Below are 111,167 nucleotides of genomic sequence, written 5' to 3'. Positions count from 1 at the left end.
CACCGGCGTGTTCTACCCCTTCTTCGGCACCCTGATGGGCTGGGTCGGCGTGGCCATGACCGGCTCGGACACCGCCTCCAATGTGCTGTTTGGCGGCATGCAGAAGGTGGCGGCTGAACAGCTGGGACTCTCACCCAACCTGATGGGTGCGGCCAACAGCTCGGGCGGCGTGATGGGCAAGATGATCGATGCGCAATCCATCGTGGTCGCCTCCACTGCCACCCGCTGGTTCAACCACGAAGGCGACATCCTGCGCTACGTGTTCTTCCATTCCATCGCCCTGGCCTGCCTGGTCGGCGGGTTTGTGACGCTGCAGGCCTACGTCTGGCCGTTCACCCAAATGGTCATCCACTAACCGAAAGCCAACACCATGTACAAAAAGATATTTGTCGCTATCGACAACAGCTCCACTGCGCGCAAGGCGCTGGACGAAGCCATTGCCCTGGGCGGTGCCCTCAAGGCCAGCATCTGCGTGACCTTTGTGGCCGACGAGTCCGGCCTGATGCAGCATGGCATGGGCCTGGGCTCCTACATTGACGTGGACAAGATCAAGGCCGAAATCCGTACCGGTGCCAATGCCATGCTGGACGAGGCCGTGGCCCGCGCCACGGCGGCGGGCTGCCAGGCCGAACGTCTGCTGATCGAGTCGGCCAACCGGCGCGTGGCCGAAGCCATTGCCGATGCCGCCCAGGGCTGGGGGGCCGATCTGCTGGTGATCGGGGCGCACGGCGTGCGCGGTTTTGAGCGCTTGCTAGTGGGCAGCGTGGCCGAAAACCTGACGCGCATCAGCCTGATGTCGCTGCTGATCGTGCGACAGCCTTGAGGGGCTTGCTGGCGCCCCCTGGCGCCAGCCCCACGCAAAAGGCCCCCGGCAAGCAATTGCCGGGGGCCTTTTTTTTCATGAGCGCCTGTGGGGCGCCTGGAAAATTCAGTAGCGCCGCGCCATGCCGCCCAAGGTGAACCGCTCCAGCGCGCTGACCGCGTGTTCGAACTTGGCGGACGCAATCATGGAACGCTCCACCAGACCGGCGCGAACCGACTTGGCGTACTGCTCACGGGCCATGTCAAACGGAAGGGCCAGCACATCACTGCCCACACGCGCCAGCTCTGCCATCACCGACGGCACGCCAAAGCTGTAGTCCACAGCGCCCCCCATCAGTGCAAGGCCCCGCCCAATGCGATGCCCTGCTGCTCGGTCTGGGAGCCGCGATGGTCGATTTCGAAAATGCGGCGCTCGACGTCATAGACGTCAACAGACTCGCTCAGGTACTGCTCATCGAGCTCCTGCTGCGAGGGGAAATGGGGAACCAGAGTTTTGATGAACTCGACAAAGTGGGACATGGTGAGCCCTTTAATAAAGTTTGGTGACTTAATTATAAGGGTTAACCCTATGTTTTGCACAAACCTAAGGCGGTTCACCTAAATCCGGTTACACCCCCCGGGGAGCGTGGGGGCAACGTCCCGCCGCCGGGCCGCCCCAAGGCGGGACAGCCCCCTCGGGGGGCAGCGAACCACGCGCAGCGGGGAGCCTGGGGGCAACAGTTATGCCGGGGTGTAGCAGAAGGCGGCCAGCTTGTTGCCATCCAGGTCGCGGAAGTAGGCGCCAAAGTATTCGTCACCCCGGTAGCCCGGCGCGCCCTCGTCCACGCCGCCCAGAGCCAGCGCTTTGGCATACAGGGCAAGCACCTGGGCATGGCTGCTGCAGGCCAGGCTGACCATGACGCCGTTGCCCACGCTGGCGGGCTGGCCGTCAAACGGCGTCATCACAGCAAACAGGGGCTGGTCCGCGCTGACGCCCCAGCCCACGCCACGGCCGAACTGGGCCATTTGTGTCGCGCCAACTTCGGCAAACAGGGTGTCGTAAAACGCAATGGCGCGGGGCAGGTCGTTGGTGCCTAGGGTGGTGTAGCCGATCATGGGAGGAGTCCTGTCTGGTAGTGGTTGCGTGCTTGGGTGCAACGCGTGTGCGCCAGTGTAGGGGCTGGCGGGCCCGCCATGGCAGGCAAGGGCAAAACCCGCGGTAACCGGCCGTGCGCATTGCCGCTTACAGTAGCTGCCATGGCCGACCGTTATCCCAGTTACCACGCGCTGCGCCAAAACGAGGTGGAGGGGCGCGACTACGCCATTGCCGTGCAGCAGCGCCAGTCACGCGTTGCCATCCTGGCGCCGCATGGCGGCTTCATTGAGACCGGCACCACGGCCATCGCAGCAGCCATTGCCGCGGATGTGCTGAGCTATTACAGCTTTTGCGGCCTCAAGCCCGGCAACAACCAGGACCTGCACATCACCAGCACCTGCTTTGACGAGCCGCGCTGCCACGCGCTGATTGCCACGGCCCACAGTGTGCTCACGGTGCACGGCGAAAAAAGCAGCCGCGATGTGGTTTTTTTGGGCGGGCTGGACGAGGCGCTGGGCACACATCTGGAGCGCACGCTGGGTGCCTGCGGCTTTGCGGTGGAGCCGCACCACAACCCCCGCCTGCAGGGCCGGCATGCGCAAAACATCTGCAACCTGGGGCAGTCCGGGCGGGGCGTGCAGTTGGAGCTCTCACGCGGGCTGCGCAGCTCGCTGTTTCTGGACCACAACAGTGCGGCTGGGCTGGTGGCCACGCCGCGCCTGCAAGTCTTTGCCCAGGCGGTGCGCCAAGGTATTCAGGAATGCTATGCGGGGACCCGGACCGCCTGAGTGCCAAAGGGCCGAAGGCATTGTGCGCGGCGCGGGCGATGTACCAGCCGCCAAGAGCCTGCTCACCCCCGCATCCAGCCCAAGCCCTGCGACGTGGCACCCGCCACCGCGCCCAGCCGGGGCCGGTATTCACAGCCCAACCACCCCTCCCAGCCGCAGGCCTGGCTGACTTCGTCCAGCACCGCAAACAGGTAGCTGTAGTTCAGCTCGCCGCCATCGGGCTCGTGGCGCTCGGGCACGCTGGCCATTTGCATATGGCCGACGCGGCCGGTGGGCAGGTAGTGGCGGATCTTGGTGGCCACATCGCCTTCGACAACCTGGCAGTGGTAGAGGTCGAACTGCACCTTGAGGTTGGGGGCATTGAGCTCCTGCACGATGGCGTGTGCCGCGTCCTGGCGGTTCAGGAAATAGCCGGGCATGTCGCGCTGGTTGATGGGCTCTATGAGCACCTCACGCCCGGCAGCAGCGGCGGCGTTCGCAGCCCAAGCCAGGTTGGCCAGATAGGTGGCCCGCAGGGCTGACGCATCGGCGCCAGCAGGTGCCAGGCCCGCCATGACGTGGATGCGCGGGCACTGCAAGGTATGGGCATAGTCCAACGCGCGCTCCATGCTGTCGCGGAACGCGGCCTCGCGCCCCGGCAGGCAGGCCAGACCGCGCTCACCCGCAGCCCAGTCGCCCGGGGGCGCGTTGAACAGCACCTGCTGCAGCCCGTTGTCCTGCAGGCGCAACGCCAAGTCCTTGGCAGCCTGTTCGTAGGGGAACAGGAACTCGACAGCGCAAAAGCCGTCTTGTGCGGCCGCTGCAAAGCGGTCCAGAAAGTTGTGCTCGTTGTAGAGCATGGTGAGGTTGGCGGCAAAGCGTGGCATGGCGGGTTCCCGGATCAATGGTGTGCAGACAGGGTCAAGGCCAGCGATGGTAAGGGAGCTTCAGCCTATCAGCGCTACCGCCTTGATCTGCACCCACACCGGCTTGCCTGCTGCCAGCTCCAGTGCGTGCGCCGAGCGCTGCGTCACGCGCGCGAGCAAGGGCGCGGCGCCCAGGCGCAGACGCAACAGGCACAGGGCCGGGTGGTAGTCATCCACCATCTGCTCCACCGTGGCGCTCAGGCAGTTCTGGATGCTGATGCCGCTTACCGGCTGCAGCGCAATGCTGACGTCGCGCGCCAGAATGCGCACGCGCACCGCCTGCCCTGTGGCGTGGCCACCATCGCGCACCCACAGGCTGCCACCTTCAAAGGCCACACGTGCCAGATGCCACTGCGTGTCGCGCTCCACCACCACGGCCTGCAGCACCACACCGGCGTCTTCGCCCAAGTGCACCGGCAGGTCCAGGCGCGCCAGGGTTTCGGTCAGCGGCCCCACGGCCACGGCGCGCCCCTGCTGCATCACCACCAGGTGGTCTGCCAGGCGTGCCACCTCGTCGGGTGCGTGGCTGACGTAGACCACCGGAATGGCCAGCTCGTCGTGCAGGCGCTCCAGGTAGGGCAGAAATTCTTGCTTGCGTGCCAGGTCCAGCGCGGCCAGCGGCTCGTCCATGAGCAGTAGGCGCGGGCTGGTCAAGAGGGCACGGGCAATGGCCACACGTTGGCGCTCGCCGCCCGACAGGTGCAGGGGCAGGCGCTCCAGCAGGTGCCCAATGCCCAGCAGTTGCACCATGCTGTCAAAGTCCACCTGGCGCGCTGATGCGGCCACGCGGGACTGGCCATACAGCAGGTTGCGCCGCACGCTCAGGTGGCCAAAGAGTGCGGCCTCCTGGAACACATAGCCCAGCGCGCGCTGGTGCACCGGCAGGAACTGCGTGGCGCTCTGCCAGACCTCGCCCTGCAGGCTGAGCTGGCCCTGGTCCGCACGCGTAAGACCCGCCATGCAGCGCAGCAGCGTGGTCTTGCCGCAGCCCGAGGGGCCAAACAGCGCGGTGATGCCCTTGGCCGGCAGCTGCAGATCCACATCCAGGCTGAAGCCGGGGTAGTCGAGCTTGAACTGCGCGTGAAGGGTCACAGCAACACCTTCGCACGGCGTGCTGCGGTGCGCGCTTGCTTGGGGCAGCCCGGCGCGGCGCTCACTTGACGACCTCGGCACCGCGGTTCCAGCCACGGCTGTAAAGCAGCAGCAGCACCAGGAACGAAAACACCAGCATGCCACCGGCAAGCCAGTGCGCGTTGCGGTATTCCATGGCCTCCACATGGTTGTAGATGGCCATGGACAGCACCTGCGTCTTGCCGGGGATGTTGCCGCCCATCATCAGCACCACGCCGAACTCGCCCACGGTGTGGGCAAACCCCAGCACGGCCGCAGTGATGAAGCCGGGCCTGGCCAGCGGCAGGGCCACGGTGAAGAAGGCGTCCCAGGGCGAGGCGCGCAGGGTGGCGGCGGCCTCCATCGGCTGGCGGCCTATCGCATGAAAAGCCTGTTGCAGCGGCTGCACGACAAAGGGCATGGAGTAGATCACCGAGGCCACCACCAGCCCGGCAAAGGTAAAGGGCAAGAGGCCCAGGCCCAGGGCCTGCGTGAGCTGGCCTACAGGCCCCTGCGGGCCCATCAGCACCAGCAGATAAAACCCCAGCACGGCCGGCGGCAGCACCAGCGGCAGGGTAACGATGGCGCCCACCACCGTCTTGAATTTGGAGGGGCTGCGCGCCAGCCACCACGCAATCGGGGTGCCCAGGCACAGCAGCAGCACGGTGCTGAGTGTGGCCAGCTTGGCGGTTAAAACAATGGCGGCAATATCGGCAGACATGGGCACAGCTTAGCCCAGCGTTCAGGGCTCAGGGCAATTCGTAGCCAAAGGACTTGATGATGGCGCGCGCCTTGTCGCCCTGTAGGTACTTCAGCAAGGCAGCCGCAGCAGTGGCACCCTTGCCCTTGTCGAGCAGTACCGCGTCCTGGCGGATACTGGTGTACAGCTTGGCGGGCACCAACCAGAAAGAGCCCTCGATCTTGCCGTCCTTCTGCACCTGCGAGAGCGCCACAAAGCCCAGCTCGGCATTGCCGCTGCTGATGAACTGCAAGGCCTGGGTGATGTTTTCGGCGGTGACGATTCTGGGCTGTAGCGCCTCGTAGGCGCCCAGGGCCTTGAGAGTCTGCACAGCGGCGGCTCCATAGGGTGCGAGCTTGGGGTCAGCCAGCGACAGGTGCTCAAAGCGGCCCTTCTGGAGCACGGCACCGGCCGCATCCACCAGGCCGGGCTTGGCCGACCACAGCACCAGCCGGCCCATGGCGTAGGTAATCTGGCTGCCAGCCACGGCAGCGCCCTCCTTGACCAGCTTGGCCGGGGTCTCGTCGTCGGCGGACAGCAGGATTTCAAACGGCGCGCCGTTCCTGATCTGGGCGTAGAACTTGCCCGTGGAGCCAAAGGAAGCCACCACCTTGTGGCCGGTGTCCTTCTCGAATTCGGCCGCAATCTGTTTCAGGGGCGCGGTGAAGTTGGCGGCCACTGCAACGGAGATGTCATCGGCCTGCACCGGCAGGGATGCCAGCGCCAGGGCAGTCAGCAAACCGGACAGCAAAGGGACATGTTGCATGGGAACTTCTGGGTAACAAAATCAATAGACGGTGACCAAGGTTACCGCCATCAAGGGCCAGGGTGCTGCATGTCTTTGAAGCCAGGTGCTATCCCAGGCGTTTGGGGACCAAGAAGCAACGCACGTGGCCGGGCTCAGGTGCTGGACCTGGCCGGTGGAGGTACGCAGAAACAGGTGTGAGCTGCGCCTGGTGCCGTCGAACGCCACGGAACCGGACAGGCTGCCCACGCTAGCTCGAATGGTGCGTCCATTCGCTGCACAGCAGCTACGGCGGCAGCGCGCCCGGCCGGTGACAGGGTGAGGCTGATGTGCCCCGTTGCCGGCACAACCGTCACCGGGATGTCGGGCCTCCCGGCCTCATCCAGCAGGGGACGGTACTGGTCCGCAAAGAACAGTTCGTCGTCGGCACCGGCCATCACCTCGGCCGGGCGGGCGATGGACCGAATCGCCGCGCGGTAGCCGTCCGGCGGCTGGAAACTCACGGCGAGGGCATAGGAATACTGCCGGACCAGATCGGCTTTGGGATTCTCGGCAACGGCGAAATTCAGCACAGGCAGATCGTTGAAAGTCGGCACACCAACACGGTTCAACAACACCAGGGACACCAGGCGCGCAAGGCCTACAGAGGCCCAGGCGGCGGAAGCGCCTGAGCGGTTCGTCATGGCCTTGTAGTGAATGTAGGGGGCCATGAACAGGAAGTTGTCAAACTGTGCACCGCGCGGGCTGCCCGCCACCCGCAACGCAAACCCGCCGCCGGAAGAAAAGCCGAGCAAGGTGCGCGGCCTGGCGGGTTGCGCGGCGCCTACAAAATCTTCCAGGTCATCATCGAGTTGTCCGATGTAGCCGACCTGCCCTTTGACACCCGATTGGCCATGGCCCCGGATATCAAAGGCATAGACCGTATAGCCCGCCTCCAGAAAACTCTGCGCCAGGGGATGCACGCTGTTGCTGTTGCCGGAGGAACCATGCACCAGCATCACGCTGCCCCGTCCATTGCCCTGGCCTGCAGGGTCGTAGCGGCGGTAGGCCAGTGGGGTGCCGTCGCGTGCGGTGAAGGTTTGCAGGGCTGGCATGCCGTCAAAGCGGACGTCCTTGAAAGGGTCGCCTATGCTTCTGAGGGGTGGCAAGGGTTTGGGACCTCCCCATACCAGACAGGCGGCCATCGCCATGGCTGCGATGGCGAAGAAAACGCCTGCAGCTCTAAATGCCCTGCGCGCGCGCAGGATGTGCACAATCAAGCTAAAGGGGGCCGAATCAAATCGGGTGTTTTGTGTCATCCAGGAAGTGTATGGACCGCCCCCATTTTTGTAACCGTACTTAGGTATGGTTGTTCGCTTGCTTGCATGCACCCCAAGCCGTATCAGGTTCCAACCTGCGTTGTTTGGCTAATGAGGCTACCCATGTCCACCGCCCTGCTGGCCACCAAGTTCTTCGCTCCGCCCCGGCCGGCCCATGATGTTGCGCGCCCGCTGCTGACGCAGCGACTGGATGCGGGGCTCTCGCGCAAGGTGACGCTGGTGTGCGCGGCCGCAGGCTTCGGCAAATCCACCCTGGTCAGCCAGTGGGCACAGGATTGCCCTGTCCCCAGTGCCTGGCTGTCGCTGGACGGGGATGACCGCGATCCCCACCGTTTTCTCATCTACGTCGCCGGCTCGCTGGAGTCGGTTTCTCACACCGTAGGCGTGGGGCTGGCAGCCATGCTCAGGGGTTCGCCACCCGCCTCGGTGGAGACCGTGTTGACGCTGTTGGTGAACCAGTTGGCAAAGGTCCCCGGCCGGCTGGTACTGGTTTTGGATGACTACCATCTGGCGGCCAGCGCCGCCGTGAACGAGGCACTGGCGTTTCTGATCGACCATATGCCTGCCCAGTTGCATGTGGTCATCGCCAGCCGGGAGGAGCCAGCCATCGCGCTGGGCCGGTTGCGCGCCAACGGCCAGCTGACCGAGATCCGGCAACAGGACCTGCGTTTTGGTTTGGAAGAAGCCGCCGCGTTCTTCAACCAGGACGGTGATGTGCGCCTTACCAGTGCCCAGGTGCAAGCACTGGAGGCGCGCACCGAAGGCTGGATTTCGGGTCTGAAACTGGCGGCCATTTCGCTGCACCAACACCAGAACCCCCAGAGCTTCATTGCGTCGTTTACGGGCAGCCACCATTTCGTGCAGGACTACCTGATGGAGGAAGTCCTGCACCAGCAGCCCGAGGAGGTTCAGGCCTTCTTGCTGCGCACCTCGGTGCTGGACCGGCTGTGTGGACCCTTGTGCGATGCGGTGCTGCAGACCCAGGGCGGCGAGCACATCCTGCACCAGCTGGACAGGGCCGGCCTGTTCATCGTGCCCCTGGACTCCGAGCGGCGCTGGTACCGCTACCACCATTTGTTCTCTGAACTGCTGCGTCAGCGTCTGGGCCACAGGGAAGTGGTGGAGCCCCTGCACCGCCGTGCCAGCCAATGGTATGAGGCAGAGGGACTGGAGCTTGAGGCTTTTCAACAGGCCACGCTGGCCCAGGACATCACAGGTGCCCTGCGGCTGATCGAGGGCAAAGGCATGCCCTTGTACTTTCGCGGCGTGACTGCGCCTGTGGTGCATTGGCTTGCGTCCCAGACACCGGCCACTTTGAACCGCCACCCATTCCTGTGGGTGGTGTATTCCTGGTCCTTGCTGTTTGCGGGCCAGCCCGCGCAGCTGGAAGACAAATTGCTGGCCGCAGAGGCCGCCCTGCCAGGCAGGCCGCAAGACGCCCGCACGGCGGACACCCAGGGGCAGATTGCCGTCCTCAGGGCCTGGCTGGCGGTCTACCGGAACGACGCAAAAACGATTCATGCACAGGCGAGCGCTGCCCTGGCGCTATTGAACCCTGAGAACCGGCCGGCCCGCACCGCCGCGCAATGCGCTCTGGGTGTGGCCCTCATGTTTCGCGGCGAGCGCGCCCGCGCGAGCGTGGCTTTTGCCGAGGTGATCGGTGCGGGGCTGGCTTCCGGCAATGTGATGTTCTCCGCTGTGGCAGGCACCGCCTTGGCCGGCATCCAGGCAAGCCAGTACCAGCTGCAGGCAGCGGCTGCCTCCTACCGTGAGGCCATCCAGATGGTGGGTGACCCCAGCCATGTCTTGGGCTTCGAGGCCCATCTGGGCCTGGCCAACATCGTGTACGACTGGAATGCGCTCGATGAAGCCCAGACGCTGGCCCTGCTGTGCAGCGCGCTGGTTCACCAGGCCAAGAGCCAGACCGAAATCGGTGCGGACCTGCTGCAGGCCCGCCTGCTGAGCGCCCAAGGGGAAGACACGCAGGCACTGGCACTGCTGGCACGGACCCATGGGCTGAACACGGCGGGGCCATTGACCGATCGCCTGCGGGAAGCGGCCGACTTGCAAGTGCTGCTGTTGCTGCGCCAAGGTGACGTTTATGCCGCCGCCCTGCTGGCACAGGCACACCAGCTGCCGCTGGGCCTTGCCCGAAGCTTGTTGGCACAGGGCCAGGGCTTGCAGGCCCTGGAAGTGATACAGGGCCACCGGCGCAGGGTGGAGTCGGAGCTGCGCACGCGGGACGCACTGCAGGCCATGGTGCTGGAGGCCCTTGTTCTGCACGCCATGGAGCACCTGGACCAGGCCCTTGCCCTGCTACGCGCGTGCGTGACGCAAGCGCAATCCCAAGGGACCATCCGGCTCTTTGTGGATGAGGGCGCACCCATGCAAACGCTGCTCAGCCAGTTGCGGGACGACAAGGGTGTTGCGGGCCATGTGGCACAGCTGCTGGCCGCGTTTGGCACGCAGACGACGCAACAACCGGTCGCCCCACAGACGGCCGCCTCGTCCCATCTGCCATTGGGCGACTTCAGCTCAAGGGAGCTGGAAATCTTGCGCCTCATCCAGCAAGGGCATTCCAACCAGACCATTGGTGAGCGCCTGTTCGTGTCACTGAGCACGGTCAAGTGGCACAACCAGAACATCTTTGCCAAGCTGGACGTGCAACGCCGCACCGAAGCGGTGGCGCGTGCCATCGAATTGAAATTGCTGTAGCGCAGCACGTGCACAGCACACAGTGCAAGCGTGCGGCTTCACGGCCCCCATGTTCGCCACCGCACCGCCACACCCACCCGTTTACCCCATACTCAAGTCCCACAACCCAACGGACCCACGACCATGACGATGGACTACCAACTCCCGCACAACATGCAAACCAGCCCACGCATTTGGCCGGGCGCGCGTGCATGGGCGGTGCTGGGCAGTCTGCTTCTGGCCGTCTTACCCATGACCAGCCACGCCACCGAAGAACCCGACTACACCGTTATCCAGAAGCTGGAAGACATCGAGGTGCGCGAATACGCCGCCTACACCGTGGCCGAGGTGGTGGTGGCCGGAACGGCGGATGAAGCCGGCAGCCTGGCTTTCCCGATTCTGGCGGGCTACATCTTTGGCAAGAACAAGGGCGAGCGCAAATTTGCCATGACTGCGCCTGTGACGCAGGCCGCCGAGCCGGTCAAGCTGGAGATGACAGCACCCGTCACGCAGACCGCCGCACCGGGTGGTTACCGCGTGCAGTTCGTGTTGCCCAAAGGGGTGACGCTGGCCAGCGCACCCGAGCCGCTGGATGCACGCGTCATGCTGCGCGACGTGGCACCCAGCCGCGTGGCGGTGATCCGGTTTTCGGGCTTCTGGTCCGACGCCAATTACCAAAAGCATCTGGCCGCACTGCAGGCCGCCTTGCGCACGGCCGGGCTGCTGTGGGTGGGTGAGCCCGTGTACTCACGCTACAACGCGCCCTTCACACCCTGGTTTATGCGGCGCAACGAAATTTGGCTGCACCTGACCACTAACCCGTGACCTTGCTCCTTCCTGCAGCAAGCGTCCTGGACTGATTGGGCGCAGAACCGTACTTTGGTACGGTTACAAAACCGCAGGCGCTGCCTAGACTGCGGGCATGCAAAACGTGCTCCGAGTCGATTGGAAAATTCCCCTGGGGCTGCTGGCCCTCAGCGCCATTCCGTGCGCGGCCGGCATCGCCCGCCTCATCGGTCTGGTCGGCATAGTCAATGCTGACAGCGAACGCTTCCTGGCTTCACCCCTCATCACCTGGCTGCACATCGTGGCGGCCAGCCTGTTCTGTCTCTTGGGCGCCTTACAGTTTTCTGCGGACCTGCGCCGGCACTTTCCCCGCTGGCACCAGGTGGCTGGGCGCGTGGTGGCTGCAAGCGGCGTGCTGGCGGCTCTCTCGGGCATGTGGATGGCGGCACGCTTTGCCATCCCTGCCGCCATGCAAGGCAGCCTGCTTCTGGGTGTGCGCCTGGTGGTGGGCGCGGCCATGGCGGTGGCGATTGTGCTGGCCGTGCAGGCCGCCCTGAATCGCAACATGGCTGCTCACCGTGCGTGGATGGTCCGCGCCTATGCACTGGGCCAGGGTGCGGGCACACAGGTCGTGCTGCTCCTGCCGTGGATGCTGACGTTGGGGCCACCCAGCGCCCTGCAACGCGATGTGCTCATGAGCCTGGCGTGGCTGCTCAACCTGCTCATTGCCGAAAAGATTATTCACGGCCGCCTGTTGGGCAGCTTCCATTTTTACAAGGAAATATTTTGAAATCCATCACCCACACCGCCCGCGCCCTGCGCTTGGGCCTGCTTCTGTCAGCCACAGTCCTTGGCGCCTGTTCCACCATGCAGGCCACCGACACCGGATTTCTGGGCGACCGCAGCGCGATGACCACCTCGGCCGATGGCGGCACGGCGCATTTCCGCGCTGCCACGCCACTCGACCCGCACCAGGTGCGTTCGCTGTCCGTGGAATGGGCACTGCCTGCCGAGGCCGGATTCTCCGAGCCGGAAAAGGCGCAACTGCTGTCCACGCTGCAGGCCGCCATTGCCAAAGAAGCCCAGGCCCTGCCAGCGGTGGCGGGTGGCCGCCCACTGGCCATTCGCGCCCTCATCACCCGTGCCGAATCGGTGTCGCCGGTGTTGAATGTGGTTACCGCCGTGCTGCTCACCGTGCCCCTGGACCGCGGCGGTGCGGCCGTGGAAATTGAAGTGCTGGATGCAGAAACCCGCCAGCCCCTGGCCAGCATGGCCCATGCCTACTTTGTGCCGGTGTCCGAATTCAGGGCCCGCTTCTCCCGGCTGGCACCCGCCGAACTGGCACTGGCCTCGGCGGCGGTGGAGTTGGCCAAAGTGATGCAGGGCCCCGGCGCGAATTGATCAAGGCCGCCTTGTGGCGATGGCCTAGGCATATGCGCATGGACCTGTTCAGCGCGCCTTGGCCAGCTCCTGCGCCACCAGTTGCTGCAATTGCGGGAACCCGAAGGATGGCAGTGGGAGACCGTTCACAAAATATTCCGGCGTTTGCGAGACGCCCAGCGTGTTGGCATCGCGCAGGTCTTGTGCCAGGGCTTGCTGAAGGTCGGGGGCGGTCATGTCAAAGGCCACTTGTTCCATGTTCAGGCCAATGCCATTGAGGTATTTCCAGGCCAGGTCTACCTTGGCGGTGTGGTTGGAGGCCCAGTCGTCCTGGCCCTCAAACAAGGCCTCCAGCGCCTGCCAGAACCTGCCTTGCCGGCGCGCGGCCTCCAGTACCGCCACCACTTTGTCAGAGCCCTTGTGAAAGGGCGCATAGCGCATGACCAGCCGGATGCGGTCCGGATGCTCGGCCATGAGCTGTTTGACCATGGGGTAGAACTGGCGGCAGGTGCCGCAAGCGGGATCAAAGAACTCCACAATCACCACCGGCGCATCGGAGCGGCCCTCGCTGGGAGAGTGCGGGCGAATCAGCGCCGAGCGGTCCACCGCCATGGCGTCCGGCTGCGGGCTTGCCGGACTGGAAAAATACCACCATGCGCCCATGGCGATGACGGCAAGCAGTGCCATGAGTGCGGCGACAAGTGAGGTGGCAGAGGCCGTCTTTTTTTGCATGGGTATTTGTTTTTTGTGCTTCAACCGGGCTTGCATCCCGAGCCCGCGCGCTTGTGCTGGCGGGCAAGCATGCGCTTGACCAGTTTCAAGGGGAGATTGCGGACCGCTTCAGGCAGGTACCCCGTGGTCCGGAACGAGAAGGCTGCAGCCCACCGCGTGAAAGGCCTGAGCCAGGCTGTGGCCTGCAGGAATTCTTTTTGCTCTGCGCTGTGCATGGATTTAACTTTCTTGAGGGGTCAGGTTCATCGGCAGATGGAAGGCCTGTTGACTATTGTCAGTGAAGCCGTGATGCGTTGGTAGTTCAATGACCGTGTGCATAGCGGCCCCTGTTTGAAGTGGTACACATCATGGTCCAGATACTTGTTTTAGGTTCCGGTTGTTCCAAGTGCCAGATCACCACAGCAATGATTGAGCGGGTGGCAAAAGAGCGCGGCGTGGCGGTAGAGATTGGCAAGGTCACTGACCGCGACCACATCCATGCCATGGGGGTGCACCATACACCCGCGGTGATGGTGGACGGCCAACTCGTCCACAGTGGCGGTATTCCCACGCGACAGGCCGTTGTCTTGTGGCTGAGCCCCAAGCCCCTGGAACTGCTGAAAAACCCCTCGCGCCACCTGTTCTTCACAGGCAAGGGCGGGGTGGGCAAAACCTCGCTCTCCACGGCGGTGGCGCTGTACCTGGCAGACAGTGGCAAGAAGGTGCTGCTGGTCAGCACCGACACTGCCACCAACCTGGACGAAATGCTGGGTGTTGCGCTCAAGAACACGCCAACGCCCGTACCCCAGGTGCCAGGGCTTTCGGTGCTCAACATAGACCCCGACACTGCAGCCGAGGCCTACCGCCAGCGCGTGGTGGCGCAAATAGCCACCGACTCCAGTGCGCAAGAACTGGCCACCGTGCGTGAGCAGTTGTCCGGCGCCTGCACCACCGAGATCGCATCCTTTGATGAGTTTGCCAGCCTGCTGTCGGACCCGGACCAGGCCTGGGACCACGTGGTGTTTGACACCGCCCCCACCGGCCACACGCTGCGCCTGCTCAGCCTGCCCAAGGCATGGACGGGCTTTTTGGCGGGCAACGACCGGGGCGCTTCGTGTCTGGGTCCGCACTCGGGCTTGAAGATGCAGGAGGTGCGCTTCAAGGCGGCACTCGATGCCCTGAGCGATCCCGCGCAAACCACCGTGGTGTTGGTGACCCGGCCAGATGCGGGCGCCATCCGGGAGGCCTCTCGCACCTCAGACGAACTCAAGGCCCTGGGCCTGTCCAACCAGCGCCTGGTGGTCAACGGCGTGTTCCATGCCAGTGCGCGCAAGGACGCCATTGCCTGCGCGATGGAAGATCTGGGCCTGCAGGCCTTGAAGAACATGCCGCCCAACCTGATGGCGCTGCCCCAGGACCAGGTGCCGCTGCGGGCCTTTGACACCGTGGGCCTGACGGCGCTGCGTGCCTTGCTCGGACAAGGCAGCGCGCCCCCGGCGGGTGAGTTGGCCACGCAAGGCCCGACACAAGGCCAGGGCCTGGATGCCTTGGCCGATGCCTTGGCACAGGCCGGGCATGGCCTGATCATGGTGATGGGCAAAGGCGGCGTGGGCAAGACGACCGTTGCCGCAGCGCTGTCGGTGGGCCTGGTGCAGCGGGGCAAGAGCGTGCACCTCAGCACCACGGATCCAGCCGCGCACCTGAGCGTGACGCTGGCCGGGGAACTGCCAGGACTGCAAGTGGACCGCATAGACCCCCTGGTGGAAACCCAGCGCTATGTGGAAAAAATCATGGCTGCCAAGGGGCCGCATCTGGATGCGCAGGAACAGGCGCTGATGCGCGAAGACCTGCGCTCGCCCTGCACCGAAGAGGTGGCGGTGTTTCACGCCTTTGCGCGCATCGTGAGCGAAGCGCGCAGCGCCTTTGTGGTGCTGGACACTGCGCCCACAGGCCACTCGCTGTTGCTGATGGACGCCACCGGTGCCTACCACCGGCAGATGATGCGCGAATTTGAGGGGCAGGCCAGCGGCCGCCTGGTCACACCGCTGATGCGCCTGCAGGACCCGGACTACACCCGGATCATTCTGGTGACCCTGCCCGAGACCACACCTGTGTCCCAGGCCCAGGCGCTGCAGGAGGACCTGCGCCGCGCCAAGATCGAGCCCTTTGCCTGGGTGATCAACAAGAGTGTGCTGGCTGCTGGCACAGAAGACCCGCTGCTGTCTGCCCGCCTGCGTGGTGAGCGGATGCAGATGGACCGGGTGGCCAACGGCCTTTCCAAACGAACCTATCTGGTGCCGTGGCGCGCAAAGGCACCCATCGGGCTGGCGGAGTTGTCGGGGCTGGTGTCACGCCAAGCTATTTGTTCGCCACCGCTTCCACCTGAATGCGCAAGGCCACCTCCATATTGAAGCCATAGGCCTTGCCGGCATCCAGGCCGAAGGCATCGCGTTGGAAGCTGCCACTTGCGTCCGCGCCGCAGAACTCGCGCTTGAGCACGGGATGGGGCATGCATTTGAAGCGGTTGATGCTCAGGTTCACCGGCTGGGTGCGCCCATTGAGCGTGAGCGCTCCACTCACCAGGGTCGGGCTGCCGTCCACAAACTTCTCCAGCGTGCCCTTGTAGATGGCCTGCGGAGACTTCTCGACATTGAAAAAATTGTTTCCGATGGCCCAGGCGTTCATGGCCGGCAGCCCAAAGTCAATCGATGCCAGGTCGATCGCGACCTCCAATGTCCCGGTGCCTGTCTGCCGGTCCAGCACCACCTGCCCGGAGCTCTGGTTCATCTTGCCGCGCCAGTAGGACATGCCCATGTGGTCGGCCTCAAAACTGGGGTAGGTGTGGGCCGGGTCCATTGTGTAGCTCACCGGTTCGGCGATGGCACCAACCGAGGCCGCAGCCAGTGCGAGCAACAGTGTTTGGGTATGCAATCTGGACATGCAAAAAACTCCTTTTGGTTGAATGGCATAGCTTGGCGTCATTTTCCTGCCTGCTTTGGTTGAAATGCTACAGGCATTGCGGCGCAGCTGTCCCTGTCTATGCAGCGCGCTTCGCCGCCCCCGCACTGGACACCAGAAACACCCCCGGCAGAATCAGCGCGGCGGCCACCAGGTGGTGCCAGCCCAGGCGCTCGCCCAGCACCAGCCAGGCCAGCAGGGCGCCGTACAGCGGACCCAGATACAGGGTGACGGCCACCTTGCTGGCGCCCAGTATTTTTTGCGCCCAGCCATAAATCCAGTAAGCGCCCACGCCGGGCAGCAGGGCCACGGACAGGCCCAGCACCCACGCGTGCAGCGTAAGCGCTGGCGTGCCGGGTTGGGCCATCTCCCAGACGGTGCCGGCCAGCAGGACTGGCATGGCACCCCAGCAGGTGGCGGCCAGTCGCGCCGTGGAGCCCAGGGTGCTGGGCCAGAGCTTTTGCAGCATGGCATACATCGCCCAAGAGACCATGGCCGCCACAATCCACGCGTCCCCCACCACAAAGCGCACCTGGCCGAGCGCGGCCCATTCGCCCTTGACAATCACATGCAGCACGCCGGTGAGCGCCAGCACCACACCCAGCACCTGCGGCCCGCGCATGCGCTCCTGCAGCCACAGCACCGAGCCCACGGCAATCAACACGGGCGAAGCCGAATAGATCAGCGAGATATTCACCGCGCCGGTGGACTGCGCACCCAGGTACACCCAGGCGCCGCACACCACCATGCCGCAAAAGCCCAACGCCACGTACTGGTACCAGACCGCCGCAATGTTGCGCCATTCGCGCCTGAGCTCGGCGCGTGCATGGATGCTGAGCAGCAGCCCGGCAATGCCCCAGCGCATGAAAGCCAGGGTGTAGGGCTCGATGACACCGGGCGCTTTTCTGGCCACAAAGTAGTTGACGGCCCACAGCAGGGGAATGAGCCAGATGGCCCAGCGTGCCAGGCGCAGTTGCGACTCAGGCCGCATGGTGCGTGGGCGATTTATCAAAATGTGAATGAACCCATTACGCTGCTGGCAATTTGCAGCTGGCTGCCAGATCCGCCAAGGTAATCATCAGCAAGTGGGAGTCCAGTGGTGAGGGATCGAAGCCAACCTTTTCATAGAACGTCTTGGCTTCATCGGTCAGCGCATGTACCGTCATCCCCCGAATGCCAATGGCATCGGCTGCTTGAAGAACCCGCATGCCAGCATCGCGAACCAAGGCGCGACCAAACCCTCGGCCATGCAAGGAACGATCAACCGCCAAGCGACCCAAAACGACCACTGGAATGGGCTCAGGCATGTTGCGGCGAAACTTCCCCGTGGCATGCTTGGTCGTGACGGCACCGGAGGCAAGTGCGTAGTAAGCAAGGACCCGCGCTCCATCGCAGACCACGAAAGTTCGGGACGCACCCTGAATCTGATTTTTCAGGCTTCTGCGTTTTAGCCAATCATCCAGGCTGTCCACACCGCATGAAAACTCACTTGTCACATGGCGCTCGGTCAACGGCATGGGTGCCGTTAACTTCATCCCTGTTCCCAAGGTGCGACGGTGGCCATGGTCTGAATCAAACGGGAACTCGGTTTGGGCGGCATATCCAAACGGGCCTGGAATTGCTTGAAGGCCTGCGGACTCACCGACATGATGACTTGGTCAAACAAGGCTTCCTCCGCGGCAGCACGCGCCGAATCCAGAATGAAATCCGTACGGTTTTTGCCACGCGACTTTGCCGCACGATCAATCAGATCGCGAACCTCTGCTTTGATGCGGATATTCAACGTTTCGCGCTTGGCTTCGGTAACTGCCGGCATGTGGGTCTCTCCTTGGAGCATTGTGACTCTGGCATTTCGTAATGACATTGTCATTATGTCAGACAGAGCCGCTCCCAGCCAGTCCGAACCATAGGTGCTGCGTATAACGGTGCGCCCCGAGCGCACAAAAAGCGCGTTGCCCAGATAGGTTTCGAGCTCGCGGGTCTGGCGGCTCGCTGGGGTGTGTGGAAAAGCGCACAGTTTCGCAAGGGGGCTTGCGGCCCGGCCCGGCCTGCGCCTTGTAGATAATGGCGCCCAGCATGACCGACCTCTACCCCCTCCCCCCTGGCCTGATTGCCGTGACCGGCGGTGAGCGCAGCGGCAAGACCAGCCTGTTGCGCCGCCTGTGTGGCGAGCTGGCGGCCCTGCCCGGTGAAACACCGCCGACCGATGCGCACTGGCTGGACCTCAGCCTGCCGGGCCAGGACGATGCAACGCCCCAGCAGGTGTGGCAGGCCCTGCGTGCGCGCAGCCCGCGCTGGAACAGCGACTTGCAGGACGAATTGGTGGAGGCCCTGGCGCTGCTGCCGCACCTGCACAAGCAGCTGTTCATGCTGTCCACCGGCAGCCGCCGCAAGGTGGCGCTGGTGGGTTTGCTGGCCTGCGGAGCCAATGTGACCTGCCTGGACCAGCCCTTTGCCGCGCTGGACCGGGCGTCCATTCGTGTACTCACCTCTTTCCTGGCCGACATGGCGGAGCACCCCAGCCGCAGCTGGGTGGTGGCCGACTACGAGGCCGACCCGGCGCTGCCCTGGCGGCGTGTGATTGCGCTGGACGAGGTCACGCCAAGCTGAGCCCTGCAACGCTGGGCTGCCCTGCGCCGAGCCACTCTGCCCAGGCCTCTCTAAGCCGCGCCACGCTCCTTGTGGCTGGCGTTCCAGCGCTTGAGCTGGCGCTGCCATTCGCCAAGGGGCAGCGAATCATCAGCCACAGCCGCGCGGCTGGAGGTTTCAATCAGCTTATCCAGCGCCGCCACGGTGGCCGCGTCATCCGGGTCGGGGAACACCGGCAGCACCTTCACCAGGTAGTCACCCCGCGGGCCACGCGGCTTGGCGGGTGCGCCCTGCCCGGCCAAGCGGTAGACCAGGGCGTCGCGGTTCAGGCGCATTTGCTGCATGCCGTCAGGGGTGGGCACGTCCACCCAGCGGCCGGCCATCCAGGCGTAGCCGTTGACCGGCACCTCGGCGCGCAGCACGCCCTCGGCGTCCAGCACAAAGAAGGGGTGGGGCTCGATTTCCACCTGCAGCTCCAGGCCAATCTCCAGCTCGCCGTGCTGGGTGCTGGGCACGCTGAGCACATGGCCCTCGCGCATGCCTGCAGGAAAGCGCACCCGGCGCCGGTAGGCCACGGACTTTTCGCCCTTGCCCTCGCAGGCATCGCAGGCAGCGCGCTGGCGGCCGTCACCGCCGCAGTCCGCGCAGGCCTCCTGGTTCCACAGCCAGCCAAACAGGGCGGGCTTGTGTACCGCGCCGCTGCCGTGGCAGTTGCTGCAGGCCTGCGCCAGCACGCGCTGGCCCTTGCCCACGCAGGTGCCGCAGCGGTGTGTGAAGTGCCCGCGCAGGGTGCGGGTGCAGCCCAGGATGGCGTCTTCCAGCGACAGGCGCACCTTGCGCACATGGGTCTTGCCGGGAGCATCGGTGTCGGTTGCTTCGGTCTCGGCTTGGGCTGCCTCGGCCTTGGCTTGGGCTTTGGATTCGTCGGAAGAAGCACTGGTGCTGGCCGCGCTGTCGCTATCGCTTTCACTGTCGGCGTCACCATCGCCATCGCGCAGCTGGCGGATGTGCTGGTAGGCCTTGTTGATGCTTTGCATGCGCCGCCCGGCATCCGTCGCGGCATTGCGGTCCGGGTGCCAGGTGGCGACCAGACGGCGCCAGCTGGCTTTGAGCTGGGCGTCGCTGGCACTGGGGTCCAGGCCCAGTTCTGCGTAGGCCTCCTGGGTGTCCATGGGCGCGTGTCCTGTTTCAGAAAAGGCCATCGTAGCAAAGTGCCGCTGCGGTCGGCTGACGCCCGTGCAACAAAGCCGGTAGCAATACCGTCTATGCTCCACCTCCCCCCTGAAAAACACCATGACCGACAACACCCCAGAACCCATTCAACAGGACCGCGTGTGGAGCGACGAGCGCTGGACCGCCCGCGTGATCAAGAACGAAGACGACGACGGCTGGGCCGTGGCCATGACGCTGCACACCGAGTCCGAGCCCGCCCTGGTGGGCCCCTGGACCATGGGGCGCGACAAGAAGAACCCCAAGCCCCTGGATGTAAACGCCTTCCACACGCTGGTGAAAACCGCCTCCGAGGTGATACGCCGGCATGAGCAGCAGTTGTATGCCCAGCTCAACCGCAGCGTCAGCGTGACCGTGGCCGGGCGCCGCCTGCGCGTGGCGCTGACCATCGTGCCCGACGAGGAAGGTGCCACCGCCTCGCTGGTGGCCACCGACGATCTGGAGGAAGAGCTGGGGCGCGTGGCGGTGCCACCCACGTTCAAACTGACTACCGCCAGCGCCGTGGCCTGGGCCGAGTCCGGCTTTGTGCGGCCGAGCGCTTAAACCGCAGAAAGGCACCGGGCGCTACCAGACCCATGCAAGCGCTGTGTGCGAAGGGCCACACACGGGTTGATTCGCTTTACAAGCGCAGGGCAGCTGCGATACCCTGACTGAATGGGAACACAAACAATAAAGCAGCCACTGGATGTTGCAGTGAATGGACAGGGGCACGGGCACGGGGTCATTCCCTTCAGCCAGGCAGTGTTTGACACCCTGCCCGCAGGCATTGTGGTGCAGGACCCGGACGGAAAAATCATTGTCGTCAACCCGGCCGCCGAACGCATACTGGGCCTGAGCCTGGACCAGATGCTTGGGCTGACCTCCATAGACCCCCGTTGGCGCGCGATGCGCGAAGACGGCTCGGATTTTGCGGGCAACGACCACCCGGCCATGCAGGCCCTGCGCACCGGGCTGGCGGTGCATGACATCGTCATGGGCATCTTCAACCCGCAGTCTGGCAACCACACATGGATACACACAGAAGCCACGCCCATCCAGGCCGCCACCGGCGAGCTGTTGGGCGTTTACAGCTTCTTCCAGGACATCACCGAACGCCGGCGGCTGGAGGTACGGGCACAGGAATACCGCATTGCCCTGCAGACCTCCAGTGACGGCTTTTGGGTGACCGACATCCAGGGCCGCCTGCTGGAGGCCAACCAGGCCTATTCCCTGGCCTCCGGCTACAGCCAAAGCGAGCTGTTGGACTTGCACATCAATGACCTGGACGTACTCGACAAAAGCAGCGATGTGGCGCAACGCATGCAACGCATCATGCTGTTGGGGCACGAGCGCTTTACCTCCACCCACCGGGCCCGCGACGGCAGGCCATGGCCCGTTGAAATGGTGGTGTCCTATTCACCCATGGAAGGGGGGCGCTTCTTTTGCTTTGTGCGGGACCTGACCGAGCAGCAACGCTCGGCCGAGCTGATCTGGCACCAGGCCAACTTTGACCGCCTGACCGAACTGCCCAACCGCGCCCTGTTCTTTGACCGCCTGTCGCGCGAGCTTTCGCTGGCACGTCGCAGCGGCAAGCTGGTGGCGCTGCTGTATGCCGATCTGGATGCCTTCAAACCCGTCAACGACCAGTTCGGCCACGCCGCCGGTGATCTGGCGCTGCAGGCCGTGGCCGCGCGGTGGCAATCCTGCGTACGCGATACCGACACGATTGCCCGCCTGGGTGGCGACGAGTTCGCCATCATTGCTGGCAACCTGGACAGCGCGCAGGAGGCCGCCGCCATTGCAGAGAAGCTGATACAGGTTCTGCAGACAGACATCGCCCTGTCTGGCGGCAAGCACTGCCGCCTGGGCACGAGCATAGGCATCAGCCTGTACCCAACCAATGCCGTGGAAATGGATTTCCTGCTGTCCCTGGCGGACGATGCCATGTTCGCCTGCAAGGCCCGAGGCAAAAACGCGTACGGTTTCTCCAGCGTGCTGGCCGACCAGACATCGGACCCCGGGCACTGGATCCATTTTCAGGATGCGCACCTGGTCGGCGTGGCCGAAATCGACGCGCAGCACCGCCAACTGGTGCGCCTGGTGAACGAGATCAACCTGGACATCTCCGCACATGCCAGCGACACGTACATCGGAAAACGCTTTGACGAGCTGATTGACTTCACCCGGCATCATTTCCAGACCGAACACCGCTACATGGAGACCTACCACTACCCGGACATCACCATGCACGACCATGAACACAGCAAGCTCAGCAATGACCTGCAGCTGATCGTGGACAGAAAAGGCCGCGATGGCGATTTTCTGGTGCTGCAAAAAGTCAAGGACTGGCTGATGGGCCACATCCAGAACTCCGACAAGGCACTGGGGCTTTACCTGCAGCAAATGGGCGTGCGCTGAATACCGGCAGCCAAACACAAAAGCCCGCTGTGTAGCGGGCTTTTGCGCGGTGGGCGTTGGCCTTAGTTGAAGGGCAGCGAGACCTCCGCCATGTTGCCGAGCACGGTATTGGCGATATACATGTAGTTGGAGCTGAACGCACCGGTTGCAAAGGTCGCGGGTGCGGTCAACAGCATGCTGCCGGAATTGAGCTGGCTGTCGACAAACGTACAACTGGTTTGGCTGCCACGTGTCGGCTGTTCGGCCACAAGAATCTGAGGGCCCGTAGTCTGAACACCAGAAGCAGCCTGATGCAAGCCGACACCACAGTGCTCTGCCCGTGCTCCGTACACGGTGGAATTGGCAAAGCCGAAAGACAGCTTGTCACTCAGATCGGTCTGGTCCCCCTTGACAGCATTCAGTCCCGCTGCATTGACGGGCGTCGTGCTGATGTTCTGGGGAAACAGTTGGGCGTCGTTGGCGGTAACAAAGGCAAGGGACAACGGAATCGTTGGAACCTGGAACGCGTACGAATACAGGACAACGCCGGCTGCATCCTTCAACACATATTTGAACAGGGAACCGGGCACCAGTGCGGCCTCGTCATAGCACACCGTCGTGCCACTGACGGCCGGCACGCCAAACAAGCTGTATCCGGCCTTCAGGTCCTGGCAACTGCTGATGGCCTCCGGTCCATTGACCGTTTTGCTGCCTTGTGCATACAGAATGCCCAAAGCGGTCGGGCGCACAGCCGGCGCGACTGCCTCTGGGGGAGTCACCAACTGAACAATCGCGGATGCACCCACGCCGTCCGGGGTGGTGCTGTCATACGTACGCAAAGCACCGGCCAGGCTGACCACATCCACGCTGGCAATGCCTTCTGCAACCGCGTCACTGGTATTGATGTGCAGCGGCAATGACCTGTCATACGTCACCGACGTGGCGCCGTTCGGATAGGTGATGTGCTTGCTGACACGTGCCTGCATATGCATGCTGATGCGCCCAAAGCCCGCAACGCGCCAACCCGCGCAAGTGGATCCGGCACCCTGCGCCGCACCTTTGATGAACTTCCAATTGTTGACTCCACTGGAGTCCACACTGATTGCCATCTGAACCCAGGCGGTATCAACGCCGTTGAACGCGGGTGTGCTGACTGGTAACACGGAGGTGTCGGTAGTGCTTCCGGTTCCCGCGATAGGCGAAAAATCAAAAGCTGAAAATCCGCGGGGAACAAATGCAAGTCCTGCCTGGGCAAAGCCGCCTGCTGATGGGACTGTGGTCAGCTTTGTGACGATCCTGTCGTAGTCCAGTCCGGTGCTGCCAGCGTTCGGGCCACCAATACGGAAGGTGGGATCGACATATTTGCTGAGCGCAGCGCTGCTCGGCGGTGTCGACAGGGTGGACGGGTACAGCGCATTGAGTTCATTCATGCAGGTACGGATTTCCTTCAGCGCATTGGCAGCGGCTGCCGCAGCCGTGAGTTGGGGCGCAGTCAGGCTCACCGGTGCTACCGGCGCACCACCGGGATTGCCGATATCCAGACTCAGACTGGCGAGGTTCTGGTTCGGTGCCGATACCAATTTGATGGTAGCCACAGGTGCGCTGGCGGTTGCCGGGGTTACTGCAATAGCGTCAAGCAAGGCATCGAGTCCCGTGCCATTTGCCGGGAACGCGGTTGAAAACGGATCGAAGGCGCCAAGACCCAGCGATCCGGCCAAGCCCGACAGGGCACTGGCTATCTGGCTTTTGGCCGCGCTCAGGTTGGTGCTGTTGACGCTGTTCAACGCCGACTGGCAGGCCGCAAGGTCCGCGGGAACCGAAGAGGTGCACAAATTGGCCAAGCTGGCACCACCGGGTTGACCGCTGGCGGCAGAGACAATCAGGTCGGTCAGGGGCGTGATGTTGACTGTCTGTCCCGCCGCAGTGGCAATCGAATTGAGAGAAACCATCTGCCCGCCCGAGGAGCCAACAATGCTCAGCATGAAGGGTGCGGTACCCCCTGTGACATCCACTGTGAAACTGCCCATGGCGTCTGATTGGCCCGGAAACGTCCGGCCGTTTTTGTCGATGGCAACAACCTTCCCGGTGATGGGCGTGCCGGTCGCAGCGGTTCCTGTCAGGGTGCTGGTCACAACGACCGGAGTGCTGGTGCTGGTGCCCGTGCCGCCTCCGCCACCGCAGGCAACCAGCACTGCGCACAGCATGGTTGTTGTAATTCTCTTCATTCCTGACTCCTGAAATTGATTTAGACCTTCATTCTCAATTTCATCCAGGAAAGAAGACATCCCATGAATATGGGAGGGGGGCTTACATCCAGAGGCAAGGCCCCTGCACCCGTACCACCACCGTATGCGCTGCCAGGTCATCATGCAACGGCAACTGGGGCTTTACCTGCAGCAAATGGGAGTGCGCTAGTCGCCGGGATTGCCGCGGGAGCAGTCTTTCGGGTTGCAGTCGGGAAAGACCCGCAAGACTCCAGGTGTTCGAGCAAGTTTTCACCACGAAACAACTGGTTCGATTGGACTAAGATTGGCTTCAACCCAAGCTCGGGAAACAGGCCTGTTGGCTTTTGTTACTGATGCTTGGTCAGCCGTAAAGCCGAAAGCAATTCATTGATCCCCATATGGAAAAACTGACGTCCACAGACAAGAGCGCGGTCATCCGTAGCCTCAGTGAAGCCATTCAGGATATTGTCTTTTTCAAGAATCCCAATGGTGAGTACCTGTTTGCAAACCACGCGTTTGAGCGGCTGTATGGCTATACGCTGGAACAAATTATGGGGAAGTCAGATTACGAATTTCTGGTGAAGGACGAGGCTGACTACTTTGCTGGTCGAGACAAAGATGCCATGGAAGCTGGCGAGCCCACCCGTTCCGAGGCTTGGCAAGTCAATGAACTGACGGGAGCGCAGGAATGTTACGAGACCATAAAGACGCCTGTTTTTTCAGAGGATGGTCAACTTATTGGGCTTGTGGGCGTCGTGAAAAACGTTACCAAGATAAAACAAGCCGAAGAAGTACTTCGAAGCCAGAAGGTGTCCGATTAGTCTGCCGCTTCGTGTGAATGCCTTGGAAGTCGCACGCAGACATCCCGTCACTTTGACACCGTTAGCCCTGCCCTGAAATGGGGCGTCCCTTCACGGGCGAAGCACCTACACCCGCACCACCACCGTGTGCGCCGCCAGGTCATCGTGCAGCGGCACAGCAGCACCCGGCTGCAGCACGCCGTCCAGCAGTACTGTCACAGGCGCCAGACTATCCACGGCACTGACCCGCTTGACCTCGATCGCGTAAAGCGTCGCGCCAAAGCGGTACTGCATCGCAAAGCCCGGCCAGTCGGCCGGCAGGCAGGGGGTGAAGTGCAGCGTGTCCACCTCCAGGCGCAGGCCCAGCAGTGACTCCAGCACCAGCCGGTACATCCAGCTGGCCGACCCGGTGTACCAGGTCCAGCCACCGCGCCCTGCGTGTGGGGCCACGGCATACACGTCGGCGGCCACCACATAGGGCTCCACCTGGTAGATGGCAACAGAGGCCGCATCGCTGCCATGGCGCACCGGGTTGATCAGGTTGAAGCAGTCCCAGGCGCGTTGGCTGTCGCCTTGCGCAGCAAAGGCCATCACCGTCCAGATAGCTGCGTGGGTGTACTGGCCACCGTTCTCACGCACACCGGGCAGGTAGCCCTTGATGTAGCCGGGGTTCAGGGCCGACGTGTCAAAGGGCGGCGTGAGCAATTGAATGAGTCCCTCCTCGCGCTTCACCAGGCGGCGCTCCAACGCGTTCAGGGCCGTGGCCGTGCGTACCGGGTCACCCGCGCCCGAGATCTGCGCCCAGCTCTGGGTGATGGAGTCGATCTGGCACTCGGCGTTCTGCACCGAGCCCAGGGGCGTGCCATCGTCAAACCAGGCGCGGCGGTACCAGTCGCCGTCCCAGGCATGGGCATCGATATTCAGGCGCAGCTGCTCGGCATGCGCCAGGCACTCATCGGCAAAGGCGATGTCGCCGGTGGCGCGCGCCAGCACGCTGAATTTTTTCAGCGTGTCAAACAGGAAGAAGGCCAGCCACACGCTCTCGCCCCGGCCCTTGATGCCCACCAGGTTCATGCCGTCGTTCCAGTCGCCCGAGCCCATCAGCGGCAGGCCATGGGCGCCCATGCGCAGGCCGTGGCGCAGAGCCAGTACGCAGTGGGCGTACAGGTTCTCGTGTTCCTCGGAGACGCTCGGCAGGTCGTAATACGACTCTTCTTCCGGGTTCAATGCCCGGCCCTTCAGAAAGGGCACGGACTCCAGCAGCACCGCGCTGTCGCCGGTGGCCTGCACATAGCGGCAGGTGGCCTGCACCAGCCACAGGTAATCGTCCGAGCACAGGGTGCGCACGCCGCGGCCCTGGGGCGGGTGCCACCAGTGCTGCACATCACCCTCTACAAACTGGCGTGCCGCACAGCGCAGCAGGTGTTCGCGCAACAGCTGTGGCGCGGCATGCACCAGGGCCATGCTGTCCTGCAGCTGGTCGCGAAAGCCATAGGCCCCACCCGACTGGTACAAGCCGGTGCGCGCCCACAGGCGGCAGGCCAGGGTCTGGTAGAGCAGCCAGCCATTGGCCAGCAGGTTGAGTGCCACATCGGGCGTTTGCACCTGCACCGCACCCAGGGTCTGCGTCCAGTACGCCTGCACGGCCTGCAGTGCGCCCTGCGCCCCCATGGGTTCGCGCAGCTGCTGCACGTTCAGGCGCGCATCCTCCAGGCCGCGCCGCCCGGCCGCTCCCAGGCGGAAGGTGATGACGCGCTCCTGCCCGTCCTGCAATTCAAACGGCACCTGAATGGCCGCACACGGGTCGAGCCCGGTGCCCACCCGGTTGGACAGGCCGGTACGCAGCAGGGCCAGCGGACGCGCCACCGATCCATTGCGTCCCAGGAACTCACGCCGGTCGCAACTAAAGGTCACGCCGGGGCCGCGGGTGTCGCCATCGGCATCGAAGAAGGCCATGCGGTCGCCAAACTCCGGGTTGTAGGGGTTGCGCGCCAGGAGGGCACCGCTGCCGGGCTCCATCTCGGTGCCCACGTGCATGGCCGACTTGGAAGGCAGGTCGCCCAGCACCCACTCCACATAGCCCGTGGCCGAGAGCTTGCGCGCACGCTGCGAGCGGTTGCGCACGCGCAGCTGGCTGAACTTGATGGCCGCGCTCAGGTCCACGAACACGGTGAGTTCGGTCTCGATGCCGTCCTGCGTGTGCGCAAACACACTGTAGCCAAAGCCGTGGCGCGTGACATGGCGCCCGGCGCCGCCGCAGGGCAGTGCCGTGGGCGACCAGAAAGCGCCCGACTCTTCGTCGCGCAGGTAGCAGGCCTCGCCCGTACCGTCGCTCACCGGGTCATTGCTCCAGGGCGTGTAGCGGAACTCGTGGGCGTTCTCGCTCCAGGTATAGGCGCTGCCGCTCTCCGATACCACGGTGCCGAAGTGGGCATTGGCAATCACGTTCACCCAGGGCAGCGGCGTGCTGCTGTGCTGGCCCTTCTCATCCACGGTGGTGGCTATGACGTACTCGCGCCCATCGGCCGAGAAGCCGCCCAGGCCGTTGAAGCACTGCAGCCCGGCCGGCAGCGGCACGGGCGGCAGGCTGAGCACGGGCAGCGCGACCACCGGCGCCAGCAGGGCTGGCAGGGTGCGCGCCTCGCGGCCCTGGCGGCGGTTGGCCTGGTCCATGAGGCTGCCCTGCTTGTCGCTGATGACAATGCGCGCCACGGCCTGGAACAGGGTGCGGTCTTCGGCCGACATGTGCTCGGCCATGCGCACAAAAATGCCGCCGGGCCGGTCGGTGAAGTTGGCCTCCAGGCCCGAGGCAATCAGGCCCATGATCTGCTCCTGCAAGGCTTGGCGGTAGCCGGCATGGTCTTCGTTCCAGATCACCAGGTCCACCGCCAGGCCCTTGAGGCGCCAGTAGGCATGGGCCTGCACCAGCTGGCGCACCAGCTCGATGTTGTCCTGTTTGCTGATCTGCAGCAGCACGATAGGCAGATCGCCCGAGACGCCATAACCCCACAGGCCGGACTGCCCGCGCCGGTTGCTTCCGAGCACCGCCATCTGCGCGCGCTGCGCCGGGTTGGCATAGACCACCGAGCTGGCCAGACGGGCATAGAGCTGGGCATCGGCCTCGGAGGCGTTGATCTGCTGCAGGTTGACCCAGGCGTGGGTGATGGCCAGACCCAGCACGCGGTCGGCCAGGTGCCGGTCGCGGTATTTGTCCATCAGGGCCAGGGCCTGCTCGCGCGCCTCGGCCACACCGGTTACCAGGTCCAGCGTCACCGTCTGCCCAGGTGCCAGAACAATGCGGTGGCGTATGGCCAGCACCGGGTCCAGCACCGGGCCTGCAGTGTCGGACAGGGCCTGGCAATCGGCGTCCAGCGCCTGCGGCGCCTGCAGCGAACGCGTGCGGCCAATAAAGCGCATGCGGTCGGTCTCGAACGAGGTGGCGTGCGCATCGGCCCCGTGCACGGCCATCAGGTGGAACAAAAAGGCCGGGGCTTCGCCGGCGTCACGCGGCCTGCGGTGGCACAGCAGGGCCTGGCGCTCGCGCACGATCTCGGTCTGCACAAACAGTTTGCTGAAGGCCGGGTGCAGCGCGTCCGCAGCGGCCGGGGCCAGCACCACCTCGGCATAGCTGGTGACCTCAATGGAGCGGCGGCTGCGGCTGCGGTTGGTGATGCGGGTGCGGCGCAGCTCGATGTCGTCTTCGGGCGAGACCACGATTTCGGTGTGCGTCTCCAGCCCGTGGTCGCGGCGGCGGAACTCGGCGCGGCCTTCGGAAAATATGGCCTCGTAACTGTCGCTGGCCTGCAGGGTAGGCTGGTGCGCGCCAGACCAGAAGTCACCGCTTGCGACATCGCGCACATAGCAAAAGCTGCCCCAGTTGTCGCGCGTTCCGTCCTCGCGCCAGCGCGTCAGGTCCAGCCCCTTCCAGCGGCTGTAGCCGCCACCCGACTGGCTCACCAGCACGTGGTAGCTGCCGTTGGAGAGCAGCTGCACTTCCGGGGTGGCAGCATCCGGTTGGCGCAGCACGCGCAAGGGGCTGGCCTGGCCCAGAACGGCGCTGTGGATGTCGGCCAGCTCGGGCGCGTGGGCCTGGAACACGGCGGCATTGGGCACGCGCTCCTGCAGCAGCAGCGCGGTGGCCTGAAACATGGCCTCAGCCGCAAAGCGCCGGGGCATGGGTTGGTCCAGCAGCACATGCGAGATGGCCAGCAGGCTCATGCCCTGGTGGTGGGCCATGAAGGAGCGCACCACGGCGCCGCTCTGGCCGTGCGGCAGGCGCGAGGGCGTGAAGTCCATGGCCTCATACATGCCGTAGTCGCCCTGCAGGCCCTGGTCTGTCATGCGCTGCAGGTTGCGGCAGGCCGCATCCGGCAGCACCATCAGCGCCAGCGCCGAGGCGTAGGGCGCAATCACCAGGTCATCGGCCAGACCGCGCTTGAGGCCCAGGCCGGGCACGCCAAAGGCGCGGTACTGGTAGTTCAGCGCCGCATCCACCGTGTTGTAGCCGGACTCGGATATGCCCCAGGGCACGCCGTGCTGCTCACCGTAGGCAATCTGGCGCTGCACCACGGCGCGGCAGGTCTGGTCCAGCAGGGTGTTGGCATACACCGGCATCACCAGGTTGGGCATCAGGTACTCGAACATGGAGCCGCTCCAGGACAGGAGCGTGGGCTCAGCGCCGGCCGATGTCAGCCGGCGACCCAGGGCAAACCAGTTGTCCTGCGGCAGCTCGCCCAGGGCAATGGCCACAAAGCTGCACAGACGGGCCTCGCTGGCCAGCAGGTCATAGTGCCCGGTGTCAAGGCGGCGCTCGTCCACGTTGTAGCCCACGGCCAGCAGATGGCGCGCCGAATCAAACAAAAAGCCATAGTCGGCCAGCGCCATGGCAGCGGCCTGGCGCGCCAGCGTTTCCAGCTGGTCCAGACGGGCCAGCGCCTGCGGCTGGCCCGCGGCGGCCAAGGCGCGCAGCGTGGGAATGGATGGCGGCTCCGACGGTGCGGGTGCATTGCCGGCATCGGGTGCTGCGACGTGCAGCAGCGCCAGCTCGGCACTGGCATCCGCGCACTGCGCCAGCAAGGCCAGGCACCAGGGCTGCGCCTGGGCTGCGGCGTCACCGCTGGTGCCCTGCAGCAGGCCCAACAGCGAGGCACCCAGAGTGGCCACGCTGTCCAGGCACAGCAGGGCCGTGCGCACGCTCAGCGGCGGGGCGCTGCATTGCAGCTCCAGCTTCTGCGCCAGTTGCGACAGGCTGCGCTGCAGCTCGGCACTGGCAGCGCCGTCCAGAGCCAGGATCAGATTGCCCAGCGCATCGGCCATGCCATGGAAGGTGCGCGGGTTCAGGATGGGCTGGTCGGCCAGCGCCAGCAGCGCCGGGCGCAGGGTCAGCAAATGGCCCGACAGGTTGCCGCTGTCCACTGCCGAGATGTAGCGCGGCAGCAGGGGTTGGCAGGTTTGCGTGTCATACCAGTTGTAGAAGTGCCCGGCATGGCGCTCCAGCGTTTGCATGCTGTGCAGCGCATCGGCCGTGCGCTGCAGCAACTGGCCGCTGCTGATGTAGCCAAAGTCGTAGGCCGTGGCATTGGCCAGCAGGGCCAGGCCCATGTTGGTGGGCGAGGTGCGGCGCGCCAGCACAGCCACCGGGTGCTCCTGGTAGTTGTCGGGCGGCAGCCAGTGGTCCTGTGCTGACACAAAGCGCTCGAAGAAGCGCCAGGTGCGCCGCGCCAGCTGGCGCAAAAACAGGGTTTGCGACAGGTCCAGCTGCACCGGTGCTGCGCTGACCGGGCGGCTGATCCACCAGGCCAGACCAGGCGCCAGCAACCACGCCAGCAGGATGGGCGCCACCTGCCACAGGGTATGCAAGCGTGCGTCCAGACGCCACAGCAGCACGGCCGTGGCCACCGCCAGCAGCGGTGCCATGGCCATGCGCGCCAGCGTGCGCCGCAGGTCGGCCGCGCTGCCCGCAGGCACCGGGCACAGGGCTGCCGCGTCCGACGACTGCCACTCCAGCAGGCGGCGGTGCGTGAGCAGCAGGCGCGCATTGGTGCGCAGCACCGCGTCCAGACAAAACCAGGCCTCGTGCGGCAGCAGGGCCAGCGTGAGGGCCACCTGCAGCAGCTGCTTTTGCAGCGCGCCCTGCACGGTGCGCGCATGCTGGCGCCAGGGCAGGTCCTGCGGCTTGTGCAGCAGGCTCCAGAGGTTGGAGGCCACGGGGGTCAGCAGCCACAGGGCCAGCACGGCCAGTGTCCAGCCCAGGGCCTGCGGCAACAGGGCCCAGCCCAGCAGCAGCAGGGCCAACGTGGCCGGGGCCACCAGGCTGCGGCGCAGGTTGTCCAGCACCTTCCATTGCGACAGCCAGGACAGCGGATTGGCCTCGCGCACACCCGGTACAAAGCCGGGCACACGCGGCAGCAGCCACGAGGCGATCTGCCAGTCGCCGCGCATCCAGCGCACACGGCGGCTCACGTCGGCGTCGTAGCGGGCCGGGTAGTCGTCATACAGCTGCACATCGCTGAGCAGGCCGCTGCGGGCGTAGCAGCCCTCCAGCAGGTCGTGGCTGAGGATGCGGTTGTCGGGCAGTCGCTGGTGCAGCACCTGCTCGAACACATCCACGTCGTAGATGCCCTTGCCGATGAAGGAGCCTTCATGGAACAGGTCCTGGTAGACGTCGGAGACGGCGCGGGTGTAGGGGTCCACCCCGGCTTCGCTGCCCATCAGGCGCGCGTAGCGCGAGCGGTTGCTGCTTTGCAGGCTGACCGCCATGCGCGGCTGCAGGATGCCGTAACCGGCGGTGATGCATTGGCGCTGTGCGTCCCACTGCGCGCGGTTGAGCGGGTGCGCCATCGTGGCGGCGAAGCTGCGTGCGGTGTCGCGCTGCAGCTGGGTGTCGGTGTCCAGGGTGATCACAAAGCGCACCTGCTGCAGCGCGGCGGTGTCGCCCACCACGCAGGAGAAGGCCGTGCCTGGTTTGCCACGCAGCAGCGCGTTCAGCGCAGCGAGCTTGCCGCGCTTGCGCTCATAGCCCATCCACACGCGCTCCTGCGCATTCCACAGGCGCGGGCGGTGGAACAGAAAAAACGTGTCCTGACCCGGCCCCGGGTATTTGCGGTTGAGCGCGGCAATGCCCTCACTGGCCAGCGCCAGCAGCGGCGCATCATCGTCCCGGGTTTCGCTGGATGCATCGGCCCAGTCGGTCAGCAGTCCATAGTACAGCTGCGCATCCTGGTTGGCCAGAAAGCGCACCTCCAGAGCCTCCACCAGCGCCTGCACCGAGGCCGGGCTGGTGAGCAACGTGGGCACCACCACCAGCGTGCGCGCATCGGCCGCCATGCCTTTGGAAAAGTCCATGCGCGGCAGCACATGGGGTGTGGTCAGCAAGGTGGCCAGCCAGTTCACCAGCGTCAGGGCCAATTGGCCACAGGCCAGCAGCGCCAGGCCCGCGGCCAGCCACAAGGCCCAGCCCGCCAGGCCTTGGGCGCGCGCCAGTTGCAGGAACACGGCACTGCCGCCCAGGCTGAGCAGCACCATGGCGCCCAGGTACAGCGGCAGCGGGTGGGTACGGGCCCAGCGCTGCAGGGCCAGGGTTTGGGGCAGCTGCACTTGCAGGGCGCGCTCCAGCACCGGCAGGCCAGCGCCCTCCAGGTAATAGCCCACGTGGGTGGACGGAGCCTGCGGCTCAGGCGTGGAAGCCTGTGTTTGCGCCACGCTCTGCGCATGCTGCGCCAGCTGCAGTACCTTGCGCGCCACCTCGGCCTCGGGCCTCTTGGCCAGGCGGGCGGTCTTCTCCACCACATGGCGGTAGCGGTCGCGGGTGGCAAAGTCCATGCGCGGGTACACCCCCAAGGGGTCTTCGCGCAGGGTGTGCTCCACCAGGCTTTGTTCTTCGACGAAGTCGCGCCAGTCGGTGGCACTGAGCAGGCGCAGGCTGGCAATGCTGTTGCTGATGCAGACCTGGTTGATGGCCTGGCTTTGGGTTTCGGAATGCACCAGCTGCTCGATGGTCTGGCCGGACTCGGAGAGGCTTTGCTCTATCCAGGTCAGCGGCAGGGCCAGGGCCGTGCTGTGGCCCTGCAGGCGGCGCGCCAGTTCGGCCACAAAGGAGTTGCCCAGGGTGGTGCCCGAACGCGCCATGTCCGAGATCACCAGGATCAGGTTCTTGGGGTCGTGCTCGGCCACGTGCAGCATCTGGTCGGCCCAGCTGCTGGCGCGGTTGCGCTCCTGCAGGCTCTGGGCCACGCGTGCGCCAATGCGGCGCAGGTTCTCGATCAGGGCCAGGCGCAGCATGATGGGGATGGCCCACAGCTCGCCCAGCTTGAGTTGCGCCACGTTCTGGTAGGACGCCACGAAGTGGTTGAGGTTCTCCGGGTCTACCCGGCCGTCACCGTGCGAGATGATCTCCAGCGCCATGTCATAGACGCGGGCCAAGCCCCGCGAGGGACCGTTGGCAAGCACCGGCAGCTCGCGGCTATACCACTTGGAGAAGTGCTTGCGCGCCGTGAGGATATGCTCTTCGATCAGGTAAAAATTGTCCAGCAGCCACTCGCCCGCCGGGGTGATGCGCCGCCCTGCGCGCACCGACTCCATCAACAGGTCACAGGCCTGCTGCAGGACCAGCGCATTGGCATCCAGGCGCTGCAGCAGCAAGTCGCGTCCGCGACCGGCCTGCAGGCTGTGAGCTTGCGCCAGGGTCTGGCCATGGCGCTCCATCTGCTCGGCGTTGAACAGCTCTGCACGCAGCGGCACATCGGCCGGACCGGGGCCCGGCCAGGCCCGTGGCAGGTGCAAGCCAGGTGCCACACCCCGCAGGGCGGTGCGAATGGCCTGGAACGCTTGCATCACTGCCTGCCTTGCAGCCCTTACTTGGCTGCAGGTACCGTCTTGGTGCCGGTCATTTCCACATCCACGCGGCGGTCAGGCTGCAGGCAGGCGATCAGCTTGGCATTGGCCTTGTTGCCCTTGCAGTCAGCCAGCTGGGTCACGGGCTCGGTTTCGCCCACGCCACGGGCCACGATGCTGGTGGCTTGCACGTTCTTGCTCACCAGGTAATCCTTGACGGCCACGGCGCGCTGCTCGGAGAGCTTCTGGTTGTACTTGGACGAACCGATGCGGTCGGTGTTGCCGGTGACGGTGATGGAGTCAGAGGTGGTGCCCGTGAGCTGGCGTGCCAGGCCGTCGAGCAATTCGCGGCTTTCAGGGCGCAGCACCGACTTGTCAAAGGCAAACAGTGCGTCGCCCGAGAAGCTGATCTTCTGCTTCACAGGCACCAGCACCACCACGGGTGCGGGCGCAGGGGCAGGAGCAGCCTTGGGTTCAGGCACGGGTGTGGCGGCCATGGGGGCAGGTGCTGCCACGACGGCTACTGGTGCGATCACGGCATCACAGGGTGCGGTGGCCAGGGCAGGCGTCCATTCGCCGGTGCGCCAGCATTCACCGCTGGCGTTCTTGACGTTGCTGCTGGAGCCATCCACCACATAGGCGGGATTTTGTGCGACGTTGTCGGCTGCCAGCACCAGAGCGGGCATGGAGCAAATGACGGCGGCAACGAGAGTAAGCGAGAGGGTTTTCATAGGGTTTCCTGGTTAAGTAACCCTGAGCTTAGGCACTGCGTCTGCAGAGGTCTGTGCGGAATCGCACATTCGTGCATCAGGCCCGCGCGTGCACCCCGGCCGCGGTGTCTGGCGGGTCGGAATGGAAGGTGTAGCAGCCGCCACCGCTGCGCTTGGAGCGGTACATGGCGGCATCAGCCAGGCTGATCAGGGACTGTGCGTCATGGGCGTCATCGGGGTACAGGGCAATGCCCGCACTCACCGACACCTGCAGCGTGTGCCCGCCTACCTCACTGGGTGCGGCCACGTCGGCAATGATTTTCCGGGCAATCCGGGCCGCGTCTTCGGGTGTGGACACCTCGGCCAGCAGCACCAGGAATTCATCGCCGCCGTGGCGGCCCACGGCATCCGAGTCGCGCACCGCCGCCTGCAGACGACGCGCCACCATCTGCAGCACGGCGTCACCCGTGGCGTGTCCCAGGGTGTCGTTGATGTTCTTGAAATGGTCCACATCCAGAAACACCACTGCGGTGTAGCTGCGGCGCCGCTGGGCCAATGCGATGGCGCGTTGCAGCCGGTCCAGCAGCAAGGCACGGTTGGGTGTGTTGGTGAGCGCATCGCACTGCATTGCAATGGCCAGCTCATCCAGACGGCTCACGGCGGCCAGCGCCGAGACCTGGGCATTGAGGGCCGACTGCACCCAGTGCGCATTGGCCTGGGGTACCTCGGATTGCTCCTGGGCACGCAGGGTATTGAGCCGGGTTTGCAGACCTTGCAGTTCAGCCCGCTTGGCTTGCACCTGGCTCTGCAGCCGCAGCAGGTTGCGCTTGACCGAGGTCGTACGCGCGTTCATTTTCCGTAGCGGCATGCAGTGTCCTTTTTTGTAATGGTGAGCCCTGAGGCCACCAGTCCAGCATGGCACCACACCGCCTGCGTGTCGGTGCGCAGGCACACGCAAGGTGCAGTCCCGCGAACCTGCAGTCTTGCAGCAGCCTGTCTAGTCAGGCGAGGATTTGCCCAGCACCTGGTGGGGGTCACCCGGCAGGATGTCTGACAGCAGGCGGTCAAACTCCAGCTTCACCACGGAATAGCATTCACAGACGCGCTTTTCCAGGCCAGGCCGGTCCAGCACGGTGATGTGGCCACGCGCATAGCGGATGTAGCCCGCACGCTGCAGCTTGCCCGCGGCCTCGGTCACGCCCTCGCGGCGCACACCCAGGTTGTTGGCAATCAGGTCCTGCGTCATGGTCAGCGAGTGCGAGGACAGCCGGTCCAGGCTGAGCAGGAACCAGCGGCACAGTTGCTGCTCAATGGAATGGTGGCGGTTGCAGACAGCCGTCTGGGTCATCTGCGTGATCAGGGCCTGGGTGTAGCGCAACAGCAAAAACAGCAAGGGCCCTGCGCGCTTGAACTCGGTCTTCATCACATGCGCCTTGAGGCGATAACCCCAGCCCGCGCTTTGCACCACGGCCCGGCTGGGCGTGGTGTCACCGCCCATGAAGAGCGAGATGCCCAGAATGCCTTCGTTGCCCACCACCGCAATCTCGGCCGAGGCGCCGTCTTCAAGCACATACAGCAGGGACACGATGGAGGTGGTGGGGAAGTACACATGGTTGAGCTTGCAACCGGACTCGTACAGCACATGGCCCAGCGGCATCTGCACCAGTTCCAGGTCAGCTTCCAGGCGTTTGAACTCCGCTGCCGGCAGGGCTGCCAGCAAATGGTTCTGAAAGGGGTTGTGGGGCTGGAGCATGGGGTGGCCTTCGGTACTCACTCAATGCAAGACAGCCAGGCACGGTAATGAATTTTCTGCAGCTTAAGGCTTATTGCCAAAGCGCATGGTGCGCTGCCACACATAGCAGTCATTGAAGAGGGTGATGCACCACCGTCCATACAAGACAGCTGGTTTTTCAAGCCTTGCCGTGCCGGCCTTCGACCATGCGGTAGCAACCGCAGGCTGCTGCTTTGAGGCCCACACCATCAATGATGTCGATGGCGCCGCGGCTGTAGTCAATCAGCTCGCGCTGCTTGAGGGAATGGGCCGCGTTGGTCACGCCCACACGGCGCACGCCCAGCATATGGCCCATCATTTCGTGGGTGATGTGGAACTGGCCAGACGAAAAGCGGTCGCGCATCATCAGGAGCCAGCGCGCCAGGCGCTCTTCAATCACATGGAAGCGGTTGCAGGCGGCGTTCTCGGAAATCTGCAGGGTCAGCGCCAGCACAAAACCCAGCACCGCATCGCGCAACACCTCGTTGCTGCGGAACTCCTGCACAAACAGTTTGGTCTTCATGCGCAGGGCCGTGCCCGAGCCCAGCACAATCACCCGAAAGGGCGACAACTGCGAGCCCATGACGCTGGCCGCGCCTATCATGCCTTCGCGCCCCATCAAGGCCACGGAAAACACGTCCTCCGTGTCCACCAGGTTCAGCAGCGACAACAGTGCGTCAGAGGGAAAGTACACATGACGAACGGCTTCACCGGGTTCGCAGAGTACGTCGCCTGCGGTCAGCTCCACCGTTTCCATGGAGGCAAGCAAACGTTGGTAGTCCAGACGTGGCAGGCAGGCAAGAATTTTGTTCACTACTGGCAATTGGCTCTGCAACATTCGATTTCTCAGGACGCTTGGATGGCATGTATGACATGGAAGACACGCGTCGAGTGTGCGCGCTAAACATCGCGCTCACGACTTGTGTATGCAGACGCACAAAACCCCCGTTGTTTTGTGTTCCTGCGTGCCGTGCACCCGGCGCATCCGGAAGCCAGGCAATTTCCGGATGCGGCCACATCGGCACTTTTATTCACACCTACAGTCGGCCCATCAACAGCAGCACGATGATGATGAACACCAGCAAGCCGACGCCGCCTGTGGGCCCGTAACCCCAGCTGCTGCTGTGCGGCCAGGCAGGGAAAACCCCCACCAGCATGAGGATCAGGATGACCAGAAGAATGGTTCCAAGGCTCATGGCGGACTCCTAGCGCTTGTTGGCTTCGTTGCCGATGACGCCGCCTACTGCAGCGCCCACACCGGTTCCGATGACGCTGCCACCGGTCAGGATGGCGCCGGCTGCTGCGCCCACACCGGCACCCACGGCGGTGTTCTTTTGCTGCGGGCTCATGTTGCTGCAGGCACCCAGGCTCAGCAGCAGGGTGGCGGCCACGGCGGCCACAACGGATTTGGCGATATGTGTGTTGATCATGGTGATACTCCGAAAGATTGAGGGAATGAGGGAATGAGGGAATCAGGGAAGGCGGCTTACTTCAGACGCATGTCGTTCTTGACCGAGGTGACACCTTCGACCGCGCGGGCCAGGTCCACAGCGTGGTTGATGTCGGCTTGCGACTTCACAAAGCCGCTGAGCTGCACGCGGCCCTTGTAGGTTTCCACATTGATTTCAGTGGCCTTGAGGTTGGCGTCATTGAAGATGGCGGCCTTGGTCTTGGTGGTGATCACCGAGTCATCGATGTACTGGCTGGTACCTTCGGACTTGGAAGTAGCGGCACAGCCCATCAGCAGCGCCATGGAAGTAGCTGCAAGGACGATGGATACGCGTTTGAAAGAAAGGGTCATGGTGTTCTCCGGGTGGTTATGGGGTGGTTATGGAATGCACGCTGAAGCAGCGAACGTTTTGAGAATAGGACGCACGCCCTGCGGCGTCGGTACGCTGGCGTACATACCCAAAACAGTCTGCGTCCTAAGCTGCAGTCTGCTTAACCACTCCGTTCAGGACAACACCATGCGTACTTCATCTCTCACCACCCTCGCCGCTTCACTGTTGCTGGGCTTTTGCATCAGCGCATCGGCAGCCCCCATGACCAAGGTGGAATACAAGGCCGCCAAGGCCAGCATCTCCGCCCAGCTCAAGGCCGACAAAATTACCTGCGACGCACAGACCGCCAATGCCAAGGACATCTGCCTCGAAGAAGCCAAGGGACGCGACAACGTGGCCCTGGCCGAACTCGAAGCGCAGTACGAGCCTTCCACCAAGCACAGCTACCAGGTGAACGTGGCCAAAGCCGACGCCGCCTTTGCCGTGGCCAAGGAAAAATGCGATGACCAGGCCGGCAACCCCAAGGATGTGTGCCGCACCGAAGCCAAGAGCGCCCACACCGCAGCCCTGGCCGAAGCCAAGTTGACTGAAAAAACCGTGCAGAACAACAAGGCCGCAGACAAGACCATCAATGCCGCTGAAGACAAGGCAGCCGACAAGAACGCCAGCGCCCGCAAGGATGCTACGTCCGACATCCGCGAAGCCCAGTACAAGAGCGCCGCCGAAAAGTGCAACGCCTTCGCCTCGGACGCCAAGTCCAAGTGCATTGCTGAAGCCAAGACCACCTACGGCCAGAACTAAGCCACCCACCAACGTACCAAAGGAAACACCATGACTGAACTCAATTCCAGCCTCGACTCCGCCGCCCACAAGGCCTATGCCGCTTCGGCCGACACCCTGCGCCCGGTGGTAGACCACCTGCTCTCGGGCATGCACCAGGCCGTGGAACGCCTGGCCGATGTGGCAGCCTCTGCGGTGGACCGGGCCGCGCAGTCCGGCGAATACCTCAAGGACACCCAAGCCCAGGCCGTGCGCGGCGCACGCGGCTATGTGCGCGAGAAGCCCCTGACTTCCGTCGGCGTAGCCGTGGCCACCGGCTTCCTGCTGAGCTGGGCCTTGCGCCAGCGCTAAGAGCATGAAGCCCGACAGTCTCAAGGGCACGTTCAGCCAGCTGCTGGCTGATGTGCGCACTGCCGCCCGCGCGCAGCTGCGCCTGTTGGACCTGGAGGCCCAGCGGGCCGGCCAGGCCCTGGCGCTGATGCTGGCCTACGGCATGGTGGCCGGGCTGCTGCTGTGCACGGCCTGGCTGGGACTGTGTGCTGCGGCCGTGCTGTGGCTGGTCGAGCGGGGCAGCAGTGCCAGCCTGGCCCTGCTGCTGGCGGTGCTGCTCAATCTGCTGGTGGGCGCAGGCCTGCTGCTGGCCATGCGCAGCCAGGCACGCACGCTGGCCTTCCCGGCCACACGCCAGAACCTGGGCAGCGGCGTGCTGCTGTTCCTGGCCTGGCGCAAGCTGCGCAGCCCGCCACCGGCGGGTCCGTCCTGACAAACCGGGCCGGCGGTGCGCCTTATGTGGCGCACCGCACATACCGTTCAAAAGACGGAAGTTACTGTGCCCGTTACTATGGTCACACCACACAATACATAACGCCCCCCGAGACACCACCACCATGATCGCCGACTCCGACATCCTCCAAGCCCATATCCTCATCGTCGACGACCAGGAAGCCAATGTGGCCCTGCTCACGCAAATGCTCCTGGACACGGGCTACAGCCGTATCAGCAGCACCATGCAGCCGACCGAGGTGGCCAGCCTGCACCAGCAACACCGTTATGACCTGATCTTGCTGGACATGCAGATGCCGGAGATGGACGGCTTCCAGGTGATGCAGGAGCTCAAGAAAAATCTGCAGGACGCTTTTCTGCCGGTGATCGTGATCACCGCGCAACCTGCCCACAAGGTGCAGGCCCTGCAAATGGGCGCGCGCGACTTTGTCAGCAAGCCCTTTGACCTGACCGAGCTGCGCTTTCGCATCCGCAACATGCTGGAGGTGCAACTGCTCTACAAGCTGCTGGAACTGAACAACAAGGAGCTCGAAACCCGCGTAGCCCTGCGCACGGCCGAGCTGGCCGAGAGCGAGGCGCGTTTTCGCAGCCTGACCGAGCTGGCCAGCGACTGGTACTGGGAGCAGGACGACACCGGCAATTTCACCAAGATCACCGGCCCGGTGCTGGAGATGCTGGGCACGCGCATGGACAACGCACCCGCAGAAGCCCAGGACAGCCGCTTTGCCGAGCTGCCCAACGGCGGCTGGGACGCCGTGCAACACGAAGAACTCAAGACCCGCATTGAAGCGCGCGAACCGTTTCTGGATTTCCTGCTCTGCCGCACCCGTGGCGACGGCGCAGTACAGCGCTTTCACATCAGCGGCGAGCCGATGTTCGACCGCCTGAATACGTTTATTGGTTACCGCGGGATTGGGCTGGAAGTGACGGACCGGCCGTAAAGCTTTTTCGCCCGCTGCACGGGGAGGGGATACGCCGGGCACCTCATAGTGCGAGCACAAATCGGCGCCCGGCGTATCCCCTCCCCGCGCGACCCCTTGCACACAACCTGCTTTCATACCCGTGCGCCGAACGGCGTGCTGTGAAACGGCAGATGCCTTTGCATTCCCATTCCCGTACGACCACGCTCCGTTGATCGGTGGGCTTGAACACGTTATGTTGGGATTGACTCTGAAGGGCTGTTTGCGGGCCTTCAAGTGCGTCCACTAGTTGGCGATAGAAGGTTTCGTACCTGCATGTGGGTGCGCAGGAGGGACAAGGGCGAGCTCCTCATGGCGGAGTACCGCAAATCGTCGCCCGCCCTTGCCCCTCCTGCTCACTGGGGCGTTGCTGCACTTGACGAAAAATACCGAACATCGAGCGTCCAACCGGCGCGCAATGTCCTGAATCGCTGGTTCACACGGGGGTCGCGCGGGAAGGGGGTGTGCCGGGCGCCGATTTGCGGTACCCCGCCATGAGGTGTCCGGCATACCCCCTTCCCGCGCAGCGATTGAAAAAGACGTATGACTGCAAACGCGGCACTGCCGACATCGTAGAACACCCCTTCAGCAACTGCAATCAGCCTGAAGTGAATTACCCCGGCGATATGCGCATGACCGCGGACACGTCCTCCGTCGGCCGATGTTTGCGTCCTGGTCAAAGTTGCGCGCAACTTCTTCAGGATTTGAGCCTGACTTAAGTAATGCCGAAGCGGGAGGGGCAAGGGCGGGCGATGATTTGTGGTACTCCACTATGAGGCGCTCGCCCTTGCCCCTCCCGCGCGCACACCCATAGGCGTACCAAAGGCGAAAGGCATCCAATGTGCCCCGCCGCACAGACCGCAACGTCTGAAAGAAGGATGCTCAAGGCTTCTACTGGAGACAACCATGAAGCTATCAACCAAGAACAACCTGGCCCTGGCCTGCGGACTGGCGGCACTGACCGTCAGCACCATCGCAGCCGCCCAGATCACCTTTTACGAGAACGATGACTTCCGCGGCCGCAGCTTTGCTGCGAGCAGCTGGGTCAACGACTTCACCCGCTACGGCTTCAATGACCGGGCCTCTTCGGCCATCATCAGCGGCGGACGCTGGGAGGTCTGCGAAGACGTGCGCTTTGAAGGCCGCTGCGTAGTGCTGCGCCCCGGCAACTACGACTCGCTGCGCTCTATGGGCATGAACGACCGTATCTCTTCCGTTCGCCCGGCCGCAGCCGGCATGCAGCGCCCGCCACCCATGCCCGAAGCCCAACCAGTTTACGAATACCAGCGTCGCCCCAGTGAACGCATCCGCGAGGTGCCGGTGAGCTCGGTGCGCGCCGTGGTCGGCCCGCCCGAAGAGCGTTGCTGGGTGGAGCGCCAGCAGGTCGCCGGCGGCCAGCGCGAGCCCAATGTGGGCGGCGCCATTGCCGGTGCACTCATAGGCGGCATCCTGGGTCACCAGGTGGGTGGCGGTGTGGGCAAGGACATCGCCACAGCCGGAGGCGTAGTGGCCGGTGGCGTGATTGGCTCGCGCATTGGAAACCAGGAATCAGCCCCCAGCACACGCGACGTGCGCCGCTGCGAAAGCACCCCCAGCACCACGCCAGCCTATTGGGATGTGACCTACATCTTCCGCGGCCAGCCCCACCATGTGCAAATGCGCAATGACCCGGGCCGCACCATCTCCGTCAACGGCAACGGCGAGCCGCGCGAACCGCGCCGCTAAATCGCCAAACACAAAAGCCCCGCGTCGTAAGGCGCGGGGCTTTTGTACGTCAGGGTGGTTTTAGAACTGCGCCTTGAAGTCCTTGAAGGCGTGCACAAAGGCATCCCGCACCTTGTCCATCTTCACCACCGTCTGGTCCCAGGCGGCTTCGCCCTCGGCTTGCATGGCGTGCAGTTGCACAGCGGCCTGGTCCGACTGCAAGCGCAGCTTGGCCAGCTCGCTCAGGTAGCTGGCGCGCACCTCGGCTTTGGCCACTTGCATACGGGCTTCCATGACGGCGGCATGGGCGTTGAGTTCGTCGAGTTGGAGCTTGATCCGGGCGGTGTATTCGTCGCGTAGTTTTGACATGGTGTGGTCCTTGGGGGTTGGGTTGTGCTTGCCTGGCTCAGGTGCTGCGGGTGGCTTCAAACAGAAACCAGCAGCGCTGTTCGGTCTGGTCTATCCAGCCTTCGATCAAGCCGGCGCTGGCAATGTCGCGCAGCGCGTTGCACAGACCGTGGGCGGCACGCAGATGGCCCACCAGGTCACGGTTGTCATCGCGCAGCTCGGCCAGCATGTCCAGCGGCTGAACGTAGTCGGCGTCGTTGTCCAGCACGCGCTGCAGGCGGGCAATGTGGGCAATCGAGCGCAGGGTCTTGCCACCTACCTTGCGGATGCGCTCGGCCAGCGGGTCGGTCATGGCAAACAACTCCGTGGCCTGCTCGTCCATCATCAGGTGGTAGTCACGGAAGTGGCTGCCGCTCATGTGCCAATGGAAGTTCTTGGTTTTCAGGTACAGCGCGAACACATCGGCCAGCACGGTGTTGAGCGAGCCGCTGATTTCCAGCGTGGCCTCGGCACCCAGGTCGGTGGGCGTGGCCAGGGGCGCGGCGCGGCGGGTTTGCAGGTCCTGGATCTTGGCAATTTCAGTGGTTTTCATAGGGGGCTCCCGGGTTAAGAAGTGCATGGTGGAACGGATGGCTGGCGCTGTCTGTGCGTTGCCCAACACCTTGCACAACATCTGCCTGCCGTGTGCCAGCGCACATACGCCAGGCACGGTGCCGCGCAGACTCAGCGCCAAGTTCCTCCACCGCGCACCCTGCGCGCCCCGGGACCTGCTGTGAGGAAACCGATGCCACCCCTGTTTTTGCCTGCCAAGCCAACGCCGGTGCGAAGGCGCTCCGTGGTGGCCAGCCCCGTGGGGCGGCATGCGCTGTCCCTCGGCTTGCTGTGTGCCCTGCTGACGGGCTGCGCCAGCACCGCACCGGGCAGCAGCACGCCCCCCTTCATCGATGTGCCCGCGCGCTGGCAAAACACCACCCTGGAGCGCAGCTCCGATCTGTCCAGTTGGTGGCTGCGCTTTGACGACCCGCAGCTCAGCGCACTGGTGGCCGATGCGCTGCGCGCCAACCCGACCATTGCCTCGGCCCGTGCCGCCGTGCGCCAGGCGCGCGCCCTGCGTGACGTCTCCAACGCCAGCCTCTACCCCACGCTGAGCACCACGCTGTCGGCACAGAACAACCGCGTCAACAACAGCAATGACAACACCGGTACCGGCACCAACACCAACACCAACACCAACACCAGCACCGACCGCTTCGCGCTGGGCCTGGATGCAGGCTGGGAGATCGATGTGTTTGGCGCCAACCGCAGCGGCGTGAACGCTGCAGAGGCGGCAGCCACCGCCAGCGCCACCAGCCTGGGCGATGTGCAGGTGTCCATCGCCGCCGAACTGGCGCTGGACTACATTGCGCTGCGCAATGCGCAGGAGCGCCTGGAGATTGCGCGCAGCAATCTGGCCATTCAACTCGACACGCTGCAAATCGTGGAGTGGCGCCTGCAGGCCGGTCTGGTGACCACGCTGGAGACAGAGCAGTCGCGCACGGCGCTGGAGCAAACCCGCTCGCTGATTCCGGCGCTGCAGGTCTCCATAGACCAGGGCGCACATGCCATTGCCATCCTCACCGGGCGCACACCCGAGGCCTTGCTGGGCCAGCTCGCTCCCGTGGCCAGCGTGCCGCAACCGGCCGACGACATTACCCTGAGCTTTCCCGCCGAGACCTTGCGCCAGCGCGCCGATGTGCGCTTTGCCGAGTACCAGATCACGGCCGCGGCGGCACGCGAATCACAGGCCGAAGCCGCGCGCCTGCCCAGCTTCAGGCTGGGCGGCTCCATCGGCCTGAATGCGCTCACTCTGGTGGGCCTGGGCAGTGGCGCCACCGTGGTCAGCGGCCTCCTGGCCAGTGTGTCGCTGCCGCTGTTTGAAGGTGGTGCTCTCTCGGCCCAGGTGCGGGCCCAGCATGCCGCGCTGGAACAGGCCCAGTCGGCCTACAAGACCAGCGTGCTGGGGGCCCTGCGCGACGTGGAAGACGCCCTGGTGGCCCTGCGCGGCGACCGCCTGCGCCTGGCCAGTCTGCGCCTGGCAGCCGCCTCGGCAGCCAATGCCTCCGAACTGGCCGGCCAGCGCTTTCAAAGCGGGCTGGTGGATTTTCAAACCGTGCTGGACACCCAGCGCACCCGCCTGTCCACCCAGGACAGTGTGGCCAGCGCCTATGCCGCTGTCAGCGCCGACCATGTGCGCCTGTACAAGGCACTGGGCGGCGGCTGGCAGAGCGATCTCAGGAACTCCGAACTATGACCACACCCAACATACCCACCAACCCACCCACCTCGGCCAAAGACCAGGCCACCATCCAGGCCCTGCTGGATGAGCCGCCGGTGCGCGTCTGGTACCTGCGCACCTGGGTCTGGGCCAGTGCTGCAGCCGTGCTGCTGGCCGGTGCAGGCCTTTGGGTTTGGCAGGCGCGCAAGGCCGCCAATGCCGCACCCACCTACAGCACGCAGGCCGCCAGCATGGGCAACCTGACGCTGACGGTCACGGCCAACGGCACGCTGCAGCCCACACGCTCCATCAACATCGGCAGCGAGCTCTCGGGCACGGTGCTCAAGGTGAATGTGGATGTGAATGACCGGGTGAAAAAAGGCCAGGTGCTGGTGGTGCTGGACACCTCCAAGCTGAGCAACCAGATCCTGCGCTCGCAGGCCACCGTCAGCGCAGCCCAGTCCCGGGTCGCGCAAACAGCGGCCACGCTGACCGAGACGCAAACCACGCTCAAACGCCTGGAAGAAGTGGCCCGCCTCTCGGGCGGCAAGGTGCCCTCACTCACCGAGCTCGACAGCGCCCGCGCCACCGTGGCCCGCTCGGTGGCCGATGACGCCAGCGCCCGGGCCACCGTGCGCGATGCGCAGGCTGCGCTGGCCACCGACCAGATCAACCTGGGCAAGGCGTCGATCACCGCACCCTCCGACGGCATTGTGCTCACGCGCACGGTGGACCCCGGCAACGCGGTGGCCGCCTCGCTGCAGGCGGTGACGCTCTTCACTGTGGCCGAGGACCTGTCCAAACTGCGCCTGTGGGTGTATGTGGACGAGGCCGATGTAGGCGCCGTCAAGGTCGGGCAAAAGGCCAGCTTCACCGTGAGCGCCTTTCTGGCACGCCAATTCCCGGCGCTCATCACGCGGGTGGGCTTTGGCTCCACCATCACCGACAACGTGGTCACCTACCTGACCTACCTGGATGTGGACAACACCGACCTGGCCCTGCGCCCGGGCATGACGGCCACGGCCACCATCACCGCCACCCAGCGCAACAACGTGCTGCTGGTGCCCAACAGTGCCCTGCGCTTCACACCCACGGCGGCACCGGCAGCCGGTGCCGCCAAGAAGGGAGTCACCGCCAGCCTGCTGCCGCGCATGCCCGGCAACAACACGCGCCGCTCCGCGGCGGAGGGCGCCAGCACGGCTGCGGCCAAGCAGGTCTGGGTGTTGCCGGCCGACGGCAAAGGCGAGCCCACGGCCGTGGCCGTGACGCCTGGCATCAGCGACGGCCACATGACGGAGATCACCGGCGGCGATTTGAAAGTGGGCATGCTGGTGGTGACCGACAAGAAGGTGGCCGCGCCATGAGCGCCACGGTCCACGCCGCCGCCAGCGACGGCACGCCGCTGATCCAGCTGCTGGGCGTCACCAAAACCTACGGCAAGGGTGCTGCCGAGCTAACCGCACTGCACGGCATTGACCTGTCGATTGCGCCCGGCGAATTCGTGGCCATCATGGGGCCCAGCGGCTCGGGCAAGTCCACTGCCATGAACATCCTGGGCTGTCTGGACACACCCAGCACCGGCCAGTACCTGTTCAAGGGCGCGCATGTGGAGGCCCTCACGCGCGACCAGCGCGCACGCCTGCGCCGGCGCTACCTGGGCTTTGTGTTCCAGGGCTTCAATTTGCTGGCGCGCACCTCGGCGCAAGAGAACGTGGAGCTGCCCCTGCTCTACCGCGGCGACAGCGCGGCTGACCGCCGCGTGGCTGCCACCCAAGCCCTGCAGTCGGTCGGCCTGGGTGGCTGGGAGAGCCACACCCCGGCCGAACTCTCGGGCGGCCAGCAGCAGCGCGTGGCGATTGCCCGCGCCATCGTCACGCAACCGGCCGTGGTGTTGGCCGACGAGCCCACCGGCAACCTGGACACGCAGCGCAGCCACGAGATCATGGGCCTCTTGTTAGCCCTGAACCGCGACCATGGCATCACCGTGATGATGGTCACCCACGAACCCGACATGGCGGCGTACGCGCGGCGCATGGTGACCTTTGTGGACGGCCGCATTGCGCGCGACCAGACCAACCCCCACCCCATTACTGCAGCGCCCGAAGCCCTGCACGACGCCGCCACCCTGGCAGGAGACATCTGATGTGGACCAGTGTGTTCCTGCTGGCGTTGCGCTCGGTGCGGCGCAATCTGTTGCGCTCGTTTCTCACCATCCTGGGCATTGTGATTGGCGTGAGCGCCGTGATCACCATGGTCACATTGGGCAACGGCGCCACGGCCGCGATTGAATTGCAGATCACCAGTCTGGGCACCAATTTGCTGTTGGTGTCACCGGGGCAGCGGGTGATGGGCGGCGGCGGCGGGGGCGGCGGTGTGCCGCAGTTCACCGAGGCCGATGCCGATGCCATTGCTGCGCAAATTGGCGGCGTGGCCGCTGTGGCGCCGCAAGGCCGCGCAGCCGTGACGGTGGTGGCCAATGGCCGCAACTGGGCCACCAATGTCACCGGCAGCACCAACGCCTGGTTCGAGGCCGGCAACTGGAAACTCGCCAGCGGCCGCCTCTTTGCCGATGACGAGCAACAGGGCGGCAGCGCCGTGTGCATCATCGGCGAGACGGTACGGCGTGAAATCTTTGGTGGCACCGTGGGCCAGACCGGCCTGGGCCAGCAGCTGCGCGTCAAACAGTTTTCCTGCGACGTGGTGGGTGTGCTGGCCTCCAAGGGCCAGGGCGGCATGGGCGACCAGGATGACATGGTGCTGCTGCCCCTGCACACCCTGCAGCGGCGCGTCAGCGGCAATCGCAAGGTGGGCACGCTGGCCGTGTCCATGGAAGACGGCAGCGACAGCACCACCGTCAAGGCCGGCATGCGCCAGCTGCTGCGCGAGCGCCGCAAGCTGACCGAGGCCGACAGCGACAACTTCAATATCTTTGACACCCAGCAGCTGGCCGATACGCTGTCGAGCACCATGGGTGTGCTCACCAACCTGCTGGGCGCCGTAGCTGCGGTGAGCCTGCTGGTGGGCGGCATTGGCATCATGAACATCATGCTGGTGAGCGTGACCGAGCGCACCCGCGAGATCGGCCTGCGCCTGGCCGTGGGCGCGCTGGAGGGCGAGGTGCTGCTGCAGTTTCTGATCGAGGCAGTGGTGCTGTCGGCACTGGGCGGCTTGATCGGCGTGTTGATCGCCACGGCGGCCTCGTACGCCCTGTCGCTGTGGATGTCCGTTCCCTATGTATTTGATGTGGCCATCAACCTGCTGGCCCTGGTTTTTTCCGCGGGCATTGGCGTGGTGTTTGGCTATTTTCCGGCGCGCCGCGCCGCGCAGATGGACCCCATCGAAGCCCTGCGCCACGAATAAATCAAGGGCCAGCCCCCATTCCGCCGCAACCATGGATCACACATGACACACGACCCAGCCGCCAAGCGCCTGCGGCGCCTGCTCTGTCTGGCCGCCCTGCTGCTGTGTACCAGCACAGTGGGCCACGCCGCAGCGGTTGCAGTCTCCGATGACGCGGCCCTGAAGTCCTGGAGCCAGCATTTTGCAGAGGAGGTGGACCACCGGCTGGAGGTGCCGCCCGATGCGCAACAGGCCTACATCACGCGGCTGCAGCAGGCCCTGACCGAAGCGCAGATTGACGACACCAGCGCCCAGGCCTTTGTGCTGGTGGACCGCAGTCCGCAGGTGCAGGCCGCCTTTGTGGTTCTGCGCACGCCTTCCAACGCCTGGCACTGGCTGGGTGCCACGGCCGTGTCCACGGGCAAGGTGGGCCAGTATGAGCACTTCGTCACACCACTGGGCGTGTTTGCCCACACGCTGGCCAACCCCGACTTCCGCGCCGAGGGCACCTACAACAAGAACAAGATACGCGGCTATGGGCTCAAGGGCCTGCGCGTGTTTGACTTCGGCTGGCAGACGGCCGAGCGCGGCTGGGGCGAAGGCGGCAAGAGCCTGATGCGCCTGCAAATGCACGCCACCGACCCGACCACCCTCGAGGGCCGCCTGGGCACGGTGCAGTCCGAAGGCTGTGTGCGCATACCCACCACACTCAACCGCTTTCTGGACCAGCACGGTGTGCTGGACGCGCAATACGAAGCGGCCCTGGCCGAGGGCCAGAAGCTGTGGATCATCAAGCCCGGACGCGCCCTGATTCCCTGGCCGGGCAACTACCTGGTGGTGGTGGACTCCGGTGCCACCGAGCGGCCTGCGTGGTCGCCTTTGCCGGTGATCGCGCGGCCCGTGAAGCCCGCACGCAAAGCGTCTGCAAAGAAACTGCGTTAAGTGCAACTGAATGCGCACAGTGCGGCCCACCGCACAGAACGAACGGGCCGAAAAGCGCACATTCAACTGTCAGCAACAGATACCACTTACTTCTAAAGGAAAAGCACCATGACACATACCAAATCCCTCATCTCCACATTGATTGCAGCCACCCTGATGCTGGGCGCAGCCCAAATGGCATCGGCCCAGTCCATGGACAAGCCCTCCACCGTGACACCTGGCAGCAGCTATGTTGCCCTGAGCGGTGGCCCGGCCGACTTCTCCCGCATCAGCGGTGGTAACGGCCTGTACTCCAGGGACGACACGGACACCGCCTACAGCGTGGCCTATGGCAACTACGCCTACAACCAGAACCTGGGTGTGGAAATCGGCTACACCAACTTCGGTGAAGTCTCTCGTGGCGGCGGCACCAGCAAGGCCGAAGGCGTGAACTTCAGCCTGATCGGCCGTCTGCCCATCAACCCCATGTTCAACCTGCTGGGCAAGGTCGGCACCACCTATGGCCATACCGAAGTGTCTGCCAAGCCCCTGTCACAAGTGGCTACGGGCACCGAGAACGGCTTTGACTGGTCTTACGGAATTGGCGCAGAAATGGTGATCAGCCCCCAGTGGTCTGCCGTGCTGAGCTATGACGAGCAATTCATGAAGTTTGCCGGCAACTCGTCCGAGCGCATCACCACCACCCAGATCGGCGTGCGCATGCGCTTCTAAGCGCCAGCCACCGACAAGGATCACACCATGAAACACACCAAGCTGATCGGTGCCCTGATGGTGGCTGTGCTGGGGCTGCTGCAAGCCCCGGCCATGGCTGAACCGGGCAAGGGCAACAATGGGCGCCATGGCAATGACAGCCATTGTGGCTACGGCCGCCAGGACTGCGGACGCAACCAGGGCCGCGACGACCACGGCCGTGGCGAGCAGGGCTCCTACCGCTCCGACAACGAGCGCGGCGCCGGACCTTCGCACTCCTATTACCGGGGCGACCGCCTGCCCTACAACGACCGGGGCCGCCAGTATGTGGTGGAAGACTGGCGTGGGCACGGCCTGCGCTCGCCGCCACGCGGCTACCACTGGGTGCAAAGCGGTAGTGACTATGTGCTGGTGGCCATTGCCACCGGTGTGATCCTGGAACTGCTGCTCAACCGCTAAAGCGCAGGGGCGGAGTCCTCCAGGACTTCGCCAAAATGCGTGGCCACAAAAGCCCGCATGAACCAGGCAAGAGGTTCGGCCTTGAAGGCCGGCACCAGGCTCCAGTCCGGGCCGAACCAGTTGGCGATGCAGTCTTCCAGGTTGTACCAATCGTCCATCAGAAACCGCGCGGCATGCGTCCAATCCACCGACGGATGAAAGGTGTCCGGATGCCAGCTTGGGCCATCGGCATCGTACCGCTCGCCAGGTTGCGGCACCAGCGTCTGGCGCTGCAGGCCGGCGGCTTTGGCCACCCAGGCATCCAGCCGCTCACCTTGCAGTCGTGTTGCATGCATTGAAGTCTCCTCACGCGTTGTCTTTTTTATGTCTGCCGGCCGTCCGGGCCCTGCGACGTAAGCCTAGCTTAAGGCCGGACGACATTAATCCGAAGGGAAGGTATGCGCGAAGCCAGCCACCCCAAGGTCAGATTGTTTTCAGACCTTGGTCTGATTGCCGGTATTAGCAATTCCGGGTGCCAAGCGCTAAATTTGCAACAACTGCTTGCAATTGGATGGGCGCCCATGCTGATGTATTTGCGAAAGCGGAAAAAAGGGCTGACGGGCGCGTTACCATGTCCTATAGGTTGGATCGTGAAGTGGCAGGAAACAATAAATGAGCATTCTGAAAATGGTAACGGCAGCACTTGCCTACAAATACCCCCGCCTGCAACGCTGGTACGTGCGCATCTGCAAGCCCAGTTCGCTGGAATACGCGGCCTACCTGAAGGTCCACGGCGGCTTTTACGCCATGGGCGAGCTCAACTCCATCAACGTGGGCGCCACCTTTACTGACCCGGCCTATGTGCGCATCGGCAACAACTGCGCCCTCTCAGCCTGCACCCTGCTCGGGCATGACGGCTCGGTGCGCATCCTCAACAACGCCTACGGCAAGAAGCTTGATTCGGTGGGCAAGGTCGACATCCGCGACAACTGCTTTATCGGGCACGGCGCCATCGTCATGCCCCGGGTCACCATAGGCCCCAATTCGATTGTGGCCGCCGGTGCCGTGGTCACGGGCGATGTACCCCCGGGCACGGTGGTGGGTGGCAACCCGGCACGCTTTATCTGCACCACAGCAGCCATGGTGGAACGCATGGAAGCACGCTCCAACGGCTACCCCTGGCATGAAATGATCCAGCGCCGCAAGACCTCCTTTGATGCGGCCATGGAGCCCGAACTGGTGCGCATGCGGCAAGACACGTTTTACGGCGAGCTGCACTAAAACGCGAAAAGCCCGGATGCAGGCATCCGGGCTTTGGTTGGCGTGCTGGTCAGCCTGGCTGCCAGCGCCGCAAGCGCTTAGCGGGACTGGATCTTGCCGCTGTCGTCTGACAGGATCACCTCAACACGGCGGTTGGTCACGCGGCCATCGGCCGTCTGGTTGCTGCCCACCGGAAAACCTTCACCATAGCCACGGATGGCCAGGCGCTCGCCCACCACACCGGTGGCCAGCAGAGCCGCCTTGACCGACTCGGCACGGCGCTGGGACAGGGACAGGTTGCTGTCGCTCGTTCCCACGCTGTCGGTATAGCCTTCAATCAGGGCGTTGCGCATGGGGTAGGCCTTGAGGAAGGCACCCAGGCGCTGCACGCTGCTGCCCGCACCGGGCTTGAGCACAGCGCTGTTGTTGTCAAACAGCAAGTCGCCAATGGTGACCACCATACCGCGGTCGGTCTGCTTGGCGTCCAGCTCGGCCAGTTGGGCCTTGAGCTGGGTGGCACGGGCTTCGGCGGCCAAGGTGTCCTGGCGCGCTTGCACGCTGGCATCGATCGCCACGGCGGCCTGCAGCTTGGAAGCATCGGCACTGCGTTGTGCGGCTTCGGCGCTGCGCTGGGCCGTCTCGGCGGTGCGCTGGGCGCTCTCGGCTTCCAGGGTGCGTGCCACCAGCAGGGTCTGGGTGCGGCGGCCCTGGGCTTCGGCGATGGATTTTTCCGCCAGGCGCTGGTTGCCCAGTTCCTGCGCGATGGCCACTTTCTTGCTGGCGATGTACGCAAGGTGGTCGACCTCGGAGCGTTTTTCCTGCTTGCCCCAGGCTGTCTTGGCCTGGTCCAGGGCCAGTTGCGCATCACGCAACTCGGCGCTGGCCAGGGTGGTCACAGCCGGGGTGTTCTGGGCGGTCTGGTACTCCTGCTGTGCCGAGGCCAGCGTGGGGTTTTCCACCGGCACGGTGGTACAGGCCTGCAGTGCCGCCAGGGCGATCACCGAGAAAAGAATTTTGGATGTATGGGTCATGGAGGCTCCGGTTTATTTGAGGTTGTTTTGCAGTTCGATCTGCAGGGCCCGGCGGTCCTGGCGCAGCTCGGCGGCGGCGGCCTGTGCCTTGGCGGACTGCACGCGGGTTTCGGCCAGGCGGGTGTTGACCATCGCCTCGTCGCTCAGCGCACCGGCACGACCCAGGTCACCCGCTGTGAGGGCGGTCTGTGCGAAGTCAATGCGTTCGCGGGCGGCCTGCATTTCGACCGGTGCGAATTCATTGCCGCCCATCTGGGTGGCGTGGGTCAGCGCGTCGCGGGCCAGCAGCAGCTTGTCGCTTTTCAGGGGTGTGGTGTTGCAGCCAGCCAGGCCCAGTGCCAGCAGCACGCCCAGGGCCAGAGTGAGTTTTTTCAGATGCATGGTGATCTCCGTTTTGGTTGGGGCTTACTTGTTGATGCGGCTGATCTTGGTGCCTTCAATGCTCAGGCTGGCCATCAGGCCTTGCTGGTCGGTGATGTAGGCATAGGCGTCGTCCTTGAGGGTGGAGCTCGACAGATTCTTGGCCACGCCTTCATTCACCACCACCACCGAGGGGCCCACGCCGATTTCCCAGCCCTTGGTCTTGTCCAGAAATTCCACGGCCTTGGGGTTCATCAGGAACACCACGTAGCTGTAGGACTCGGCACCGGCCTGCCAACCCCACGATGCCGACACCGAGCTGTAGTAGCCAATGGGCTTGCCGCCCTGGTTCATCACGCCTTCACCGTAGCTGCCGCCAATCACCAGACCGGCCTTGATGATCTTGGGGAAGACCAGCACGGCAGTGGCATTCTTGGCCAGGGTTTCGGCTTCCGGGTGGGCCTTGTACAGGTTGTTGAGCGTCTGTGCGGCATCGATGTTGATGTCATCGGCGCTGGCGGCCTGGGCCTGCACCGAGGGCAGGCCCAGAGCCAGTGCCACCGCGCTGGCAAGCAGCACCTTGTGCAGTGTGCGGCGGGTGGCAGTGGGGGCAATGGGGGTGGTGGAGTGGGTCATGAGGGAGCCTTTGGTTAATGGATGGGCCCGAAATCAAGCCCTGCCTGAACCATAGGGCTTGCTCCGGATATTCACCGTGCGGCAGCGCGCATAAGCTGTGTGTGCTGGCGCACGGACAGGGCGCGCAGCCAGGCCTGACACTGGGTACTTTTGGGGCACGCATTGCCCCGGCCAACCCGAGGCTCCACCCAACCATGCAACGCTTCAAGACCTTCAGCGCCTTGCTGCTCGCCCTGCTGCTGTGCGGTTGCGCAGCACTGCAGGATGACAGGCCCCACCCGCCGGGTATGGAGAGCCCACTGCTGGACGGCAACAAGGTCACGCTGCTGTTTGACGGACCGCAAACCATGGCTGCCATGGAGGCCGCCATTCTGGGTGCGAAGAACAGCATCCATCTGGAAACCTATATCTTTGACCAGGACCCGATTGGCCTGCGTTTTGCCGAGCTGCTGATGCAACGCCAGCGCGCCGGGGTGAAGACGCGCATCATTTATGACTCGGTGGGCACGCTGGGTACGCCCGATGCTTTCTTTGAGCGCCTGCGTGCCTCGGGCATCGAGCTGCTGGCCTTCAACCCGGTCAACCCCCTGAAGCTGCGCGGCCCCTGGCAACCCAATAACCGCGACCACCGCAAGCTGCTGGTGGTGGATGGCAGCACCGGCTTTACCGGTGGCGTGAACATCAGTGCGAGCTACTCCAACAGCTCCCTGTTTCACCGGCGCAAGAAGGAAGGCCGCGAGCTTGGCTGGCGCGACACGCATCTGCAAATCCAGGGCCCGGCCGTGGCTGCGCTGCAAACGGTTTTTCTGCATACCTGGAACGCCCATGCGGCCACGCCCGTGGGGGGTGCTGCGCTCTTTCCGCCGCTGCCCGAGGCCGGAACCCGCAGCGTGCGCGTGCTGGCCAGCGAGCCCGATGGCCAGCAGGAAATCTACACGGCCTATCTGCAGGCCATACGTTCTGCAAAGAGCCGCATCTACCTGACCTGCGCCTACTTCGTGCCCGACGAGGCCATGCTGGGCGCCTTGCTGGATGCAGCGCGGCGTGGTGTGGATGTCAAAGTGGTGCTGCCCGGCGTGGAGGAAGGTGGCATGGTGTTCTATGCCGGCCACTCCTTCTTTGAGCAGATGCTGGCGGGCGGGCTGCGCATCTACCAGATGCGCGAGGCCGTGCTGCATGCCAAGACGGCGGTGATTGACGGGCGCTGGTCCACCGTGGGCTCCACCAATATGGACACGCGCAGCTTTCTGCACAACAGCGAAATCAATGTGATCGTGGTGGACGACAGCTTTGGCACCGCCATGGAAGCCGCCTTTGCCGAAGACCTGCGCGACTCGCAGGAAGTGCTGCTGCCCTTGTGGTTGCAACGCCCCTTGAGCGAGCGCCTCAAGGAATGGGCTGCACGGCAATTCGACTACTGGCTGTGAACCGCCACACTCCGCTTGATCTCTCTTTCTATTGCTTCTTCATTTTTCATTTCAACAGGACCCGCCATGAACCACCTGCACCCCACCCCACCGCCCCTGCATATCCGCGTGGGTTTCGAGATGCAGTACGACTGCCCGCAGCCCACGCCCATGATTCTGGCGCTCAATGTGCACTACTCGCGCGCGGCCGACATGCAGTACCCCGACCATCTGGTGACCATCCCCCCGGTGCCCGTGAGTGCCTACCGCGACCTGTTTGGCAACTGGTGCAGTCGCCTGGTGGCACCCCAGGGCGTGTTCACCCTGCGCACCGATGCGGTGGTGCGTGACAACGGTTTGGTGGACACGCAGAACTGGGGCGCCATACAGGTGCCGGTGGAACTGCTGCCCGAGGAATGCCTGGTGTATCTGCTGGGCAGCCGCTACTGCGAGACCGACCAGCTGTCCGAGTTGGCCTGGGCCCACTTTGGCCACGGCCCCACTGGCTGGGCACGGGTGCAGGCCATCTGCGACTTTGTGCACAACCACATTGAATTTGGCTACCACCACGCACGCCGGACCCGCACCGCCTGGGAAGCCTACCGCGAAAAAATCGGTGTCTGCCGCGACTATGCCCACCTGGCCATTGCGCTGTGCCGCTGCATGAACATACCGGCGCGCTATTGCACCGGTTACCTGGGTGACATCCGCATTCCGCTGGTGCCGGGCCCCATGGACTTTGCTGGCTGGTTTGAAGCGTATTTAGGTGACCGCTGGTACACCTTTGATGCCCGCAACAACACGCCGCGCATAGGCCGTGTGCTGATGGCGCGTGGACGTGATGCCTGTGATGTGGCGCTGGTCAGCTCATTCGGGCCGAACACCCTGCAGCGCTTTACGGTCTGGGCTGAAGAGGTGGCGCAGTAAGCGGCCAAACAGGGGCTGTGTGGGTGCGCTGAAGCGTGCCTTGCACTTGGCGCCACAGAAGTAAAACCTGTGGCCGTCCTGCTCCAGATAGTGAAATGATTTTTCGGTCACGGTCATGCCGCAGACGGGGTCTTTGATAGCGCTACTGTTCTCCATGCTTCGATGGTACGCGAGAACCTATGCCCCTTATGTCTGCCAGCGTACGGACCAGGGTTCAATGTGTAAGCAAACTCGCCCCTTTACGCCCTTCCAGCACTCCGCCACCGCCATGCCGCCAACCTTCCGATCCGCCTGGAGCCTGCTCTACCAGACCACCGAGGCCTGGCTGGACAACTACTGCCCCAGCATGGGTGCGGCACTGGCCTACTACACGCTGTTTTCTCTGGCACCGCTGATGCTGATTGTGGTGTCGGTGGGCGGCATGCTGTTTGGTGCCGAGGCGGCACGTGGCGAGATCGAAGCGCAGCTGGTATCCCTCATGGGTGCAGGCGGCGCGCACGCCGTGCAGGACCTGCTGGCCAGTGTGCGCCAACCGGCCGAGGGCTCGGTGGCCACGGGTGTGGGCCTGGTGCTGCTGTTCCTGGGCTCGACCTCGGTGTTTGCCGAATTGCAGAACGCCTTTGACCGCATCTGGCACGCCCCGGCCAGCTGGCGCGGCAGCACCTGGCTGACCCTGGTGCGCACGCGGCTGCTGTCCTTTGGCATGGTGCTGGCCATCGGCTTTTTGCTGATGGTGTCGCTGGCCTTCAGCGCCGCTCTGGCCCTGATGGGCCACTGGGTGGAGCCGGTGTTTGGCGGCTGGCTGGCACTGGCCACCTTCAGCAATGCGGTGGCCGCCTTTGCGCTGCTGAGTGCCATGTTCGCCCTGATCTACAAGGTGATGCCGCGCGCTCGCGTGCAGTGGCGCGATGTGTGGACTGGCGCCCTGTTCACGGCCCTGCTGTTCAGCCTGGGCCGCTACCTGATTGGCCTGTACATCGGGCGCAGCGGCATCGTCAGCGGTTTTGGTGCGGCGGGCTCGCTGGTGGTCATCCTCTTGTGGGTGTATTACTCGGCGCAAATCTTTTTGCTGGGGGCGCAATTTACCTGGGTATACGCCAACCGCTTTGGCTCCAGAAAACCGGTAACGATTGATGCAGAACCCCAAACTTCCTGAGGTGCGCCGCCACAACCTGCCCTTGATGGTGCTGGCCAGTCTGGCCGCCATCTACACCCTGCACTGGGCCAGCGCGGTGTTCATTCCGCTGCTGGTGGGCGTGCTGTTCAGCTACGCGCTCTCGCCCATTGTGGACTGGCTGCAGCTGCGCCGCATTCCGCGCGCCCTGAGTGCAGCGGTGCTGGTGGGCGGCATTGTGCTGGGCCTGGCGGGCGGCGCCTACACCCTCAGTGACGAAGCCAGCAAGCTCATCGAGCTGCTGCCGCAGGCCGCACAAAAGCTCAACCAGATTGCCCACCACTCACGCAGCGGTGGCGACAACACGCTGGAGACCGTGCAAAAAGCCGCCGCCAAACTGGAGCAGGCCGCAGCCGACTCCACCCAGTCCACCGTGCTCAGCCGCGGCGTGCAACGGGTGGTGGTGGAGAAGCCCCGCTTCGATATCAAGGACTATGTCTGGAGCGGCACGCTGGGCCTGATGGAATCCCTGGGCCAGGCCGGCATGGTGGCGCTGATCACGTTTTTTCTGATTGCCTCGGGCGACAGTTTCCGGCGCAAGGTGGTGCGTCTGGCCGGGCCCACGCTTCATGCCAAACGCGTGACCCTGCAAGCCCTCAACCAGATCCATGACCAGATCCAGCGCTACCTGCTGGTGCAGCTGTTTACCAGCGTGGTGGTGGGGCTGGGCACCTGGCTGTGCTTTATGGCGCTGGGTATGGAGAATGCCGCCGTCTGGGGTGTGGCCGCGGGCCTGCTGGACCTGGTGCCCTATGTGGGCAGCGTGCTGGTGGCCGGTGGCTCGGCGCTGGTGGCGTTTCTGCAATTTGGCACGCTGGAGATGGCGCTGCTGGTCAGTGGCACATCGCTGGTCATCCATGCCCTGGAGTCCATGCTGCTCACACCCTGGCTGACCAGCCGCACCAGCCAGATGAACCCGGTGGCCATCTTTGTGGGCGTGCTGGCCTGGGGCTGGTTGTGGGGCATCTGGGGCCTGCTGCTGGGTGTGCCGATACTGGTGGTGATCAAGGCCGTGTGCGACCGCACCGAGGGCCTGGCCTTTGTGGGCGAGCTGCTGGGTGAGTAGGCCTCTGGCCTAACGCTCCAGCGCCTTGGCAGCAGGGCGCTTGTCGGCCGTGTTGTTCCAGTAGGGTGGAGTGTTGAAGAAGCTGTTGATCGGCCCGCCCCACTGCTCATCGGCAAAGAGGGGCCAGTGGTCAGCATCAAAACCGGGGGTGGCCTCCAGGCGTTCCTTGGACACATCGAGCACGTATTCGTCTTCGGAAATATCGTAGGCAAAGGCACTGAAGGGAATGGCGAACAGCTTGCTGCGCATGCCCATGAAGCCGCGCAGGGCCAGCACGCAATAGCTGACTTGGCCGGTCCTCTGGTCCAGCACCAGGTCCTTGATGCTTCCCAGGCTTTCACCCCGGCCCGTTACCACCCCCATGCCGATAATGCGCGTGGCCTTGGTCGGCACGTTCGAGAATCGGGCGATGGTATTCATGGGTGTCTTTCGGTTCGTTGTGAAGGCCCGATTGTTGCGGCAGCTTTACCTGCAGTCTGTGGGCTCGCGCACAGAAGCGTGGGCCGTTGCTGCCTACGATGACACCAGTGCTTCCTTCGGAGACACCGTTTTATCCACCGCAATTTATTGGAGCATCCCCATGAACAAAGACCAGATCAAAGGCACCGTGACAGACATCGCCGGCAAAGCAGAGGAAGCCGCAGGCAAGGCCATCGGCAACACCGAGATGCAGATCAAGGGCCTGCACAAGCAAGCCGTGGGCAACGCCGAAAAAGCCATTGGTGAAGCCAAGCAAGGCCTCAAAGAGGTGAGCGACGCCATCAAGAAAGCGGCCAAGCCCTGAATGGGAACCGGGGCGCAACAGGCCCCGGTCAATTGGCAGCAATGCCAAGGGCCAGGCGCCATCGCCTTGGCCCCGTGCCTCAGGGCTTGGTTTGCGGCGCGGTTTGCGACGTGTAGTGCAACTGGCTCAGATCAAAGCCTTGCGCACTGGCACTGGCCAGCGCGGCCTCCAGCAGGGGCGCTGGCAACTGCGGCGTGCGTGACAGAACCCACAGGTATTTGCGATTGGGGTTGCCCACCACTGCCCAGCGGTATTCCGGATCCAGCCCCAGCACCCAGTAGTCGGCCTTGAAGGGCCAGAAGAACGACACCTTCAAGCGGCTGTTGGCAAACCCCTCCACCACCGTAGCCTTGCCCGTGGCGTCATCAAAACCACTGTCGGTGCGGCAGCGGTTATGCACGTTGATGGCCCCGTCATCGCGCGCACTGTATTCGGCCGTAGTGTCCCCAATGCAGCTGCGCTGGAAGAACATGGGGAAGGCAGCAATCTCAAACCACTTGCCGCTGTAACGCGCCAGGTCCACCGCGGCCACACTGGTGACGGGTGCGGGTGCTGCGGCAGGGGTTTGTGCCAGCGCTGCGAGCGGTGTGCCGAGCAGCAATGCGGGAAGCAGCAGACGGGGAAGAAGGGGGCGCGGAGATGTCATGGAATCTTTCGGATGCGGTTTAGGCCTGCATCATGCACGCTGTGGGTGTGGGGTACGGTGCAGTAGCGTACGGATGGGGGCTGGTGTGCTGACTGCGCAACAGGTGAAATTCTTACCGAACCAACCATGGGTTTTGACGTTGACCCACGACGGCCAACACTGTGACGGTTTGCGCCTGGTCATCCACCTCGTACAGAACATGCTGGCCTACCATGCTGATGCGGCGCACACCTTCACCATAATGCGGCGCGGCTTCGTAAAGCCTCGGAAACTCGGACAAACGCTCGGTGCTCTGAACCAGGCGTTTGCACAGATTGACAGCGTCCGAAAGCGAAGCGTTCTCGGCCAGGTAGTCAAACAAAGCTTCGATATCCTCGAGTGCCGAAGCGCTCCAATCAACCCGATGCACGGCCTGACCTGTCGTAGCGAGCTCCCAGGCGAGCCATGACTTCCTCGGTGCTGAAAGTGGGCCGTGTGTCGGCACGTGCTGCCGCAACTTTCTCTCGAACCCAATCATCGTGCTGAGCCTGGGCCAGCTCTTCATCGGCGAGCCGTTGCAGCAAATCGGTTTGACTCTTGCTGTGGCCCTGCGGACGAATGCGCGGCAAGCTCTCTGCCAGTTCGCGCAAGAAGTTGGCATTCTCGTAGTGGGTAGCAGCGTTCATGGGCTTTCCATTTCCTGTTGATCCGTGGGTCGATGTGCTCCAAAGCTCTTGTGTGTTTTTACCACCATTTCGACCAACGCATAAATAGTTGCCCCCGCCCCTTACACCACCCCCAACATCCCCCGCGGCTGCACCCACAGATCAAAATCAGCCGCACTGACAAAGCCCAGCTGCAACGCCGCCTCGCGCAGGCTGCAACCTTCCACCTGTGCCAGTTTGGCAATCTGCGCGGCGCGGTCGTAGCCGATGTGCGGTGTGAGTGCCGTGACCAGCATCAGCGAGCGTTGTAAATACTCTTCCAGGCGCTGGGCGTCTGCCTGCAGGCCCTGCAAGCAGTGCTGCGTAAAGCTGTGCATGGCGTCGCCCAGCAGGCGGATGCTGTCCTGCACATTCAGGGCGATCAGCGGCTTGTAGACATTGAGCTCAAACTGGCCCTGCGCAGCCGCAATGCCGATGGCCACGTCGTGGCCCATGACCTGGGCGCAGACCATGGTGAGCGCCTCGATCTGCGTGGGGTTGACCTTGCCCGGCATGATGGAGCTGCCGGCCTCGTTCTGCGGCAGCAGAAGCTCGCCCAAGCCGGCGCGCGGGCCGCTGCCCATCAGGCGGATGTCGTTGCCAATCTTGTTGAGCGCTATGGCCAGCATGCGCAGGCTGGCGTGCAGGCCCACCAGCGCCTCGTGCCCGGCCATGGCTGCAAACAGGTTGTCGGCCTGGCGCAGCGGCAGGCCCAGGTGCTCGGCCAGGAGGGCGGCCACACGTGCACCAAACTCCGGGTGGGTGTTCAGGCCCGTGCCCACGGCCGTGCCACCCAGGGCCAGAGCGCCCACTGCCTGCAGGGCGTGTTCGATGCTGCTGCGGCACAGGGCCAGCTGCGCGGCGTAGCCCGCAAACTCCTGGCCCAGGGTGACGGGGGTGGCGTCCTGCAAATGCGTGCGGCCCACCTTGGCCAGGTCCTTGAAGCTCACGGCCTTGTGCAGCAGCGCTTCATGCAGGGCATGCAAGGCGGGCAGCAGCAGCGTGTGGGTTTGCCGGAGTGCGGCGATGTGCATGGCGCTGGGGAAAACGTCGTTGGAAGACTGGCCGCGGTTCACATCGTCATTGGGGTGCACGCGGGTGTCTTGTGTGATGTCGGTATCGGCATTGGCCAGGGTGGCAATGACTTCGTTGACGTTCATATTGCTCTGCGTGCCCGAGCCGGTTTGCCAGACCGAGAGCGGGAAGGCCTCGTCAAACTCGCCCAGGGCGATGCAGCGCGCGGCATCGGCAATGGCTACTTCCTTGCGCGCATCCAGCAGGCCGAGCTGGCCGTTCACGGTGGCGGCCGCCCATTTGATCAGCGCCAGGGCGTGGATGATTTCCAGCGGCATGCGCTGGTTGCCGATGGCAAAAAAATGCAGGCTGCGTGCGGTCTGCGCACCCCACAGCGCGTCTTGCGGTAACTCAATGGAACCGAAGCTGTCGGTCTCGGTGCGCATCTGGGTCATGGTGGTGGCTCTCCATCAGGCGGTTTGCTGGTTTGCGAATTCGCCAAACCCAGTTCGGATGCTTGTTTCATCATGGCATTGCAACCCGGATAGGGGCGCGGGTCTGTGGTGTAACGCACCGAACAAAACCAGGCCCTGTTGCAAGCTCAGCCTCTTTACCTCGCGAGGACATCATGTCGAACAAATCCAACACTGGCGATACCAAGGTTATCAAAACCCTGCGCAGCGACGCGCTCAAGCATCTGGAGCAAGGCGCCGTGACGGCCGACTACTCCGCCGACCGCCCCGAGGTGCTCAGGCAGCTCAATGCGGCCCTGGCCACCGAGCTGGTCTGCGTGCTGCGCTACCGCCGCCACTACTTCATGGCGCGTGGCATCCACTCGCGTGCCGTGGCAGCCGAATTCCTGGCCCATTCCAACGAAGAGCTGGGCCACGCCGACGCCCTGGCCGCGCGCATTGCGCAGCTGGGCGGCGAGCCGGACTTTGCACCGCAAACCCTGACCACGCGCAGCCACGCCGAGTACGTGGCGGGCAACAGCCTGACTGACATGGTGCGTGAAGACCTGATCGCCGAGCGCGTTGCCATCAGCAGCTACCGCGAAATGATTCACTTCCTGGGTGACAAAGACCCCACCACCAGCGATTTGCTCAAGGGCATTCTGGCGGTGGAAGAAGAGCATGCCGATGACCTGGCCAGCCTGCTCAGCGACATGGACGAGGCATAAAACCATGCACAGCCCCCACCCCGTTGCAGCCCTTGTGGGTAGCCTGCGCCAGGAGGACTTGCGCCGCCAAGCGGCCACCACGCTGGCACGACAGCAACGGCGCCTTGCGGGCTGATGCAAGGCAGCTCCCCACAAGGCGCCACACTGCAACGCCCCTTCTCCAAGCGGCTTCTGGGCCTTGGCGCGCTGCTGGGTCTTGCCCTGTTGCTCGCCATCGGCTTTGCGCTGGGTGAGGCACGCGGCTGGCCCCTTCTGATTCAGCCGCTGCAAACCGAACTAACCCAACGCCTGGGGCGCAGCGTACAACTGGTCCCCGTGGCCACACCCGGCACACCCGATGACAAGACCGCCGCACCCGGCAGCGCGCGCCTGCACTTCTGGGGCGGCCTGTCGCTGCAGACACCGTGGCTGCAAGTGGGCGCGCCGGCCTGGAGCCAGGCGCCGCACCTGCTGCAGGCCCGGGATGTGGAAGTGCAGCTGCGCTACATCGATGCCTGGCGTGCCTGGCAGGGTCAGCAACTGCTGGTGCACTCGCTGCGCGCCAGCCAACTGGACGTGGTGCTGGAGCGCCGTGCCGACGGCCTGGCCTCCTGGCAAATTCAGGACCGGCCGGACAGCAGCCCGGCCCCGGCCGCGCCCCTCCTGCAAACCGTGAACCTGTCGCAGGGGCAGCTGCGCTACAACGACGCCAAGCTCGGGCTGGAGGCGCGGGCACAGGCGGTGCTGAAAGACAGCCAGCTGAAGCTGCAACTCCAGGCCGATGCCGGACGCGCCCATATGGAGTTTGATGGCCATGCTGACGACCTGGCCCATTGGGACCGCGCACAGGGCACCTTTACCTTGCAAGGCCCGTCCATGGCAGCCGTAGGCGTGCCGCTGGGTATCACCCTGCCCACCACCGGCGCCTTCAAGGCGCAGGGGCAACTGCGGCACAGCGACAAGCTGTGGGACGTGGTGCTGAGTGCTGTGCAGGTGGGCAGCAGCCGCCTGACCGGCCATTTCATTTTTGATACCCGCAAACCTTTGCCGCAGCTCAGCGGCACGCTGTCCGGTGAGCGCCTGAACCTGCTGGACCTGGGCCCCGCCCTGGGTGCCGAGCCAGCAGCTGCGCACAGGCGCGGCCGGGTGCTCCCCAGCCGGCCGTTTGACCTGGCGTCCCTGCGCACCATGGAGGCCGATGTGGCCATTGCCATCGGCACGGTAGACCTCAACACCAGCCGCCTGGCACCCTTGCAGCCCCTGAACGCCAGGCTGCAACTCAGCCAGGGCTTGCTCAGCCTGAGCGACCTGGACGCGCGCCTGGGCCCGGGCCACATCGGCGGCAAGCTGTCCCTGAACGGCCAGCAGGACCGCGCGCACTGGGTGGCCGATCTGCATTGGGACGGCGTGGCGCTGGAGCAGTGGATTCACCAGACCCGCAGCAAGGGCTTGCCGCCTTATGTGACCGGACGTGCGCAAGGCCAGGCCAGCCTGCGCGGCCGCATCACAGCCACGGTGCAGGGCGGCACGGTGTCGCATCTGCTGGTGGAAGCCGGTGGCCTGGACATGGCCGAGTCGCTGGGCGTGATGGTGCAGGGCGACCAGCCCTTGCGCCTGGACTGCGCTGTGGCCGATCTGACGGTGGCCGCTGGTGTGGCGCGCCCCCAGGTGCTGGTGCTCGACACCAGCGACTCCACCGTCTGGATGGATGGCAGCGTGTCGCTGGCCAGCGAGACGCTGGACCTGCGCGCCGTGGTCGCCCCCAAGGACTTCAGCCCGCTCACCCTGCGCACGCCTTTGCATGTGGGTGGCAGCTTTGCCGCACCCCAGGTATCGGTGGAAAAAGGGCCGCTGAGTCTGAAGCTGGGCTCGGCCTTGTTGCTGGGCCTGATCAACCCGCTGGCGGCCCTGATTCCGCTGGTGGACACGGGTAGCCGCGATGCCTCGCAGCAAGAGGCCCTTGCCTGCCAGGCCCACCTGCAGCAGAAGCTGCAAGGCAAGCTGCCACAGCCAGCGCTTCAGCGGCCTGCCCCATGAGCCACCCGGCCACACACACCGGCTTTCTGCAACGCCTGGGCGAGCGCACCGTGGCCCTGCTGCAGCAGCCTGCAGCGGCGCTGCAGTTTCTGGGCCAGATCACCCTGGCCGCGGGCGACTGCCTGCGCCAGCCGCGGCGCATCCGCTGGCGCGTGGTGCTGTTCAATATCAAGAGCGCGGGTGTGGACGCGCTGCCCATCGTCGGCCTGCTGGCTTTTCTGCTGGGCGTGGTGGTGGCCTACCAGGGTGCAGCGCAGTTGCAAATTTATGGCGCCAACATCTTTGTGGCCGACCTGGTGGGCCTGTCCATGCTGCGCGAGTTTGCGCCGCTGATCACCGCCATCATCGTGGCCGGGCGTTCGGGCTCTGCCTATGCGGCGCAGATCGGCACCATGGTGGTGACCGAAGAAATCGATGCCATGCGCACCATTGGCATAGCGCCGCTGGAGTTGCTGGTGCTGCCCAAAATCCTGGCCCTGATGCTGGCCCTGCCCCTGCTCACGGTGTTTGCCGATGCCGCTGGTGTGGCCGGCGGCATGCTGATGGCACAGGCCCGCCTGGGCGTGGGCTATGGCGAATTCCTGGAGCGGCTGGTCAAAGCGGTGAGCACCACCGATTACCTGATCGGCGTGCTCAAGGCGCCGGTGTTTGCCTTGGTGATTGTGGTGGTGGGCTGCTTCCAGGGTTTTCGCACCCGGGGCGGCGCCGACAGCGTGGGCCAGCAGACCACGCGCAGTGTGGTGCAGTCCATCTTTCTGGTGATCGTGGCCGATGCGCTGTTCTCGGTGGCCCTCAGCATGCTGCACCTCTGACATGGCACACGACATGGCACTGCCCCCATCACCACCCGATGCGGCCACCGCGCCAGTCATCCGCATGCAGGGCATCTGCACGCGCTTTGGCGACAAGGTGGTGCACGACCAACTGGACCTGGAGGTGCGCAAAGGCGAGATCTTTGCGCTGGTGGGCGGCAGCGGCTCGGGCAAGTCCACGCTCTTACGCGAAATGATTCTGCTGCAGCGCCCCGATGCCGGCACCGTCAACGTGCTGGGCCTGGACCTGCACACGGCCAACGCCGCGCAGGCCCTGGCCCTGCGGCTGCGCTTTGGCGTGCTGTTCCAGCAAGGCGGCCTGTTTGGATCGCTCACCGTGCTGGAAAACGTGGGCCTGCCGCTGCGCGAACACCGCAAGCTGCCCAGTGAAGAAATCGACGCGATTGCCGCGCGCAAGATTGCCCTGAGCGGCCTGCCACCCGAGGCCGGTGCCCAGTACCCCGCCAGCCTGAGTGGCGGCATGCTGAAACGCGCCGCCCTGGCACGCGCCCTGGCACTCGACCCCGAGCTGCTGTTCCTGGACGAGCCCACCGCCGGGCTGGACCCGGCCAGTGCCGATGGCTTGGACCTGCTCATCCAGCAACTGCAGGGCGAGCAGGGCCTCACCGTTGTCATGGTCACCCATGACCTGGACCTGCTCTGGCACGCCGCCGACCGGGTGGCCGTGCTGGCCGATGGCCGCGTACAGGGCCTGGGCAGCATGCAGGAGCTCTCCACACTGCTGCAGCCTGCCGTGCAAACCTTTTTTACCGGGCCGCGGGCCCAGGCTGCGCAGCAGCAATACCAACAACCGCCCTACCCAACCGGAGACAGCACATGGAAACCAAGGTGAACCTCACCCTTGTCGGGGCCTTCACCCTGGCCCTGGGCCTGGCCCTGATCGCCACCACCCTGTGGCTGGCCTCTGGCGGCCTGTGGAAAAAGCAGTTCGACATTTACCAGGCCATCGAAAATGAATCGGTCACCGGCCTGAACGTGAATGCACCCGTGCGCTACAACGGCGTGGAGGTGGGCCGCGTGCGCCGCATTGCGCTGGACCCCGAAGACCCGCAGCGCGTCAACCTGTTCCTGGCCATTGAGCAGGGCGCGCCGATTCGACAGGACACTGTAGCCGTGCTCAAGGCCCAGGGCCTGACCGGCATTGCCTATGTGGAGCTTAGCGGCGGTGCGCGCAACACGCCGCCCCTGCGCACCCTGCCCGGTGCGCCCTACCCGGTGATTGCCACCAAGTCCTCGCTGTCCACGCGGCTGGAAAACGTGTTGACGAATGTCGCCGCCAAACTCGACAGCACCTCCAACAACGTCAACGCCATGCTGAGTGAAAAAAACCAGCAGGCCTTTAGCGCGGTGCTGGACAACCTGGCGCGCAGCACAGCCCAATTGGGCCCGGTGTTGCAACGCATGGGCCCCGCGCTGGACCGCGTGGCACCGGCCCTGGACCGTGTGGGGCACAGCGCCGAATCGCTGGCGCGCATGGGCGATGCAGTTACCCAGACCAGCCACGGCGCCACCGAGGCCGTGGGTGCCATCGGTGCGGACGCCAAGCGCTTTGGCACCGACACCCTGCCCGAGCTGGAGCGACTGCTCTCGGAATTGAATGTACTCAGCGCCTCCCTGCGGCGCCTGAGTGAGCAAACCGAAAGCGCGCCCTCGGGCCTGCTGTTCCGCCACCCCCCGGTCCGCCCCGGCCCGGGTGAAACCCTGCCAGAGAGCACCACCCCATGAAGCCCTTGCGCCTATTTCCCTCCCTGTATCAGCGCACCGGTGGTGCCCTGCTCCTGCTCGGCCTGTGCGCCATGCTGCCGGCCTGCTCGCTCCTGGGCAGCAAGCCACAGGCCAGCATGAACAGCTATGCGCTCGACAGCGGTGTGGATGGGGTGATGCCACCTGCACCGGCACCTGCGCCAGTGGGCACCCGCGTGCTGCTGGTGGAGCAGCCCAGCGCAGCGGCGGGCTATGACAGCAAACACATGGTCTACCTGCGCCAGCCCCTGAGCCCGGAGTGGTTTACCCAAAGCAGCTGGGTGGACACCCCGGCGCGCATGCTGGCACCTCTGATGGTGCAAACGCTGCAGGGCAGCGGTGTGTTCAAGGCGGTGGTGCTGGCCCCCAGCGCGGCCCGTGCGGACCTGCGCCTGGACACCGAGATCGTGCGTTTGCAGCAGAGTTTTTTACAGGTGCCCAGCAGTGTGCGTTTCACACTGCAGGTGACCCTGAGCGACAACCGGACACATGAGGTACTGGCCTGGCGCGTGCTGGATGTGGTGCAAGCGGCGACCAGTGAGGATGCGGCGGGCGGCAGTGCGGCGGCCAGCGCGGCGGTGCATGCAGCCCTGCAACAACTGGCTGGCTTTGTGCGGGAGCAAGCGCACTGAGCGTGCCTGGCCCCGAGGCGCCAGCATCGGCAATCAGGCGTTGGCGTGCATCTCGGCGTGGCGGTGCTTGCGCACGCTGACCAGCGGCGCAGCGCCTGAGGGCGCAAAGTCTTCGCGGGCATGGTGGACAGGGCCCAGACCAGCACGCTCGCCATTGCGGTGGGCAATTTCAATTGCGCGGTGCACGCGGTAGGCATCGAGCGCGACCATGCTGGAGCCGTTCACACGAAAGAACGTGCCTTCGCTGTTGGTGGCCAGCAGACCATATTCCTGGCCGAAGCGCACGATGCCCAGCACATGCATGGTCTTGGGAGCGGTGACATAGGCCTTGAGGCTGGAGGCGCCAAGGATGACGCGCATGGGTTCGTTGTGCATGGAAATTTACTCGGGTTGTCATCAGGGTTGATGGATTCGGACCAGACTCCTTTGTAGGTGTTGCAGACTGTTCTGTCGGTGGTCCAGGACACAGACGGACGAAGTCACAGGCCGGATAGTCAGCACACACACGGAGTACCCCATGGAACTGATCGCACCTGACATGACAAGCCTTTTTGCCCAGCTGGGCGAGCCCAATGACGCGGCTTCGATTGCGCGCTTTATGGAACTGAACGGCCACATGCGCGGCCACACCAAGCTGCACGAGGCTGCTTTCTGGTCGCCCTCACAGGCGGCGTTTTTGCGCGACGCGATTGCGCTGGACGCCAATTGGGCACCGGTGGTGGACGCGCTCAACGCCGGCCTGCACGAGGCGGCACAAGCCGCCGGGCTGCAGCAGGCCGGCCAGCCTGCCACGCCACCCCTCTGAGGCCCGCTTAAGGCGCAGGCTTCTGCGTGGGCTCCGTCAGTTCGCGCAAGATGCCACCGGCATCCGCACTGCCCTGCGTGCTGCCAGCGCCTTGCATGCGCAGGAGGCAGCTCTGCCTGTCTTCTGCAGGCAAGGCCGCACAGCGTTGTTCGGCGTTGGCCTGCAAGTCCGCAGGGGTGCTGGCCACGCCCGTGTTGCCACCGGGCTGCAGGGCCGCAGCGGCCTCGCGCAGGCAGTCTTCACGGCTTTGGTTGGAGGCTCCGTTCAGGCACACCTGGCGCTCTTGCTGGTAGGCGCGTTGCCGCTCTGCCCCTGATGTCCCAGCGGCCCCTTCTGACACGCTGGCGGCGGCGGCCACACTGGCCAAAAGCAGCAGGCACAAGGCCAGGGACGCTCTTAATGTGGGTTGCATGGGTTGCCTGCTGGTTGTGGTCATGGTCTTGCCTGCCTTTATTGCCGGCGCTTGCGCAGCAACTCTTCCTCCGGCGTCAATTCACGCTCGGGCCTTTGTCCTTTACCGCGCGGCGCATCGGCATTGCGGCCGGGCGGCCGGGACTGCTCGGCCCGGGCGGCATTGCCCGCTTCGGCTTTGGCGGCCTCTGCTTTGGCTGCTTCGGCGCGGGCCGCATTGTTGCGAGCCGCGTCGGCTTGGGCAGCCGCGTTTCTGGAGGCCTCTGCCCGACCGGCTTCGGCCCTTTGCGCCTCTGCGCGGGCTGCGTCGTTGCGGTTGCCTTCGCCGCGGGCCGCGTCGTTTCGCGCGGCATCGTTTCTTGGCGCATCGCCATTGCCCGTATCGTTGCGCTTTGGCCCCACCCGCACGGGGGCGGCGATCGGTGCAGCGTTGGGCGCAGCAGCGGGTGCTGCGGGCCGGGCGGCCTCGGGTCTGCGCTCGTTGCGTTGCTGGTCTTGGCGTTGCTGGTCTTGGCGCTGCTGGTCTTGGCGTGACTGGTCGTCGCGTGGCCGGTCTTCCCTGGGTCGGTCTTCCCTGGGCCGGTCTTCGCGCTGCGCCTGCGGCGGCAAGGCGATCGGTGCTGCGGCGCCAGGGGCGGTCACCACGCGAACGCGGGTGGGTGCTTGCGCCGGGACATCTGCGCGCTGGGGCATCACCGGGGCCGGTGGCGCCGTGCGGGCCACCACGGGCTGGTTGTCCCGGGGCGGGCGGCTGCGGGCTTCGGCTTCCGGCGCACGCCCACGCTGCGGCTGGCGGTCGGGCGCCACCACGGCACCGCGTACACGCTGGTTGGCATAGCCTTCGCGCCCTGGTGCCTGGCCAGGTCGGTAGACCTCGCGCGGGCCCAGCGGGAACCAGCCGGTGTTGCCCATGCCGCTGTGCCTCTCAGGTGCATTGCGCGCCTGGTTGCCGCCCACAAACACCACCAGCGCCGGGGCATACACCACACGCTCGCGCTTCGCGCCGGGCACCCAGCCCCAGGCGTTGCCCATATAGGCCCAGCGGCCGTAATGCGACACCGCATAGCCCCAGGGCGCATCGTCTATCCAGGTCCAGCCCCAGGGGTTCACCCAGGTCCAGCGGCCATCGCGGTACGGTGTCCAGCCCACGGCCACGCGGCTGGGCAGCCACACATTGCCGTAGTTCACATCCACCACCCAGCGTCCGTTGGCATCCAGGTCTTCATAGCCCACCACACCGGCCGGCACATAGCGCGCCGAGGCCGAGCTGCCCAAGCGGCGTTCGCGCTCCGCGGCCCAGCGGTCGAGTTCATCGGCGCGGTAGTCGCTGACTTCCGTGTAGTCGTAGAGGTCGGTGCCATAAAAGCGATAGGCCTGCCCCCTGTCCACGCGGTAGGAGGCGCCTTCACCAAACACCTCGGCCTCTCCGCCTTGCACCAGTACCAGTGTGGCGTCTGCTTGCGGGTCGACTTCAATGCGGTAATCCCCCGCGCGGCGCAACACCAGGGCCAGGTTGGGCGTGTTCACTTCGATGCTTTGCTGCGGCGCCAGCGCACGCACGCGCAGGCGCAGTGCGCCCTGCGAGAGTTGCAGCTGCGTAATGCGCTCATCCAGGTTCAACACGGTGAGGTTGCTGCGTTCACCCATGCGCACCGCGGCGGTTTCCAGCTGCAGCTCGGCCACGGCGCTGCGGTCGGTCCACAGGTGGTCACCGGTGGTGAGCGGCCGGTTCAGGGAAGCCTGCACCCAGTCCGCATCGCCTGCGGCCAGGAAGCTGACCTCGCCCTCCAGATAGCCCAGGCGGGCCACCCGTGTGAGTGCTTGGGCCTGGGCCCAACTGCCCAGCAGCAGCAGGGCCAGGGACAGGGCGACGGTGCGCCAAGTGGGTAGTGCAATCATGGTGAATCCTTGGCTTAAAAACGGTCATACGCCAGCCGCGCGGCCAGCGTGGCCAGGCAACTTGCAAAAGCGCCCCAGGCCACGTCCACCACCGACACCAGCACCGGCCAGTCCTTCAGGGTGGCCAGGTTGGACAGGTCGTAGGTGGCATAGGCCATCAGGCCGAACAGGGCGCCGCGCAACAGGGCGGGCGCCAGGCCTGTGTCCTGACCGGCGGGCAGCACCGCAAACACCAGCAGGCCCAGCGGGTACAGGGCGTAGAACAGCAGTGCCGGGCCCCAGCGTGGACTCTCGGCCATCAGGTGGCCCAGGCCTTGCTGGTAAAAGTCCTTGGCCAGCAGGCCCAGCCAGAGGCCATCCAGGGTCAGCATCAACAGGGTTGCTGCAGCGTAGGCAGCCAGGTATTTGGTCATGGCAGCAGCTTACGCAGCTCGGGAAGGGAGGCCTGGGATAGGGTCATGACCCCATTGGGCACCCGCGCGGGCGGCCTGTAGGTGCGCTGGCGCACGGTCGGGTGCGGGGTCTCTACCGCCACACGACTGACACCGTTCTGTCACACAGTCTGCCTATGCTGTGCCGCTTATGTCCCATGTACACCCAGCGACCCAGAGCAGCGCCATCCCGGCGCCGCAAGGCTGGCGCAGCCTGCGGCTGGTCAAGGCCGTGCAGGTGCTGCTGCATTTCCTGCGCGGCGGCCAGACGGTGGCGCGCCACTTCCCTGGCTATGACACCCAACAAAAACGCCAAGCCATCCAGCAATGGGCGCAGGGCGTGTTGCAGACACTGCAGGTTACGGTGGACAGCCAAGGCACCACACCGGCCCACTATGCCGGCCTGGTAGTGGCCAACCATTTGTCGTGGCTGGATGTTCTGGTGATCCAGTCCGTTTTGCCGGGCGTGTTTGTGGCCAAGACCGAAGTGAAGCGCTGGCCCCTGATTGGCCCGCTGGCCCAGGCCTGCGCCACGATTTTTGTGGACCGCAGCTCGGCACGTTCAGCCCACAGCATGGTGGACAGCAGCGTAACGGCCATCCATAACGGCTGGTGCGTGGTGGCCTTTCCCGAGGGCACCAGCACCGACGGACGCGACCTGGGCCCCTTCCACGCCAACATCTTTGAGTGCGCCCTGCGCGCGGGCACGCCGGTGCAGACCCTGACCCTGCGCTATGTAGACCGCGCCACGGGGCAGCCCTCCGATGCCGCCCATTTCACCGGCGAGATGACGCTGCTGGCCTCGCTGCTGCGGGTGATGGGCCAGTCCACGCTGTGCGCGCAGGTGCATCTGGGCGAACACATTGAAGTGCAGGGCCAGACGCGCAAGACGCTGGCCCAAAGAGCCCACAGCCAGATACGCACCCTGCTGCTCGCCCTGGCCCTGGCGCAAGGGACGGCTTGAACGCGGACGCCAAACGATATAAACTATATACATCGTTTATAAAAATTGGAGTTCCGCCATGCAAACCAGCCCTGCCGTCATCGAAGCCTCTTCCCCCGCAGCCCCTGCAGCAGAATCTGCAGCGGTGGTGGTCGCCAAGCCTGCGGTGAAAGCACCCGCAAAGCCTGCCGTCAAGGTTGCAGCCAAGGCCGCCACCCAATCCCCCGCCAAGAAGCCCGCAGCCAAGAAGCCAGCAGCCAAGGCTGTCAGCAAGCCCGTGGCCAAGCCCGCCGCCAAAGCCCCCGCAAAACCAGCGGCAAAAGCGGCCGCCAAGCCCGTGGCCAAGCCCGCTGTCAAGGCAGCCCCCAAAGCCGCGGCAAAGCCTGCTGCCAAGCCTTCCAAGCCAGCAGCTGCCAAACCCGCCAAAGAGAAAAAAATCAAGATGGTGCGTGACAGCATCTCCATCCCCAAGGCCGAATACACGGTGCTCGAAGAGATGAAGCTGCGCGCCGCCAAGCTGTCCCTGCCGATTAAGAAGACCGAGCTGATCCGCGCCGGCATCAAGGCCCTGGCCGCTCTGCCGGACGCCGCCTTCCTCAGCGCCGTGCGCGCCGTGCCTAGCCTGAAGACCGGCCGCCCCGCCAAGTCGGCCTAAGCACCGGCAGGCCCCTGCAGGGCGCATGCTCTGCAGTGCCACGTCACGTCAAGCCACGGAAGCCCGGCCTGCATCGCAGTCCGGGCTTCTTCGCATATTCACCCAACTGACACGCAAGCGTCACGCATCACCGTTACCTTAGAGCCGTTGACCAACTCCCATAGGTGATGCGCATGTTCTTCAAATTCTTCAGCGTGAAAAAGATACTCGACGCACTGTTTGACGACAGCTGGTGCCTGCTGTGCCTGCCAGAAGGGGACGACGCGTTTGACCTGCAGCTCGCAGAGCTTCCATAAAAGAGACCCCCAGCCCTTTGCAGGGCTGGGGGTCAATCGATGCGGTATGAAACGAAACGCACCGAGGAGACAAGCGGCTGAGCCAGTGCGCACTGTGCCGGGGCAACCCGGATGCGAAGCAGGCTCATGCCAAGGTTGTATGCAAGAACGGGGCCAGGTGCAACAGCCTGAGCCGCCCACCCGCCCCACCCCTCAGTGACTCATCTCCAGCAGCGGCACCTCTTTGGCGCGCGCCGCCTCGGCGGCTTCCTGGGCCACCAGTTCGTCCCAGAACACAATCTCCAGCCGGCCGTCCAAATGCTCCACCAGGGCGCTGCGGCTTTCCACCCAGTCGCCGTCGTTGCAGTACAGGGTGCCGTTGATGTCGCGCATCTCGGCGCGGTGGATGTGGCCGCAGACCACACCCCCATGGCCGCGGTGTTGTGCTTCCTTGGCCACGGCTACTTCGAAGTCGGTTACATAGTTGAGTGCAGACTTGACTTTGCCCTTGAGGTACTGCGAGAGCGACCAGTAAGGCAGACCCATGCGCGCGCGCAGGGAGTTGAGGCTGCGGTTGAGCTTGAGGGTGAATTCATAGGCGTTGTCGCCCACGTAGGCCAGCCACTTGGCGCACTGGATGACGCCGTCAAAGTAGTCGCCGTGGGTGATCCACAGTGACAGGCCCAGGGCCGTGGTGTGCACCGTGTCTTTTTGCACGGTGATGTCGCCAAACTTGTGGCCCACAAAGCCGCGGGCGAATTCGTCGTGGTTGCCCGGCACAAACACCACATGGCAGCCCTTGCGCGCGCGGCGCAGCAGCTTTTGCACCACGTCGTTGTGGGCCTGCGGCCAGAACCAGCGGCGGCGCAGCTGCCAACCGTCCACGATGTCCCCGACCAGGTAGAGGTAGTCGCTGCGGTGGTGCTTCAGGAAGTCCAGCAGGGCCTCGGCCTGGCAGCCCACGGTGCCCAGGTGGATGTCGGAGATGAAGACCGCGCGGTAGCGCAGCTTGGGTGCGTCCTCGTCAGAGTCGCCGCCGGTCTGCATGGCAGCACCCATCCAGTCGCTGGCTGACATTCCGGGCACGGCGCGCATCAGGCCCCCAGAAAGTGCTTGCGGTAGCGCGAGGGCAGATCGGCAATGCGCATCAGCATGGGCAGGTCGGCGGTGTTGAAGTCCGGGTCCCACGCCGGGGCCCCGAGCACCTTGGCGCCCAGGCGCAGATAGCCCTTGATCAGCGCCGGTGCTTCCACCTTGAGCGTGCAGTCCAGGCGCTCCACCGGCAGCGGCAGGCGTGGGCGCACATGGTATTCAATCGGTGCCAGGTTCGTGGCCTGCAGCTGGGTCCAGATGCTGGCAGCCACATCGCCGCTGACCACGCCGTTGTGCAGCATGGGGATGCTGGCGCAGCCAATCATGGTGTCGAGCTGGTTGCGCGTCATGAACTCGGCCAGGGCCCCCCACAGCGCCATGATGACGCCGCCATGGCGGTGGTCCGGGTGCACGCAGCTGCGGCCCAGCTCCACCATGCGCTCGCGCAAGCTGCGCAGGCGGGTCAGGTCAAACTCGGTATCACTGTAGGTGCTGCCCACGCGCTTGGCCTGCACGGGGGTCAGCACCCGGTAGGTGCCAATCACCTGGTCGCTGGCGGTATCGCGCACCAGCAGGTGCTCGCAGTAGTTGTCAAACAGGTCCACATCGTGGCCGGCAATGGGGGTGCTCAGGCGTGCGCCCATCTCGCCGGCAAACACGTCATAGCGCAGCTTCTGTGCAGCGCGCACTTCGTCGTGGTGCTGGGCCCAGGACACTTTGATGCCCTGCGGCTGCGTCTTGGGGGCCTGGATCAGGGTGGAAATCAGGGCGACCGCGGGAGCCTGCACGGCAACACTGTCGCGCACTTGGATGAGAGGTTCTTGCATGGTGTTCATGCAGGAAATTGTTCCCCTGCGCCATGACCCATTCATGGCGAACCCATGAAGCTTTTATGACGCCCTTGTCACCGTTCTTACACATGGCGCGGCTAGATTTGCGCATGGCCGCAGCATCCCGACTTCACGTTCCTCTCTCTATCTGCTGGCGCGCCCTCGTGCTGGCCGCCGTGCTTGCAGGCCTGTGCGCCTGCTCGCCGCGCCTCTTGCTGGTACGCGGCATGGCCGATGGCCTGGCCGCACAGGGCCAGTCACCCGAAGACGACCTGGTGCTGGCACGCGAGGCCAGCGCGTTCTATCTGAAGCTGTCTGAGTCGCTGTTGCAGGAAGTGCCGGACCACTTGCCCTTGTCGCAGGCCCTGGCCAGCGGCTTTACCCAATACGCCTATGCCTTTGTGGCCTTTGAGGCCGAGCGCATCGAGTCGCGCGACAGCCGCGCCGCCCAGGCCTTGCGCGAGCGCGCCGCCCGCCTGTACGCCCGTGCCAACCGCCACGCCCTGGCTGCACTCGAACAAAGCCAGCCCGGCTTTCGCCACGCGCTGGAGAGTGCCAACCCGAAAGACTGGCCGCAGCTGCGCGCCGAGCAAGTCGGCCTGGCCTACTGGGGTGCAGCCAGCTGGGGTGGCCTGATCTCGCTGTCCAAGGACAAACCCGACACCGTGGCCGACCTGCCGCTGGCCATGCGCCTGGCCCAACTGGCCTATGCCCGCCAACCCGGCTATGGCCAGGGCGCGCTGGCCGGGTTGATGGCCAGCTTCGAGTCAGCCCGGCCCGGTGGCTCCAGCGCCCAGGCGCTGGGCTACTTTGACCAGGCTATTGCTCTGGGGGGCGCTGCGGCGGCCAGCCCGCTGGTGGCCAAGGCCGAGGGCGTGGCCCTGCCGGCGGGTGACCGCGCGGCTTTTGAAGCCCTGCTGCAACAGGCCTTGCAGGTGGCAGCAGCGCACCCCGATCTGCAGAACGCCGTGATGCGCGAGCGCGCCCAGTGGCTGCTCTCCAGCGCGGACGATCTGTTTTAAGGCCGCCCACTGCAGCTGCAAAAGGCCTTGCGCATCCAGAAATCTCTACGCCCCTCTTTGCCCTGATTTCAACGTTACTTCACCCATGCTCCCCATGCCCAAATTCATCACCGCCCTGCTGCTCGCTCTGATCTGTGTTGTCTCGTCCCAGGCCAAGGCCGCCGACATGCAGATGCGCGTGGGCACCCTGGCGCCCAAGAATTCGCTCTACCACCGCCAGCTGCTGGAGATGGGCGAGACCTGGCGCGCGGTGCAGGGCGGCGCGTCCAAGTACGTGGTCTATGCCGATGGCAGCCAAGGGGGTGAAGCCGAAATGGCGCGCCGCATGCGCATAGGCCAGCTGCAGGGCGCGCTGCTCTCGGTGGTGGGCCTGCGCGAGATCGAGCCGTCTATTACCGCCCTGCAAAACCTGCCCCTGCTGTTCAAAAGCTGGGAAGAGCTGGACTTTGTGCGCGAAAAAATGCGCCCGGCCATGGAGAAGAAATTTCTGGACAAGGGCTTTGTGGTGCTGGCCTGGGGCGATGCGGGCTGGGTGCGCTTTTTCAGCAAGGACGCGGCCGTGCGCCCCGAGGACTACAAGCGCATGAAGTTCTTTGCCTGGGGGTCGGAGCCCGAGCAGCAAGCCATCATGAAGAGCCTGGGCTACACGCCGGTGCCGCTGGAGACGGCCGACATCCTGCCTTCTATCCAGACCGGCATGATCAACGTGGTGCCCTCCACGCCCTACTTCGCGCTGGCCAGCCAGGTCTACAACACGGCACCCCACATGCTGGAGATCAACTGGGCCCCCATCGTGGGCGCCATGGTGGTGACCACCAAGTCCTGGGAGGCCATGACACCCGAGGCCCAAAAAGCCCTGCGCGCCGCCGGTGACAAGGCAGGAAGCCAGATGCGCGCGCAGGCGCGCCAGGAAGTCACCGATGCGGTGGAAGCCATGAAGAAGCGCGGCCTGATCGTGCACAAGCCCAACGCCGCCGAGATGCAGGAATGGAACGCGCTGGCCGAACAACTCTACCCGCGCATCCGCGGCACCATGGTGCCCGCCGAGACCTTTGACGAGGTGTTCAAACAGGTCAAGGCCTACCGCGCCCTGCCGGCGAAATGAAGCTGGGTTTGCGAGGGCTGATGGGCCAGCTCGACAGCGTGCTGGCGGCCAGCGCACTGGTGCTGATGGCGCTGATTCCGCTGGTGGAAATTCTGGTGCGCCCGCTGGCGGGCAGCGGCATCGAGAATGCCTCGGTCATCGTGCAGCACCTGGGTCTGGTAATGGCCATGTTTGGTTCGGTGGCGGCGCTGCGCCACGGCCACCTGAGCAGCTTTGGCAAGGGTTTTGCATCTGCCACCTGGCCGCGTCTGACCACTTTTAGCCAACGCTACGGCCTGCTGTTTGCAGCCCTGGTGTGCGGCCTTTTGTGCATGGCCAGCTGGCGTCTGGTGGACAGCGAGCGGCCGGTGGCCCACCTGCTGGCCTACGGCATTCCGGTGTGGTGGCTGCAGGCCAGCATGCCGCTGGGTTTTGCGTGGTTGGGCCTGCAGCTGGGCGTGCAGGGCATGCGGCCCTTTGCTACGCCCGCAGGTCTGGGCGCTTGGCCCCGGCAGCTGGGCACCGTGTTGTCTGCGCTGCCCCTGCTGCTGGGTGTGTGGCTGGCTTGGCAGCTGGACGGCACTGCCCTGACGGTGTGGCCCGCAGTCATCGCCCTGGTGGCGGGCCTGCTGTGTGGCGCCCCCATTTTTTCGGTACTGGGCGCGCTGGCGCTGGCGCTGTTCTGGCAGGACGGCTTGCCGCTGGCGTCCATCGCGCTCTCGCACTACCAGATCACCGTCAACCCCTCGCTGCCTGCGCTGCCCCTGTTCACCCTGGCCGGCCTGGTGTTTGCCCGTACCGGTGCGGCCAAGAGGCTGGGTGCCGTATTTGTGGCGCTGTTTGGCGGCGGCCCCACCGGCACGGTGGTGGCAGCTGCGGTGCTGTGCTCGGCCTTTACCGCCTTCACCGGCGGCAGTGGTGTGACCATCCTGGCCCTGGGCGGCCTGCTGCTGCCGCTGCTGCGCAACGCCGGTTTTCCGGAGCAGCGCGGCATCAGCCTGGTGACCAGTGCCAGCGCCTTGGGCGTGCTGCTGGCACCCTCGGTGCCGCTCATCATGTACGCCATCATTGCGCGCGTGCCCATCAACACCATGTTTCTGGCCGGGCTGCTGCCGGCCTGCATCATGGTGGTGTTCTTGCTGGTGCTGGGCGGGTATCTGCGGCGCCTGCCTGCGGCTTACTCAGCAACGCTGGACCCGGCAACCAGTCCTGCCGAAGTTGCCCCCCGGCTGGCCGCACAGCGCCCCGCGGTCGGGGCTGCGCTGTGGCAGGCCAAGTGGGAAATCCTGGCCCCCGCAGTGGCCATTGGCGCACTGGTCAGCGGCCTGGCCACACCGACCGAGAGTGCCGCCATTGCAGCGGCCTATGCCATCCTGACCCAGGTGCTGGCGCACCACGAACTGGGCTGGAAGAAGCTGGGCACAACACTGGCCGAATGCACGCAAATCATTGGTGGCGTGATGCTGATCCTGGGCATGGCCCTGGGCCTGACCAACTTCCTGATTGAAGCCGGCATACCCGACATGGCCATTGAATGGGTGCAAGGCATGGTGCCCAACAAGTGGGTGTTTCTGCTGGTGCTCAATGTGTTCCTGTTCCTGGCCGGCGCCCTGATGGAAATCTTCGCCGCCCTGGTGGTGCTGGTGCCGCTGCTGCTGCCGGTGGCCATGAGCTACGGCATTGACCCGGTGCACTTCGGCATCATCTTCCTGGCCAATATGGAGCTGGGCTTTCTGTGCCCGCCGGCCGGCATGAACATCTACTTTGCCTCGGCCATGTTCAACAAGCCGGTGCGCTATGTGGCCGTGGCCGTGCTGCCCGCACTCTTGGCCATCTTTCTGGGCACGCTGGCCATTGCGCTGGTGCCGGCCACGGCCACCTGGCTGCCCAATCTGCTGCTGGGCGCAGCGCGCTGATCAGGCAGCGGGCAGGGCCTGCAGTTCTTCGGGCTGGCTGGCTGTCAGCCTGAAGACCGTCAGGGCATTGCGCAGGTGGCTGACTTCATCGGCCAGGCTGCGCGTGCCGGCGGCAGACTCCTCCACCATGGCGGCATTCTGCTGGGTCGCCTGGTCAATACCCTCCATGGCCACGCTGATCAGGTGGATGCCCTCGAACTGCTCGTTGGAGGCCAGACGGATGTCCTCGATGATGGCCGAGACGCCCTCCACGCTGGCTACGATGTCGTGCATCTTGCGCCCGGCGTTTTCCACCTGGAGGGTACCGGCCTCAATCTGCTCCACCGAGGCGCCGATGATGGATTTGATTTCGCGCGCCGCACCCGACGAACGACTTGCCAGGGAACGCACCTCGGAGGCCACCACGGCAAAGCCACGGCCCTGTTCCCCGGCGCGTGCCGCTTCCACCGCCGCATTGAGGGCCAGGATGTTGGTCTGAAACGCAATGCCTTCAATCACGCCAATGATCTCGGTGATCTTTTGCGAAGACACGTTGATGGCCTGCATGGTCTGCACCACACCGGCCACAATGCTGCCGCCTTCACCGGCCACCTGCACTGCTGCGCGCGCCGAGGCCACCGCCTGCGTTGCCGATTCGGTGGTCAACTTCACCGCCATGGACAACTGGTCCACCGAGGCTGATGTCTTTTGCAGCGAGATGGCAGCCTGCTCGGTGCGCACCGACAGGTCGCTGTTGGCGCTGGCAATTTCCGAGGTGTTGTTGTTCACAATTTCCACACCCGCTTGCACTTCGTTGACCAGGCGGCTGAGCTGCGCGCGCATCAGTCCCATGCCCTGCATCACCTGCGCGAGTTCGTCCGTGCCGGCTTGCACCATCTCCTGGCTCAGGTCACCGCTGCCCCAGGCAATAGCCACCCGTTGCAGCTCGCCCACCGGCGCCAGAATGGAACGCACCAGCGCCAGCACCAGCAGCAAGGCCAGCACCGACACCAGCACCGTGGCACCCACCACAGCCCAGGGAGCCGCGGCACCGGCCAGCACCAGTTGCTCCCGCTTGGCATGGGCCCGCTTGGCAATGGACTCCGACAGAGTGGCCAGCGAATGGTCCGTGCGTTGCAGGCTGTCCATGACAGGCGCCATGGCGGCATTGGCAGCCCAGGGGTCGTGCAGTCCGCCCTGCGCAATCTGCTGCAGCACGCCTTTGAAGCCCTGCTCATAGCCATCTATGGCTATCGAAGTGGCTGCCAGCACAGGCGCTTCATCCGCAGCGATCAGGGGCGCCAGGTCTTTCAGCCCTTGGCGTATACGCGCGATCTCCTTGTTCCACAGCGCGGTGTGGTGCTCGGTGGCCTGGTCATCGCCCATGGTCAGCAGCACATCTTTTTCAAACCGCCTGGCGTCGCTGATGGCGGTGTGCACACCACCCACCTCGCGCACGGCCCTGAACTCATGGTCAATAAAGCCGGTGGCCTGGTCCGATACGCGCAGGATGGTCAGGGAGGAAAAGGCCCCCAGCATCCACAGCGAGGCCACTGAGAAAGCCAGCAGAGCCAACAGCCGCGTGCGTATTTTCACGTTGTTCATGAATTGCATGAAGACCTTCAATGATTGCAGGCATCCATTGGATGCAACTTTTGTGACAGGCGCATAACGCGGCTGTGACACAGTGCCCCATCCATACAAAGACACCACGCAGGCTTGCGATTTCCGTGTTGCAAAACGATCTATATCGTATATATTGATACGACTTTTTTCCGCAACCAGGCAGGAGCGCACCCGATGTCCAACGAAGTTTTTATGTGGTGGTTCATGCTCTGCGTGGTCAGCGGCTTCAATGTGCTGGCACTGCTGTGGAGCGCACGCGTGCTGCACCAGAGCCAGTCCACCGTGGCGCCCGAGGTCTTCGTCTGGCGCCGCTGGCAGCTGCTGCTGTCGGCAGGTTACGTGCTGGGCTGCGCCTACCGCTCGGCGCTGCCGGTGTTTGATGTGCAGCGCATCTGCCTGTTTGATTCGTGGATGTCCAGCGTCATCGTGGGCCGCTCGGTGGCCACCGTGGCCGAGCTGTGTTTTGTGGCGCAGTGGGCCCTGCTGATGCACCAGATTTCCAAAAGCACCCAAAGCCGTGCGGGCCGCTGGGCCGCCCACGGCGTGCTGCCCCTGATCGCCATTGCCGAGACTTTCTCCTGGTATTCGGTGCTGACCACCTCCAACATCGGCCATGTGGTGGAAGAGTCGCTGTGGGGCATCGCGGCGGCGCTGCTGGTGGCCAGCCTGCTGTCGGTGTGGCCGCACAGCCGCCCGCGCCTGCGCCCCCTGCTGCTGGCCATGTGTGCCACCGGCACGGCCTATGTGGTCTTCATGTTCATGGTGGATGTGCCCATGTACTGGGCGCGCTGGGTGGCCGATGAGGCCAGCGGACGCCGCTACCTGAGCCTGAGCCAGGGCGTGCTGGACACCTCAGGCCGCTGGGTGGTGTCGCAGCAGTGGCAGACCTGGAAGAGCGAGGTGCTCTGGATGTCGCTGTACTTCAGCGTGGCGGTATGGCTCAGCCTGGGCTTTGTGCACGTGCCGGCGTTTACAGGTGATCCCAGTCGCGGCGCTCGAGCAGCGAGCCAGCGTAAGGCCCCACATGCTCGGGCGCGTGCAGTGCGTGGTGCTGGGTCAGGGCTGCATACCAGCGGATCAGCAGGCTGGTGATGGGCCAATGGCGGGCGTCTTGGCTTGCGTGGATGAGGGTCATAATGGTCTCCCATTCTTTTTTGAATAAACGATATATACAGTTTACATAGTTTTAAAAAAGAGCAACCACCCCTGTGGCAGGTGGCACCAGCGTCACAAAAATGTAATTTTCGGAGCGCACCCTGTGTCCCCTATGGAACTGGAAATCAAATTTGCCCTGCCCCTGCAGGACCCGTTGTTGCTGGAAAAGCAGTTGGCGCGCGTGCCCCTGATAGGTCGGCGCAAACCGCAGCGCCAGATGCTGCACAACACCTACTACGACACCCCCGACCACACCCTGCACCGCAAGCGCGTGGCCCTGCGCGTGCGCCAGATCGGCGACCCCACAGAGCCCCGTTGGGTGCAGACCCTCAAGGTGGGAGGCAGTGCCGACTCCGCCTTCAGCCAGCGCGGCGAATGGGAAGTGCCACTGGAAACAGGCGAACTCTCCAGCGCCATGCTGACCGACACCCCGTGGATGGAGTTCGACCCGGACGCCAGCCTGTACCGCGCGCTGGAGCCGGTTTTCACCACCACCTTTGAGCGCCTGAGCTGGACCGTCACCCTGGAGGGCAGCTCCCTGGAAATTGCGCTGGACCGGGGCAGCGTGCTGATCAACGGCCAGAGCACGCCCCTGTTTGAGCTGGAAATCGAGCTGCTGCAAGGTGAGCCCGAAGCCCTGTTTGCGGCCGCCGCCCTCATCAGCCAGAAGCTGTGCCTGCTGCCCCTGCACCTGAGCAAGGCCGAGCGCGCTTACCGGCTGGCCCAGGGCACGCTGGACGCGCCCCTGCGCGCCAAGCCACCGGTGCTGACAGAGGACATGGGCTTTTCTGCCGTGGTGCAGGCCGTGCTGCGCGAGACCTATCTGCAGTTCACCGCCAACCTCTACACCCTGTGCCGCAGCGACGCACCCGAGGTGCTGCACCAGGCGCGCGTGGGCTGGCGGCGCTTCAAGAGTGCCCTCAAGCTGTTCCGGCAGATCAGCGCAGACAGCGGCCTTCCTGCGCTGGCGCCCCTGCAGGCGCTGCTGACGCAAATGACCGCCCTGCGCGATCTGGATGTGGCCGCCAGCGAAGTGTTCCCCACCTATGCCAGCGCCTACCAGGACGGCCACCCCGTGCGCAGCGCCGAGTGGCAGCAACTCGAGGCCGCACTGGCCGCCGACCAGCAGGCCCAGCGCACCCGGCTGCGCGAACTGCTGGCTGAACCCGGCGTGGGGGCTACGCTCTTGGGCATTGCCCACTGGCTGGAGCTGGGTGCCGTGGACCCCGCCACGGGCCCGCGCAAGGGCAAAGTCAAACCGTTCCACCAATGGATTGCCCGGCGCCTGAAGAGCCTGGCCGATGAACTCAAGTCAGGGCAAAAGAAGCCCCCAACGCCCGAGACCCAGCACCGGCTGCGCATTCTCTCCAAGCGCCTGCGCTACGGCGTAGAGAACCTGTGCGCCCTGCTGCCACGCAAGCGCGCAGAACGCTGGCACCGCCATGCCACCCAGCTGCAAACCCGCATCGGCTTGGAGCGCGACCGCCATCTGGCGATTGCCACCGCGGAGCGCCTGCGGGCACCCGAGGGCATTGTCGGATTCCTGCGAGGGGCTGCATATGCGGCCAGCCTGGGCTAAGAACGCCTGCAGCGAACACGGCGTAGTCTTGTTCACACGCAATACCCCATGAATATGGGAAGCGCCAAAACCCTTTGGTCGATAGTCTCTGCTCTGCAAAAGCAAAGACCTTCCAACAGCAAATACCAAGGGGAAATCCAGTGGGCATGACACTAAAAACATCGATCGCCATCGGCGTGGCAGCATTTCTATCGGCCTGCGGCGGCGGTGGCGGTGGCACATCCAACACAGCCTCGTCCACCTATCTATCGGGAACGGCAGCCGGTGGTGCAGCACTGGTGGGCAATGTCATCGTCACCGACAGCAAGGGTGTGAGCCGATCGGCACCCATTGCCGCTGACGGGAAATACAGCATCGATGTGAGCGGCCTGACTGGCCCCTTTGTGCTCAAGGCAGCGGGCACGGTGGGCAACACCTCGGTTACCTATTACTCTGCCGCCACCAGTGCCGATGTGGGCGGCACGGTGAACGTCACTCCGTTTACCGATCTGATCGTATCCAACATCGCAGCCCAAATGGCGGTGAACTATTTCAGCAATCCGGCCAACGTGGCCAATATTGGCAGCCTGATTACACCTGCCAATCTGGCGGCTGCAGAATCGGCGATGCAGGCCAAACTCCAGCCGGTGCTGACCGCGATGGGACTGGGCGCCAGCGTCGATTTGCTGCACCAGACCTTTGCCGCCGATCACTCCGGACTGGACGCTGTACTGGACATGGTGAAGGTGTCCAACACCTCCGGCAACATCGCCACCTTGACCAATGCCCTGACTCAAGTGGTCATAGGCACCAACAACGCCGCAGCAAGCACGCTGGATGCCGCGCCAGTTGATACGGCAGCGATTTCAGGCATAAACCCCAATGCGGCACTCAACTTGCAGAACGTGGTGACCCGCCTCAATGCGCTTTCTGCATTGTTTGCCACTGGCTTGCCCAGCCTCACCACCTTGGAAAACAGCGGCATCTTCGACACTTCCAGCGCATTCATACAGGATGGTCAAAGTTTCAACCAGTTCGCCACGGAGCTTTCAAACAACCAGAATGCCAAGGGCATGAAGTTCAGCAACGTAAACATCTCGCTGGATGCCACTGGCACATCTGGAACCATTGTTGCCGTGCTCACATCCAATTCGGCCAACTTTGGTGGGACCATTACGCTGAAAATGCGCAAGGACCCGACCCTGGGCTGGCTGGCCGCAGGCAATGGCCGCATGGCCGGCACAGGCATGCAGGCCAGGGCGCAACTAGACCACTGGGAAGTCCTGGCCTCAGCCAACCGGACCGCAGCCTCAGGCTCCAATATGCTCAACGGCATCCACATCTACCTGGACCCCTTTGTCTACAACAGCAACCACACCTCGGCCATGGCGGTGACTGCCGTGTTGACCGGGCCGGGGCTGCCTGCAGGCGGCATACTCATGGCGCAGGACCAGAAGAACACCTGGTTTGACGTGGCCGCGTATGGCACGACCAACGGCTTCGATCTGATACCAGAATGCGGAACGCCCACGTACTCGAGCGCGGGCACGGTCATAGCCAGCGGCCAGTGTGTGGATGTGTCCAAGGCGCTGGACAACAGTGTGTACACCGTGGTCTTCCAGGATAGCAATGGCAACGCGCTCAACGGAGCTGGTGACGAGCTGACCTTGGCCAAGCAACCCCTGAACCTTGCGAACCTGAACGCCTCCATGTTCCCGACCATTGATACGGCCACCATCGATGGCGTACCCATCACGCCTGCGCTGCTGCTCCCGGGTAAAGCCGTGGCTATCAGCTGGTCCATGCCCACCGGGCTTGTGTCCAACAATATGAACCTCTGGTCGAACAACGCAAGCGGGGCATCATATTTCAAGGTGCAACAGAACAGCTTGACCGGCGCCACCCGTCAGACACTGCTTGCGCTGGGCAGCGTTCCAGCCAATAGCGGTCCAGCCACCAATGTGGGTATTTGGCTTGCTGGCAATGACGCGTATGGACGCAGATATGCCACCTCACGTTCAGTGAGCCAGTAAACCGGCACGCTCCCTTGGGTGTAGTAACTGCGGGGCCGCGCTGCACAGCACGGCCCCGCAGTTGTTTATGGCATGGCCCTCTGGCCGACCTGTCCCGTACGTTTGATCTGGCGCAATCGTCATCGCCGTTTCACACCGGCTTTCAACGGTACGTCACACACGATTTCTACATTGGCATGGTATGCAAGCGCACGCCCGTCCACCCCTTTGGCTCCAAGGGGAAACCATGCGTACATTGTGGGAGCAAATCCAACAACTGCGGTGGGATGACCACCAGTCCCTGCATCTGGTGAGCGCCTGCGGGCACCCGAAGGCATTGTCGGATTCCTGCGGGGGGCTGCGTTTGCAGCCACCACCGCCCCATCCTGAAGCCACCTTCGCAGCACGTCGCGCGTACGCAACGTCACAGTTTCTTCATATCGGTTACACGGACTTGTCACAGACCAACGAGAGACTCCATCCCGTTATGTCGTTATCGGATGTGACTTATCAACTGAACCCGTTTGGAGTAAATAAATGTTCAAGAAATCTTCTATCGCCCTCGCACTGGTTGCGCTGGCTGCACCCTCTTTTGCCGCTGAATTCGCTGTGGGCACCGACACCAAGTTCGAAGTCAACGTGGACGTTGCTGCCTACTACCAGACCATCAAGGATGCCAAGGGCGAGACCAGCCAGCCCAGCCTGATCGGCAAGGGCCTGAACCAGATCGAAATCAAGGCCACCCGCATCATCAACGACGATATCTCCATCTTCGGTGAAATCGAAGTCGACTACGACCCCATCGTCGACAACAACCCCGTGCAGACCGACGACACCCGCTTCGGCATTGCCAGCAAGAAATTTGGCCGCTTCACCGTGGGCCAGTTTGACACCTACTTTGAAGACAACGTCATTGAAGCCCTGGGCGTGGCCCATGGCGACAAGGCATTTGTCACTGAGCCTGCCTCTTCCAACGACGGCCGCCACCTGCAATACCTGAACACGATCGGTGACCTGACCTTTGCTGTGGACCTGACCGCCAACAACAACGCCGCCGCAAACGACGGCAACCACGGCGCAGCCATTTCGGGCATGTACAAGCTGGGCGACCTCAGCATCGGCCTGGGCTACAGCGAAGTGGCCAAGTACATCAGCGACTCTCCCTACACCGCCAACACGGCCAAGAACGTCACCGGTCTGACGGCTGCCTACAAGTTCGGCAACACCAAGGTGATTGGCCTGGCTGTTTCTGAAACCGCCACCGATGTACTCAAGAACGTGAAGACCAACTACACCGGCGTGGCCGTGACCCATGTGATGGGTGAGTTCGACATTGGCGCGGCCTTCCAGAACCGCGAAACCAGCACCAAGACCTACGGCGAGTGGTCAGTCGGCCTGGGCTACACACCCTTCAAGAACATGACTTTCTTCCTGGACCTGTGCGGCCTGAACGACACCAACAACAAGGGCGACGTCATGGAAATCGGCGCGAAGTACACCTTCTAAATCGATCTCCGTTAGTTAGTATCCAAGGTTTAATAACCCGGGCTTGCCCGGGTTTTTTTATGCCTTCGCCACGGAATTGTCATCAAACCATCACATTGACTTTCTAGGATGGCGCTTGCTTTTCACCTGAACCTCTGCCCCAAGGAATTCACCACCATGTCCGCTTCCAACATGCCCTCGCGCCGTACCGCCCTCAAATTTTTTGCCGCCGCCCCCATGCTGCCCCTGGGCGCCCTGTCCACCAGCGCACTGCTGGCCGGCTGTGCCAGCGGTGGCACCACCATGGCCGCAGGCGGCATGTCCAGCGCCGCCTTTGCCTCGGCTGCCTTCACCGGCATGGCCGCACCCTCGCTGGCCAACGCCGCAGCCATGGCCACCACCACCGTGGCCTCCAGCCTGCAGGTCACCTTGGCAGACGGCAGCACGCGCGCCTACAAGCTGGCCTACCAGCCCTTCTTCATCACCGGTGACCAGGTGCCGGACGGCAAGGGTGGCACCACGCTGGCCGGCGCCTATGTGGACATCTTCAACCGCCCCATCATGGACAAGTCGGTGGCCGGCAAGGAGCGCCAATTCTTCTCGGATTGCCCGGACGGCACCTCGCTGCTGAAGCTGCCCACTGCCAGCGTCAAGGGCGTCAAGGGCAACACGGTGTTTGCCGTGGTGCAGTTTGAGTACACCAACACCGACCAAGGCGGTGCCGACACCTACGGCACACTGCCCTCCCCGATTGCCGTGCTCACGCTCGACCAGGACCCCGCCACCGGCAAGCTCAGCCTGGTGAAATACCACAACGTGGACACCTCGCAGGCACAGGGCCTGTGGATCACCTGCGGCTCCAGCCTGTCACCCTGGAACACCCACCTGTCGAGCGAAGAGTACGAGCCCGATGCGCCTTTCATCTCCGAGAACAAGCTCTTCAAGTCCTTCAGCAAAAACCTGTTCGGCGACGAGACCGTGGCCAACCCCTACCACTACGGCCACCTGCCCGAAGTGACTGTCAACCCCGACGGCACCGGCACCCTGGTCAAGCATTTCTGCATGGGCCGCATCTCGCACGAGCTGGTGCAAGTCATGCCCGACAACCGCACCGTCTTCATGGGCGACGACTACACCAACAGCGGCCTGTTCATGTTTGTGGCCGACAAGGAAAAGAACCTGTCTGCCGGCACCCTGTATGTGGGTAAGCTGGGCAGCGGCTTCTCCATCAACCCGGCAGATGCCGGTGCCAAGGTCAGCTGGATCAAGCTGGGACATGCCACCAGCGCCGAGATCGAGAAGATGGCCGACACCCTCAAGCCCTCGGACATCATGACCGCACTCAAGGTCGACCCCAAGGACGCCAGCTTCACCAAGGTGTTCTACAACGGCACGGCCAACTGGATCAAGGTCAAGCCCGGCATGGAAAAGGCTGCAGCCTTCCTGGAAACCCACCGCTACGCCTACCTGATGGGTGGCAGCATGGGCTTCTCCAAGATGGAAGGCACCACGCTCAACATCAAGGACAAGGTGGCCTACTCCGCGCTGCAGAACATCCAGGACTCCATGGTCAAGACTGGCAAGGGCTGGAGTGAAGCCAGCGGCATTGCCCTGGACAAGGCCCTGATTGCCGGTGGCGTGTTTGCCCTGAACCTGGGCGGTGGCCAGGTGGACCAGGCCGGTGCTGCCATCCCGAGCGAGTGGGTTCCCATGAACACCCGTGCCATGCTGGTGGGTGAAGACATCGCCCCCGATGCCCTGGGCAATCTGGCCAACCCGGACAAGATCTCCAACCCCGACAACCTGAAGTTCTCGGAGAAGCTGCGTACCCTCTTCATCGGTGAAGACAGCGGCACCCACGTGAACAACTTTGTCTGGGCCTACAACGTGGACACCAAGCAACTCAGCCGCCTGATGTCCATGCCCTCGGGCGCCGAGGCCACCGGCCTGGGTGTAGTGGACGATCTGAACGGCTTTATGTACATCACCTCCAACTTCCAGCACCCCGGTGACTGGAATGCCAAGCTGCACAGCAAGGTCCAGGCCACGCTGGACCCGCTGGTGCGCGCCAACTACAAGGACCGCTTCGGCGCGGCCGTGGGCTACCTGACGGCAGACGTGGGCGGCGTCAAGCTGGGTTAAACCGCGGGACCTCACCGGGCGGGCGGTTGCATATGCAGCCGCCCGCCTTTTTTTTGGCCTTGCGGCCATGGCGCTGGGGGCGGCTTACGCGTCCTTGCGTTCGAGTAAATAGGCCTCAAACAGGTCGGCATCCATGGGCCGGGCGAAGTGGTAGCCCTGCAGGCTCTGCACGCCCAGCGCGCACAGCAGGGCCGCGGTTGCCTCGTCTTCCACCCCCTCGGCCACAGTGCTGAGCTCGAAGGCGGAGGCGATCTTGACAATGGCCTGTATGAGCTGCTCGCCCTGGGGCAAGTGCACACGGCGCACAAAGGAGATGTCGATCTTCACCTTGGTGGCGGGCATGTCATGCAGCTGCGACAACGAGGAGTAGCCGGTGCCAAAGTCGTCAATGGCAATGCCAAAGCCCGAGGCGGTGAGCTCCAGCAGGCGCTTGGTGGTGTGTTCGGCGTCCTCCATGGCCACGCTCTCGGTGATCTCCAGGTCAATGTCGGCGGGCGACAGGTCCAGCGCCGCCAGGTCATCGAGCAGATCCGCGGTGAAGCTGGGTATGAACAGCTGGCGCCGCGACACATTCACCGCCACCCGCAGTGCGATGCCCAGGCGCTTCCAGCGCTGCATGCTCTCCACCGTCTGTATCCAGATCTGGTGGCCCAGCTCACGGATGAGCCCCAGGTTTTCCGCCATGGGGATGAAGGTGGCCGGTGACACCCAGCCATAGGTGTCGTCATGCCAGCGCGCCAGCGCCTCGCAGCCAACAACCTTGCGGGTCTGTGCGTCCACGATGGGCTGGAACCAGACCCGCAGCTCCTGCCCCTTGATGGCCTTGGCCAGCTTGTTCTGGATGTAGAGTGCGCGGCGCTCCTGATCGCGGTCGGCCATGTCGGAGACAAAGCGGATGGTATTGCGGCCCTGCTCCTTGGCGAAGAACATGGCGCGGTCGGCCTGGGACAGCAGGGCCTCCACGGTTTGCGCGTCATCCGGAAAGATTGCCACGCCCATGCTGCAGGTGATGTTGAACTGGTTGCCGTCAATCAGCATGGGCTGCTCACAGCTGGCGGCAAACTTGGCCATGACGTCGCGTCCATCGCTCGACTGGGCCAGATCGGTCAGCAGCACCACGAATTCGTCCCCACCCCAGCGCGCCAGCGTATCGCCAGACCGCAGGGAGGCCCGCAGCGACTGTGCCAGTGCCACCAGCATCTGGTCGCCCGCCTTGTGGCCGTGCTGGTCGTTCACGTTCTTGAAATGGTCCAGATCCACAAAGCCCACAGCCACTTTGTTGCCCTTGCGCTGCGCCATGTGCAGGGCCACTGTGGCGCGGTCCTCAAACAGGATGCGGTTGGGTAGTTCGGTCAGCGCGTCGTGCAACGCCATATGGGAGATGTGTTTTTCCAGCAGATAGCTCTGCGTGATGTCGCGCAGCACGCCGCGCACGCTGGTCTGCTTTTTTTGCCGCCCTTCACCGGCGATGAACCGGTACTCCACCCACAGGTCCTTGCGGTCCAGCTGGCGCAGCCGCAAGCGCCCCACCAGGCTGGACTTGGCACCCGTGGTCAGCTGCTCCAGCTGTTTGCGGAAGTCGGGTTCATCCTCGGGGTGCACGGCCTCAAAAATCAGGTCGCGCCCACAGTCCACCTGCATGCCGGTCAGGCGCGTCCAGCCCGGGCTGGCAAGCAGGAACACGCCCTGGGCATCGATCTCCACCACGCCCTCTTCCAGGAGATCCAGGGTCTGCAGGTAAGCAAAGTGCTCCTGGTCAAACACTTCGATGCTGTGCATCAGCGCCAATGAGGATTGCGCCACCTGGGCGAGTTCGTCCGGCAGTGCGCTGGCCAGCGCCAGACGCTGCAGCAGAGGCTCACTGAGCTGGTGCGAGGCGACAAACATCTCGGAGGCCCTGAACAGGTGCTCAATGCGCTGTGCGATCTTGGCCGACCACTGACCAATGGATATCCACAAAATGGCCGCAAACAGCGCCAACAAGGCGGTCACGGACAGCAGCAGCAGGGGCTTGGAAATGGGCTCGCTCACCGTGTGCTGGATCAGCAACTGCGGTGCCGCCGGGTCTGAGCCGAAAAGCTGCAGCGTGCGCTGCTCGGCCTCTATGGCATCAAAGGCCACGCGTCCGCTGTAGTCCATGGTGACGGTGGCAGTCTCGTCCATGGAGCCACGCGAGCTGCCCAGCACCCGATTGTTCAGTGCCAGCAGCAGGCGCACATCCTTGGGCGCCAGGGCACCCAGCACACCGCTGTCCAGGGGCTGCAGCAGCACCAACCGGCCATTGCCCTGCTGCCCCAGCCACAGGGGCGAGGTGACCAGTGCAAAGGCGGCGCGGTGCGCTGCGCTGTAGTACCACTCCGGCAGCCTGGCGGTGCCATCCACGACTTTGCCGAAGGCCTGGCCATCCGGCCCGAACGCAAACAGCACGCTGCCGTCTGCGCTGGTCACCGCGCCAGAGGGAAACTTGCCCACCGTGCCCTCCAGGCTGGCGAAATAGGCACGCAGCCGCAGCCAGGCCGCGTCGTTGGAGGGTTCGCCAAAAATGCGCATGAAATCGATATGCACCTTCACCGCCTGTGCATTCTTTTGCCAGCTGGACCTGAGCTGCTCCAGGCTGTGTTCGACATGGCGCAGGGAACCCTCTGCCGACGCATCTGCCGACCGTTGAATCAGGGCCTGGTAGCCCGACAACAGGGCCATGCCGCCAAACACCGCGACAAACACAAAGGCCGCCATCAGGCGTGCGTAAAGCTGGTAACGCAGGCTGCTGCGGTGGAAGGTCTTCATGGTGCTATGTTCAGCGCGTACTCAGGGCGCGCTGCCGGCCCATTGGCTGTTGACGATGCTGCCCAATTGCAGCGCCTGCACCGCCTCACTCCTGTCCGCCGCATGCAGAAAGCGGTTGGCTGTGGCCACCTGCTCCTGCGAGAACTTTCCGTCAGGGCAATAGATGTCCTTGTGCTGGCCGAGTACGGAAAGCAGGGCTGCGCGCGCCTCGGCATCCTCTACCTGCAGCGCCTCCACCACCTCGCGGGCGGTATGCGCCGCAATCCAGACCAGCGTGCGCGTGAGCGTGGCGACCATCCGTGCCACGGTATCCGGCCGGCTGGCAATGAAATCTTCGCGGGTGGCCAAATGGCCGTTCAGGAACAGTCCTCCCAACAACTTGCGGGTGGCAGCCAGGTCGTGGAAGTCGGCCAGCACAAAGGCCACCTTCTCGCCCACCAATCGCGTGGCAAAGGGCTCATCGCCCATGATGGCGTCCACCGTGCCACTGGCCAGGGCCGCATGCTGGCTGTCATAGGCCTGGCCCACGGCCACAAAGTTGACGCGGTCGACCGCCACGCCCGCCTGACGCAGCACATATTCCACAAACAACTGCGTGGTGGAGCGTCCCCCCGGCACATGGCCCTTGACCCCCAGCACCATTCCGGACAGGTCCTTGACGCTGCGCACCTGGCGCTCCAGTTGCTTGCGAACCAGCAGCGTATAGGCCGGCACACGCGAAATCGGGGCGATGCACACCACCGGCTTGCCGCTGGCGCGCTGCAGCCCCAGCGCAGCAAAACCGCCGGCCGAAAAATCCGTATTGCGTTCCAGCATTTCCTGGAAGGCCTGCGGCCCGCCGCCCACATAACGGATATCGAGCTCGATACCCTCGGCCTTGTCAAAGCCCAGTTTCTGGGCCAATGTAACGGGAAGAAAGAGCAGATTGCCGGGCCCGGGCACGGAGACCGCCACCCTGTGCAGGTTCGCCGCCCGCGCAGGACCCGCAGAAGCCGCCAGCCACAACAAGGCCAGAAGCCGCCTTCTTGGATGATTCATGCTGACGCCCTCTCTGTTTTTTAAATTGTAGGCAGTAAGCATGCGGCGCGGGCCGCTTTATCCATACATGTTCTGTGCACAGCCCGGTGCAGGTTTCGCCACTGACTCTGTTGCGATTGATCTGGCGCAATAGTCATCGCTCTTTCACAAGGCGATTCACCGATGCGTCACACAGCGTTCCTACATTGGCCTTTTGTCATTCACCAAGGGGAATTCGCATGGTTTCATTCTGGAAGCAAATTCAACAACTGCAGTGGGATGACCACCGCTACTACCACCAATGCCGCATCAACCAGACCCTGCATCTGGTGAGCGCCTGCAGCTTTCTGGTGGCCTATGCGCTGCTGTTTGTGGACCCCGCGTCCGCTGGCATCGTCGGCTGGGCGGTGGGTATGGTGACACGCCAAAGCGGCCACATCTTCTTTGAGCCGCGTGGCTATGACCACATCAATGACACCAGCTACGCGCACAAGGAAGACATCAAGGTGGGCTTCAACATGCGGCGCAAGGCGATCCTGATTGCCGTCTGGCTGTCCCTGCCGGTGTTGCTGGCCCTGAGCCCCAGTCTGTTGGGCCTGATTGCCCCGGCTGTAGGCGTGGCAGGCTATCTGCATGACGTGGGCCTGATGTGGCTGGCACTCGGGGTGGGTGGCCTGCTGTTTCGCACCCTGCACCTGTTCTTCATCCGCAGCCCGTCCTGGGGCCTGGCCTGGGCCTGCAAGATCCTGCTGGACCCCTTCCACAACGTGCAGATCTACTGGGCCTCGCCCATTGCCCTGCTGCGCGGCCAGCGCCTGGACCCGCTCAAGGACGGGCAGCACTAAGCCGCAGGGTCATGCCATTGACCCGAACGCCGCCAACTTGTCACAATAATGAAACATGCTTGCAGCATGCTCAGGCTATTTTTCTCAACAAGATTTCGGCGGAACACCCATGAGCATTGACCCCACCCAACAAGAAGAGATGATGCGCCGCTTGCGCGAAGACCTGCTCGACAGCTACGACGAAGAGCTGGAGATGGAGCTTGAAGAGCGCAACATGGAAGAGCTGGCGGCCCACGGACAACCGCGCAGCGCAGAAGAACGCCTGGCCCGCCGCACCTACTTCCAGGAACTGTTTCGCCTGCAGGGCGAACTGGTCAAGCTGCAGGACTGGGTGGTGGCCAACAAGCACAAGGTGGTGATCCTGTTCGAGGGGCGCGACGCGGCCGGCAAGGGGGGCGTGATCAAGCGCATCACCCAGCGCCTGAACCCGCGCGTGGCCCGCGTGGCCGCACTGCCCGCCCCCAATGACCGCGAGCGCACGCAGTGGTATTTCCAGCGCTACGTGTCGCACCTGCCTGCTGCCGGCGAGATGGTGCTGTTTGACCGCAGCTGGTACAACCGCGCCGGTGTGGAGCGCGTGATGGGCTTTTGCTCGGATGACGAATACGAGGAGTTCTTCCGCACCGTGCCCGAGTTCGAAAAGATGCTGGCGCGCTCCGGAATCCAGCTCATCAAGTACTGGTTCTCCATCACCGATGAAGAGCAGCACTCGCGCTTTCTGGGCCGTATCCACGACCCGCTCAAGCAGTGGAAGCTCAGCCCCATGGACCTGGAGAGCCGCGTGCGCTGGGAGGAATACACCAAGGCCAAAGAGACCATGCTGGAGCGCACCCACATTGCTGAGGCGCCCTGGTGGATCGTGCAGGCGGTGGACAAGAAGACCGCGCGCCTGAACTGCATTCAGCACCTGCTGGACCAGATTCCCTACACCGAAGTGGAGCACGATGCCGTGGTGCTGCCCGAGCGTGTGCGCAATGCCGACTACATCCGCCAGCCCGTGCCCTCCGACATGTTTGTGCCCGAACGCTACTAGGGCGCAGGCACGCGGCTGGCGTAGCCCACGCCAGCCGCTCTTTCCGGATGGATGGGGATGACAGCACCCGCCGTATAGCTGGGGCAGGCATAGCGGTCGATGTCGCGCTGGTTCAACGGGAATGAGCCGCAGTTGGATAGCTTGCGAAACGGCGATTGGTAGATGCCGCACTGGTATTTGTCGCCCCCCACGTCTTCCAGAAACACACAGCGCCGGTCCATGCAGCAGTTGCCGCACTGCACGCATGTGCCGTGGATTTCCTGCGGCACGGTGGGGCTGCGGCCCATCACGTCATGGAAGTAGTGCTCTGCCGGGCCTTCCTGCATGGCTGCGGCGTGGATGCGCAGCTTCTTGAAGGTGCTGCGGTACTCCAACACGTACTTGCTGCGCAAAAACAGCAGCGAGGCCAGCAGCGGCATCACGGGCATGGCCAGATAAAAGCTGCCCATGTAGAGCCGCGCAAGGGCGGGTGCAACAATTTTTCTCACGCTGGGCTCCCCCGGTGTTTTCACAGATCTGTCGTAATTTAAGGTCCGCACAAGTAGGCGGCGTGACAATCCGCAAGCAGGCCACAATCCCTGTCACACAACAAGGCACGCCCCATGGATGAAAGAAAAGCCCTCGACACACAGGCCTCGGCACTCATGCTGATGCTGTGCGTCATCTGGAGCCTGCAGCAAATTGCCATGAAGGCCATCGCGGGCAGCATGTCGCCCATGCTGCAGATTGCGCTGCGCTCAGGCGTTGCGTTTTGTCTGGTGGCCGCCCTCATGCGGTGGCGCCGGGAGCGCTTTGACTGGAGCGCCTGGCGTGCGGGCCTGCTGATTGGTGTGCTGTTTGCGCTGGAGTATCTGTTTGTGGCCCTGGCGCTGCGCCACACCAGCGCCGGGCACACGGTGGTGTTTCTGTACACCTCGCCGATTTTTGCGGCCATCGGCCTGCATCTGAAGCTGCCAGCCGAGCGCCTGTCCCGGGTGCAGTGGCTGGGCATTGGCGTGGCCTTTGGCGGCATTGCCTATGCGTTCCTGGGTGGCACAGGCGGCAGCGGCCAGGTGTCCCTGTGGGGTGACTTGCTGGCCTTGCTGGGCGGTGCCTCCTGGGGTGCGACCACGGTGGCCATACGCACCACGCGGCTGTCGGTTACCGCGCCCAACCAGACCATCCTCTACCAGCTGGGCGGCGCCTTTGCCTGGCTTCTGCCAGCGGCCGTGCTGACGGGCCAAACCCTGTTTGTGTCCACCCCGCTGGTGTGGGCCAGCCTGGCCTACCAGACCTTTGTCATGTCGTTTTTCAGTTTGCTGGTGTGGTTCTGGCTCCTGCGCCACTACCTGGCTTCGCGCCTGGGGGTGTTCGCCTTTCTCACGCCGGTGCTGGGGGTGGTGCTGGGCGTGCTGATACTGGGCGAGCCGCTGGAGCTGCCGTTTGTGCTGGGCTCGCTGATCGTGCTGCTGGGTGTGCTGACGGTGACGCTGCACACCGCAGTGGCCGATGTTTTCAGGCGCCTGACGGGTGCTGCGGCCTGAGGGCCCAGCCTTCAAACTGACACACAACTGCCATCAGGGTTTCATGGCGCTGTCAGAGCATCAAAGCTCCAGCAAGCACCTGAAACCCTATGAAAATTACCGTGATTGGCACAGGCTATGTAGGCCTAGTCACAGGCACCTGCCTGTCAGAAGTGGGCAACGACGTCATCTGCTTTGACACCGACTCGGCCAAGATCGCCGCGCTCAAAGAGGGCGTGATTCCGATCTGGGAACCCGGCCTGGAGGACATGGTCCACCGCAACGCAAAGGCAGGGCGCCTGCACTTCACCGATGACATCGAAGTGGCCACGCGCTTTGGCACCATCCAGTTCATCGCCGTGGGCACGCCCCCGGGCGAAGACGGTGGTGCCGACCTGCAATACGTGCTCAAGGCCGCCAGCAACATCGGCCGCCACATGACCGACTACAAGGTGGTGGTGGACAAGAGCACAGTGCCCGTGGGCACGGCCGACAAGGTGCGCGCCACCATTGCCGCCGAGCTGGCTGCACGCGGCATCGACACACCGTTCAGCGTGGTGTCCAACCCCGAGTTCCTGAAAGAAGGCGCCGCCATTGAAGACTTCATGCGCCCGGGCCGCATTGTGCTGGGCGCCGACGACGAACAGGCCGCCCTCAATATGCGCGCGCTCTACGCGCCCTTCCAGCGCCACCACGACCGCCTGGTGCTGATGGACATCCGCAGCGCCGAGCTCACCAAATACGCCGCCAACGCCATGCTGGCCACCCGCATCAGCTTCATGAACGAGCTGGCCAACCTGGCCGAAAAGCTGGGTGCCGACATCGAACACGTACGCAAGGGCATAGGCTCCGACCCGCGCATTGGCTACGACTTTCTGTATGCCGGTGCCGGCTATGGCGGCTCCTGCTTCCCCAAGGATGTGAAGGCGCTGATCAAGACAGCCGCACTCGATGGCGGCATGGACATGCAGGTGCTGGCCGCGGTGGAGTCTGCCAACCAGCAGCAAAAGCATGTGCTGGCCAACAAGGTCAAGGCGCGCTTTGGTGCCGACCTGACGGGCCGGCACTTTGCCATCTGGGGCCTGGCCTTCAAGGCCAACACCGACGACATGCGCGAAGCCAGCAGCCTGACGGTCATCCAGGACCTGCTGGCTGCCGGTGCCACCGTCACCGCCTACGACCCGGTGGCCACCGCGCATGCGCAACAGATGCTGCAGGGCAAGGGCGGCATCAGTTACGCCAACTCGCCCCTGGAGGCCCTGGAGCATGCCGATGCCCTGCTGATCGTGACCGAGTGGAAGGAATTCCGCAGCCCCGATTTCGACAGCATCAAGGCCAGCCTGAAGAGCCCGGTGATCTTTGACGGCCGCAACCTGTACGACCCCAAGTGGGTGCGCGGCATGGGCTTTGAATACCTGGCCATAGGGCGTTAGTACAGCCACCAGGCCGGGTGACACGGGCGTAACTTCGATGTGTTTGATCTGGCGCTAAACCACGCGCAGTAAATGGGCGCACCATGATTGCCCCACCCACCAAGGCTGCCAAGATGACCACTGCAAAACTGAAACGGGCTACTGCCACCACCCCACCCACCGACACCTGGGACGCACAAGCCTGCAAGGACGTCATCGCCCAACTCTGGGCCCTGCGCGCTGCCATGCTCGCGAATGAAAAATCGCTGCTGCAGACCTTCGAGAAGGTAGACCCCTCCTACCTCGCCAGCGCCCGCAACCTGTCCCACTACCTGACCCTGCGCCACGCTGACCATGCGCATCTGCAGGACTGGCTGGCCGGCATGGGCCTGTCGTCGCTGGGCCGCTCCGAGTCGAATGTATTGGCCAATGTGGACAAGGTGCTGGGCATTCTGCATCGCCTCACCGGCCAGGCCTGGGAGGCCCATTCGGCCGACGAGCCGGTGGGCATCAAGAGCAGCAAGAAGCTGCTGGACCGCCACACAGTGGACCTGCTGGGTGACAGCCCCAAGGGACGTTCGGTGCGTATCATGGTGACCCTGCCCTCGGAGGCCGCAACCGACTACGCCCTGATCCGCAAGCTGGTGGCCTCGGGCATGGACATTGCCCGCATCAACTGCGCCCACGACGGCCCCGCCGAATGGAAGGCGATGGCCTCGCATGTACGCCGGGCCTCGCGCAGCGTCACCAAGCCGGTACGCATCCTGATGGACCTGGGCGGCCCCAAGCTGCGCACCGGCCACTTGCCAGCCGGCGCGGCTGTACTCAAGCTCAGCCCCGAGCGGGATGAGCACGGCCTGGTGGTCACCCCGGCGTGCGTGGGCCTGCGTGCAGCAGGCAGCAGTGACGCGGTGGAGGGTGCCACCCAGCACCTGAGTGTGGATGCCAAGTGGCTGGCCGCCCTGAAGCCGGGCGACGAACTGGCCTTTGACGACGCGCGCGAATCTGGCCGCACACTGCACGTGGTGCAGGTGGACGAGAGCGGCGCCCTGGCCGAATGCTGGCAGACCGCCTACCTGGTGCCCGACACCTGCCTGAAGCGCGTGCGCAAGGGCAAAGGCGCCCGTGTCACGGCCATTGCCGACCTGCCGGTGAAGGAAGGCGTGCTGCACCTGCACCGGGGCGACACGCTGCGTGTGACCAAGGAAGCCCTGCCGCAGGACAAGCCCAAGGGACGCAGCAAGGGCCGCAGCAAAAATGCGGCAACTGTGCCCACCGTAGGCTGCACCCTGCCCGAGATCTTTGCCCAGGTCAGCGTCGGCGAGCGCATCTGGTTTGACGACGGGCGCATAGGTGCTGTCATCCAGCGCGTGAGCGCCGACTGGCTCGAAGCCGAGATTACCCAGGCCCGCGACAGCGGCGAGAAGCTGCTGAGCGACAAGGGCATCAACCTGCCCGACAGCCGCATGACGCTGCCCGCCCTCACCGAGAAAGACCTGGTGGACCTGCACACCGTGGTGAAGCTGGCCGACCTGGTGGGCCTGTCGTTTGTGCAGCAGGCCAGCGACGTGGAAGAGCTGCGCACGCAGTTGAACGAACTGGCCGCGCCCGACATCGGCATCATGCTGAAGATCGAAACCCGCAGGGCCTTTGACAACCTGCCGGCCCTGCTGTTCTCGGCCATGGCGGGCAAGGCCGCCGGTGTGATGATTGCCCGCGGCGACCTGGCCGTGGAGTGCGGCTACGAAAACCTGGCCGAAATTCAGGAAGAGATTTTGTGGGCCGCAGAAGCCGCACACATGCCGGTGATCTGGGCCACGCAGGTGCTGGAGACACTGGCCAAGACCGGCCTGCCCTCACGCGCCGAAATCACCGATGCCGCCATGGGCGAGCGCGCCGAATGCGTGATGCTCAACAAGGGGCCGCACATCACCGACGCCATGCGCATGCTCGACGATATTCTGGGCCGCATGCAGGCCCACCAGCTCAAGCGCCGCCCCCTGCTCAAGGCACTCAGTGCCTGGGACCAGCCCGGCAGCTAAGCGCCACTGGCGCGCCCCGGCAAACGAAAGCCCGACCGCTCGGCATGGAGCAGCGCCGGCTGCTGCGGCTCGGGCGTGGTGCAGTCGCTGTGCCAGATGCATCCGATGTGAAATGGCTCACACGCTGTGTCACACGCTCCCCCCGTATCGTTGGGTTTCTCCTCCACTTCAAAGGACTCGACGATGACAAGTTCCCTGAGCCAGCAGGTTCAATCTGCTGAGGACGAATGGCTGGCGCTGTGGAAGCGCGGACCCGCGCGCCTGCGCTGGACCCAGGTGCCCCTGCAGCCGGGAGATGCCGCGCCCGACTTCCGCTTGCAGGACGCAGGCAACCAGGCGGTCAGCCTCTCTGACTATTGGCGCACCGGCCCTGCCCTGCTGCTGTTCTGGCGCCACTACGGCTGCAGCTGCGGCATTGAGCGGGCGCAGCGGTTGCAGGCCGAGTATGCCGACTACCTGGCCCTGGGTGCCCGGGTGGTGATCATCGGGCAGGGCTTGCCGGAGCAGGCCAGCGACTATGCCGCGCGCCTGGGCGTGCCCTGTCCGGTGCTGTGCGACCCCACCCGCCGCGTTTTTGAGGCCTATGACCTGCTGGAGGGCCAAGCGTCGCAAATCGTCTTTGACGCGCCCGACGCGTTCTTGAAGATCGATGCGCAAGCCGGTGCGGACTTGCAGCAATCGCGCCACGGCACGCCGCGCGCCGCAGTTAACAGCCCCTGGCAATTGCCCGGTGAATTCGTCATTGACGCCGCCGGCCGGGTGCGCCTGGCCTACCGCTACCAGCACTGTGAGGACTGGCCCAATCCGCTGGTGCTGACCGCCGCCCTCAAAGAATCCCTCTGGTCGGCTTGATGCCGCACCAGCCTGTCGACTTGTCCCACCAACCACCAAGGTACACACCATGCCCAAATTCGTTATCGAGCGCTCCATTCCCCACATCGGCGCGGCCAGCACGGCCGACATGCAGGCCATCTCACAAAAATCCTGCAGCGTTTTGCGTGACATGGGACCCGAGGTCCAGTGGGTCCAGAGCTACGTCACCGGCGACAAGATTTACTGTGTCTACATCGCCGCCAACGAGGAGCTGGTGCGCGAACACGCCCGGCGCGGCGGCTTCCCGGCCGACAGCGTGGCGCGTGTGGTCGCCAGCATCGATCCGACCACCGCCGAGGCCTGAGCCGCGTGCCGATTGCGCCCTTGGGATTCTGGCTGGAGAATCGGCGCATGGGACCCATCATTCATCTGCTTGGAAAGCCAAGCGTTGTGCGCGAAGGCACGGTCAAGGCCGTGCTGCGCGGCAACAAGGCATGGGGCCTGCTGGCCTATCTGTTGCAGCATCCGGCGGGTGTGAGCCGGCAGCGGCTGGCGGCCCTGCTTTTTGAGGAGGCCGAGGATCCGCTGGCGGCCCTGCGATGGAACCTGAGCGAGCTGCGGCGCGCCTTGGGTGATGTGGGTCTGGGCGGCGACACCGTGGTGCTGCCGATGGAGCGCATTGCCTATCTGGACATTGATGTGGTGGCCCGCGGTGACTGGCCCAGCGCACTGGCGGTACCGGGCCTGGGGCTCGATCTGCTCGAAGGTGTGGGCTTTGCCAGCAGCCCGTCCTTTGCGGTCTGGCTGGAGGCAGAGCGCCGGCGCATGCGCGCCACGGCGCAGTCGGTACTGCGCGAAGCCGCGCTGGCGCGCCTGGCCACGGGCGGTGCGGCAGAGGCCACGCAACTTGCAGCGCGCCTGGTCGGCTTCAATCCGCTCGACGAGTCTTTCCAGGTGCTGCTGGTGCGTTGCCTGGGCGCTGCGGGCGATGGCATTGGTGCGGCGCGCCAGGCCGCTGCCTGCCGCGAACTCTTCCAGCGCGAACTCGGCGTGCCGCCGGGCCCGGCCCTGACCGAAGCCCTGCAAACGGTGACGGCGTCACCCACGGCCCGCCCGGCGCCAGGCCGCGCCGGTGTGCTGGCCCAATTGCAGGCCGGCGAGGCGGCCATTGGCGCTGGCGTGCTGGACGCCGGCCTGCAATGCCTGCGCCGCGCCATCATTGATGCCGACCATATGGGCGATACCGAATTGCGCGCGCGGTCGCGGCTGGCCCTGGGCGGTGCGCTGGTGCACGCCGCGCGGGGGCGGGACGAAGAAGGTGCCGCCGCATTGCACGAAGCGCTGGCCCTGGGTCAGCAAGACGCCCGCCCCCTGGCTGCGGCTGCCTGCCGTGAACTGGGCTATGTGGAGCTGCTGCGGGGCAGCTACGAGCGCGCGCTGGGCTGGATGGACCGGGCCACCATCCTGGCGGGCGACGACATGGCCGAGCAGGCAAGAATCGCAGGGATTCGGGGCACCATCCTCAGCGACTGTGCCTTCTACGGTCCCGCCACCGACATGCTGCGCCAGGCAGTAGGGCTATGCGAGTCGGTGGGCGATGCCAAGCAGTCCATCTTTGCCCATTCCATGCTTGGGCGTGCGCTGCTGTTATGCGGTGATGTGGATGGCGCCGTTGCAGCACTCGATACCTCGTCTGATCTGTCGCGGCGGCTCTGGACGGCCTTCCTGCCGTGGCCACAGTCACTGCGCGCCGAGGCTGAACTGCTGCGTGGCCGCATCGAGCCGGCCACCGAAATGTTTGAGCAGGCCTTTGCGCTGGGCTGCCAATTGGGAGATCCGTGCTGGGAGGGCATGGCCGCAACCGGCCTGGGCCGGGTGGCGATGATGCGCGGCAAACCGGTGCAGGCCGCCGGGATTCTGGAGGACGCACTCCAACGCATTACGCGCCTGCCCGACGGCTACCTGTGGGGCAAGGCCTATGCGCTGGACGCACTGTGCCGGGTTGCCACGGCAGCTGACATGCCGCAAGCCCCGGTCTGGCGCAACGAATTGATGTCGCTGGCCGCAGGCGCTGGCATGCGTGAAATGGTGGTTCGCGCCTACCTGCACCAAGCTGACGGCGGCCATGCCCCGGCCGTTGGCGCAGCCCGCGTGTTGGCCAGCGAAATTGACAACCCGCAGTTGCAGGGGGAAGCGCAGCGCACCGGGTCTTAGGCCTGGCGCATCGCGTTGCGTTGCAAGCCAGGTTATGAGCCCAAGCTTGTTCGTACCCAATGGGCCCAAGGTACGGCGTGAGGGCAGAGGCTGCCGCTGGCCTCAGGGCTTTTCGCCGCGGGCGACGCGCGCCTCAATGGCGGCCAGTGCAGTGTGCAGATCGGCCACGCTGCCAATCACCTCATGGGCACCGGCATCGCGCAGCATGCGGCTGGCAGCTTTCACGGCGGGCGCACGTTCGTCCTCGCTGGCCTGCACCCACTGCTGCCAGGACCAGCCCAGGGCGTTGCCGCTGGCGGCCACGCCCACGCTCCAGCAGCCGGCGTTGTGGGCTTCCTGCAAACCGGGCACGGTGTCGTCCACCTTGACCACGGTGTCGCCCTGTCCGTCCAGGCCCAGGGCGCGCATGCACTCCTGCATGCCCAGGGGGCTGGGGCGGCTGTGGGCCACATCGTCGCAGCAGATCACGCGCACCGGCTCAAAGCCGGCCGCGGCGGCCTTGGCGATCAATGGCGTCATGATTCTGCGGGTATAGCCGGTGGTGGTGGCCACGCCGATACCTCGGTATTGCAGCCACGCATAGGTGTCAATGAAGCCGGGAATGAAGTCGCTGTGCTCCATGGCGCTGGCCGCACTCATGGGTTCAAACTCCTGCAGGAGGGCAGCAGCATCGGCAGCGCTGAAGGCCTGGCCTTTGACCTGCTGCCACTGCGCGGCAATTTCCGGCATGGCGCCCAGCGCCTCGATGTGCGCCAGCTTGGGCAGACCCATGGGCACGCGGGCCTGGGCGATGCTGATGCTGATGCCATGGTTGGCAAACAGGCGCACAAAAGCACCCATGGGGGCCAGGCTGCCAAAGTCCACAATGGTGCCGGCCCAGTCAAACACCACGCCTTGAATCGTCATGTCGCAATCCTTTCGCCCATCAGGCATTCTTCGGCCAGGGCAAAGGCAGTGCTCATGCCGGTGCCGCTGATCACACTGAGCAGCTGCACGCCGGGCAGCACGGTCTCGATAAACGCGTCCTGCGAGCCGCTGGGGTAGATGCCGGTCCAGCGCTCTTCCACGTGGCAGTGGCCCAGGCACAGCAGGCGCTGCATTTCCTGCAGGATCAGCTCTTCCATTTCGGCCGGCACAAAGGGCGGCATGGAATCGCCGTACTGGTGCGAGTCACCCACCACCAAGCTGCCATCGGCGTTCTGCACCACGATCAGATGAATGCCATGCTGCAGCTCGCGCGGCGTCTCCAGGCGCAGCCGGTCTTCCAGGCGCTGGGCGCCGGGCAGCTCGCTGTAGCCGCGGTAGCGCACCAGGCTCAGGTCGCTCATCACCGCGGCACCCAGTTGGTAACCGGCAGGCGGGCGCACGCGCAGCATCTGCAGCTGGCACAGCCGTGTCTGGTAGGCAGCAAAGGCCTCGGGGAACAGGCTGCGGATGTCCGGGCCCGGGCAGACCACAATGCGCTCGGCCTGCAGCTCTTGCTGGCCCAGGCGCACGCTGCCACTCTCCACTTGGCGCACCGACTGCCCCATATGAAAGCGCACACCACGCGACTGCAGCCACAGGCGCAGCTTCTCGACGGCATAGCGCGCTTCCACGCGCAGCTCGTGCGGGCTGTACAGCGCGCCGCGTATATGGGCATGGGCCAGGTGCGGGGCACGCTGGTGCAGGGCTTCAGGGTCCAGCCACTCCAGGTGCAGGCCTTGGGCGGTGTTGAGCAGCTCGCGCAGCACCGGCTCGGCTTCAAGGCGCTGGGCCAGCACATACAGCCCGGCATGCTCTACGGCAATACCGGCCTGGGGCGCCACATGGGCCCAGATGTCGCGCGAGCGGCGGGCGCGATTCCAGGTGGCACCGCTGCCCTGCCCGGTGACGGTGACAAAGCCGAAGTTGCGGATCGAGGCGCCGGTGCACACCGGGTCGCGCTCCACCACCTGCACGCTCAGGCCCTGCTCGATGGCCACCAGCGCGCAGGCCATGCCGACGATGCCGGAGCCCACCACGATCAGGTCGCTCTTGTTGTTGCTGCTATCGGTTGACAATGAAATTCCTTCCGCGGGCGGACCGCATTTCTGTATCCAGTTGGGCGCGGCCTGATGCACTCTGGCGCAAGTCGCGCGGCGCAACGCCCAGCGTTTGCAGCCACAGGCGCAGGGCCTGCGCGCCGTGTTGTGCGCCCACGTGGGCAGCTTCCTGGGGAGCTTGTTTTGTGCCCTCCTGCACCGTGCCCCCAAACACGCGCGCCAAGGCGGCATCACAGCTGGGCGACTGTTGCACTGCAAGCTCCCACACCATGGGCAGCCAGACGGCACAGGCCTCGCCATGCGGCAGTCCTTCCTTGAGCGTCAGCGCATACGACAGGGCGTGGGCCAGCGCGGTCTGGGTTTGCGACATGGCCAGCCCTGCGAGCAGGCTGGCACGCGAGAGCTCCGCGCGCAGGGCGATGTTGCCGGGCTGCTCCAGCACGCTGGGCAGGTTGTGCAGCACCAGGCGCGCGGCATCCAGCGCCAGGGCTTCGGTGATGGGGTTGGCGTTGCGGTTCCAGAGCGACTCCAGGGCATGGGCCAGGGTGTCGAGTGCGCAGTCGCGGGTCAGACGCTGCGGGCAACTCAGGCTCAGGCACGGGTCCACAAAGGCCTGCTCGGCAAAGCCGTCTGCCGGCGCCCAGGACAGCTTGGCCGGTGCGGCAATGTCGGTGTCCCACAGCGTGGCCCAGCGCGTGACTTCGCTGCCGGTGCCGGCAGTGGTGGGCACCAGCCACAGCGGGTGGCGCTCCACATGCTCAGGCAGGGTGTTGTTGCGCCAGTGGGCGGCTGCCATGCGGCTATCCGCCATGCGGTAGCGCAGCACCTTGGCCAGGTCCAGCGTGGTGCCTCCGCCCAGGGCCAGTACCGCAGCCTGCGGGTGCGCTTGCAGCACGGGCCAGAGTTCGTCGCACAGCATTTGCGCCAGTGGCACAGAGCCCAGCCCGCCCTGGTACCAGCTCCAGGCCTTGCACTGCGCGCCCAGACGCTCGCCCAGCAGGGTCTCATCTTCATAGCCCAGGGCGGCGCGGTCGGCCAGCACCACCACGGGCTGATCGGCGGCAATGCTCTGGAAACAGCCCGCACCCCAATGAATGCGTACCGGGTTGGCCCAGGCTAGATGAAGCGCTGGCGCAGCCATGCCGAGAACACATCAATCAAAGTCACCGTGGCCACCAGCATCAGCAGCACGGCGCAGGTTTGGGCGTATTGGAAGCTGCGGATCACCTCGTACAGCACCACGCCAATACCGCCCGCACCCACCATGCCCACCACCGAGGCCGAGCGCACATTGGACTCGAACCGGTAGAGCGAATACGACAGCCACAGCGGCATGACCTGCGGTATCACGCCATAGGCCAACTCGGCCAGCTTGTGCGCGCCGGTGGCGCGTATGCCTTCCACCGGGCGCGGGTCTATGGCCTCCACAGCCTCGGCAAACAGCTTGGCCAGCGTACCGGTGGTGTGCACAAACAGCGCCAGCACACCGGCAAACGGACCCAGGCCCACGGCCACAATAAAGAGCATGGCGAACACCATCTCGTTGATGGCGCGGCAGGCGTCCATCAGGCGGCGCACCGGCTGGTACACCCACGGGGGTGCCACGTTGTGCGCGCTCAAAAGGCCCAGCGGCACCGCAGCCACCACGGCCAGCACCGTGCCCCAGACTGCAATATGCAGGGTGACCAGCATCTCTTTGAGGTAGATGCGCCAGTCATGGAAATCGGGCGGAAAAAATTCGCTGGCAAAGATGCCCATATTGCCCGCGTCCTTGATCAGGTCCAGCGGGCGCATCTCGGCCCCCTGCCAGGCCCAGGCCAGCACGGCCAGCACCACCACCCAGCCCAGCTGCGTGCGCCAGCCGCCGCGGCTGGCGCGGGCCTGGTGCAGCAGGGTCTGCAGATGCGCAGAGGCGGCGGGTGGTGTGGCAGTGGCGGACATGGAGGGCAGGCCTGTGTGACAGCTTGGTATTACTTGCCCAGAGCGGCCAGCTTCTGGTCGATCTCGGCGATCAGCTTGGCTTTTTCTTCGGCGCTGTACTGGGCATCGTTCTCGATCTTGCTGCGGTTCTTGAAGAGTTCCAGCTGGCGAATCGGCACCAACTGGTCGTTGGTGGATTCCTTGAAGCCGCTGTAGTTGTATATATTCTTCAGCACGGCCTTGTCAGCGTCAGTCTGGCCGTAGGCCAGCAGGAAGCCTTTGAGCTTGGCCTTGATGGCCGGGTCCAGGTCCTTGCGCCACACCAGCGGGTCATTGGGGATGAGCGGGCTCTTCCAGATGGTCTTGAGTTCCTTGGCCACTTCGGGCTTGGTGGCTTCGAGCTTGTCGGTCTCTTCGGTGTTGTTGGTGGCCACATCGAGCTGCTTGGCCAGAATGGCCTGGATGTTGGCGCCGTGGCTGGCGTTGCGCACGGTCTTGAAGGCGGTGCGTGGGTCCACCTTGTTCAGGGCAAACACGTAGTAGCTGGGCACCAGGAAGCCGGAGGTGGAGCCGGGGTCGCCCATGCCGAAGTTGATGGTCTTGCTGTTCTTGAGCACATCGCTCAGGTTGTTGTAGGGGCTGTCTTTTTGCGTGATGAGCAGGGAGTAGTAGCCCAGCGAGCCGTCAGCCTTCTTCACCTGTGCAAACACTTCGCCGCTGGAGCGGTCCACCGCGTCAATGGCGGCCTTGTTGCCGTACCAGGCCACTTGCACTTTGTTGAAGCGCATGGCTTCGACCACACCGGCGTAGTCGGGTGCATAGAAAGCCTTGATGGTCAGGCCGGTCTTCTTTTCCATGTCGCGGAACAGCGGCTCCCAACGGTCGCGCTCCACGCTGGCCGTGTCGGTGGCGATGATGCCGAAGCTGATTTCCTGGGCCATGGCAGACAGGCTGCCCAGGGCCAGCACGGAGGCGGCGAGAACGTAAACAGGTTTCATAGGGGTACTCCAGTAAAAGGGAAAAAGATCAGGCAGCCAGCACTTCAGTCTGGTGTGACACAGGCAGAGGCAATGGAGGGGCATCGAGCGGGTCGTGCTCGGTCAGCAACTCTTCGGAACTGCTGCCGTAGAGGAAGCGCAGCTTGGTGTCGTCGAGTTCCAGGGGCGGGCCGTCGAACACCAGTTCCCCTGCGCGCAGGGCGATGATGCGGTCGCAGTAGCGGCGCGCCATGGTGACGTTGTGCAGGCTGACCACCAGGGTCATGCCCTGGCTGCGGTTGAGGTGGTGCAAGAGGTCCATCACGCGGCGGGCCGACTCCGGGTCCAGCGAAGACACTGGCTCATCGGCCAGCAGAATGCGTGCGCCCTGCAGCAGGGCACGCGCCACGGCGGCGCGCTGCTGCTGCCCACCCGACAGGGTGGAGGCGCGCTGAAACGCGTAGTCGGCCAGGCCCACCGAGTCCAGCGCCTGCAGGGCCTGCAGATGCTCGGCATCCGTAAAGCGCCCGGCCAGGGAACGCCACAAAGGCATGCCAGGCAAGAGGCCGGTGAGCACATTGGAGAGCACGTTCATGCGGCCCACCAAATTGAACTGCTGAAAAATAATGCCGGTCTGGCGGCGCAGCGCGCGTATGTCCGGGCTCAGCACCCCACCGGTCTGCAGGGGCTGGCCAAACAGCTCCACCGCGCTGCTCTTTCCGTCCAGCCGCTCCAGGCCGCAGATGCTGCGCAGCAGGGTGGACTTGCCCGAGCCCGAGGCGCCCAGCAGCCCCACGCACTCACCCACCGCAATGGTCGCGTTCACTCCGTCCAGCGCTTTGGCGCGGCGGTTGAAGGACTTGCTGGCATGGGTAATGCGAATAGCCGGGACGGGAAGCGTGCTCATGCCCGGCATGTTGGCGAGCCCGCGTGAAACATTGATGACAACGGTGTGAAACTTTCACGAAGATCGACACGCGGCTTTCATCAAAGCGTCACCACATTGCTGGACCATGACGCCATGAATCACGCATCGGACATCCTCAGCCTGTGGGCGCGCAAGGGCGCGCTGACCTATGACGGAGAAGGCATCTCCCAGCTGGAGCACGCCTGGCAATGCGGGCAACTGGCCCTGCAGGCCGGTGCCACGCCCGCACTGCAGCTGGCCAGCTGGCTGCACGACATCGGCCACCTGATGACCGACCTGCCCGGCTCCCCCACGCTCCATGGCATTGATGACCGGCACGAGAACCTGGGTGCCCAAGCCCTGCTGCCCCTGTGGGGAGCAGCCGTAGCTGAGCCAGTGCGCCTGCATGTGCAGGCCAAGCGCTATATGGTGGCCGCGCGGCCCGGCTATGCCGACAAGCTGTCAGTGGACTCGGTGCGCAGCCTGGCGCTGCAGGGCGGCCCCATGTCGTCTGAGGAATGCCGCGCCTTTGCTGCCCTGCCCTTTGCACTGGAGGCACAACAGCTGCGGGCCTGGGATGACAGTGGCAAACGGGTGGGCTGGTTTGCGGCTGATGCGGATGCCGCGCTGGCTGAGCTGCAGGCGCTGATGGCGCTGGTCAGCAGCCGGGCACAGGCCGGTTAGCGCATACGCGCCAACGTTGGCGCTGTCCGGCAGGCAGCATGGGTCGCGAAGCGGTATTCATCAGCTGCGTTTCCGTGACGAGCAACTTGTCAAGCAGCATGTGGCCAGTTGATTTGCACTTTCCGACCATTGGCAAGACAGTCGCGCAGGTACAAGTTAATCAAACTCTGATAGGGCACGCCGGATTCATCGGCCATTCCCTTGAAATAGTCCACAACATCTTCAGAAAGGCGCATGGTTACAGGCTTCTTTAGCTTGGACGCATATGGGTTCTTGCGAGACTTCAGTTTGGAGAGGTCGTACTCTGCTTTCATGGTTTTTCACCTCGATAAAACGCGCTTTCGCGCTTGGTCGCCTTGCGTGCGGAGATGATGCGAATAACTGCACCATGCTCTCGCTCGCAATGACAGACGATGAGGAGCTTTGCACCAGAGCTCATACCAAGCATCAGGAAGCGCTCCTCGTCGGATGAATGTTCCTCATCGAAGAACTGAACGCCAAATTCATCGAAGAAAATCGATTTCGCTTCCTCAAAAGACACCTGATGCTTTTTGAGATTCGCAATGGCTTTGGGCTCATCCCATTCGAACTTAATCATACATACATTGTATTTATCGATCGCCGCAAGTCAAGCCACAAGGCACTGCAGTTGTTCAACGTTGGAGCTGAGTGGCCGGAACCGCCTGGTCGCGCGAAGCGATGATCGGCTGCTCGGCATAACGCGGCCAGATGGTGGAAGTCCACTCGAGTGATGGGATGGACTCCCCCGTCTTTTTGCGCAAAAGTTACGTACTGGTCGTCATGGGGATGGGGATCAGATCTTTCAACGTAAGGAGTCCGACATGAATGCTACTACCGTTGCCGTCGATCTTGCAAAGTCCGTCTTTCAACTCGCCGTAGCCGATGAACATTGGCGCGTGGTTGAAACCCAGCGTCTCACGCGCACCCAGTTCGAGCGCTGGTTTGCCAGCCGGGATGTATCCCTGGTCATCATGGAAGCCTGCGGCTCGGCTCATCATTGGGGCCGCTGGCTCAATGGCCTGGGTATCGAAGTCCGGTTGCTGCCTGCCCAATACGTTCGTGCCTATGTCAAACGCAACAAGACCGATGCTGCCGATGCCGCCGCACTGCTGGAAGCTACCCGCGCCTCTGACATGCGCCCGGTGCGCGTCAAGTCAGTCGAACAACAAGCCCTGCAGGGTATGCACCGCATCCGTAGCTTGTGGATGGGTACGCGCACCTCACGCATCAACGCCCCGCGGGGCATTTCTCCAGTTGGTTTGGCTTGACGCCCAAGGAATACAGCTCGGGCAACAACCGCTACCTGAGTCACATCTCCAAGAAGGGGGATCGCTACCTGCGCATGTTGCTCACCCACGGCGCCAGGAGCGTATTGCGTGCCTCCAAAGTGGCAGACAACGCTGGGCGCGAGGTCTGTGGGGTGCGGCGCTGGGCACTGGATGTGCAATCCCGCAGCAACCACAACAAGGCGGCGTGTGCACTGGCCAATAAGTTGGCGCGCATTTGTTACGCCACGCTCAGGGACAAGGAACCGTTTGGTGAGCAGACTGTTGATTCCAGCGTCAATCTGAGCCAGTTTGCAGTCGAATTTTGAGCCACACGGTTTAAAGGTATTTTTGGCTACTCGATTGTGGATAAGTCTACATCTGGAGCTTCCCCTTTCTGTATTTTTGCC

The 111,167-nt window shown here is 64.2% G+C and carries 111 protein-coding genes and 1 pseudogene (1 of these 112 running past the window's edge); 58 read left to right on the top strand and 54 right to left on the bottom strand.

Annotation, left to right across the window (positions count from 1 at the left end):
- Both DIC66_RS08605 and DIC66_RS08600 read left to right on the top strand, forming a co-directional pair.
- Nucleotides 1–355, top strand: partial view of an L-lactate permease gene (locus DIC66_RS08605; protein ID WP_117176131.1) — the end only. It extends 1,307 nt beyond the left edge of the window; 355 of the gene's 1,662 nt are visible here — the last part of the coding sequence; the start codon falls outside the window, past its left edge; its stop codon occupies nt 353–355.
- Nucleotides 356–370: 15 nt separating this feature from the next.
- Nucleotides 371–823, top strand: a complete 453-nt coding sequence (locus DIC66_RS08600; RefSeq protein WP_117176129.1) for a universal stress protein — start codon at nt 371–373, stop codon at nt 821–823.
- 105 nt (nt 824–928) lie between these two features.
- On the opposite strand, the gene DIC66_RS08595 is transcribed toward DIC66_RS08600, so the two are convergent.
- The 3 genes from DIC66_RS08595 to DIC66_RS08585 all read right to left on the bottom strand — a co-directional run bounded on the left by DIC66_RS08595 (nt 929) and on the right by DIC66_RS08585 (nt 1,917).
- Nucleotides 929–1,144 carry a hypothetical protein gene (locus tag DIC66_RS08595; RefSeq protein WP_147321277.1) on the bottom strand — a complete coding sequence of 72 codons (216 nt, stop codon included), beginning with the start codon at nt 1,142–1,144 and terminating at the stop codon, nt 929–931.
- Between the two features lie 11 nt (nt 1,145–1,155).
- Nucleotides 1,156–1,341 (bottom strand): DUF3563 family protein, encoded by a 186-nt coding sequence (locus tag DIC66_RS08590; protein WP_117176125.1) that lies wholly within the window; start codon nt 1,339–1,341, stop codon nt 1,156–1,158.
- Nucleotides 1,342–1,542: 201 nt separating this feature from the next.
- Nucleotides 1,543–1,917, bottom strand: a complete 375-nt coding sequence (locus DIC66_RS08585; RefSeq protein WP_117176123.1) for a VOC family protein — start codon at nt 1,915–1,917, stop codon at nt 1,543–1,545.
- 141 nt (nt 1,918–2,058) lie between these two features.
- On the opposite strand from DIC66_RS08585, the gene DIC66_RS08580 reads away from it, so the two are divergent.
- A complete protein-coding gene (locus DIC66_RS08580) occupies nt 2,059–2,685 on the top strand; it encodes a poly-gamma-glutamate hydrolase family protein (RefSeq protein WP_158558877.1) in 627 nt (208 codons plus the stop codon).
- 62 nt (nt 2,686–2,747) lie between these two features.
- On the opposite strand, the gene otnI is transcribed toward DIC66_RS08580, so the two are convergent.
- The 5 genes from otnI to DIC66_RS08550 all read right to left on the bottom strand — a co-directional run bounded on the left by otnI (nt 2,748) and on the right by DIC66_RS08550 (nt 7,332).
- Complete coding sequence (otnI, locus tag DIC66_RS08575; protein WP_117176119.1) at nt 2,748–3,551, bottom strand: 2-oxo-tetronate isomerase; 804 nt, start codon at nt 3,549–3,551, stop codon at nt 2,748–2,750.
- 60 nt (nt 3,552–3,611) lie between these two features.
- Nucleotides 3,612–4,682: a molybdenum ABC transporter ATP-binding protein gene (modC, locus tag DIC66_RS08570; RefSeq protein ID WP_117176117.1), complete on the bottom strand. Its 1,071-nt coding sequence runs from the start codon at nt 4,680–4,682 to the stop codon at nt 3,612–3,614.
- Nucleotides 4,683–4,743: 61 nt separating this feature from the next.
- Entirely contained in the window at nt 4,744–5,421 is a 678-nt protein-coding gene (modB, locus tag DIC66_RS08565; RefSeq protein WP_117176115.1) for a molybdate ABC transporter permease subunit, read from the bottom strand.
- Between the two features lie 28 nt (nt 5,422–5,449).
- The gene (gene modA, locus DIC66_RS08560; RefSeq protein WP_117176113.1) at nt 5,450–6,205 is read right to left on the bottom strand and encodes a molybdate ABC transporter substrate-binding protein; all 756 of its coding nucleotides are present in this window, start codon (nt 6,203–6,205) and stop codon (nt 5,450–5,452) included.
- A 134-nt stretch (nt 6,206–6,339) separates the two neighbouring features.
- Complete coding sequence (locus tag DIC66_RS08550; RefSeq protein ID WP_233505845.1) at nt 6,340–7,332, bottom strand: alpha/beta hydrolase; 993 nt, start codon at nt 7,330–7,332, stop codon at nt 6,340–6,342.
- Nucleotides 7,333–7,605: 273 nt separating this feature from the next.
- On the opposite strand from DIC66_RS08550, the gene DIC66_RS08545 reads away from it, so the two are divergent.
- The 4 genes from DIC66_RS08545 (at nt 7,606) to DIC66_RS08530 (ending at nt 12,384) form a co-directional block, all read left to right on the top strand.
- The gene (locus DIC66_RS08545) at nt 7,606–10,218 is read left to right on the top strand and encodes a winged helix-turn-helix domain-containing protein (protein ID WP_158558876.1); all 2,613 of its coding nucleotides are present in this window, start codon (nt 7,606–7,608) and stop codon (nt 10,216–10,218) included.
- 123 nt (nt 10,219–10,341) lie between these two features.
- Entirely contained in the window at nt 10,342–11,022 is a 681-nt protein-coding gene (locus DIC66_RS08540) for an SOUL family heme-binding protein (RefSeq protein ID WP_199534692.1), read from the top strand.
- Between the two features lie 97 nt (nt 11,023–11,119).
- Nucleotides 11,120–11,773, top strand: a complete 654-nt coding sequence (locus tag DIC66_RS08535) for a DUF2306 domain-containing protein (protein WP_117176105.1) — start codon at nt 11,120–11,122, stop codon at nt 11,771–11,773.
- Nucleotides 11,770–12,384 carry a DUF3313 family protein gene (locus DIC66_RS08530; RefSeq protein ID WP_117176103.1) on the top strand — a complete coding sequence of 205 codons (615 nt, stop codon included), beginning with the start codon at nt 11,770–11,772 and terminating at the stop codon, nt 12,382–12,384. Before DIC66_RS08535 ends, DIC66_RS08530 begins: the two co-directional genes overlap by 4 nt.
- A gap of 48 nt (nt 12,385–12,432) precedes the next feature.
- On the opposite strand, the gene DIC66_RS08525 is transcribed toward DIC66_RS08530, so the two are convergent.
- Both DIC66_RS08525 and DIC66_RS22890 read right to left on the bottom strand, forming a co-directional pair.
- Nucleotides 12,433–13,095: a DsbA family protein gene (locus tag DIC66_RS08525; protein WP_117176595.1), complete on the bottom strand. Its 663-nt coding sequence runs from the start codon at nt 13,093–13,095 to the stop codon at nt 12,433–12,435.
- 20 nt (nt 13,096–13,115) lie between these two features.
- A complete protein-coding gene (locus DIC66_RS22890; protein ID WP_147321276.1) occupies nt 13,116–13,310 on the bottom strand; it encodes a hypothetical protein in 195 nt (64 codons plus the stop codon).
- Between the two features lie 132 nt (nt 13,311–13,442).
- On the opposite strand from DIC66_RS22890, the gene arsA reads away from it, so the two are divergent.
- Nucleotides 13,443–15,485, top strand: coding sequence for an arsenical pump-driving ATPase (gene arsA, locus DIC66_RS08515; RefSeq protein WP_117176099.1), 2,043 nt, complete (start codon nt 13,443–13,445; stop codon nt 15,483–15,485).
- Here arsA and DIC66_RS08510 read toward each other — a convergent pair.
- From DIC66_RS08510 to DIC66_RS08495, 4 genes are all read right to left on the bottom strand, one after another.
- Nucleotides 15,433–16,005 (bottom strand): YceI family protein, encoded by a 573-nt coding sequence (locus DIC66_RS08510; protein ID WP_199534703.1) that lies wholly within the window; start codon nt 16,003–16,005, stop codon nt 15,433–15,435. The genes arsA and DIC66_RS08510 overlap by 53 nt on opposite strands.
- 106 nt (nt 16,006–16,111) lie before the next feature.
- On the bottom strand, nt 16,112–17,023 hold the full coding sequence (locus DIC66_RS08505) for a DMT family transporter (RefSeq protein WP_117176095.1): 912 nt from the start codon (nt 17,021–17,023) through the stop codon (nt 16,112–16,114).
- A gap of 37 nt (nt 17,024–17,060) precedes the next feature.
- Complete coding sequence (locus DIC66_RS08500) at nt 17,061–17,567, bottom strand: GNAT family N-acetyltransferase (RefSeq protein ID WP_117176093.1); 507 nt, start codon at nt 17,565–17,567, stop codon at nt 17,061–17,063.
- Nucleotides 17,564–17,848, bottom strand: a complete 285-nt coding sequence (locus tag DIC66_RS08495) for a type II toxin-antitoxin system TacA family antitoxin (protein WP_117176091.1) — start codon at nt 17,846–17,848, stop codon at nt 17,564–17,566. Before DIC66_RS08495 ends, DIC66_RS08500 begins: the two co-directional genes overlap by 4 nt.
- Nucleotides 17,849–18,108: 260 nt before the next feature.
- Between DIC66_RS08495 and DIC66_RS08490 the strand changes: the two genes are divergently transcribed.
- Entirely contained in the window at nt 18,109–18,642 is a 534-nt protein-coding gene (locus DIC66_RS08490) for an ABC transporter ATP-binding protein (RefSeq protein ID WP_233505844.1), read from the top strand.
- Between the two features lie 50 nt (nt 18,643–18,692).
- Here DIC66_RS08490 and DIC66_RS08485 read toward each other — a convergent pair whose 3' ends face one another.
- Complete coding sequence (locus DIC66_RS08485) at nt 18,693–19,793, bottom strand: DnaJ C-terminal domain-containing protein (protein WP_158558875.1); 1,101 nt, start codon at nt 19,791–19,793, stop codon at nt 18,693–18,695.
- Between the two features lie 121 nt (nt 19,794–19,914).
- Between DIC66_RS08485 and DIC66_RS08480 the strand changes: the two genes are divergently transcribed.
- On the top strand, nt 19,915–20,394 hold the full coding sequence (locus DIC66_RS08480; RefSeq protein ID WP_117176593.1) for a hypothetical protein: 480 nt from the start codon (nt 19,915–19,917) through the stop codon (nt 20,392–20,394).
- Between the two features lie 198 nt (nt 20,395–20,592).
- Nucleotides 20,593–22,248 carry a bacteriohemerythrin gene (locus DIC66_RS08475; protein WP_158558874.1) on the top strand — a complete coding sequence of 552 codons (1,656 nt, stop codon included), beginning with the start codon at nt 20,593–20,595 and terminating at the stop codon, nt 22,246–22,248.
- 62 nt (nt 22,249–22,310) lie between these two features.
- On the opposite strand, the gene DIC66_RS08470 is transcribed toward DIC66_RS08475, so the two are convergent.
- Complete coding sequence (locus tag DIC66_RS08470) at nt 22,311–24,512, bottom strand: hypothetical protein (protein ID WP_147321275.1); 2,202 nt, start codon at nt 24,510–24,512, stop codon at nt 22,311–22,313.
- Nucleotides 24,513–24,850: 338 nt separating this feature from the next.
- Between DIC66_RS08470 and DIC66_RS08465 the strand changes: the two genes are divergently transcribed.
- Complete coding sequence (locus tag DIC66_RS08465) at nt 24,851–25,273, top strand: PAS domain-containing protein (protein WP_117176081.1); 423 nt, start codon at nt 24,851–24,853, stop codon at nt 25,271–25,273.
- Between the two features lie 105 nt (nt 25,274–25,378).
- Here the strand turns inward: DIC66_RS08465 and DIC66_RS08460 are convergent, their stop codons facing one another.
- The 8 genes from DIC66_RS08460 to DIC66_RS08425 all read right to left on the bottom strand — a co-directional run bounded on the left by DIC66_RS08460 (nt 25,379) and on the right by DIC66_RS08425 (nt 38,366).
- Nucleotides 25,379–34,084: a glycoside hydrolase family 94 protein gene (locus DIC66_RS08460; protein WP_117176079.1), complete on the bottom strand. Its 8,706-nt coding sequence runs from the start codon at nt 34,082–34,084 to the stop codon at nt 25,379–25,381.
- Between the two features lie 20 nt (nt 34,085–34,104).
- Nucleotides 34,105–34,815: an OmpA family protein gene (locus DIC66_RS08455; protein WP_117176077.1), complete on the bottom strand. Its 711-nt coding sequence runs from the start codon at nt 34,813–34,815 to the stop codon at nt 34,105–34,107.
- 76 nt (nt 34,816–34,891) lie between these two features.
- On the bottom strand, nt 34,892–35,662 hold the full coding sequence (locus tag DIC66_RS08450) for a GGDEF domain-containing protein (protein ID WP_117176075.1): 771 nt from the start codon (nt 35,660–35,662) through the stop codon (nt 34,892–34,894).
- Between the two features lie 129 nt (nt 35,663–35,791).
- Nucleotides 35,792–36,547: a Crp/Fnr family transcriptional regulator gene (locus DIC66_RS08445; protein WP_117176074.1), complete on the bottom strand. Its 756-nt coding sequence runs from the start codon at nt 36,545–36,547 to the stop codon at nt 35,792–35,794.
- A gap of 157 nt (nt 36,548–36,704) precedes the next feature.
- Nucleotides 36,705–37,379 carry a Crp/Fnr family transcriptional regulator gene (locus DIC66_RS08440; protein WP_199534691.1) on the bottom strand — a complete coding sequence of 225 codons (675 nt, stop codon included), beginning with the start codon at nt 37,377–37,379 and terminating at the stop codon, nt 36,705–36,707.
- A gap of 223 nt (nt 37,380–37,602) precedes the next feature.
- Nucleotides 37,603–37,761 (bottom strand): DUF3309 domain-containing protein, encoded by a 159-nt coding sequence (locus DIC66_RS08435; RefSeq protein WP_117176070.1) that lies wholly within the window; start codon nt 37,759–37,761, stop codon nt 37,603–37,605.
- A 9-nt stretch (nt 37,762–37,770) separates the two neighbouring features.
- Entirely contained in the window at nt 37,771–37,995 is a 225-nt protein-coding gene (locus tag DIC66_RS08430) for a glycine zipper 2TM domain-containing protein (protein ID WP_117176068.1), read from the bottom strand.
- Nucleotides 37,996–38,051: 56 nt separating this feature from the next.
- Entirely contained in the window at nt 38,052–38,366 is a 315-nt protein-coding gene (locus tag DIC66_RS08425) for a BON domain-containing protein (protein WP_117176067.1), read from the bottom strand.
- 166 nt (nt 38,367–38,532) lie between these two features.
- On the opposite strand from DIC66_RS08425, the gene DIC66_RS08420 reads away from it, so the two are divergent.
- From DIC66_RS08420 to DIC66_RS08400, 5 genes are all read left to right on the top strand, one after another.
- Entirely contained in the window at nt 38,533–39,147 is a 615-nt protein-coding gene (locus DIC66_RS08420) for a hypothetical protein (RefSeq protein WP_117176065.1), read from the top strand.
- Nucleotides 39,148–39,177: 30 nt separating this feature from the next.
- A complete protein-coding gene (locus DIC66_RS08415; RefSeq protein WP_117176063.1) occupies nt 39,178–39,477 on the top strand; it encodes an ElaB/YgaM/YqjD family protein in 300 nt (99 codons plus the stop codon).
- 4 nt (nt 39,478–39,481) lie between these two features.
- Nucleotides 39,482–39,889, top strand: a complete 408-nt coding sequence (locus tag DIC66_RS08410; protein WP_117176061.1) for a phage holin family protein — start codon at nt 39,482–39,484, stop codon at nt 39,887–39,889.
- A gap of 124 nt (nt 39,890–40,013) precedes the next feature.
- Nucleotides 40,014–40,850 carry a response regulator gene (locus DIC66_RS08405; protein WP_117176059.1) on the top strand — a complete coding sequence of 279 codons (837 nt, stop codon included), beginning with the start codon at nt 40,014–40,016 and terminating at the stop codon, nt 40,848–40,850.
- A 924-nt stretch (nt 40,851–41,774) separates the two neighbouring features.
- Nucleotides 41,775–42,593, top strand: coding sequence for a beta/gamma crystallin-related protein (locus DIC66_RS08400; protein WP_117176057.1), 819 nt, complete (start codon nt 41,775–41,777; stop codon nt 42,591–42,593).
- A 60-nt stretch (nt 42,594–42,653) separates the two neighbouring features.
- Here DIC66_RS08400 and DIC66_RS08395 read toward each other — a convergent pair whose 3' ends face one another.
- Both DIC66_RS08395 and DIC66_RS08390 read right to left on the bottom strand, forming a co-directional pair.
- Nucleotides 42,654–42,941 carry a sll1863 family stress response protein gene (locus tag DIC66_RS08395; protein ID WP_147321274.1) on the bottom strand — a complete coding sequence of 96 codons (288 nt, stop codon included), beginning with the start codon at nt 42,939–42,941 and terminating at the stop codon, nt 42,654–42,656.
- Nucleotides 42,942–42,978: 37 nt separating this feature from the next.
- The gene (locus tag DIC66_RS08390; RefSeq protein WP_117176053.1) at nt 42,979–43,512 is read right to left on the bottom strand and encodes a Dps family protein; all 534 of its coding nucleotides are present in this window, start codon (nt 43,510–43,512) and stop codon (nt 42,979–42,981) included.
- Nucleotides 43,513–43,704: 192 nt separating this feature from the next.
- Here DIC66_RS08390 and DIC66_RS08385 point away from each other — a divergent pair, with 192 nt between their 5' ends.
- The 7 genes from DIC66_RS08385 to DIC66_RS08355 all read left to right on the top strand — a co-directional run bounded on the left by DIC66_RS08385 (nt 43,705) and on the right by DIC66_RS08355 (nt 50,604).
- Nucleotides 43,705–45,210 (top strand): efflux transporter outer membrane subunit, encoded by a 1,506-nt coding sequence (locus DIC66_RS08385; RefSeq protein ID WP_199534690.1) that lies wholly within the window; start codon nt 43,705–43,707, stop codon nt 45,208–45,210.
- Nucleotides 45,207–46,538 carry an efflux RND transporter periplasmic adaptor subunit gene (locus DIC66_RS08380; RefSeq protein ID WP_117176051.1) on the top strand — a complete coding sequence of 444 codons (1,332 nt, stop codon included), beginning with the start codon at nt 45,207–45,209 and terminating at the stop codon, nt 46,536–46,538. Before DIC66_RS08385 ends, DIC66_RS08380 begins: the two co-directional genes overlap by 4 nt.
- Nucleotides 46,535–47,317, top strand: coding sequence for an ABC transporter ATP-binding protein (locus tag DIC66_RS08375; RefSeq protein WP_117176049.1), 783 nt, complete (start codon nt 46,535–46,537; stop codon nt 47,315–47,317). The genes DIC66_RS08380 and DIC66_RS08375 overlap by 4 nt, the downstream gene beginning before the upstream one ends.
- Nucleotides 47,317–48,534, top strand: coding sequence for an ABC transporter permease (locus DIC66_RS08370; protein ID WP_117176047.1), 1,218 nt, complete (start codon nt 47,317–47,319; stop codon nt 48,532–48,534). The genes DIC66_RS08375 and DIC66_RS08370 overlap by 1 nt, the downstream gene beginning before the upstream one ends.
- A gap of 42 nt (nt 48,535–48,576) precedes the next feature.
- On the top strand, nt 48,577–49,455 hold the full coding sequence (locus tag DIC66_RS08365; protein WP_117176045.1) for a murein L,D-transpeptidase: 879 nt from the start codon (nt 48,577–48,579) through the stop codon (nt 49,453–49,455).
- A gap of 108 nt (nt 49,456–49,563) precedes the next feature.
- On the top strand, nt 49,564–50,166 hold the full coding sequence (locus DIC66_RS08360) for an outer membrane beta-barrel protein (protein ID WP_117176043.1): 603 nt from the start codon (nt 49,564–49,566) through the stop codon (nt 50,164–50,166).
- Nucleotides 50,167–50,193: 27 nt separating this feature from the next.
- A complete protein-coding gene (locus DIC66_RS08355; protein ID WP_117176041.1) occupies nt 50,194–50,604 on the top strand; it encodes an RcnB family protein in 411 nt (136 codons plus the stop codon).
- On the opposite strand, the gene DIC66_RS08350 is transcribed toward DIC66_RS08355, so the two are convergent.
- Entirely contained in the window at nt 50,601–50,939 is a 339-nt protein-coding gene (locus DIC66_RS08350; protein ID WP_117176039.1) for a hypothetical protein, read from the bottom strand. The two genes, DIC66_RS08355 and DIC66_RS08350, sit on opposite strands and share 4 nt — an antisense overlap.
- A 316-nt stretch (nt 50,940–51,255) precedes the next feature.
- On the opposite strand from DIC66_RS08350, the gene DIC66_RS23595 reads away from it, so the two are divergent.
- On the top strand, nt 51,256–51,864 hold the full coding sequence (locus DIC66_RS23595; RefSeq protein WP_117176037.1) for an acyltransferase: 609 nt from the start codon (nt 51,256–51,258) through the stop codon (nt 51,862–51,864).
- A 77-nt stretch (nt 51,865–51,941) separates the two neighbouring features.
- Here the strand turns inward: DIC66_RS23595 and DIC66_RS08340 are convergent, their stop codons facing one another.
- The 3 genes from DIC66_RS08340 to DIC66_RS08330 are packed head-to-tail and all read right to left on the bottom strand — an operon-like array spanning nt 51,942 to nt 53,870.
- Nucleotides 51,942–52,874 (bottom strand): OmpA family protein, encoded by a 933-nt coding sequence (locus DIC66_RS08340; protein ID WP_117176035.1) that lies wholly within the window; start codon nt 52,872–52,874, stop codon nt 51,942–51,944.
- 12 nt (nt 52,875–52,886) lie between these two features.
- Nucleotides 52,887–53,255: a DUF4398 domain-containing protein gene (locus DIC66_RS08335; protein ID WP_117176033.1), complete on the bottom strand. Its 369-nt coding sequence runs from the start codon at nt 53,253–53,255 to the stop codon at nt 52,887–52,889.
- Nucleotides 53,256–53,279: 24 nt separating this feature from the next.
- Complete coding sequence (locus DIC66_RS08330) at nt 53,280–53,870, bottom strand: lipid-binding SYLF domain-containing protein (protein WP_117176031.1); 591 nt, start codon at nt 53,868–53,870, stop codon at nt 53,280–53,282.
- 194 nt (nt 53,871–54,064) lie between these two features.
- On the opposite strand from DIC66_RS08330, the gene cls reads away from it, so the two are divergent.
- A complete protein-coding gene (gene cls / locus DIC66_RS08325) occupies nt 54,065–55,297 on the top strand; it encodes a cardiolipin synthase (protein ID WP_117176029.1) in 1,233 nt (410 codons plus the stop codon).
- Nucleotides 55,298–55,363: 66 nt separating this feature from the next.
- Complete coding sequence (locus tag DIC66_RS08320; protein WP_233505843.1) at nt 55,364–56,203, top strand: transglutaminase-like domain-containing protein; 840 nt, start codon at nt 55,364–55,366, stop codon at nt 56,201–56,203.
- On the opposite strand, the gene DIC66_RS08315 is transcribed toward DIC66_RS08320, so the two are convergent.
- Complete coding sequence (locus tag DIC66_RS08315; RefSeq protein ID WP_117176027.1) at nt 56,144–56,359, bottom strand: YHS domain-containing protein; 216 nt, start codon at nt 56,357–56,359, stop codon at nt 56,144–56,146. The genes DIC66_RS08320 and DIC66_RS08315 overlap by 60 nt on opposite strands.
- Nucleotides 56,360–56,420: 61 nt before the next feature.
- Here DIC66_RS08315 and DIC66_RS08310 point away from each other — a divergent pair, with 61 nt between their 5' ends.
- Nucleotides 56,421–57,359 carry a YihY/virulence factor BrkB family protein gene (locus DIC66_RS08310; RefSeq protein WP_233505842.1) on the top strand — a complete coding sequence of 313 codons (939 nt, stop codon included), beginning with the start codon at nt 56,421–56,423 and terminating at the stop codon, nt 57,357–57,359.
- Entirely contained in the window at nt 57,337–58,443 is a 1,107-nt protein-coding gene (locus DIC66_RS08305; RefSeq protein ID WP_117176023.1) for an AI-2E family transporter, read from the top strand. Before DIC66_RS08310 ends, DIC66_RS08305 begins: the two co-directional genes overlap by 23 nt.
- Nucleotides 58,444–58,452: 9 nt before the next feature.
- Here DIC66_RS08305 and DIC66_RS08300 read toward each other — a convergent pair whose 3' ends face one another.
- A complete protein-coding gene (locus DIC66_RS08300; RefSeq protein ID WP_117176021.1) occupies nt 58,453–58,863 on the bottom strand; it encodes a PRC-barrel domain-containing protein in 411 nt (136 codons plus the stop codon).
- Between the two features lie 160 nt (nt 58,864–59,023).
- Between DIC66_RS08300 and DIC66_RS08295 the strand changes: the two genes are divergently transcribed.
- Nucleotides 59,024–59,227, top strand: a complete 204-nt coding sequence (locus DIC66_RS08295) for a CsbD family protein (protein ID WP_117176587.1) — start codon at nt 59,024–59,026, stop codon at nt 59,225–59,227.
- A 79-nt stretch (nt 59,228–59,306) separates the two neighbouring features.
- On the opposite strand, the gene DIC66_RS08290 is transcribed toward DIC66_RS08295, so the two are convergent.
- The 4 genes from DIC66_RS08290 to DIC66_RS08275 form a co-directional block, all read right to left on the bottom strand.
- A complete protein-coding gene (locus DIC66_RS08290) occupies nt 59,307–59,873 on the bottom strand; it encodes a lipocalin family protein (RefSeq protein WP_117176019.1) in 567 nt (188 codons plus the stop codon).
- Between the two features lie 112 nt (nt 59,874–59,985).
- Nucleotides 59,986–60,234 carry a type II toxin-antitoxin system RelE/ParE family toxin gene (locus tag DIC66_RS23230; RefSeq protein WP_199534689.1) on the bottom strand — a complete coding sequence of 83 codons (249 nt, stop codon included), beginning with the start codon at nt 60,232–60,234 and terminating at the stop codon, nt 59,986–59,988.
- Nucleotides 60,235–60,268: 34 nt separating this feature from the next.
- Nucleotides 60,269–60,538 carry a plasmid stabilization protein gene (locus DIC66_RS08280; RefSeq protein ID WP_117176015.1) on the bottom strand — a complete coding sequence of 90 codons (270 nt, stop codon included), beginning with the start codon at nt 60,536–60,538 and terminating at the stop codon, nt 60,269–60,271.
- A gap of 101 nt (nt 60,539–60,639) precedes the next feature.
- Entirely contained in the window at nt 60,640–62,025 is a 1,386-nt protein-coding gene (locus tag DIC66_RS08275) for a class II fumarate hydratase (RefSeq protein ID WP_117176013.1), read from the bottom strand.
- A 173-nt stretch (nt 62,026–62,198) separates the two neighbouring features.
- Between DIC66_RS08275 and DIC66_RS08270 the strand changes: the two genes are divergently transcribed.
- The 6 genes from DIC66_RS08270 (at nt 62,199) to DIC66_RS08245 (ending at nt 67,974) form a co-directional block, all read left to right on the top strand.
- On the top strand, nt 62,199–62,750 hold the full coding sequence (locus DIC66_RS08270; protein WP_117176011.1) for a ferritin-like domain-containing protein: 552 nt from the start codon (nt 62,199–62,201) through the stop codon (nt 62,748–62,750).
- Between the two features lie 114 nt (nt 62,751–62,864).
- Nucleotides 62,865–64,766, top strand: coding sequence for an AsmA family protein (locus tag DIC66_RS08265; protein ID WP_117176009.1), 1,902 nt, complete (start codon nt 62,865–62,867; stop codon nt 64,764–64,766).
- Nucleotides 64,763–65,578 carry an MlaE family ABC transporter permease gene (locus DIC66_RS08260; RefSeq protein ID WP_117176008.1) on the top strand — a complete coding sequence of 272 codons (816 nt, stop codon included), beginning with the start codon at nt 64,763–64,765 and terminating at the stop codon, nt 65,576–65,578. Before DIC66_RS08265 ends, DIC66_RS08260 begins: the two co-directional genes overlap by 4 nt.
- Before the next feature lie 13 nt (nt 65,579–65,591).
- Nucleotides 65,592–66,431, top strand: coding sequence for an ABC transporter ATP-binding protein (locus tag DIC66_RS08255; protein ID WP_117176585.1), 840 nt, complete (start codon nt 65,592–65,594; stop codon nt 66,429–66,431).
- Complete coding sequence (locus tag DIC66_RS08250) at nt 66,416–67,324, top strand: MlaD family protein (protein WP_117176006.1); 909 nt, start codon at nt 66,416–66,418, stop codon at nt 67,322–67,324. The genes DIC66_RS08255 and DIC66_RS08250 overlap by 16 nt, the downstream gene beginning before the upstream one ends.
- Nucleotides 67,321–67,974: an ABC-type transport auxiliary lipoprotein family protein gene (locus DIC66_RS08245; protein WP_117176004.1), complete on the top strand. Its 654-nt coding sequence runs from the start codon at nt 67,321–67,323 to the stop codon at nt 67,972–67,974. Before DIC66_RS08250 ends, DIC66_RS08245 begins: the two co-directional genes overlap by 4 nt.
- Nucleotides 67,975–68,007: 33 nt before the next feature.
- Here DIC66_RS08245 and DIC66_RS08240 read toward each other — a convergent pair whose 3' ends face one another.
- Nucleotides 68,008–68,349, bottom strand: a complete 342-nt coding sequence (locus tag DIC66_RS08240) for a hypothetical protein (protein WP_117176002.1) — start codon at nt 68,347–68,349, stop codon at nt 68,008–68,010.
- Nucleotides 68,350–68,491: 142 nt separating this feature from the next.
- On the opposite strand from DIC66_RS08240, the gene DIC66_RS08235 reads away from it, so the two are divergent.
- Nucleotides 68,492–68,779 (top strand): DUF2789 family protein, encoded by a 288-nt coding sequence (locus tag DIC66_RS08235; RefSeq protein WP_117176000.1) that lies wholly within the window; start codon nt 68,492–68,494, stop codon nt 68,777–68,779.
- Nucleotides 68,780–68,786: 7 nt separating this feature from the next.
- Here DIC66_RS08235 and DIC66_RS08230 read toward each other — a convergent pair whose 3' ends face one another.
- Genes DIC66_RS08230 through DIC66_RS08220 form a run of 3 tightly spaced genes read right to left on the bottom strand, consistent with a single transcriptional unit; the run spans nt 68,787 to nt 71,502 of the window.
- On the bottom strand, nt 68,787–69,215 hold the full coding sequence (locus DIC66_RS08230; protein ID WP_233505841.1) for a hypothetical protein: 429 nt from the start codon (nt 69,213–69,215) through the stop codon (nt 68,787–68,789).
- Between the two features lie 14 nt (nt 69,216–69,229).
- On the bottom strand, nt 69,230–71,089 hold the full coding sequence (locus tag DIC66_RS08225; protein ID WP_117175996.1) for a DUF6600 domain-containing protein: 1,860 nt from the start codon (nt 71,087–71,089) through the stop codon (nt 69,230–69,232).
- Nucleotides 71,090–71,103: 14 nt separating this feature from the next.
- Nucleotides 71,104–71,502 carry a DUF2177 family protein gene (locus tag DIC66_RS08220; RefSeq protein WP_117175994.1) on the bottom strand — a complete coding sequence of 133 codons (399 nt, stop codon included), beginning with the start codon at nt 71,500–71,502 and terminating at the stop codon, nt 71,104–71,106.
- A gap of 169 nt (nt 71,503–71,671) precedes the next feature.
- On the opposite strand from DIC66_RS08220, the gene DIC66_RS08215 reads away from it, so the two are divergent.
- The 3 genes from DIC66_RS08215 to DIC66_RS23590 all read left to right on the top strand — a co-directional run bounded on the left by DIC66_RS08215 (nt 71,672) and on the right by DIC66_RS23590 (nt 73,414).
- Nucleotides 71,672–72,484 carry a lysophospholipid acyltransferase family protein gene (locus DIC66_RS08215; protein WP_117175992.1) on the top strand — a complete coding sequence of 271 codons (813 nt, stop codon included), beginning with the start codon at nt 71,672–71,674 and terminating at the stop codon, nt 72,482–72,484.
- Between the two features lie 58 nt (nt 72,485–72,542).
- A complete protein-coding gene (locus DIC66_RS23225; RefSeq protein ID WP_199534688.1) occupies nt 72,543–73,118 on the top strand; it encodes a hypothetical protein in 576 nt (191 codons plus the stop codon).
- A 173-nt stretch (nt 73,119–73,291) separates the two neighbouring features.
- On the top strand, nt 73,292–73,414 hold the full coding sequence (locus tag DIC66_RS23590) for a hypothetical protein (RefSeq protein WP_275405212.1): 123 nt from the start codon (nt 73,292–73,294) through the stop codon (nt 73,412–73,414).
- A 192-nt stretch (nt 73,415–73,606) separates the two neighbouring features.
- On the opposite strand, the gene DIC66_RS08200 is transcribed toward DIC66_RS23590, so the two are convergent.
- Both DIC66_RS08200 and DIC66_RS08195 read right to left on the bottom strand, forming a co-directional pair.
- On the bottom strand, nt 73,607–74,452 hold the full coding sequence (locus DIC66_RS08200; protein ID WP_233505863.1) for a UDP-2,3-diacylglucosamine diphosphatase: 846 nt from the start codon (nt 74,450–74,452) through the stop codon (nt 73,607–73,609).
- A 35-nt stretch (nt 74,453–74,487) separates the two neighbouring features.
- The gene (locus tag DIC66_RS08195) at nt 74,488–75,321 is read right to left on the bottom strand and encodes a GNAT family N-acetyltransferase (protein WP_117175986.1); all 834 of its coding nucleotides are present in this window, start codon (nt 75,319–75,321) and stop codon (nt 74,488–74,490) included.
- 104 nt (nt 75,322–75,425) lie between these two features.
- Between DIC66_RS08195 and DIC66_RS08190 the strand changes: the two genes are divergently transcribed.
- The 3 genes from DIC66_RS08190 (at nt 75,426) to DIC66_RS08180 (ending at nt 79,337) form a co-directional block, all read left to right on the top strand.
- Nucleotides 75,426–76,337, top strand: a complete 912-nt coding sequence (locus DIC66_RS08190) for a TRAP transporter TatT component family protein (protein ID WP_233505840.1) — start codon at nt 75,426–75,428, stop codon at nt 76,335–76,337.
- Nucleotides 76,338–76,431: 94 nt separating this feature from the next.
- Complete coding sequence (locus tag DIC66_RS08185) at nt 76,432–77,442, top strand: TRAP transporter substrate-binding protein (protein ID WP_233505839.1); 1,011 nt, start codon at nt 76,432–76,434, stop codon at nt 77,440–77,442.
- Complete coding sequence (locus DIC66_RS08180) at nt 77,439–79,337, top strand: TRAP transporter large permease subunit (RefSeq protein WP_117175980.1); 1,899 nt, start codon at nt 77,439–77,441, stop codon at nt 79,335–79,337. The genes DIC66_RS08185 and DIC66_RS08180 overlap by 4 nt, the downstream gene beginning before the upstream one ends.
- On the opposite strand, the gene DIC66_RS08175 is transcribed toward DIC66_RS08180, so the two are convergent.
- Nucleotides 79,338–80,930, bottom strand: coding sequence for a methyl-accepting chemotaxis protein (locus tag DIC66_RS08175; protein WP_158558873.1), 1,593 nt, complete (start codon nt 80,928–80,930; stop codon nt 79,338–79,340).
- Between the two features lie 186 nt (nt 80,931–81,116).
- Between DIC66_RS08175 and DIC66_RS23085 the strand changes: the two genes are divergently transcribed.
- The 5 genes from DIC66_RS23085 (at nt 81,117) to DIC66_RS08150 (ending at nt 89,294) form a co-directional block, all read left to right on the top strand.
- Entirely contained in the window at nt 81,117–82,034 is a 918-nt protein-coding gene (locus DIC66_RS23085; protein WP_158558872.1) for a hypothetical protein, read from the top strand.
- A gap of 175 nt (nt 82,035–82,209) precedes the next feature.
- Nucleotides 82,210–83,676, top strand: coding sequence for a CYTH and CHAD domain-containing protein (locus DIC66_RS08165; RefSeq protein WP_117175974.1), 1,467 nt, complete (start codon nt 82,210–82,212; stop codon nt 83,674–83,676).
- A 146-nt stretch (nt 83,677–83,822) separates the two neighbouring features.
- Entirely contained in the window at nt 83,823–85,688 is a 1,866-nt protein-coding gene (locus DIC66_RS08160) for a hypothetical protein (RefSeq protein ID WP_117175972.1), read from the top strand.
- A 516-nt stretch (nt 85,689–86,204) separates the two neighbouring features.
- Nucleotides 86,205–87,173, top strand: coding sequence for a porin (locus DIC66_RS08155; RefSeq protein WP_117175970.1), 969 nt, complete (start codon nt 86,205–86,207; stop codon nt 87,171–87,173).
- A gap of 156 nt (nt 87,174–87,329) precedes the next feature.
- Complete coding sequence (locus tag DIC66_RS08150; protein ID WP_117176583.1) at nt 87,330–89,294, top strand: PhoX family protein; 1,965 nt, start codon at nt 87,330–87,332, stop codon at nt 89,292–89,294.
- 84 nt (nt 89,295–89,378) lie between these two features.
- Here DIC66_RS08150 and DIC66_RS08145 read toward each other — a convergent pair whose 3' ends face one another.
- Entirely contained in the window at nt 89,379–92,081 is a 2,703-nt protein-coding gene (locus DIC66_RS08145) for a putative bifunctional diguanylate cyclase/phosphodiesterase (protein WP_117175968.1), read from the bottom strand.
- Nucleotides 92,082–92,102: 21 nt separating this feature from the next.
- Nucleotides 92,103–93,119, bottom strand: coding sequence for an ABC transporter substrate-binding protein (locus DIC66_RS08140; protein ID WP_158558871.1), 1,017 nt, complete (start codon nt 93,117–93,119; stop codon nt 92,103–92,105).
- Nucleotides 93,120–93,337: 218 nt separating this feature from the next.
- On the opposite strand from DIC66_RS08140, the gene DIC66_RS08135 reads away from it, so the two are divergent.
- Entirely contained in the window at nt 93,338–93,943 is a 606-nt protein-coding gene (locus DIC66_RS08135) for a hypothetical protein (RefSeq protein ID WP_117175964.1), read from the top strand.
- Nucleotides 93,944–94,052: 109 nt separating this feature from the next.
- The gene (ppk2, locus tag DIC66_RS08130; RefSeq protein WP_117175963.1) at nt 94,053–94,976 is read left to right on the top strand and encodes a polyphosphate kinase 2; all 924 of its coding nucleotides are present in this window, start codon (nt 94,053–94,055) and stop codon (nt 94,974–94,976) included.
- Here the strand turns inward: ppk2 and DIC66_RS08125 are convergent.
- On the bottom strand, nt 94,973–95,464 hold the full coding sequence (locus tag DIC66_RS08125; RefSeq protein ID WP_147321270.1) for a hypothetical protein: 492 nt from the start codon (nt 95,462–95,464) through the stop codon (nt 94,973–94,975). The two genes, ppk2 and DIC66_RS08125, sit on opposite strands and share 4 nt — an antisense overlap.
- Before the next feature lie 114 nt (nt 95,465–95,578).
- Here DIC66_RS08125 and DIC66_RS08120 point away from each other — a divergent pair, with 114 nt between their 5' ends.
- The 6 genes from DIC66_RS08120 (at nt 95,579) to DIC66_RS08095 (ending at nt 102,959) form a co-directional block, all read left to right on the top strand.
- Nucleotides 95,579–96,499, top strand: a complete 921-nt coding sequence (locus tag DIC66_RS08120) for a DMT family transporter (protein WP_117175959.1) — start codon at nt 95,579–95,581, stop codon at nt 96,497–96,499.
- 89 nt (nt 96,500–96,588) lie between these two features.
- Nucleotides 96,589–97,911 carry a UDP-glucose dehydrogenase family protein gene (locus DIC66_RS08115; RefSeq protein ID WP_117175957.1) on the top strand — a complete coding sequence of 441 codons (1,323 nt, stop codon included), beginning with the start codon at nt 96,589–96,591 and terminating at the stop codon, nt 97,909–97,911.
- Between the two features lie 83 nt (nt 97,912–97,994).
- The gene (locus DIC66_RS08110) at nt 97,995–99,932 is read left to right on the top strand and encodes a pyruvate kinase (protein WP_233505837.1); all 1,938 of its coding nucleotides are present in this window, start codon (nt 97,995–97,997) and stop codon (nt 99,930–99,932) included.
- Between the two features lie 183 nt (nt 99,933–100,115).
- On the top strand, nt 100,116–100,784 hold the full coding sequence (locus DIC66_RS08105) for a peroxiredoxin-like family protein (protein ID WP_117175955.1): 669 nt from the start codon (nt 100,116–100,118) through the stop codon (nt 100,782–100,784).
- Nucleotides 100,785–100,833: 49 nt separating this feature from the next.
- Nucleotides 100,834–101,109: a DUF4242 domain-containing protein gene (locus tag DIC66_RS08100; RefSeq protein WP_117175953.1), complete on the top strand. Its 276-nt coding sequence runs from the start codon at nt 100,834–100,836 to the stop codon at nt 101,107–101,109.
- A gap of 47 nt (nt 101,110–101,156) precedes the next feature.
- On the top strand, nt 101,157–102,959 hold the full coding sequence (locus DIC66_RS08095) for an AfsR/SARP family transcriptional regulator (RefSeq protein ID WP_117175951.1): 1,803 nt from the start codon (nt 101,157–101,159) through the stop codon (nt 102,957–102,959).
- A gap of 102 nt (nt 102,960–103,061) precedes the next feature.
- On the opposite strand, the gene phnX is transcribed toward DIC66_RS08095, so the two are convergent.
- The 6 genes from phnX to phnC are packed head-to-tail and all read right to left on the bottom strand — an operon-like array spanning nt 103,062 to nt 108,787.
- Nucleotides 103,062–103,865 (bottom strand): phosphonoacetaldehyde hydrolase, encoded by an 804-nt coding sequence (phnX, locus tag DIC66_RS08090; protein ID WP_117175949.1) that lies wholly within the window; start codon nt 103,863–103,865, stop codon nt 103,062–103,064.
- Nucleotides 103,862–105,001 (bottom strand): TIGR03364 family FAD-dependent oxidoreductase, encoded by a 1,140-nt coding sequence (locus DIC66_RS08085; RefSeq protein WP_233505836.1) that lies wholly within the window; start codon nt 104,999–105,001, stop codon nt 103,862–103,864. The genes phnX and DIC66_RS08085 overlap by 4 nt, the downstream gene beginning before the upstream one ends.
- Nucleotides 104,988–106,124, bottom strand: a complete 1,137-nt coding sequence (locus DIC66_RS08080; RefSeq protein WP_117175947.1) for an iron-containing alcohol dehydrogenase — start codon at nt 106,122–106,124, stop codon at nt 104,988–104,990. Before DIC66_RS08080 ends, DIC66_RS08085 begins: the two co-directional genes overlap by 14 nt.
- Complete coding sequence (phnE, locus tag DIC66_RS08075) at nt 106,100–106,924, bottom strand: phosphonate ABC transporter, permease protein PhnE (RefSeq protein WP_117175945.1); 825 nt, start codon at nt 106,922–106,924, stop codon at nt 106,100–106,102. Before phnE ends, DIC66_RS08080 begins: the two co-directional genes overlap by 25 nt.
- Nucleotides 106,925–106,953: 29 nt before the next feature.
- Nucleotides 106,954–107,901: a phosphonate ABC transporter substrate-binding protein gene (gene phnD / locus DIC66_RS08070; RefSeq protein ID WP_117175943.1), complete on the bottom strand. Its 948-nt coding sequence runs from the start codon at nt 107,899–107,901 to the stop codon at nt 106,954–106,956.
- 28 nt (nt 107,902–107,929) lie between these two features.
- Nucleotides 107,930–108,787, bottom strand: a complete 858-nt coding sequence (phnC, locus tag DIC66_RS08065) for a phosphonate ABC transporter ATP-binding protein (protein WP_117175941.1) — start codon at nt 108,785–108,787, stop codon at nt 107,930–107,932.
- A gap of 114 nt (nt 108,788–108,901) precedes the next feature.
- Between phnC and DIC66_RS08060 the strand changes: the two genes are divergently transcribed.
- A complete protein-coding gene (locus DIC66_RS08060) occupies nt 108,902–109,471 on the top strand; it encodes an HD domain-containing protein (protein WP_199534687.1) in 570 nt (189 codons plus the stop codon).
- An 89-nt stretch (nt 109,472–109,560) separates the two neighbouring features.
- Here the strand turns inward: DIC66_RS08060 and DIC66_RS08055 are convergent, their stop codons facing one another.
- A complete protein-coding gene (locus tag DIC66_RS08055) occupies nt 109,561–109,785 on the bottom strand; it encodes a BrnA antitoxin family protein (RefSeq protein ID WP_117175939.1) in 225 nt (74 codons plus the stop codon).
- Complete coding sequence (locus DIC66_RS08050; protein WP_117175937.1) at nt 109,782–110,069, bottom strand: BrnT family toxin; 288 nt, start codon at nt 110,067–110,069, stop codon at nt 109,782–109,784. Before DIC66_RS08050 ends, DIC66_RS08055 begins: the two co-directional genes overlap by 4 nt.
- A gap of 244 nt (nt 110,070–110,313) precedes the next feature.
- Between DIC66_RS08050 and DIC66_RS08045 the strand changes: the two are divergent.
- A pseudogene (locus DIC66_RS08045) lies at nt 110,314–111,086 on the top strand (transposase).
- Nucleotides 111,087–111,167: the final 81 nt, after the last annotated feature.

The sequence above is a fragment of the Rhodoferax lacus genome, from assembly GCF_003415675.1.
In the GTDB taxonomy this organism is placed as follows: domain Bacteria; phylum Pseudomonadota; class Gammaproteobacteria; order Burkholderiales; family Burkholderiaceae_C; genus Allorhodoferax; species Allorhodoferax lacus.
The sequence above is the reverse complement of the archived record's forward strand: the minus strand, read 5'-3'. Positions and strand labels throughout refer to the sequence as shown.

Excerpts from the sequence above, each read along its gene's own strand:
- DIC66_RS08600 (WP_117176129.1), top strand. The coding sequence starts at position 371 with ATGTACAAAAAGATATTTGTCGCTATCGACAACAGCTCCACTGCGCGC.
- DIC66_RS08590 (WP_117176125.1), bottom strand. The coding sequence starts at position 1,341 with ATGTCCCACTTTGTCGAGTTCATCAAAACTCTGGTTCCCCATTTCCCC.
- DIC66_RS08585 (WP_117176123.1), bottom strand. The coding sequence starts at position 1,917 with ATGATCGGCTACACCACCCTAGGCACCAACGACCTGCCCCGCGCCATT.
- DIC66_RS08580 (WP_158558877.1), top strand. The coding sequence starts at position 2,059 with ATGGCCGACCGTTATCCCAGTTACCACGCGCTGCGCCAAAACGAGGTG.
- otnI (WP_117176119.1), bottom strand. The coding sequence starts at position 3,551 with ATGCCACGCTTTGCCGCCAACCTCACCATGCTCTACAACGAGCACAAC.
- modB (WP_117176115.1), bottom strand. The coding sequence starts at position 5,421 with ATGTCTGCCGATATTGCCGCCATTGTTTTAACCGCCAAGCTGGCCACA.
- modA (WP_117176113.1), bottom strand. The coding sequence starts at position 6,205 with ATGCAACATGTCCCTTTGCTGTCCGGTTTGCTGACTGCCCTGGCGCTG.
- DIC66_RS08545 (WP_158558876.1), top strand. The coding sequence starts at position 7,606 with ATGTCCACCGCCCTGCTGGCCACCAAGTTCTTCGCTCCGCCCCGGCCG.
- DIC66_RS08540 (WP_199534692.1), top strand. The coding sequence starts at position 10,342 with ATGACGATGGACTACCAACTCCCGCACAACATGCAAACCAGCCCACGC.
- DIC66_RS08535 (WP_117176105.1), top strand. The coding sequence starts at position 11,120 with ATGCAAAACGTGCTCCGAGTCGATTGGAAAATTCCCCTGGGGCTGCTG.
- DIC66_RS08525 (WP_117176595.1), bottom strand. The coding sequence starts at position 13,095 with ATGCAAAAAAAGACGGCCTCTGCCACCTCACTTGTCGCCGCACTCATG.
- DIC66_RS22890 (WP_147321276.1), bottom strand. The coding sequence starts at position 13,310 with ATGCACAGCGCAGAGCAAAAAGAATTCCTGCAGGCCACAGCCTGGCTC.
- arsA (WP_117176099.1), top strand. The coding sequence starts at position 13,443 with ATGGTCCAGATACTTGTTTTAGGTTCCGGTTGTTCCAAGTGCCAGATC.
- DIC66_RS08505 (WP_117176095.1), bottom strand. The coding sequence starts at position 17,023 with ATGCGGCCTGAGTCGCAACTGCGCCTGGCACGCTGGGCCATCTGGCTC.
- DIC66_RS08500 (WP_117176093.1), bottom strand. The coding sequence starts at position 17,567 with ATGAAGTTAACGGCACCCATGCCGTTGACCGAGCGCCATGTGACAAGT.
- DIC66_RS08495 (WP_117176091.1), bottom strand. The coding sequence starts at position 17,848 with ATGCCGGCAGTTACCGAAGCCAAGCGCGAAACGTTGAATATCCGCATC.
- DIC66_RS08490 (WP_233505844.1), top strand. The coding sequence starts at position 18,109 with ATGACCGACCTCTACCCCCTCCCCCCTGGCCTGATTGCCGTGACCGGC.
- DIC66_RS08485 (WP_158558875.1), bottom strand. The coding sequence starts at position 19,793 with ATGGACACCCAGGAGGCCTACGCAGAACTGGGCCTGGACCCCAGTGCC.
- DIC66_RS08480 (WP_117176593.1), top strand. The coding sequence starts at position 19,915 with ATGACCGACAACACCCCAGAACCCATTCAACAGGACCGCGTGTGGAGC.
- DIC66_RS08470 (WP_147321275.1), bottom strand. The coding sequence starts at position 24,512 with ATGTCTTCTTTCCTGGATGAAATTGAGAATGAAGGTCTAAATCAATTT.
- DIC66_RS08465 (WP_117176081.1), top strand. The coding sequence starts at position 24,851 with ATGGAAAAACTGACGTCCACAGACAAGAGCGCGGTCATCCGTAGCCTC.
- DIC66_RS08460 (WP_117176079.1), bottom strand. The coding sequence starts at position 34,084 with ATGCAAGCGTTCCAGGCCATTCGCACCGCCCTGCGGGGTGTGGCACCT.
- DIC66_RS08455 (WP_117176077.1), bottom strand. The coding sequence starts at position 34,815 with ATGAAAACCCTCTCGCTTACTCTCGTTGCCGCCGTCATTTGCTCCATG.
- DIC66_RS08450 (WP_117176075.1), bottom strand. The coding sequence starts at position 35,662 with ATGCCGCTACGGAAAATGAACGCGCGTACGACCTCGGTCAAGCGCAAC.
- DIC66_RS08445 (WP_117176074.1), bottom strand. The coding sequence starts at position 36,547 with ATGCTCCAGCCCCACAACCCCTTTCAGAACCATTTGCTGGCAGCCCTG.
- DIC66_RS08435 (WP_117176070.1), bottom strand. The coding sequence starts at position 37,761 with ATGAGCCTTGGAACCATTCTTCTGGTCATCCTGATCCTCATGCTGGTG.
- DIC66_RS08430 (WP_117176068.1), bottom strand. The coding sequence starts at position 37,995 with ATGATCAACACACATATCGCCAAATCCGTTGTGGCCGCCGTGGCCGCC.
- DIC66_RS08425 (WP_117176067.1), bottom strand. The coding sequence starts at position 38,366 with ATGACCCTTTCTTTCAAACGCGTATCCATCGTCCTTGCAGCTACTTCC.
- DIC66_RS08420 (WP_117176065.1), top strand. The coding sequence starts at position 38,533 with ATGCGTACTTCATCTCTCACCACCCTCGCCGCTTCACTGTTGCTGGGC.
- DIC66_RS08415 (WP_117176063.1), top strand. The coding sequence starts at position 39,178 with ATGACTGAACTCAATTCCAGCCTCGACTCCGCCGCCCACAAGGCCTAT.
- DIC66_RS08410 (WP_117176061.1), top strand. The coding sequence starts at position 39,482 with ATGAAGCCCGACAGTCTCAAGGGCACGTTCAGCCAGCTGCTGGCTGAT.
- DIC66_RS08405 (WP_117176059.1), top strand. The coding sequence starts at position 40,014 with ATGATCGCCGACTCCGACATCCTCCAAGCCCATATCCTCATCGTCGAC.
- DIC66_RS08400 (WP_117176057.1), top strand. The coding sequence starts at position 41,775 with ATGAAGCTATCAACCAAGAACAACCTGGCCCTGGCCTGCGGACTGGCG.
- DIC66_RS08395 (WP_147321274.1), bottom strand. The coding sequence starts at position 42,941 with ATGTCAAAACTACGCGACGAATACACCGCCCGGATCAAGCTCCAACTC.
- DIC66_RS08390 (WP_117176053.1), bottom strand. The coding sequence starts at position 43,512 with ATGAAAACCACTGAAATTGCCAAGATCCAGGACCTGCAAACCCGCCGC.
- DIC66_RS08385 (WP_199534690.1), top strand. The coding sequence starts at position 43,705 with ATGCCACCCCTGTTTTTGCCTGCCAAGCCAACGCCGGTGCGAAGGCGC.
- DIC66_RS08380 (WP_117176051.1), top strand. The coding sequence starts at position 45,207 with ATGACCACACCCAACATACCCACCAACCCACCCACCTCGGCCAAAGAC.
- DIC66_RS08375 (WP_117176049.1), top strand. The coding sequence starts at position 46,535 with ATGAGCGCCACGGTCCACGCCGCCGCCAGCGACGGCACGCCGCTGATC.
- DIC66_RS08370 (WP_117176047.1), top strand. The coding sequence starts at position 47,317 with ATGTGGACCAGTGTGTTCCTGCTGGCGTTGCGCTCGGTGCGGCGCAAT.
- DIC66_RS08365 (WP_117176045.1), top strand. The coding sequence starts at position 48,577 with ATGACACACGACCCAGCCGCCAAGCGCCTGCGGCGCCTGCTCTGTCTG.
- DIC66_RS08360 (WP_117176043.1), top strand. The coding sequence starts at position 49,564 with ATGACACATACCAAATCCCTCATCTCCACATTGATTGCAGCCACCCTG.
- DIC66_RS08355 (WP_117176041.1), top strand. The coding sequence starts at position 50,194 with ATGAAACACACCAAGCTGATCGGTGCCCTGATGGTGGCTGTGCTGGGG.
- DIC66_RS08350 (WP_117176039.1), bottom strand. The coding sequence starts at position 50,939 with ATGCATGCAACACGACTGCAAGGTGAGCGGCTGGATGCCTGGGTGGCC.
- DIC66_RS23595 (WP_117176037.1), top strand. The coding sequence starts at position 51,256 with ATGAGCATTCTGAAAATGGTAACGGCAGCACTTGCCTACAAATACCCC.
- DIC66_RS08340 (WP_117176035.1), bottom strand. The coding sequence starts at position 52,874 with ATGACCCATACATCCAAAATTCTTTTCTCGGTGATCGCCCTGGCGGCA.
- DIC66_RS08335 (WP_117176033.1), bottom strand. The coding sequence starts at position 53,255 with ATGCATCTGAAAAAACTCACTCTGGCCCTGGGCGTGCTGCTGGCACTG.
- DIC66_RS08330 (WP_117176031.1), bottom strand. The coding sequence starts at position 53,870 with ATGACCCACTCCACCACCCCCATTGCCCCCACTGCCACCCGCCGCACA.
- cls (WP_117176029.1), top strand. The coding sequence starts at position 54,065 with ATGCAACGCTTCAAGACCTTCAGCGCCTTGCTGCTCGCCCTGCTGCTG.
- DIC66_RS08320 (WP_233505843.1), top strand. The coding sequence starts at position 55,364 with ATGAACCACCTGCACCCCACCCCACCGCCCCTGCATATCCGCGTGGGT.
- DIC66_RS08315 (WP_117176027.1), bottom strand. The coding sequence starts at position 56,359 with ATGGAGAACAGTAGCGCTATCAAAGACCCCGTCTGCGGCATGACCGTG.
- DIC66_RS08310 (WP_233505842.1), top strand. The coding sequence starts at position 56,421 with ATGTGTAAGCAAACTCGCCCCTTTACGCCCTTCCAGCACTCCGCCACC.
- DIC66_RS08305 (WP_117176023.1), top strand. The coding sequence starts at position 57,337 with ATGCAGAACCCCAAACTTCCTGAGGTGCGCCGCCACAACCTGCCCTTG.
- DIC66_RS08300 (WP_117176021.1), bottom strand. The coding sequence starts at position 58,863 with ATGAATACCATCGCCCGATTCTCGAACGTGCCGACCAAGGCCACGCGC.
- DIC66_RS08295 (WP_117176587.1), top strand. The coding sequence starts at position 59,024 with ATGAACAAAGACCAGATCAAAGGCACCGTGACAGACATCGCCGGCAAA.
- DIC66_RS08290 (WP_117176019.1), bottom strand. The coding sequence starts at position 59,873 with ATGACATCTCCGCGCCCCCTTCTTCCCCGTCTGCTGCTTCCCGCATTG.
- DIC66_RS08280 (WP_117176015.1), bottom strand. The coding sequence starts at position 60,538 with ATGAACGCTGCTACCCACTACGAGAATGCCAACTTCTTGCGCGAACTG.
- DIC66_RS08275 (WP_117176013.1), bottom strand. The coding sequence starts at position 62,025 with ATGACCCAGATGCGCACCGAGACCGACAGCTTCGGTTCCATTGAGTTA.
- DIC66_RS08270 (WP_117176011.1), top strand. The coding sequence starts at position 62,199 with ATGTCGAACAAATCCAACACTGGCGATACCAAGGTTATCAAAACCCTG.
- DIC66_RS08265 (WP_117176009.1), top strand. The coding sequence starts at position 62,865 with ATGCAAGGCAGCTCCCCACAAGGCGCCACACTGCAACGCCCCTTCTCC.
- DIC66_RS08260 (WP_117176008.1), top strand. The coding sequence starts at position 64,763 with ATGAGCCACCCGGCCACACACACCGGCTTTCTGCAACGCCTGGGCGAG.
- DIC66_RS08255 (WP_117176585.1), top strand. The coding sequence starts at position 65,592 with ATGGCACTGCCCCCATCACCACCCGATGCGGCCACCGCGCCAGTCATC.
- DIC66_RS08250 (WP_117176006.1), top strand. The coding sequence starts at position 66,416 with ATGGAAACCAAGGTGAACCTCACCCTTGTCGGGGCCTTCACCCTGGCC.
- DIC66_RS08245 (WP_117176004.1), top strand. The coding sequence starts at position 67,321 with ATGAAGCCCTTGCGCCTATTTCCCTCCCTGTATCAGCGCACCGGTGGT.
- DIC66_RS08240 (WP_117176002.1), bottom strand. The coding sequence starts at position 68,349 with ATGCACAACGAACCCATGCGCGTCATCCTTGGCGCCTCCAGCCTCAAG.
- DIC66_RS08235 (WP_117176000.1), top strand. The coding sequence starts at position 68,492 with ATGGAACTGATCGCACCTGACATGACAAGCCTTTTTGCCCAGCTGGGC.
- DIC66_RS08230 (WP_233505841.1), bottom strand. The coding sequence starts at position 69,215 with ATGACCACAACCAGCAGGCAACCCATGCAACCCACATTAAGAGCGTCC.
- DIC66_RS08225 (WP_117175996.1), bottom strand. The coding sequence starts at position 71,089 with ATGATTGCACTACCCACTTGGCGCACCGTCGCCCTGTCCCTGGCCCTG.
- DIC66_RS08220 (WP_117175994.1), bottom strand. The coding sequence starts at position 71,502 with ATGACCAAATACCTGGCTGCCTACGCTGCAGCAACCCTGTTGATGCTG.
- DIC66_RS08215 (WP_117175992.1), top strand. The coding sequence starts at position 71,672 with ATGTCCCATGTACACCCAGCGACCCAGAGCAGCGCCATCCCGGCGCCG.
- DIC66_RS23225 (WP_199534688.1), top strand. The coding sequence starts at position 72,543 with ATGCAAACCAGCCCTGCCGTCATCGAAGCCTCTTCCCCCGCAGCCCCT.
- DIC66_RS23590 (WP_275405212.1), top strand. The coding sequence starts at position 73,292 with ATGTTCTTCAAATTCTTCAGCGTGAAAAAGATACTCGACGCACTGTTT.
- DIC66_RS08200 (WP_233505863.1), bottom strand. The coding sequence starts at position 74,452 with ATGGGTGCTGCCATGCAGACCGGCGGCGACTCTGACGAGGACGCACCC.
- DIC66_RS08195 (WP_117175986.1), bottom strand. The coding sequence starts at position 75,321 with ATGAACACCATGCAAGAACCTCTCATCCAAGTGCGCGACAGTGTTGCC.
- DIC66_RS08190 (WP_233505840.1), top strand. The coding sequence starts at position 75,426 with ATGGCCGCAGCATCCCGACTTCACGTTCCTCTCTCTATCTGCTGGCGC.
- DIC66_RS08185 (WP_233505839.1), top strand. The coding sequence starts at position 76,432 with ATGCCCAAATTCATCACCGCCCTGCTGCTCGCTCTGATCTGTGTTGTC.
- DIC66_RS08180 (WP_117175980.1), top strand. The coding sequence starts at position 77,439 with ATGAAGCTGGGTTTGCGAGGGCTGATGGGCCAGCTCGACAGCGTGCTG.
- DIC66_RS08175 (WP_158558873.1), bottom strand. The coding sequence starts at position 80,930 with ATGCAATTCATGAACAACGTGAAAATACGCACGCGGCTGTTGGCTCTG.
- DIC66_RS23085 (WP_158558872.1), top strand. The coding sequence starts at position 81,117 with ATGTCCAACGAAGTTTTTATGTGGTGGTTCATGCTCTGCGTGGTCAGC.
- DIC66_RS08165 (WP_117175974.1), top strand. The coding sequence starts at position 82,210 with ATGGAACTGGAAATCAAATTTGCCCTGCCCCTGCAGGACCCGTTGTTG.
- DIC66_RS08160 (WP_117175972.1), top strand. The coding sequence starts at position 83,823 with ATGACACTAAAAACATCGATCGCCATCGGCGTGGCAGCATTTCTATCG.
- DIC66_RS08155 (WP_117175970.1), top strand. The coding sequence starts at position 86,205 with ATGTTCAAGAAATCTTCTATCGCCCTCGCACTGGTTGCGCTGGCTGCA.
- DIC66_RS08150 (WP_117176583.1), top strand. The coding sequence starts at position 87,330 with ATGTCCGCTTCCAACATGCCCTCGCGCCGTACCGCCCTCAAATTTTTT.
- DIC66_RS08145 (WP_117175968.1), bottom strand. The coding sequence starts at position 92,081 with ATGAAGACCTTCCACCGCAGCAGCCTGCGTTACCAGCTTTACGCACGC.
- DIC66_RS08140 (WP_158558871.1), bottom strand. The coding sequence starts at position 93,119 with ATGAATCATCCAAGAAGGCGGCTTCTGGCCTTGTTGTGGCTGGCGGCT.
- DIC66_RS08135 (WP_117175964.1), top strand. The coding sequence starts at position 93,338 with ATGGTTTCATTCTGGAAGCAAATTCAACAACTGCAGTGGGATGACCAC.
- ppk2 (WP_117175963.1), top strand. The coding sequence starts at position 94,053 with ATGAGCATTGACCCCACCCAACAAGAAGAGATGATGCGCCGCTTGCGC.
- DIC66_RS08120 (WP_117175959.1), top strand. The coding sequence starts at position 95,579 with ATGGATGAAAGAAAAGCCCTCGACACACAGGCCTCGGCACTCATGCTG.
- DIC66_RS08115 (WP_117175957.1), top strand. The coding sequence starts at position 96,589 with ATGAAAATTACCGTGATTGGCACAGGCTATGTAGGCCTAGTCACAGGC.
- DIC66_RS08110 (WP_233505837.1), top strand. The coding sequence starts at position 97,995 with ATGATTGCCCCACCCACCAAGGCTGCCAAGATGACCACTGCAAAACTG.
- DIC66_RS08105 (WP_117175955.1), top strand. The coding sequence starts at position 100,116 with ATGACAAGTTCCCTGAGCCAGCAGGTTCAATCTGCTGAGGACGAATGG.
- DIC66_RS08100 (WP_117175953.1), top strand. The coding sequence starts at position 100,834 with ATGCCCAAATTCGTTATCGAGCGCTCCATTCCCCACATCGGCGCGGCC.
- DIC66_RS08095 (WP_117175951.1), top strand. The coding sequence starts at position 101,157 with ATGGGACCCATCATTCATCTGCTTGGAAAGCCAAGCGTTGTGCGCGAA.
- phnX (WP_117175949.1), bottom strand. The coding sequence starts at position 103,865 with ATGACGATTCAAGGCGTGGTGTTTGACTGGGCCGGCACCATTGTGGAC.
- DIC66_RS08080 (WP_117175947.1), bottom strand. The coding sequence starts at position 106,124 with ATGGCTGCGCCAGCGCTTCATCTAGCCTGGGCCAACCCGGTACGCATT.
- phnE (WP_117175945.1), bottom strand. The coding sequence starts at position 106,924 with ATGTCCGCCACTGCCACACCACCCGCCGCCTCTGCGCATCTGCAGACC.
- phnD (WP_117175943.1), bottom strand. The coding sequence starts at position 107,901 with ATGAAACCTGTTTACGTTCTCGCCGCCTCCGTGCTGGCCCTGGGCAGC.
- phnC (WP_117175941.1), bottom strand. The coding sequence starts at position 108,787 with ATGAGCACGCTTCCCGTCCCGGCTATTCGCATTACCCATGCCAGCAAG.
- DIC66_RS08060 (WP_199534687.1), top strand. The coding sequence starts at position 108,902 with ATGAATCACGCATCGGACATCCTCAGCCTGTGGGCGCGCAAGGGCGCG.
- DIC66_RS08055 (WP_117175939.1), bottom strand. The coding sequence starts at position 109,785 with ATGAAAGCAGAGTACGACCTCTCCAAACTGAAGTCTCGCAAGAACCCA.
- DIC66_RS08050 (WP_117175937.1), bottom strand. The coding sequence starts at position 110,069 with ATGATTAAGTTCGAATGGGATGAGCCCAAAGCCATTGCGAATCTCAAA.